Origin of the sequence: Achromobacter pestifer (assembly GCF_013267355.1) — a bacterium.
Lineage (GTDB): Bacteria > Pseudomonadota > Gammaproteobacteria > Burkholderiales > Burkholderiaceae_B > Achromobacter > Achromobacter pestifer_A.
The window spans coordinates 2,253,393-2,366,029 of record NZ_CP053985.1 but is presented as its reverse complement, the minus strand read 5'-3'; the positions used below and the strand labels follow the sequence as shown (position 1 = coordinate 2,366,029).

Genomic DNA, 112,637 nt, shown 5'->3' with positions numbered 1-112,637 from the left:
GTGGTGCCGCCGGCCTCGGTGGACAGCATTGTCGAGGCGCTGTCGAAGATCCTGGAAAACCGCGAAGCCTTGGGCGTGATGGGGGCCGAGGCCCGCAGCACGGCGCTACGGGAATTTTCGCTGACGACATTCGTCGGCAAGACCGAGCGCGTCTATCACGAAAGCCGGGTGCAGCCGGCCTGACGGCCGCACCCGGCGTCTGCCGCTACTCGCTGTACGTCTTGGTGCTGTACAGGCTCACGGGCAGCAGGTTCAGCACTGGCAGGCCGCTGACGGGGTCCTTGGCCTGCTTGTCGATGTAGGCCTGGAGCACATCGGCGTCGAGCACGCCGATGTCCTGCCGGCGCGAGGCAGGCACATTCGCCAGGGTCTTGTAGCCATCACCGCCGGTGGCGTTGAAGCTCAGCACGAACAGCTTGTAGCTGCGGCCTGCGTCCAGCGGCAGCCAGTTGCCGCTGGCCTGATCCCGCACTTCGATGTTGGACACGCGGCTGCCCTGGGCCTGGGCCGCATTCACGTCCCAGCGCAGGCCGCCGGCGTACGGATACGGGCCGGTGGAGCCGCCCGTGCCATACACCGCCTGCATGCCGTCTTCCAGCATGCTCTTGACCTCGGTGCCGGTCACGTCCAGGCGCCAGAGCATATTGCCGAAAGGCACCACCTCGATCACGTTGGCGGCTGTCGCGTTGCCCAGGAGCGGCACGCGCACGCCGCCGCCGCTTTGCAGCGAGATGTCGGCGCCGCCGTAGCTGGCGTTGGCCACGTCCAGGTAGGCCTGGGCCACCAACTGCTGGATGTCGCCGCCGCGCAGGCTGACGCTGCCGAGGGTGTTGCAGGCGGCGCTGGAGCGGCTGTAGTCGCGCGAGCCCGGGCCGCCCGGCACACGGCGGGAGCACAGTTCCTGTGGCACCGAGGCGACCAGGCTGCGGCTGAACTGATCGACCCGGGCCTTGAACGGCTGCAGCACGGCCGCAGCCTGCGCGTCCGGCGTCTGCATGCGCAGGAAGCCGCTGGCCTGCACGTCGGCCTGGATCGCGGCCGCGTCCGCGGCCGAAGGCGCGGCGCCGGCCACTTTCAGCGGGCCGTCCATCAGCACGTGCGGCGTGCCGGCGCAGGCGGTGACGTCGCCGTTGGCGTCGAAGCTCACCTTCAGTTCGCCGACCACCTGCGAGTATTCCCAGGCCTGCACCAGGCAGACGCGCTTGCCGTCCTTGTCCTGCAGCACGGTGGGATAGGCGCCCGCGGGCGAGCCCACGCCGTAGTCCGCCATGGCGGCGGGGCCCAGCAGCGTGTGGGAATCGCCGCCGACCACCACGTCCACGCCGCTCAGCTGCGCGATCACCTGCTTGTCATAGCTGTAGCCGATGTGGCTCATCACCACGATCTTGTTCACGCCCTGCGCGCGCAGCGCATCGATCTGCCGCTGCGCCGCCGCGGTCTCGTCCGAGAACACGGTGCCGACGTCCGGGCTGGACGACTGCTGGGTCTTGGCGGCGATGGTCAGGCCGACCAGGCCGATATCCTGGCCGTCGCGTTTGAGGACCACGGCGGGCTTGACCATGCCAGGCGCGCGCGTGGGGTTCAGCGCCGAACCGGCGGCGAACGTGACGTTGGCGCTCAGCACGGGCGTCTGGCAGGCGCCTGCGTGCAGCAGTTCGATGAAGCGCTTCAAGCCGCTGTCGCCCTTGTCGAACTCATGGTTGCCCAGAGTCATGGCGTCGAAGCAGACGGTGTTCATCATGGCCGCGTCGGCCTCGCCTGGCTCGCCCGCGCGGTTGAAGTACAGCGTGCCGGTGGTGGCGTCGCCTGCATGCAGCTTGAGGACGTTGGCGGATTGCGCTGCCAGCGCGTTGATTGCGCCGGTCACTCGCGGGAACCCACCAGTGTCGGCGTTCACGGCGACGCGCGCGCCGGCGGCGTTCTTGAGTTTCAGATCTTTCTTCTTGCTGTCCAGATTGGAATGATGATCGTTGATGTGCAGGATCGTCAGTTCCATCGGCCGGCCGGGCGCTGGCTGCTCGGGCTGTTCGACGGGCTTGTCGTCATCATCGTCGCCGCCGCCGCAGCCGGCCAACAGCGCCAGTGCGCTCAGCATGGCCGCGCCCGCGTTCCTCTTCCACGTGTTCATTCGCGTGTACCCCTCTGTCATCGGAGGGCGAATGGTCGCGGGTCAAGATGACGCCGAAATGAATGACAGTGCTGTCATATGGCTTGCGGCGTGTCGCAAGCCTGTCATGGAAAAGCAACGGGCCCGGCGCATGCCGCGCCGGGCCCGTCGTTGCCGCAAGGCTTGGGCTTAGTAGTGGATGACGGTGCGGATCGACTTGCCTTCATGCATCAGGTCGAAGGCTTCGTTGATGCGTTCCAGCGGCAGCGTGTGCGTCACGAACGGGTCCAGGTCGATCTTGCCGCTCATGGCGTCTTCCACCATGCCCGGCAGCTGGGTGCGGCCCTTGACGCCGCCGAAGGCCGAACCGCGCCAGACGCGGCCAGTGACCAGCTGGAACGGACGGGTGCTGATTTCCTGGCCGGCGCCGGCCACGCCGATGATGATGCTTTCGCCCCAGCCCTTGTGGCAGCATTCCAGCGCCGCGCGCATCACATGCACGTTGCCGATGCATTCGAACGAGAAGTCCACGCCGCCGTCGGTCATTTCGACGATGACGTCCTGGATCGGCTTGTCGTGGTCCTTGGGGTTGACGCAGTCGGTGGCGCCCATGGCGCTGGCCAGCACGAACTTGTTGGGGTTGGTGTCCACGGCGATGATGCGGCCGGCCTTGGCCTGCACCGCGCCCTGGATCACGGCCAGGCCGATGCCGCCCAGGCCGAACACGGCGACCGTGTCGCCTTCCTTGACCTTGGCAGTGTTGTGCACGGCGCCCAGGCCGGTGGTGACGCCGCAACCCAGCAGGCAGACCTTTTCGTGCGGGGCCGCCGGGTTGATCTTGGCCAGCGAGATCTCGTTGACCACGGTGTATTCGCTGAAGGTCGAGCAGCCCATGTAGTGGTAGAGCGGCTTGCCTTCGTAGCTGAAGCGCGAGGTGCCGTCGGGCATGACGCCCTTGCCTTGGGTGGCGCGCACCTTCTGGCACAGGTTGGTCTTGCCGGACAGGCAGAACTTGCACTCGCGGCATTCGGCCGTGTAGAGCGGAATGACGTGGTCGCCCGGCTTGAGCGAGGTCACGCCTTCGCCGACTTCGACCACCACGCCCGCGCCCTCGTGGCCCAGCACGGCGGGGAACAGGCCTTCGGGGTCGTCGCCGCTCAGGGTGAAGGCGTCGGTGTGGCAGACGCCGGTATGGGTGATCTTCACCAGCACCTCGCCGCGCTGCGGCGGCGCGACGTCGATTTCAACGATTTCCAGCGGCTTGCCGGGTCCGAATGCGACTGCTGCGCGTGATTTCATAGTTAGGGCTCCACGTATGTCAGATAGCGTTATTTCAAATAGGAACGGACCAGGCGCATCAAGAGATCGATCTCCGCTTCGGGTTCGATCGTGGCGTCCTGGCGGCCGCCCTGGGCGGATTGGAGGAAGGTTTCGCGCAGATGGCTTTCCAGCACCTCGGCCATGAGGCCGGTGGCGGCGCCGCGCAAGGCGGCCAGCTGCTGCAGCAGCGCGCCGCATTCCGTGCCTTCGTTCACGGCCCGCTCCAGCGCCAGCGCCTGGCCCTGGATGCGGCGCAAGCGGGTGACGACGCGCTTTTTCTCTTCCGGGGAGTGCGGCACGGCAGGCTCCGATAAATACAGGGGGGGAGTATAGAAAATCTGGCTTCCCACGTCCACTACGGTACTCCCGCGCTGGGGGCGATGCCTAGGCGCGGCGCTGGCGGCAAGCCGCGGCCGCGCCGGTCGCGCCGGCGCGAAAGCCTTCTATACCTGTCTATACTAGGCGCTGACCGCCATCCCTCGCCTGGCGCCGCACTACAGGATCTTCCGTGGCCTCCCATCCTCCCAAATTGCCCATCCAGGCCAATGCGCCGCCCGCGCCGCTCTATGCGCAGGTCAAGCAGATGATCGCGCAGCAGATCCGCAGCGGCGCATGGCCGGAACATTACCGGGTGCCGTCGGAAAGCGAACTGGTCGATGAGCTCGGCTTCAGCCGCATGACCATCAACCGCGCCCTGCGTGAATTGACGGCCGAGGGGCTGCTGGTGCGCATGCAGGGCGTGGGCACCTTCGTGGCCCAGCCCAAGGCGCGTTCGGCGCTGTTCGCCGTCAACAACATCGCCGACGAGATCGCGGCGCGCAACCATCGCCACCATAGCCGCGTGGTGCGCCTGGCCGAAGAGCCGGCGGGCGCCGAACAGGCGCTGGCGCTGGATATCCGCGCCGGGCAGCCGGTGTATCACTCGATCATCGTGCACTACGAAGACGACCTGCCGATCCAACTGGAGGACCGCTACGTCAATGTGCGCCTGGCGCCGGACTACCTGAAGCAGGACTTCACGCACAGCACGCCGTACGAATACCTGACGCGCGTCGCGCCGCTGAGCGAAGGCGAGCACGTGGTCGAGGCCATTCTCGCCAAGCCGCGCGAATGCCAGTTGCTGCAGATCGAGCGCGACGAACCCTGTCTGCTGATCAGCCGCCGTACCTGGTCGGGCGACCGCGCCGTCACCCTGGCCCGTTTGATTCACCCTGGTTCCCGGCATCGCCTGGAAGGCAAGTTCACCTCATGAAGCAACCCGAAGTCCATCTGTACCGCGCCGCTGACTATCCGCGCATGCCCTGGCGCAACGGCGGCGGCACCACGCAGGAAGTCGCCTGCAATCCCGGCGGCAGCAGCGCCGCGTTCGACTGGCGCCTGTCCATCGCCGATGTGGCCGAGGACGGCGGCTTTTCCGCGTTCACCGGCTACCAGCGCATCATCACCGTGTTGGAAGGCCAGGGCATCCAATTGACGGTGGACGGCAGCGAGCAGGCGCCGCTGGCGCCGCGCCAGGCCTATGCCTTCCCGGGCGATGCCCAGGTGCAATGCCGCCTGCTGGACGGACCGATACGTGACTTCAACCTGATCTACGCGCCGGCGCGCTGCCATGCCCGGCTGCAATGGGTGGCGGGCGCGGGGCCATGGACTTTTCACAGCGCCGCGCGCCACGTACTGGTGCTGAACGCCGGCCGCTCGCTGTCGGTTGGCATCAATGGCGCGCCGCACGCGCTGCCCTCGCGCTATGACTGCCTGCACGTCGAGACGAGGGACGGCCTGGTTGAGTACCGCCTGGAAAGCGAGGCTGCGTTGGATGCCTGCGTGATCGAACTGCTGCCGCGGGTCGTCTGATTTCCCAGAGGCCGCCTTGCGCGGCCTTTTTTTCGGCCCGTGAAAATTCAGGACGCTTGCCGTTCCGGCTTCTTGCATACGGGAAATCCCTAGCCCTGTATTGGTCTTATAAGCTTGTATATACAAGCATAGGCATCCTATGATTCAGGCAACCGAAGCGCCCGCGTCAGGCGCGCCGCCGAACCGATCAAGGAGAGCCTCTTGGAAAATTCAACCCGATACCGCGATGTCGTCATCCGCGCGCCGCGCGGCAAGCAACTGAACGCCAAGAGCTGGCTGACCGAAGCCCCCTTGCGCATGCTGATGAACAACCTGGATCCCGACGTGGCCGAGAACCCCAAGGAACTGGTGGTTTACGGCGGCATCGGCCGCGCCGCCCGCGACTGGGACTGTTACGACAAGATCGTCGAATCGCTCAAGAACCTGAACGAGGACGAAACCCTGCTGGTGCAGTCGGGCAAGCCGGTGGGCGTCTTCAAGACCCACGCCAACGCGCCGCGCGTGCTGATCGCCAACTCCAATCTGGTGCCCCACTGGGCCACCTGGGAACATTTCAACGAACTGGACGCCAAGGGTCTGGCCATGTATGGCCAGATGACGGCCGGCAGCTGGATTTACATCGGCAGCCAGGGCATCGTGCAAGGCACATACGAAACTTTTGTCGAGGCGGGCCGCCAGCACTACGGCGGCAACCTCAAGGGCCGTTGGGTGCTGACCGCCGGCCTGGGCGGCATGGGTGGCGCGCAGCCGCTGGCGGCCACGCTGGCCGGCGCTTGCTCGCTGAACATCGAATGCCAGCAGACCAGCATCGACTTCCGCCTGCGTACCCGCTATGTGGACGAGCAGGCCCGCGACCTGGACGACGCGCTGGCGCGCATCGCCAAGTACACGCAGGAAGGCCGCGCCGTCTCCGTCGCCTTGTGCGGCAATGCCGCCGAGATCCTGCCCGAACTGGTGCGCCGCGGCGTGCGCCCCGACATGGTGACCGACCAGACCAGCGCGCATGATCCCCTGAACGGCTATCTGCCGCTGGGCTGGACCTGGCAGGACTACCGCGCGCGCGCCAAGCGCGAGCCGGCCGCCGTCATCAAAGCCGCCAAGCAATCCATGGCCGTGCATGTGCAGGCCATGCTGGCGTTCCAGCGCCAGGGCATCCCCACCTTCGACTACGGCAACAACATCCGCCAGATGGCCAAGGAAGAAGGCGTGGCGGACGCATTCGACTTCCCGGGCTTCGTGCCCGCCTACATCCGGCCGCTGTTCTGCCGCGGCGTGGGCCCGTTCCGTTGGGCCGCGCTGTCGGGCGATCCGCAAGACATCTACAAGACCGACGCCAAGGTCAAGGAACTGATTCCCGATGACGCGCACCTGCACCGTTGGCTGGACATGGCGCGCGAGCGCATCAGCTTCCAGGGCCTGCCGGCGCGCATCTGCTGGGTGGGCCTGGGCCAGCGCGCCAAGCTGGGCTTGGCGTTCAATGAAATGGTCCGCACCGGTGAACTGTCGGCGCCCATCGTCATCGGCCGCGACCACCTGGATTCCGGCTCCGTCGCCAGCCCCAATCGCGAAACCGAATCCATGCGCGACGGTTCGGATGCGGTTTCCGACTGGCCGCTGCTGAATGCCCTGCTCAACACGGCCAGCGGCGCCACCTGGGTGTCGCTGCACCATGGCGGCGGCGTGGGCATGGGCTTCTCGCAGCATGCCGGCATGGTCATCGTCTGCGACGGCACGGACGAGGCCGCCGAGCGCATCGCCCGCGTGCTGACCAACGATCCGGGCACGGGTGTTATGCGTCATGCCGACGCCGGCTATGAGGCCGCCATTGAATGCGCGCAGGAGCAGGGCCTGAATCTGCCCATGCTTGCGGCCAAGCGCTGATACCGCGCCACCCATACCCGCGGGCCTAGACCGCGCCCGTCCACACGCCATGACCGAGACTACGCAATGACTCAGGACATCCAGGCAGCAAGAGGGCCGCTCATCGAGCGGCGCTCGATCGATTTCATTCCCGAAGAGGAGCGCCACGGCAAGCTCTACAGCCAGTTCACGCTGTGGATGGGCGCCAATCTGCAGATCACCGCCATCATCACCGGCGCACTGGCTGTGGTGTTGGGCGGCGACGTCTTCTGGTCGCTGATCGGGTTGTTCGTCGGGCAGGTATTCGGCGGTGCGGTCATGGCGCTGCATGCGGCTCAGGGTCCGAAACTGGGATTGCCGCAGATGATCTCCAGCCGGGTACAGTTCGGCGTCTATGGCGCGGCGATACCCATCGTGCTGGTGTGCCTGATGTATCTGGGATTTACCGCCACGGGCACGGTATTGTCGGGACAGGCCCTGGGCCAGCTGTTCGGCGTGAGCGACACGGCCGGCATCCTGATCTTCGCTGCGGTGATCGTCGGGGTGACGCTGTTTGGCTACCGCATGATCCACATCATCGGACGGATTGCGACGGTGCTGGGCATCATCGCCTTCTTCTATCTGTTCAGCCGGGTGATCGCGCTGGGCGACGTCGGCCAGCTGCTGCAGATCCGCCATTTCTCGTGGAGTTCCTTCCTGCTGGCGGTGTCGCTGGCCGCATCGTGGCAGATCGCCTACGGCCCTTACGTGGCGGACTACTCGCGCTACCTGCCGAGCCGGACCTCGTCATTCAAGACCTTTCTGGCGGTGGGGCTGGGTTCCGTGCTGGGCGCGCAGATCGCGATGGTGCTGGGCGTATTGGCCGCGGCGATGGCGGCCGGACAGTTCGCTGGACGCGAGGTTGCCTACATCGTCGGGCTGGGCGGCACGGGGGCCACGGCCGCTCTGCTGTATTTCACCATCGCGTTCGGCAAGGTCACGATCTCGACGTTGAACTCCTACGGCAGTTTCATGTGCATCGCGACCATCGCCAGCGGCTTTCGCGGGCACGTGGAGATCTCCCGCCGGCAGCGTGCGCTGCTGGTACTGGTGATCGTCGCGGCGGCCACGGCGGTGGCGCTGATCGGGCAGCATTCCTTCCTGAACGCGTTCAAGTCCTTCATCCTCTTCCTGCTGGCGTTCTTCGTGCCGTGGAGCGCGGTCAATCTGGTGGATTACTACTTCGTGAGCCGCGGGCAATACGACGTGCAGGCGTTGTCGGATCCGAACGGACGCTATGGCCGCTGGAACTGGCCGGGGATTCTGATCTACCTGTTCGGCGTGCTGTTGCAGATGCCCTTCATCTCGACCAAGCTCTACACTGGTCCGATGGTCGAGCGCCTGGGTGGCGTGGATATCTCGTGGATCATCGGCCTGGTCGTGCCCAGCATCCTGTATTACTTTTTCGCGCGCCGGGATGCCGCACCGCGACATCGCGGCGCCGCCCGCGCGACCCATACGCCATGACGCTGGAACGCGCCTAGGAGAACAACAATGGAATTGCATCTGACACCCGGCCGCATGACCCTGGCCGACCTGCGTCGCGTCTACCAACAGCCGGCGCGCGTGACGCTGGACCCGGTTGCCGCCGGGCCTATCGAGGCCAGCGTGGCCTGCGTCGAGCGCATCATCGCTGAAGGCCGCACGGCCTACGGCATCAACACCGGCTTCGGCCTGCTGGCCACCACCCGCATCGCGCGCGAGGATCTGGAAGCGCTACAGAGCTCGTTGGTGCTTTCGCATGCGGCCGGAGTAGGCGAGGCGCTGGATGACGCGATGGTGCGGCTGATCATGGTGCTGAAGATCAATAGCCTGGCGCGAGGCTATTCGGGCATTCGCCGCAAGGTGATCGACGCGCTGATCGCGCTGGTGAACGCCGAGGTCTATCCTCACATACCGCTGAAGGGATCGGTGGGCGCGTCGGGCGACCTCGCGCCGCTGGCGCACATGTCACTGCTGTTGCTGGGCGAGAGCAAGGCGCGTCATCGCGGCGCCTGGCTGCCCGCGCGCGAAGCGCTGGCCCAGGCAGGGCTGGAACCTTTGACGCTGGCGGCCAAGGAAGGTCTGGCGCTACTGAATGGCACGCAGGTCTCGACCGCCTACGCGCTGCGCGGCCTGTTCGAGGCCGAGGACCTGCTGGCGGCCGCGCTGGTCTGCGGCAGCCTCAGCGTGGAGGCGATGCTGGCTTCGCGCGCACCGTTCGATGCCCGCATCCACGCCGCGCGCGGCCAGCCTGGCCAGATCGACGTGGCGGCCGTGTTCCGCGATCTGCTGACCGAGGACAGCGAGGTCGGGCATTCGCATGCCAACTGCGACAAGGTCCAGGATCCGTATTCACTGCGTTGCCAGCCGCAAGTCATGGGCGCCTGCCTGACGCAGATACGCCATGCGGCGCAGGTGCTGGAGATTGAATCCAACGCGGTATCGGACAATCCTCTGGTGTTCGCTGACCAGGGCGATGTGGTTTCGGGCGGCAACTTCCATGCCGAGCCGGTGGCCCTGGTGGCCGACAACCTGGCGCTGGCGCTCGCCGAGATCGGCGCGCTGTCCGAGCGGCGCATCTCGCTGATGATGGACAAGCACATGTCGCGGCTGCCGCCGTTCCTGGTGAGCAACGGCGGCGTGAATTCGGGTTTCATGATCGCCCAGGTGACCGCGGCGGCGCTGGCCAGCGACAACAAGGCGCTGGCGCACCCGGCCAGCGTGGACAGCCTGCCTACGTCCGCCAACCAGGAGGACCACGTGTCCATGGCGCCGAATGCGGGCAAGCGGCTCTGGCCCATGGCCGAGAACGTGCGCGACATCCTCGCGATCGAGTGGCTGGGCGCCTGCCAAGGCCTGGATTTCCGCCAGGGCCTGAAGACCGCGCCCAAGCTGGAGCGCGCCCGCAGCCTGCTGCGCGAGAAAGTGGCGCACTACGAGCGGGACCGCTTCTTCGCGCCCGACATCGAAGCCGCCAGCCAGCTCATCGCCGGCCAAGGTTTGACGGCGCTGGTGCCGGCAGGCCTGCTGCCCAGCCTTTGACATCGGCGCGCAACAGGAGCGTACGCATGAGACAGGTCTGGCGAAATTGCCATGCCGCCACCATGGCACAGGGCAAGTACTCCGTGATAGAACGGGCCGCCATCGTGACGCGCGAGAACCGCATCGAGTGGATCGGCCCCGAAGCGCAATTGCCGCCCGCCGAAACGACCCGCGAACACGATCTGGGCGGCGCCTGGGTCACGCCCGGGCTGATCGATTGCCACACCCACCTGGTATTCGGCGGCAACCGCAGCCAGGAGTTCGAGCAGCGCCTGCAAGGCGTGGACTACGCCACCATTGCCGCACAGGGCGGCGGCATCGCCAGCACCGTGCGCGCCACCCGCGCCGCGAGCGAGGACGAACTCTACGCCAGCGCGCGCAAGCGCGCCCTGCATCTGATGCGCGACGGCGTGACCACGCTGGAAGTGAAGTCCGGCTACGGGCTGGATCTGCCCAACGAGCGCAAGATGCTGCGCGTGGCGCGGCGCCTGGGCCAGACCCTGCCGCTGACCATCAGCGCGACCTGTCTGGCCGCGCACGCGCTGCCGCCCGAATATGCGGGGCGCGCAGACGATTACATCGATGAAGTCGCGCGCCGCATGTTGCCGGTGCTGGCGGCCGAGGGCCTGATCGATGCGGTGGACGCGTTCTGCGAGCATCTGGCCTTCACGCCGGAACAGGTCGAACGGGTGTTCCAGGCCGCGGGTGAACTGGGGCTGCCCGTGAAGCTGCATGCGGAGCAATTGTCCTCGTTGCACGGCGCGACGCTGGCCGCCCGTTATGGGGCCTGGTCGGCGGACCACCTGGAATACCTGACCGAAAGCGATGTGCTGGCGATGGCGCAGGCCGGCACGGTGGCGGTGCTGCTGCCCGGCGCGTTCTACGCGCTGCGCGAGACCAAGCTGCCTCCCATCGACCTGTTGCGCCGCCATGGCGTGCCCATCGCCATCTCCAGCGACCTGAATCCCGGCACCTCGCCCGTGCTGTCGTTGCGGCTGATGCTGAGCATGGCCTGCACGCTGTTCCGGCTTACCCCCGAAGAGGCGTTGGCCGGGGCCACCGCGCATGCGGCGAAGGCGCTGGGCCTGCAGGCCACGCATGGCACGCTGCAAGCGGGCAAGTACGCGGACTTCGTCGCCTGGGAGGTGCAGCATCCGGCCGAGCTGGCCTATTGGATAGGCGGCGACCTGCCCAAGCGGGTGGTGCGCCACGGCGCGCCGGTAGACGCCGCGACGCTGGCCTGAGACAGGCAGATCCGGACAGGATCGCGCCCGCAACGGACGGCTCGTGCCGTTGCGCGCCCGTAACCGCCACAGGCCGTCTACCATGCCTGCATGACGCGCCCATTCCGGGGCGCACGATGCGCGAACAGATGGGGTGTGGGCATGCGGATATGCATGATGGAAGGGCCGGTCGATCTCGAACCCAAAGGCGCAACCTGGGAAGGCATGGCCGAACGCATCGGCGAGCTGGCCCCGGATCTGCTCGTGACCAATGAAATGCCATTCGGTCCCTGGCTGGCGGCGGACCCGCGGTACGACGCCGCCCGCGCGGCGGCGTCGGTGCGTATCCACGAGGCTGGCCTGGACGCGCTGGCGGAGCTGGGGGTGCCGGCCATCGTCTCGTCGCGGCCAGTGCATGCGGGCGGACGGCTGGCCAACGAGGCGTTCGCCCTGCAGGACGGCCGCTACACGCGATTGCATCACAAGCAGTACTTCCCGGAGGAACCGGGCTATTTCGAAGCGACCTGGTTCCATTCCACCTTCGACGGCTTCGAGGTGTTCGAGGTGGGCGGCATACGCCTGGGGGTGCAACTGTGCACCGAGCTGATGTTCAACGAGCGCGCGCGCGCCTATGGACGCGCGGGGGCGGAGTTGATCGTGGCGCCGCGAGCCAGCAGCGCGTCGACGCGCCGCTGGCTGACGGCGGGCGCCATGGCCGCGCTGGTGTCGGGCTGCTATGTGGTCAGCTCGAACCGCGCGGGGCGCACGGCGGCGGGGCAGGTGTTCGGGGGCACGGCGTTCGCATTCCAACCCGATGGCGAACCCCTGGCGCAATCCAACGATACGGAATCCATCGTGGCGATCGAGGTGGATCCTGCCCGTTCGCGCGCGCAGCAGTCGCTATACCCGTGCTACGTCCGGGAATAGCGCGGCGCTAGCGCGCCGAGTTGGCCTGCACCGGTTCGGTCGCGTCAAAGCGCAGCCGCGAAAAGCTGGCGGCGCAGGCCAGCGTGGCGCAGCCGCAACCCAGCCACAGTGCGGCGATGGCGCCGTGGGTGCTGGAAACATTGAAACAGGCGGCCACCAGGGCCGCGCCCGAGGACTGGCCCAGCAGCCGCACCGTTCCTATCATGCCGCTGGCGCCGCCGGCCCGGGAGGCCGGCGCCGACATCATGATGGCGCGCAGGTTGGGCGATTGGAAGAAGCCGAATCCGGCGCCGCAGATGGCCATGCGCCAGCAGATGTCCCAGACCGAGGGCGCGGCCGGCATCAGCGCCAGCAGGGCCAGGCCCAGCGCCAGCAGCGCCAGGCCCACGCCGCCCAGGGTGCCGGCCGCATAGTGGTCGGACAGCCGCCCCGCGATGGGCGCCATGATCGCCACCACCACCGCCCAGGGCGTGATGAGAAAGCCGGTCTGCACCTGGCTGTAGCCCAGCATGGTCTGAAGCATGAACGGCAGCGACACGAAAGCCAGCGCCTGGGCCGCGAAGGCGCAGACGGCGGTGGCGGCGGACAAGGCGAACAAGGGCCGGCGCAGCAGGTCCACCGCCAGGATGGGCGCGGGATGGCCCGCCTGCCGGCGCATCAGCAGCCACAGGCTGGCCGCGGCGACGCCCCATTCCAGCGCCACGCGCGGCAGGGGGGCGGCGTGCGCCAGTTCGTTCGCGCCCAGCACGAACAAGCCCAGCGTCAGGGCGCATAGCGCCGCCGCCAGACCGTCGAAGCGATGCGGCGCGCGCACGGTTTCGGGCAGCTTGCGCAGGCCCAGCGCGAACGCCAGCAGGCCGATGGGCACGTTGATTAGGAACAGCCAGTGCCAGGATCCCAGCAGCAGAATGGTCGAGGCCACGGTGGGCCCCGCCGCGAAGGCGATGCCCACCACCATGGCGTTCAGGCCCAGGCCGCGGCCCAGGAGGCGCGAGGGGTAGATGAAGCGCAGCAGGGCGCCGTTGACGCTCATGACGCCGGCCGCGCCCAGGCCCTGCAGCACACGCGCCGTCACCAGCGTGGGTAGCGACGGCGCCAGGCCGCTGGCCAGCGAGGACAGGATGAAGATGGCCAGCCCCACGATGTAGACCCGCCGATGGCCCAGGATCTCGCCCAGCGCCGCGGCCGGCAGCAGGCCCGCCACCATGGCCAGCTGATAGCCGCTGACGATCCAGATCGAGCCTGCGTCGCTGGCCTGCAGGTCCCGCGCGATGGTGGGCAGCGCCGTGTTGGCGATAGCGGTGTCCAGGCTAGCCATGCATAGCGCCAGCATGACGGCCAGGAGCGCGCCCGGGCGTTCGGTTGCCGGCAGGCCGACGCCGGCAGGATAGACGGTATGGCGGGAGAACGAGAGCATGTGCAGGACCGCTGGAGAGGGCATCCGGGCGAAGGGCCGGGGAGCCGCGATCACTGATTCTAGAACGTGTTAAGAAACGCGGCCCGCGAGCCACCCAGGGGACAGGCTTTTCTTGTAGGGCGTTTCTCCTTATCCTGCCGCCTTGCGCGGAGCCGGTCCGCGTCCGCGAGGAGTCATCGAACATGCCATCTGCCGTATCCCTGCCGCGCCGCAGGCTCTTGCCGGCGCTCGCGCTGGGCGCCCTGGGGGCCGCGGCGGCGGGACGTCTGCGCGCGGTGCCGCTGACGCGCATCCTGGTCGGTTTTCCGCCGGGCGGCGGGGTGGACGTGATCGCGCGCCTGCTGGCGCGGAAGCTGGAGGCCGGCCTGGGCGAAGTGGTGCTGGTCGAGAACCGGCCGGGCGCCGGCGGCCTGCTGGCGGCGCAGGAGCTGCTGGCGGCGCGGCCGGACGGCCACACCTTGCTGCTCTCCAACGAACACACCCTGGCCATCGTGCCGCATATCGTAGAGGGGGCCGGCTATGCCTCGCCTGGCGACTTCGCGGCCGTGGCGCAGGTGACGGACAAGAGCGCCATTGCGCTGGCGGTCAGGGCGGATTCGCCTTGGCTGAAACTGCAGGATCTGCGTGGGCACCCGGGCGCGCTGTCGGTGGGCGTGCCGGCGCCCGGCAGCGTGCCGGAACTGGCCGTGGGGCTGCTGGGCGAGCGTTTCGGCGTGGCGGCCACGGCAGTGCCTTATCGCGGCGGCGCGCCGTTGGTGACGGATCTGCAGGCGGGCTATCTGGAGCTGGGCCTGACGTCCCTGGCCGAACTGCTGGAGCCGGCAAGCGCCGGGCGGCTGCGCCTGCTGGCCATTTCGGGGCCGGGCCGCCATGCGGAGCTGGCCGTTGTTCCCACCTTTGCCGAGCAAGGTTTCGCGGGGCTGGAGCGGGGCGGCGTGGCCGGCCTGTTCGCGCCGCGCGGCGTGTCGGCGGCCCGCGTCGAGCAATTGCAGCGGCAGGTGGCGCGCGCGCTTGAATCGGACGAGGTCCGCGCGCAGCTGCGCCTGCAGGGCTCGCGCGTGAATTTTGGCGATGCCGCCACGCTGGCGCGCAATATGGACGCCATCCATCAGGCCTGGGCGGAACGCGCCGAGGCTTGGCGGGCGCGAGCGGGCGGTTGAACGCAGGACGCGGCCCTCGCCTGGCTTCCTAGGGCATCTGGCTGACGGCGCGCGCGCGCAGCAGCCCGGCCAGTTCGGCGTGGCAGAGCCGCACCGCGGCGCGGGCCTGCTGTTCGGGGGCGCGCGCCATCAGGCAGATGCGGCGCGTGAGCTGCGGCCGCTGCAATGGCACGATGGCCAGGCCGTCCTGGCGCTGCCCCTGCGTGTACAGGCGCGAGATCAGGCCCACGCGCAAACCCGCGCGCACCAGGCTGTAGAGCGTGTCGGTGTAGTTCAGGGTGTCGGTCGCCGCCAGGTCCGAGCCCTGCTGGCGCAGCGTGGCCACGATCATCTCGTAGGTGCTGCCGCGCGACAGCACGGCCAGCGGTTCGGCCTTCAGGTCCTGCCAGGTCACCGCCTGGCGCCGCGCCAGCCGGTGCGTGTCGGCCAGCACCGCCACCAGATCGTCCTCGGCCACGAAGGCCGCCGCCACGCCGGGCGCGAGGCCGAAGTCCAGGCCCAGGCCGATGTCCAGTTCGCCGTTGCCCAGCGCGGCCATCAGCTCGTCGTTGAGGTGGTCGCTGAGGATCAGCACGATTTCGGGATGGCGCAGGCGCCATTGCGCCACCACCGGCGCCAGCAGGTGCATGGTGGACGGAATGCAGCCGATGCGTACCGTGGCGGCCTGCGTGTCCAGCAGGCGCTGCAAATCTTCGGCGCCCTGCGTGTAGCTGTTGAGCAGCCATTCGATCTGGGCCCGCGCGGCCTGGCCGGCGGGCGTCAGGCGCACGTGGTGGGTGCTGCGCTCGAACAGGGCCACGCCCATCAGCGTCTCCAGTTCGCGGATGGCGGCGGACAGGGCCGGCTGGCTCAGCGCCAGGGCCTCGGCGGCGCGGCTGAAGCTAGCGTGGCGGGCCACTTCCTTGAAGCCGCGCAGTTGGCGCAGCGTGGGCTGGCGGACGGGTGCGGCGTGGCCATCGGGAACGGAGCGCTTGGTCATAGATTTACCTGATGAATCTATAAAAATATAGCATTTCAGTTATTACCAGGATCTGGTTAGGATGGCGTCGTCGCCCTCCTCCGCGCCGCCAGTTCCGCGCGCACCTCGATCCCGCCCCTTCCATGTTCAAACGCCTGTTCCTGTCCGTGTCCGCGCTGGCGGCCGCGCTGTGCCTTGCCCCGGCGGCCGGCGCCGACACCTGGCCCGACGCCCGGCCCCTGACCCTGATCGTGCCGTTCAGTCCGGGCGGCAACGTCGACACCACGGCGCGCCTGGTGGCGCAGAAGCTGTCGGACCGCCTCAAGCAGTCCGTCATCGTCGACAACGTGGCAGGCGCGGGCGGCGTGCTGGGCGTGGCCAAGGCCGTGCACGCCAAGCCGGACGGCTACACGCTGGTAATGGGCTTTGACGGCCCGATCAGCGTGGCGCGGCTGATCAACTCCGCCGTCAAGTACGACGCCGAAACCGACCTGACGCCGGTGGCCTTGGTGACCACCGCGCCCGTGGTGCTGCTGGCGCGTCCGGGCCTGCCGGTGCGGAACATGAACGAGCTGATCGCGCTGGCGCGCGAGAAGCCGGACACGCTGACCTACGCCTCGTCCGGCGTGGGTACCGTGCTGCATCTGGCGATGGAAGTGATGCAGGACCAGGCAAAGGTCAAACTGGTGCACGTGCCCTACCGCGGCGGCGCGCAGATCACCAACGACGTCATGGGCGGCCAGGTGGACCTGGGCCTCCTGGTGACCACCAGCGCCACGCCGCTGGTGCAGCAGAAGAAGCTGCACGCGCTGGGCGTGACCTCGGCCGTGCGCGTCGACACGCTGCCGGACGTGCAGGCCTTCGGCGAGACGCCGGCGCTCAAGGGCTTCGAGCTGAACACCTGGACCGGCGTATTCGTGCCGGCAGGCACCGACCCCGCCGTGGTCGGGCGGCTGAACCAGGAGCTGAACGCGGTGCTGCAAATGGACGAGGTGAAAAAGCGCCTGGCCGAAGGCGGCGCCATGCCCGGACAGGGCACGCCCGAGGATTTCGCCGCATTCCTGAAGAAGGAAAAAGCCTTGTACGCGCACATCGTGAAGAGCGCCAACATCCAGCAGGAATAAGCCTGCCCCCTTGCAGGAAGCCACGCCATGAACATACCCGCCCGCGGCCCCGTGCTGCCCGAGATCCAGGCCATCCAGGAAGAGATGGTGGCGCTGCGCCACCGCATCCACGCCAATCCCGAACTGGCCTACCAGGAAGTCGCCACGGCCGAGCTGGTGGCCGAAAGGCTGGCGGCCTGGGGCTACGAGGTGCATCGCGGCCTGGGCGTGACCGGCGTGGTGGGTACCTTGCGCCGGGGCAGCGGCGCGCGCCGGCTGGGCCTGCGCGCCGACATGGATGCCCTGCCCATCCATGAGACCACCGGCCTGCCCTACGCCAGCCAGAACCCTGGCAAGATGCACGCCTGCGGCCATGACGGCCACACGGCCACGCTGTTGGCCGCGGCTCGCGCGCTGGCCGAGCGCGGCCGCTTCGACGGCACCGTGCACCTGATCTTCCAGCCGGCCGAGGAAGGCCATGGCGGCGCGCAGAAGATGATCGCCGACGGCCTGTTCCAACGCTTTCCGTGCGACGCTGTCTACAGCTTCCACAACGAGCCGGGCTACCCCGCCGGGCATTTCGGTTTCCGCTCGGGCGTGATGTACAGCTCGTCCGACACGGTGATCCTGACCGTCAGCGGCGTCGGCGGCCACGGCGCCATGCCGCATGTGGCGGTGGACCCCATCGTGGCGGCGGCCAGCATTGTGCTGGCCTTGCAGACCATTGTGTCGCGCGAGATCGATCCCAACGACATGGCGGTGGTGACCATAGGGGCCATCCATGGCGGCGACGCGCCCAACGTGATTCCGAAGACGGTGGAGCTGCGCCTGACAGTGCGCGCGCGCCGACCCGAGACGCGCGCGCTGCTGCGCGAGCGCATCACCGCGATCGCCACCGCGCAGGCCGCGGTGCACCGCGCCAGCGTCAAGGTGGACTACCGCTGGCGCTATCCGCCGGTGGTCAACGACCGCGGCGCCACGCAGTTCGCGGAGGAAGTGGCGCGCGGCTGGCTGGGCGAACCGCTGCTGATCCCCGATCTGGAGCCGCTGCAGGCCAGCGACGACTTCGCCTTCATGCTGGAGGAAGTGCCCGGCAGCTACTTTATCGTCGGCAACGGCGAGGGCGAAGGCGGCTGCATGGTGCACAACCCCGACTACGATTTCAACGACGACATCCTGCCGGTCACGGCCAGCTACTGGGTGACGCTGGCGGAAGCCTATTTGGCCGCCGGCGCGCGCTGAGCGGCCGCCGCTACTTTCCGCGACGCATGACTGCCTCACACGATCTGACTGCCGCCGGCGCGCCGGCCTTCGACGCCACCACCGACTATTGGCAAGAAATCGTCAGCGGCGACGCGCTGACGCTGCCGGTCGACCCACCCTATTCCCGCGCTTATCCCGCGCGGTTGCCGGACGGCCGCTATCTGGTGCTGCCGCTGCGCGGCGTGCCGGGCGACCCGGATCGCTGCGTGGCCTCGCTGATCGCCAACCATGCGAGCCTGGAGGTGGTCGACACCCTGGCCGGCTTCATGGCCGAACGCGCGCGCGCCTTCGGCGCCGAGGTGGTCGTGGGCCTGCCCACGCTGGGGCTGGCATTCGCGCCCATGGTGGCGCGCGGCCTGGGGTTCACGCGCTACGTGCCCTTCGGCTATTCGCGCAAGTACTGGTACGACGAACGCCTGGCCGTGCCGGTGCAGTCGCTGACCACGCCGGACGCTGGCAAGCTGTTGTACGTGGATCCGAATCTGGCGGGCAGCCTGGCGGGGCGGCGCGTGCTGGTGGTGGACGACGCCGTCAGCACGGGGCAGACGATGCTGTCCGCGCTGGAACTGCTGGCGCGCTGCGGCGCGGAAGTGGCGGGCATCGTCGTGGCCATGTGCCAGGGTGAGCGCTGGCGCGAGCGGCTGGTCGAGGCGGACGGTGCGCCGATACCGGTGGCCTGCGCGTTCGAGTCGCCGCGCATGCGCCGCACGGCCGCGGGCTGGGTGCCGGAGACGGCCGGCTGAGGCGTAGGCGGCCTTGGATGCCGGGGCTTACAGCGACTCTGGATCGCGGCGCAGCGAGAAGCCCTGCGCTTCGTTCATCGCCAGATAGCTGACGTTGCGCGACACCACCGGCGGCTTGTCGCCGGCGTGCAGCGCGCGCACCTTGTCCAGCACCATCTTGTCCTCCAGCGTCATGCGGTCGATCATGCGCAGGTACTGCATCCAGCTTTCCACCAGGAAGACCTCGCGCCAGACGCCCTCGCGCTCCAGGTCGCGGAACAGCTGCCATTGCTGCGCGCCGTTGCGCAGCCGCATGAGGCGCAGCGGGTGCGCCGCGCCGATCAGCGCGGACAGCTTTTCCTTTTCGATCAGGTATTCCACCGCGACCAGCACGGCGCCGTGCTGCGTGTTGAAGCCCACCGCGGCCATCGCCGGCTCGGTGGTGTCCGCCCGCGCCAGCGACGTGGTGTCCAGATGTTCGGGCAGCCGCGAGCGGTACATCAGCGCGACGGTGATGCCCAGCATGATGCCGGCGGTCGCCAGGGCGCCGGAAACGCCCATGGTGCCGGCGAAGTGGCCCCACATGAAGGAGCCGGCCGCCAGCCCGCCGAAGATGGCCGTCTGGTACAGGGCCAGCGCGCGCGCCTTGACCCAGTCCGGCACCAGCATCTGGACGGTGGTGTTGTAGGTGGCCAGCACGCCGATCCAGCAACTGCCGGACAACAGCAGCGCCGGAAACGCCACCCACAAGGTGCCGGTCAGGCCCAGCGCCAGCAGGCATGCGGCCAGCAGGCCCGCGGCGGCGCTGATCAGGCCGCTCGCGCCCCAGGCGGCCTGGACCCGGCGTACGACGACGCTGCCGAGGATGGCGCCCAGGCCCAGCGCGCCCAGCATGTAACCGTACAGCAGGGCGCTGCCGCCTTCATGTTCGTGCGCCAGCAACGGCAGCAAGGCCCACAGCGCGCTGGCGGACAGGCCGAAAGCGAAAGACCGCAGCATCACCACGCGGGTGACGGTGGAGTGCTGGGTGTAGCGCAGCGCCGCCACCACGCCTTCCAGGATGCCTTCGGGCGGCAGGCGGCGCAGCGGCAAGTCGCGCTTCCAGCGCCAGATCGCCCAGATCAGGCCGCCGTAGCAGAAGCAGTTCAGCAGAAACACCCAGGGCGCGCCCATGGCGCCCAGCAGCAGGCCGCCGATGGCGGGGCCGACGGCGCGCGCCACGTTGAAGTTGACGCTGTTCAGCAGCACCGCGCTGCCGACGTGCGCGCGCGGCACCTGTTCGCCCACCGCGGCCTGCCAGGCCGGGGTGACGATGGCGCTGCCGATGGCGATGCAGAAGACGGACGCGATCAGCGTGATGGGATGCAGCAGTCCGGCAAAGGCGAGGATGGTGATGAAGACGCCGCCCGCCAACTCCAGCAGCATGCCGGTCAGCATGACCTTGCGGCGGTCGTAGTTGTCGGCCAGCACGCCGGTCAGGATGGACAGCGCCACCAGCGGGAAGGCGGCGGCCACCTGGATCATGGCGACCATCAGCGGACTGCTCTGTTCGGTGGTGATGATCCAGGCGGCGGCGACGGATTGCGCCCAGGTGCCCAGGTTGGCGAACAGATTGGCGATCCAGATGATGCGGAACGCCGGAAACGCGAAGGGGGACAGCGTGCTGACCTGCAGCACGGGGGCGGGGGCGGCGGGTGCGTCCGCGGGCAGATCGGTGTTGGCCGAAACGGGTTGCAGCATGGAGTTCTTCCGGCGCGCCGGGTAGGCGTTCCTGCCGGACGTGGTCTGGGTCGGGTAATGGTACGCCTAAGCCCGCGACCGAGGGGAGCGCGCGCAGCACCCAGGGCGGCCGCGTGCCGCCGTGGGTGCTGCTGCCGCGAGCCGCCTCTACTGCTTGGTCGCCGGCGCAGGGGCCGGCGGGTAGGCCTGGTTCAGGTACTCCACGATCAGCGGCACCTGGTCTGCTGGGATGGGGGCGCCATAGGTGCCCACCATCTTCTTGACCTCGGCATCCCAGAAGCCCAGGGGCATGGGCGGCTGGGACGATACGTAGTCCACCGAATGGCACATCAGGCACAGGGCGGCATGCTGGGCGCCCGCGCCCGTGCCGGGATGCAGGGTGGCGGTTTCCTGCGGCAGCTTGATCTCCAGGGCCTGGGCGGCCGGGGACAGGCAGGCGAGGGCCAGCGCGAGCGCCGGCAGGCAGCGACGGAAAAGGCGGGTCATGGCGCTCTCCTCAGGCGGCGGTGATGCGGACGGCTTCGACCACGTTGCGCATGTAGCCGGCCGGATTCCACAGCGGCTCCAGCGGCTGGGTTTCGCCGGCCGTGTTGGTGGCGCGGACCTTCAGCGCGTAGTCGCCGGCGGCCTTGGGCGTGAAGTCGGCGTGCCATTCGCGGAAGGAATAGCGGCCCAGGTCGCGGCCGAGTTTGGCGGCCTGCCAGGTCTTGCCGCCGTCCGACGAGAACTGGACCTCGCGTATGCCCTTGCCGCCGTCGAAGGCGATGCCGCGCACCTGCACCGGTTTGCCGCGGGCGACGCGTGCGCCGTCGGCGAGGCTGGTGATGAAGCTGCGCACGTTGTAGCGGCCGATGGGGCGCGTCTTTTCCGGGGCCTTGCCCGGCGGCGTGCAGGCGCAATCATTGTCGGGAATCCGATAGGCCTTTTGCATCCAGAAGCCGTCGAACTCTTTATCCAGCACCTTGATGTCGGCCAGGTGCTTGACCCAGTAAGTGCCGTAGTACCCCGGCACCACCAGACGTACGGGATAGCCGTTGAGCATGGGCAGGTCGGCGCCGTTCATGGCGTAGGCCAGCATGACCTCGCCGTCCAACGCATGGGCGGCGTCCAACGCCTTGACGAACTCCGGCGTGCCGGGCAGCACCGGGCGGTCCATGCCCTCGAAAGTCACCTGGCGCGCGCCGGCGCGGATGCCGGCTTTTTCCAGGATGCGCTTGAGCGGGATGCCTACCCAGCGGGCATTGCCCATGGCGCCGTTGCCCGACTGCCCGCCGCCCACGCGCGGCGCGAAGAAGCCGCGGCTGTTGCCCGAGCATTGGGTGACCGCCACCAGCTCCACCGGCTTGCCGAATTGCTGCTTCAGGTCGGCCAAGGACAGCTCCAGGGGCTTGTCCACCAGTCCGCTGACCTTGATGCGGTAGGTATTCAGGTCGATGGCGGTGGGGATGTTGCCCAGGTGGTAGCGCACGAAGAAGGCGTCGTTGGGCGTGATGAGGTTTTCATTGAAGACCGCGAACGGCGTTTCCAGCTGCGGCGGGCGCGAGGTCTGGCGGATCAGGGGCCGCTTTTGTGGATAGGCGATCAGGTCGCGCTCGCCGTTGGCGAACGGCAGCGTGACGGTGGCCGGCGCCGCCAGGCTGGTCAGCGCATGGCCGGCCAGCGTGCCGGTGGCGCCCAGCGTACAGGCCTGGCGCAGGAAGCGCCGGCGCCCATTCGGGTCGAATGTGCTCATCTTGGTGTCTCCTCGTTCTTGTCAGCGCCCTGCCCCGGCGCGTTCAGACGAGCCTACGCGCGGCGGCCTGACAAATGCGTTAACGTCCGCGCTGCCCGTTTCAATTTCCGCGTTTTCCGCTTCGATGATCCTGACCTTCAACAAACGCGCCTTTGCCGCGCTGCTGGCCGTAACCGCGCTGGAAGCGCTGATCGCCACCCTGGGTGCGCCCTATCCCCTGTTGCGGGGCTTTGTGGGCGACGTGGTGGCGGTGGGCTGGGCCTATCTGGTGTATCGCAGCTTCATCCGCGCGGATGTGCTGCCGCTGGCGCTGGCAGCGTTGTTCACCGGCTATGCGGTGGAACTGGGGCAGTACCTGGCGCGCCATTTCGGTTGGCGGCTGGAGCAGCCGGTATTGCGGGTGATCCTGGGCAGCGTGCCCGACTGGTGGGACATGCTGGCCTATACGCTGGGATTCGTCCTGGTGCTGGCGCTGGCCGCCTGGAACCGGCGGCGGCGGGGCGCCGAGTTGCGCGGCGCCTAGGCGCTTTTCATCTTTCCGCCTGGCCGCAAGGCGCCAGGCGCCAGGCTTGCATCCGGGGAACAACCCCGGGGAACGATCTGGGAAATCAGCTTGCCTGGCAGACCGGCGCGTCGTCGTGCGCGCGCGCGGCGGGCTTGACCGCGCGCAGCGGCTGCAGGCGGGCGTTGCGGAACGGCGCGAAGAGTTCGGCCCAGGACGAAGGAAACAGCGGCGTGGCGTGGCGCACGGCGTCGCGGCGGGCGTAATGCGTCAGCAGCTGTTGGCCGATCGGGGAGTCTCCCAGGAGGTGGCGGGTATTCATGGTATTTCCGTATTGCATTGAAAGTGTATTCATTGTACCAGCACCTCGCCATCCGGGCCAGCCTCGCTATGTGCGCTCCAAGTCTTTGATCCATAAAGGCTGTCCCTGTTTATTGGGCAGCCTCTGACCGATCTCCGGGATTGCCCTAGCAGCCCAAAATAGTAGACGGTATACAATGTGCATCATGCCCGGGCTAAGACCAGCCTGGAGTCTTCACCACTGGACCTGGAGCGCGTCATGGCTGAACTGATGAACCGAGATGAATTCCGTACCGCGTTGGAAAACGCGATCAAAGGCAAGAGCGCCAACGCTTCGCCTTTTTCCATCGCCTGGGCAGAGGGCAAGCTCAGCCGCCAGCACCTGCAGCGCTGGGCCGAGAACCACTATCACTACGTGGGCCCGTTCGCCGATTACCTGGGCTACCTGTACGCCCGCACGCCCGACACCTACACCGAGGCCAAGGACTTCCTGCTGGCCAATATGTATGAAGAGGAAATCGGCGGCGACCGCCACACCGACCTGCTGATCCGCTTTGCCGAAGCCTGCGGCACCACCCGCGAACGGGTCACCAACCCCGACAACATGTCGCCCACCACGCGCGCCCTGCAAAGCTGGTGCTACGCCGTGGCCATGCGCGAGGATCCCATCGTGGCGGTGGCCGGGCTGGTGGTGGGCCTGGAATCGCAAGTGCCATCCATCTACCGCAAGCAGACTCCGACCCTGCGCGAAAAGTACGGTTTTACCGACGAGGAAGTGGAATTCTTCGACCTGCATATCGTGTCCGACGAAATCCACGGCGAGCGCGGCTACCAGATCGTGCTGGAACACGCCAATACGGTGGAGCTGCAGCAGCGCTGCCTGAAGATCTGCGAGATCGGCGCCCAGATGCGGCTGCTGTACACGACCGCGCTCTATACCGACTACGTGCAGCAGGAAATCGCGCTGCCCGAACTGGGCCTTGCCGCCTGAGCACGCCGCAAGGCCGTCAGGCGTTCCATGCCGGACGGCCGCGGACCCGCAGACCCCAGAGCAGAAAACCCATGCCTACCATCGTGTTTCATAAGGGCGGCCAGACCTACACCGACGTGGTGAAGGACAACACCAATCTGGTGGTGCGGGCCGGCATCAAGCAGTTCCCGTATCCGCATCTGCGCTACGAATGCGGCATGGGCAAGTGCGCCAAGTGCGCCTGCCGCGTGCTGGCCGGGGCCGAGCATCTGCCGCCGGTCAACTGGAAGGAAAAGAAGCAGCTGGGCGAGCGCATCGACCAGGGCTACCGGCTGGCATGCCAGCTCTGGTTGAGCAGCGACATCGAGCTGGTCCAGGACGTGGAGGCATAGCGGCGATGGGCCCGGTATACGTCATATTGACCAGCAAGCCCGGCGTGTTCCGCACCGAAGCGGACGACGGCGCGGTGGACATCCTGGAAACCTACGACTACGCGTTCTACGGCCGCGCGCTGGCGGTCTACCGCATCGCCCGTCTGCATGGCGACACCAAGCTCGTGGTCACCGAGGAAACGCCGCCCTACGTGGTGAACCGCGTGCCGTCCAAGTTCCTGGAGAAGTTCGCGTCGGTGGAAGCGGCCCGCAAGGAGCTCGCGCACCTGACGCGCTTCGGCAGCATGGAATCGACCTTGACGCTGCGCCCGGGCGCGGTCGCCGCGGAGCACTGAACAATATGGTCCAGATCACATTCATTTCCAATGGCGGCATGGTCGCCACGGCGCCCGAGAACAGCAATCTGCTGCGCGTGTCGCTCAAGGAAAAGGGCGGCATTCCCTTCAAGTGCGGGGGCGGCCTGTGCGGCACCTGCAAATGCCGTATCGAGGAAGGGCTGGAGAACACCGACGCGATCAAGCCGAAGGAGCGCAAGCACCTGCGCCCGGAGGACTTCGAGGCCGGCTACCGCATGGCCTGCCAGACCTTCGTCAATGGCGACGTGAAGGTCTCGTGGGTGGTCCAGAACGGCAAGGGCGTTGTGGTGGGCGCGGCATCCGATACGGTCGAAGCGGCGACCTGAGGGGCGCTGCCCGCAGACTGCAAGGCCGAGGCGCCAGCGGGCGCTGGCCCCAGGGCGGTGCGAATGGCTTCAGGCGCGGCCGGTTCAGGCCACCGATGCGTGCGGTTGCTGCTGCGCTTCCGTATAGGCCCGGGCGGCGTTGTGCACATGCTGGCTGGCCAGCAGCGCGGCCAGGTCGCCGTTGCCGGCGATGACGGCATTGAGGATCTGGGAATGTTCATCCCAGTTCTGCTTGGCGCGCAGCATGTTGCTGGGCGCGAACAGCAGCGCCGTGCGGTCGCGCAGCGAGCGCATCAGGTCGGTCAGCACCACGTTGCCGCCGATGGTGGCCAGCATTTCGTGGAACTGGGAATTCAGCGCCAGGAACTTGTCCAGTTGCTCGCCGCGGGCGGCCTCGGTGCCTTCGCGCAGGAAGGCCTGCAGGCGTTCCACGGTCTTTTCGTCGCGGCGCTGCGCCGCGAGCTTGGCATTCAGGCCTTCCAGGGTGGCGCGCACTTCCACCATGTCGTAGGCGACCGCGTCGGACAGCACTGATACGGACGCGCCGCGGCGCGGTTCGATGGTCACCAGGCCTTCGGCGGCCAGGGCGCGCAGCGCCTCGCGCACCGGAATGCGCGACACGCCCATTTCTTCGGACAGGCGGCCCTCCACCAGGCGGTCGCCGGGCGTGAACTCGCCGCTGAGGATGCGCTCGCGCAGCTTGTCGCGGATGACGGCAAACAACTGCGGATGCTGCTCGCCGATCTTCAGCGAGGCGGAGTGCTGCGTTTCTGCGGCTTGCGGGCTGACGGGTGAGGTTGTCATGGCGAGCAGGTTTGGCTTAATGGATACAGTCTCCATTGTATTACCGGGTGTAGCCGAGTGGCTTCGGGGGCGTACCGCATCAGTGTCCCCAAAAAGCCTTGGCCAGCACGCCCAGCGCGCCCAAGGCGCATACCGCCAGCAGCACGCCGCGCACCGCGCGCGGGGGCAGGCGGTGGCGCAGCCGGTTGGAGACCGCAAAACCGGCCAGCAGGAAAGGCGCCAGGCTGAGCGCCAGCCCAGCGTGATAGCCCGTGTAGCGCTTGGCCCATGCCAGCATGGCCAGCGAGAAGATGGATCCCAGGAACAGCACCATGCCTAGCGTGGCGCGCAGGCGAGGCGGCGCCGCGTGCTGCATCACGATGGCGATGGGCGGGGCGCCCACCGAGGTCATGGTGCCCATGATGCCCGAGGCCACGCCCGCGCCGGACACGCGCCCGGGCGTGGCGGAAAAGTGCAGGCCGGCCGCGCTCAGCGCCACGGCCACCAGGATCAGCGCGGCGAACAGCACCCCCAATGCCTGCGGCGCGAAGCGCGTCATGGCGTAGATGGCGATCAGCGTGCCGACCGCGCGCCCCGCCAGCGCGTAGGACACCGAAGGCCAGTCGATGGCGGCGCGTTCGCGCAGCGCGGTCAAGAGCGAAATGAAGCCGCCCAGCGTCAGCAGCGGCCCCGGCGCCAACTGGGGAAAGAACATGGCCGCCACCGGCGCGGCGAACATGGCGAAGCCCACGCCGCCCACGCCCTGCGCGATCGCGGCGCCGAACACCACGGCCGCCATGGTGGCGTATTGCAGGAGATCGGGATACGGCAGGGAGGATGTCATGCCTGGAATTTATCTACTATGTATACGATAGTCTATCCAGCATTTTTCAAAGTTCCATGAACCGCTTCAAAAACTAGGGTAATCCCCTGATTTTTAGGCGCTATTCATGGGTTTTTCAGAATTATCGCTTTCCCTAGGCGGCGCATATTTTCATTGGTATGACCACAAACGAAATATAGTATACCGAACGTGGCGATACGACAGCCACGCATACAAGGGGAATAGCACATGCAAGCGGACGTAGTGCTCAACGCTGCTCACTGGATGTACCTGATCAGCGTGGCCGCCATCATCCTGACGATGATCCTGCGGGCCAACGTGGTGGTGCCGTCGGTCATCGGCACCTTTCTGGTGGTGCTGGCCATCACGGGCAATCCGATCAGCGCGCTGATCGGCATCTTCTCGGCCAGCTTCGTGGCGGCCAAGGAGCTGTTCAATATCTTCCTGGTGATCACCTTCATGACGGCGCTGCTCAATGCGCTGAAGACTCTGCAGGCGGATGTGCGCATGGTGCAGCCGTTTCGCCGCGTGATGCGGGGCGGGCATTCGTCCTTCCTGATCATCGCCCTCTGTACTTACGTGATCTCGCTGTTCTTCTGGCCGACGCCGGCGGTGCCGCTGGTGTCCGCCATCCTGCTGCCCGCGGCCATCGCGGCCGGCCTGCCGCCCTTGGCGGGCGCCATGGCCATCGCCATCGCGGGCCAGGGCATGGCGCTGTCCTCGGACTACGTGATCGGGGTCGCGCCCAGCATCAGCGCCAAGGCGGCGGGGGCGGCGGTCAGCGCCGCCGTGGTCGCGGACCGCGCGCTGGTGCTGTCGCTGATCACCGGCGCAGTGGCCCTGGTGGTGGCCTACCTGCTGATCCGCAAGCACATCGTGCCGGCCGATGCGGGGCTCCTGTCCGCCTGGCAGGCCCGGGCGCAGGACGGCAGCCTGGCGCGCATCGAGCAGTCCGGCTCGTTCGACAAGGCCGAGCTGGCCCGCGGCACCATGGGCGCGGACCCCGCCCTGCCCAGCGGCCCGGCGCTGAGCGACGAAGAGCGCCGCCGCGTGCGCTGGTCCAAGACCTTCGCCGTCGTGACGCCGCTGGCCTTTCTGGCGGTGATCGCGGTCATGGTGCTGCCGCGCCTGTTCCCGTCCCTGCCCGCGCTGCGCGGCGGCGATGCGGCGGCGCTGGTGGGTGGCGTGGCCTTTGTCGTGATGATGCTGGTGACCCTGGCCGCGGAAGGCCCGCGCAAGATGCTGGACGTCTGTCCGGAGCACGTCACCGACGGCTTTGTGTTCGCCTTCAAGGCCATGGGTTCGGTGCTGCCGATCGCGGGCTTCTTCTTCGTGGGCGCCAACGAAACCGCCGCGCAGATCCTGGGCGTGCCCCAAGCGCAGGCGCCTGGCCTGTTGTTCGAGGTGATTTCCGCCGGCCAGCACCTGATCCCCGAAAACCATTTCCTGGTGGCCTTCGGCGTGCTGCTGGTCGGCATGATCACCGGCATCGACGGATCCGGCTTTGCTGGCCTGCCTCTGACCGGCACCTTGTCCGGCGCTTTGGGCCCGGTGGTGGGCGTGGACCCGGCGACGCTGGCGGCGGTGGGCCAGATGGGCGCGGTCTGGACGGGCGGCGGCACGCTGATCGCCTGGTCCTCGCTGATCGCGGTGGCGGGCTTCGCGCGGGTGAACGTGCTGTCGCTGGTGCGCGCCCTGCTGTTGCCGGTGCTGCTGGCGCTGTTCGTCTCGACGATCTGCGCGGTGCTGATCTGGAGCTGATACCTGTTTGTGGCGCTGCTTTGGGGTCCCCGCGGGGACCCTTTTTTCCAGGCGACGCCAGATCCGGAGCAGGGGTTTACACGTATCGATCCATATTGATTAAAGTATACAATGTTCATAAGCCAACCTGCCCAGGCACTCGCGGCCAGCCGGGCGCAGACTAAGGAAGCGTTCCCGTGGACGATCTCTCGCAGCAAACATTCCTGAACCACATCGGCGGCAGCTGGGTGCCCAGCGGCACCGGCAAGACCGCGCCCAACATCAACCCGGCCGATACCAGCGACACCGTGGGCCGTTTCCAGGTGTCGGACGCGGAAGACGCCCGCCAGGCGGTGGCGTCCGCCGAGGCCGCCTTCGCCGGCTGGCGCGATACGCCGATCTCCAAGCGCGCCGCCATCCTGTTCCGCGCGGCCCAGTACCTGGAAGACCACGCCAACGACATCGCCCGCGAACTGACGCGGGAAGAGGGCAAGAGCCTGAACCTGGCCAAGGACGAGGTGCTGCGCTCGGCGCAGACGATCCGCTTCTACGCCGTGGAAGGCCAGTCATTCACGGGCGAAACCTATCCCAACGACGACCCGGACATGGTGGTCTACAGCCAGCGCGAGCCGCTGGGCGTGGTGACGGTGATCTCCCCCTGGAACTTTCCCATTTCCATTCCCGCCCGCAAGATCGCTCCGGCCCTGATTACCGGCAACACGGTGGTGTTCAAGCCCTCGTCCGATGCGCCCATGTCGGGCTACCGCCTGACCGAGGCCTTCGTGCAGGCCGGCCTGCCGGCCGGGGTGCTGAATTTTCTGACCGGCCCGGCCGGCGCCGTGGGCGAGGCCATCACGGGCGCGCGGGCGGTGCGGGCGATTTCCTTCACCGGCTCCACCGCCGCGGGCGAACAGATACACCGGACCGCCGGACTGACCACCCGCACGCAGATGGAGCTGGGCGGCAAGAATCCGCTGATCGTGCTGGCGGACGCCGACCTGGACCGCGCTGTCGACCTGGCGGTGAAGGGCGGCTTTTCGCTTAGCGGCCAGGCCTGCACCGGCACCAGCCGGGTGCTGGTCGACAAGCGCGTGCGCCAGGCCTACACCGACAAGCTGCTGGCCCGCATCAAGACGCTGACCATAGGCAACGGCCTGGATGGCAATTTCGATCTGGGTCCGCTGGCCACGGCCAAGCAGCTGGACAACGTGCTGGGCTACGTGGCGGTCGGCAAGCAGGAGGCCACCCATCTGTACGGCGGCGACCGCCTCACGGGCGCCGGTTTCGAGCGCGGTTATTACGTGTCGCCCGCGCTGTTCACCGACGTCACGCAGCAGATGCGCATCGCGCGGGAAGAGATTTTCGGCCCGGTGATCGCGCTGATCGAGGTGGACGGCTACGAAGATGCCATTGCCCGCGCCAACGACACCGAGTACGGCCTGTCGGCCGCCATCGCCACCACCGATGCGCGTTATGCGCACCGTTTCGCCCGCGACATCCAGGCCGGTACGGTCAAGATCAACCGGACCACCACCGGCAACCTGATCAACGCGCCGTTCGGCGGACTCAAGCATTCCAGCACTTCCACGTTCCGCGAATCGGGCCGCGTGGGGCTGGAGTTCTATACGCAGATCAAGACTGTCTACCGCGCCGGCTGAGGCCGCGGTCCCTAAACGCAAGCAAAAGAGGTCATCCCCATGAAACAGGTCTATCGTCTGGAACTTGAAGAAGCGCGCGTGATGGTGCGCGCGGCCATCGCCAAATCCGAAGAGATCGGCGTGCTGGAGACGATCTGCATCGTCGACGACGGCGGCTATCCCATCGCGTTGGAACGCATGGACGGCGCGCGCATCACCGGCCCGCAGATCGCCTGGAACAAGGCTTTCACGGCGGCCGGGCACAAGCGTTCCACGCATCTGTTCAACACTCCGCCCAACGGTCCCGCGCTGCCCGGCAACGAAGCCTTCGGCATCCAGTGGAGCTTTGACGGCAAGTTCGCCGTGTTCGTCGGCGGCTTTCCCATCGTGGTGAACAACGAAGTGATCGGCGGCGTGGGCCTGAGCGGCGGCAACGGCGAACAGGACACCAAGGCCGGCCTGGCCGCGCTGGCGGCATTGGCGACGCTGCTGGAGCCGCGCGGCATGAAAGTGCTGGTCGAGGCGGACATCAAGAAATAAGCGAGGCCGGCCATGGCATACCGCGTGCATATCCTGCAAACCGACCAGTCGTTCCAGGTCGAAGAAGGCGAATCCGTGCTGCAGGCCGCCGAGCGCTCGGCGGTGAAGCTGCCGCACGAGTGCACCTTCGGCGGCTGCGGCACCTGCCGCATCAAGCTGGAGTCCGGCGCCGTGGAGTACGAAGAGTTCCCCATGGCCCTGACGCCGGAAGAGGCCGCCGAAGGCTATGCGCTGGCCTGCCAGGCCCGCCCCTTGGGCGACCTTTGCATCAGCGTGGCGGGCAGCCGGCAGTCGTTCCCGGAGCCACGCCGCCTGCCGGCCACCATCCACCGCATCGAACGGTATTGCGACGACGTCATCCACCTGACGCTGGCGCTGCCCGAAGCGGGCATGGACTATGTGCCGGGCCAGTACATGAACGTCGTTCTGTCCGATGGCGAAACACGCAGCTTTTCCATGGCCTCGGCGCCGACCGGAAACCTGGTGGATTTCCACGTTCGCCGCATTCCCGGCGGCCGCTACACCGATCAGTGGCTGGGCCAGGCGCAAGCCGGCGCCGGCGTGGAGATCGAGGCGCCGCTGGGGGTGTTCAGCTATCACGAGGAAGACTGGCGGCCGCTCATCATGATGGCTACCGGCACGGGCATCGCGCCCATCAAAGCCATCCTGGAATCGCTGCTGGACAACGAAGACTGCCCGCCCGTCACGCTTTATTGGGGCATGCGCACCGAAGCAGACCTATACCTGCGCGACGTGATTGAAAGCTGGGCCGGGCGGCTGTACGAATTCAACTTCGTGCCGGTGCTGTCGCGCGCGGGAGCGGACTGGCAGGGCCGCCGCGGCCATGTGCAGCAGGCCGTCATGGAAGACCACCAGGATCTGTCGGAACACGCTATCTATCTTTGCGGCGCTCCGGACATGATCCACGAAGCCAAGAGCCTGCTGGCCGCGCGCGGCGCCAGCCTGGACCACATGTACGCCGACAGCTTCACCTTCCAGCACGCGCTGGCCGCCGCCTGAGCGGCCGCGCCAGCCGGGCTAGCGGTACACCAGCACCGGCAGCCGGGTGCGCGCCAGCACGCGCTGGGTTTCGCTGCCCAGCAGGAAGCCCGTCATGCCATGGCGGCCATGCGAGCCCATGATGATCAGGTCGCAGCCCTGGTTCTGCGCCGCCTCGACGATGGCCTCGTGGGGGTGGTCGTTGACCGTGACCACGGCGTTGCACGGCACCAGCGCATGGCGCGCTTCCATTTCCAGGTTGTCCAGATAGGTCTGCGCGTTCTTGCGCGCCTGGTCGGTATGCTGCGCCTGCGTGGTGCCCAGCATTTCGGCCTGGTAGACCAGCAGATGGTCCTCCGGGATGGCGCGGATGAGCGTGATGGTGGCTCCCATTTCCTTGGCGAAAACAAGAGCGCGCTTGAAAGCCGATTCGGACAGCAGGGAGCCGTCCACGGCGACGAGCAGGTGCTTATACATGTTGCCTCTCCTTTAGGGAAAGGAATAGGGAGCAACTCGCCAATCCAGTATAGGCTCGCCGTAGGGCGCAATCCAGTCCTGCATAAGGAGGATGATCCGGGCCGGCCGTGGAACCGCATATTTCCAAAAGAAGCCTAAGTCGGTCTTCAACATAACCTCATATCGACTAAGTATTTTTCGGCGCCGCGCGGCAGTGACAGAATCGGTTCGACTCCTTGAACCCACAGCCGGACACGAACTTCCATGTCATTGCCACGCCCCTGGGCTCACGCCCGCGTACTTGCCATCGCGGGCAGTCCGTCGCAGCGTTCCCGTTCCTCGGTGCTGCTGCGGCATGCCGCCGGGATCCTGCGGCCGCGGGGTTTGAACGTCGGCGACCTGGGTTTGCGCGACATCCCCGCCGAAGACCTGATAGAAGGCAACTACGCCGGCGCCGCGGCCAACGCGCTGCGCGCCCGGGTGGCTGCGGCCGATGCGGTGCTGATTTCCTCGCCCGTCTACCAGGCGTCCTTTTCCGGCGGCTTGAAGGCGGTGCTGGACCTGCTGGATCCCAAGGCGCTGGCCGGCAAGGTGGTGCTGCCCATTGCCACGGGCGGCAGTCCGGCGCACCTGTTGGCGCTGGAGTATGGCTTGAAGCCCGTGCTGTCCGCGCTGGGCGCGCGCCATATCCTGGCGGGCGTCTATGCCACTGATGCGCAGGTCCGCGTGGACGAGTTCGGCGTGGGCGAAATAGACCCGGAAGTCCGCCAGCGGCTGGAGGATTCGGTGGAACGCCTGTCCGAGCAGGTCCTGCCCCGTGGCGCCGTCCTCAATGAATCCTACGATCTGGGCCGGCTCGCGCTAGCGGGCGGCTTCAGCGTCTGACCGATGCGCCGCGCCCACGCCTACGCCGCTCCCGACACGCCGGCCCTGCGCTGGCTGGGAGGCGCGCTGCTCGCGGCGCTGTGGCTGGGCGGCAGCGAGACGGCCAGGCAGGCACTGCCAGCGCTGAGCCTGCTTGCGCCGCTCCTGTACCAGACGGTGCGCGGCATACGCGCGGCGGATCCGGCATTGGTCGAGACTGGCCGGTCCCATGATCTGAACGGCTGGTCTCTTTATCGGCACGTGCTCCTGCCGGGCGCGTTGCCGTTCATCCTGACGGGCCTGAGGCAGGGGCTGGGACTTCTATGGCTGACCCTGATTGCATTGGCGCTGTTCGCGACGCCGGCGGGCCTGGGCATTCCGCAGCTGCGGGACAGCGGCCCGCCGGGCGTGACGACGCTGTTGCTGGCGATCGCGCTCTACGCGGTTCTCAGCCTGGGCTCGGGGGCGCTGGTAAGCGCGCTGGAGCGCTGGCTGCTGCGCTGGAGGCCGCGATGATGTTCATCAATCCCAATGAGTTCGAACTGTTGCAGCACCTGGAGGTGCGCGGGCGGACCGAGCCCGATGATGCGCCCGACGCCGAACCCCAAGCCGCGCTGCGCGTGACCTTGCGCAAGCTCGCCAAGCGCCATGGCGACCGCATTGCGCTGCAGGCGTTGGACCTGGAGATTGCGGCCGGGGAATTCGTGGCGGTGGTTGGGCGCGCAGGCAGCGGCAAGAGCACCTTGCTGCATCTGCTGGCCGGCCAGTTGGCGCCCAGCGACGAGCAGGGCGGCGCGCCCAACCGCTCGCCGCTGCTGTTCGACAACTTTCCCAGCTGGGCGCCCGACAGCCGCGTGCGCCTGTTGCAGCCGGACGCGCGCCTCTTGCCCTGGAAGACCGTGCTGCACAACGTGGCCCTGGGCCTGCCGGGCACGGCGCAGGCCGCGCAAGCCTTGCGGCTGGCGGGCCTGGACGGCCACGGCGACGATTGGCCCGCGCAGCTTTCCGCGCCGCAACGCCAGCGCGTGGCGCTGGCGCGGGCCCTGGCGCGCCGTCCCGGCTTGTTGTTGCTGGACGAACCGTTCAAGGAGCTGGACGCATTGAGCCGCCTCGAGGCGCAGCAACTGCTGGAAGGCCTTTGGCGCCAGCAGGGCTTTACCGCCGTGCTGGCAACCCACGACGTGGCCGAGGCCGTGGCGGTGGCGGACCGCATCCTGGTGCTGGACGAGGGCGGCGTGGTGCTGGATGAGCGTGTCGACCTCGCGCGCTCGCGCGTGCGCGGCTCGGCCGCGTTCGCCGCGCTGGAGGCCCGCGTGCTGCGCGCCGCGTTGCGCCAGCAAGACACGCCGGATGCTGATCGGCCCCTGGCGCCCGTCATCCAGATCCGGCACCTGAGGCTGGCGGTCTGAGGCCGCGTCCGACGATTCACGCACGGGCGGCATGGCGCCGCCCTTTACTCCAGGAGCAAGACCATGAGCATTCAATCCATCAACGCCCGCAACCAGTTCCGCGGCAAGATCAAGGAGATCATCCTGGGCCCGGTGGTGTCCGAGGTGGACGTGGATACGCCGGCCGGCATCGTGACTTCGGTGATCACCACCCGATCGGTCAAGGAGCTGGATTTGCAGGTCGGCACCGAGGTGCTGGCTTTCGTCAAGGCGACCGAGGTCTCCGTCGCCAAACTGTGAACCAAGACAGATCCGCGCCGGCGCTTCCCCTGCGCCGGCGTTAGGCATATATTGTCAGCGCGATATCCGGCAGTGCCCTCCAGGCTTGTGGCTTCAGGCTTTGCGATTCACGGAGAACGGAAAAATGCGTCGACTGCAACGGTGGTTCATCGGCTGGTTATGCCTGGGGCTGGCTGTCTGCCTCCCCGCCACGGCGCAGACCAAGCTGGACAACGCGCAACTGGATCAACTGATGGCGCCCGTGGCGCTCTATCCGGATTCGCTGCTCTCGCAAATCCTCATGGGGTCGACCTACCCCGACGATGTCGCGGCGGCTGCCAAATGGTCGGCCGCGCATACCTCGGAATCCGGCGACAAGGCCGTCAAGGCGGTCGAGGGCGAATCCTGGGATCCCAGCGTCAAGTCCCTGGTGGCGTTCCCCTCGGTCATGGACATGATGGGCCGCCAGCCGGACTGGGTGAAATCCGTGGGCGACGCCTTTTTGGCGCAGCCCGACACCGTCATGGACTCCGTCCAGCGGCTGCGCGTCCAGGCGCAGAAAGCCGGTAATCTCAAGAGCACGCCGCAGCAGAAGGTCTCCTCCAGCACCACCAACGACAAGACGGTCGTGGTGATCGAGCCGGCCGACCCGCAGGTGGTGTACGTGCCCAGCTACAACCCCACCGTGGTTTACGGCGCCTGGGCCTATCCGTCCTATCCGCCTTACTACTATCCGCCGCCTCCGGGCTCGGTGTTCGCGACCTCGCTGGTGGCCGGCATCGGCTTCGGCCTGGGCGTGGCCGCGGTCAACTCCATGTGGGGCGGGTTCGACTGGGGGCATAACGACGTCGACATCGACGTCAACCGCTATAACAACGTCAACGTCAACCAGCGCATCGACCGGAACAACATCAACAACAACAAGAACACCTGGCAGCACAACCCCGCCAACCGCGGCAACACGCCGTATGCGGACCAGGCCAGCCGCCAGCGTTTCGACAGCCAGCGCCAGGCGGGTGTGCAGAACCGGGGGCAGGGCCAGGGTGGCCGCGCGGCCGGCGCGGCGGCCGCGCCGAATTCCCGCGATGCCGCCCGCGAACGCGCGGCGCAGTCGTTCGAAGGCCGCACCGGGCAATCCATCCCCGGCCATTCCGAACCAGGCGCGGGTCGCGGCCAGGGGGCGGGCAGGGGCGACGCCGCGGCGGGCCGCGGACAGGGACAAGGGCAGCGCGCCGCGCAAGGCGGGCAGGGCGGACAAGGCGCCCGCGACCGGGCGCAGGGTACCGGGCAGGCGCAGCACAGCCGGCCTTCGTCCAGCGTGTCCACGCAGGACCGTCAGGCCGCGGCCCAACGCCAGCGCGCTGACGAAACAGCCGCTCGCGACCGGGGCCGTGCGTCCAACAGCGCCAATGCGTTGAGCGGCGCGGGCAACGGCGATCAGATGCGGCAGCAGCACAGCCGCAGCGAGATGAATCGCGGCGGCGGAGGCGGCGGCGCGCGCGGCGGCGGACATGGCGGCGGCGGGCGCGGCGGTGGCGGCGGCGGCGGACATTTCGGCGGCCGGAGGTAAGCACCATGGACAAGGGAACTGTCATGACCATTGCTCGTTTGCGCGCGCTGGGCGCCGCGTCGCTGCTGGCCCTGGGCCTCGCTGCCCCCGCCGCGGCGCAAAGCCTGTATCCAAGTCCGCAGGCTGCCGCCGACGCCTTCGTCGACGCCATGGCCACCAGCGACCTCGACGGACTGGCCAAGGTGCTGGGGCCGAATCACCGCAAGATCGTGCCGGGCGGCGTGGCGCAGGACGACATCTACCGTTTCCTGGCGGCTTGGTCGCGCAAGCACGAAATCGTGGCCGATGGCGGCCGTTCCTGGCTGGCGGTCGGGGATACGGGCTGGACCCTGCCCGTGCCCATCGTGCGCGCCGGGCAGGGCTGGCGTTTCGACCCGGCGGCCGGCACGGCGGAAATCCGCCGCCGCGCGATCGGCCGCAACGAACTGACCGCCATCCAAACGCTGCGGGAGCTGCAGGCCGCCCAGGGCCGCTACAAGGACGGCGTGGGCCAGGGACGCTACGCGAGCCGCCTGGTCAGCCGCCCGGGACAGCGCGACGGCCTGTACTGGCCCGAGGTGCCTGGCGCGCCGGAGCAGGCCTACGGGCTGGACGCGCTGAGCATGGGGCCGGAAGTGCCGCTGGACGACGCCTATTACGGCTACCGGTACAAGGTGATACCGGGCGCCGACGGCGGCTCGTACCGCATCGTCGCCTGGCCGGCCCGTTACGGGCAGACCGGCATCGACACCTTCGCCGTCGGCCCCGACGGGCGCGTGCTGGAGTCCGACCTGGGGCCCTCGTCCGCGACGCGCGCCGCGGCCTTGCGGGAACGCGATATCAGTGCCGGAACCTGGACCGACGCCGACGCGCAACCCGTTGGCAAGAAATGATTTTTCCGGTTTTCGGGGAGTAATCGGCAAACGCCTGTTGCTGGGTCGCAACAGGCGTGTCCGTTTGTCCGGCTGACGCGGCGCGACTCCCTTTTGTCAGCCCGCTATGCCTAAAATGGCGGGCACCGGGACCCTGCCCGATACCCCTTTGCCGGACCTAGAAATTGAACCCCATGCATTTTGTCCGCTACGCCCTGTTCGGCGTAGGGATGGCGCTTAGCGCCGCGGCGGCCTCGACCCCGATTTTCGTCCTGAACTCCCTGGACGCCAACGTCAGCATCGTTGATCCGGCCACCTACAAGGAATTGCGGCGCGTGCCCACGGGCAAGGAGCCGCATCACCTGTATCTGACCCCCGACCAAAAGTCGCTCATGGTGGCCAACGCCACCAGCGATTCGATCACGCTGATGGACCCCAAGACCGGCGAAGTGCAGCGCACGCTGACCGGCATCGTCGATCCCTACCAGCTGCAGTTCTCGCCGGACATGAAGTGGTTCGTGACCGCGGCCAACCGCCTGGACCATATCGACATCTATGCCTGGCAGCCGCTGGAAAAGGGCTTTGACCTCAAGCTGGTCAAGCGCATTCCGGCCGGCAAGACGCCCAGCCACATCATGATCGACAAGAACAGCACCACGGCCTACGTGACGCTGCAGGACAGCGATCAGCTCATCGCCATCGACCTGGCCACGCAGACGCCGAAGTGGACGGTGTCGGTGGGCAAGACGCCCGCCGACGTGTTCCTGACGCCCGACCAGAAGACGCTGCTGGTCGCGCTGACCGGCGACTCCTACGTCGAAGCCTACGATGTCAGCAACGGCCCGGCCAAGCTGGTGACGCGCATCAAGACCGCCGCCGGCGCCCACGCCTTCCGCGCGCAGGGCGACCAGCGCCACCTGTTCGTCAGCAACCGCACCGCCAACTCCATCAGCCGCATCGACCTGCAGACGCTGGCGGTCACCGACACCTTCCCGGTGCCGGGCGGTCCCGATTGCATGGATGTGCTGGCCGACGGCAAGACGCTGCTGGTCACCTCGCGCTGGGCCCGCAAGCTCACCGTGGTGGACCTGGAACAGAAGAAAGTGGTCAATCAGGTGCCGGTGGGCAAGTCGCCCCACGGCGTCTGGACCTTGAACCATGCTCCTACGCGGTAATAAGAGCCCCCACGCCGCGCCCGTTTGGGCGGCCTTGCTCGCGCTGCTCGTCCCGACCTTCGGGATGGCCGCGCCCGCCACCTGCGACAAGCCGGTCTACCTGACGTTCGATACCGGCCACATGGGCGTGGCCCCGCTGATCGCCGACGTGCTGGCCCGACACAACGTCAAGGTCACTTTTTTCCTGGCCAACGAACGCACGCTGACCGACGGCTCCAGCCTGGACGACGTGTGGGCGCCGTGGTGGAAGGCGCGCGCCGCCGAAGGCCATGTCTTCGGCTCGCACACCTACGACCACGTCTATTGGCAGGCTGACCTTTCCGGCGGCAAGTTCCGCGTCAAGCCCAGCGCCGGTCCGGACGCGGGCAAGCGCGCCGAATGGACGCCCGAGCAGTATTGCGCCGAGATCAAGCGCTCCGTCACCCGTTTTCATCAGATGACGGGCAAGAACATGCTGCCGATCTACCGCGCGCCGGGCGGCAAGACCTCGCCCGCGCTGCTGAAGGCGGCCAAGGCCTGTGGTTTCGAGCACGTGGGCTGGGCGCCCGCCGGCTTCCTGGGCGACGAGCTGCCCAGCGACAAATACCCCAATGCCCGCCTGCTGGACCAGGCGCTGCGCACCATCAAGCCCGGCGACATCCTGCTGGCCCACCTGGGCATCTGGTCGCGCCAGGATCCGTGGGCGCCAGCCGTGCTGGAGCCGCTGATTGAAGGTTTGCAGCGCAAGGGCTATTGTTTTGCTACCTTGGACACGCACCCGTCCTATCGCGATTGGATCGCTACTCATCACTGATCATGGATACGCTTAGTCAATTGTTCGGAGAGTGCCAGCAATGGCTCTTCGAAACGGCGATTCAGCCCGCGCTGTTCCACCTGGGCATGAGCAACTTCATCGAGGACGGCTACGACGCCACCATGTGGCTGCTGGTCGGCCTGTTGCAGATCGTCGTGCTGGTCCTGGTGTTCGGCCCCCTGCAGCGCCTGCGCCCCGTGGAGGCGGTCACCGACCGCCGCCAGATCGGCATCGACGTGCTGTACACGCTGATCCACCGGCTGGGCGCGTTCCGGCTGCTGCTGTTCTTCACCATCGACCCGTTGTGGGACAGCGTGTTCGGCCAGTTGCACGTCTGGGGCTTCGCGCCGTTCCAGTTGGACCAGTACTGGCCCGGCGTCACGGACAAGGCCTGGGTCAGTCTGATCATCTATCTGCTGCTGTTCGATGCGGTGGATTACTTCTACCACCGCGCCCAGCATCGTTTCGGCTGGCTTTGGGCGCTGCATGCGGTGCACCACAGCCAGCGCCAGATGACCATCTGGAGCGACGACCGCAACCACCTGCTGGACGACATGCTGCGCGATGTGCTGGTGGTGTTCGTGTCGCAGCTGGTGGGCGTGCCGCCCGCGCAGTTCGTCATGGTGGTGGCCATCACCCAGCTGGCGCAGAGCTTCTCGCACGCCAACCTGCGCATGCATTTCGGCGCGCTGGGCGAGCGGCTGCTGGTCAGCCCGCGCTTTCACCGGCACCACCATTCCATCGCCTATGACGCCTCCACGCCGGGCCCGGTGGGCGGCTACAACTTTGCCGCGCTGTTTCCCATCTGGGACGTGCTGTTCCGCACCGCCCGTTTCGGCGTGGGCTATGGCCCCACGGGGATCCATGACCAGCAGGCGGAGCTGGGCGGACGCGATTACGGCCGGGGCTTCTGGTCGCAGCAGTGGCTGGGCTTGAAGCGCATGGTGGGCCGCGACCGCGAACCCGCCGCGACGCCGCCGGCGCCTCCAGCCTCGGCGGAGCATGCCTGAAATCGGCCCGACCTCGGAACCCGCGCATGAAAAACGAGCCCGCCGGGCTCGTTTTTTTTGGGGCGCGTGGGGATTACCGTTTCAGGGCTGCGCGTCGTGCGTGGTTTCCCGCTTGATCTCGCCGTGCCGGCGTTCCATTTCCTGGCGCAGTTCGCGGCGCAGCCGGGCGGCTTCCATGCGTTGCTTCTCTTCCAGGTTGCGCGGTTCCAGCGGCGGCACCGCGGTCGGCGCGCCCTGTTCGTCCACGGCCACCATCGTGAAGTAGCAGCTGTTGGTGTGGCGCACGAGCTTCTTGCGGATGTCCTCGGTGACGACCTTGATGCCGATTTCCATCGAGGTGCGGCCGGTGTAGTTCACGGCCGCCAGAAAGGTCACCAGCTCGCCCACATGAATGGGTTCGCGGAACACCACCTGGTCCACGGACAGGGTCACCACATATTGGCCGGCGTACCGGCTGGCACAGGCGTAAGCCACCTGGTCCAGGTACTTGAGGATGGTTCCGCCGTGCACATTCCCCGAGAAATTCGCCATGTCCGGCGTCATCAGGATGGTCATCGACAATTGGTGGCTAAAGGCTTCGTCCATGGCGGGCGTTCAATCTCGGATAAAACACCTATGGTAGCGGCAGGCGCCTGTCATGGCTGCGTCTTTTCAGTGTCTTCCGGTGGGGTTTCCGCCGCTTCTTCCGGCGGGACGTCCCGCAGCAGGGCAGGCGGCGTCCACAATCCGTCCAGCAGCGCGGGCTCGGGCGCATAGACCCGCAGCAGCACGCTGACCGCTCCGGCGGCGGGCAGGGGCAGCCAGTTGGACTGTTCCTCGGGCGCGGGCGGCGCATGGCTGATACGCAGGTCGAGCGAACCGTCGGCGTTGTAGCGCAGCGGATCGCGGTCGCCCAGCGCATGACGGTTCAGCGGATTGGCTAACGGCATGCCTTGCGCGTCGTAGGCCGCCAGCGACCACAGCGCCGCGGCGGGCGGCAACTGGCCGCTGGCGAAATGCAGCGTGTAGCCGTGCGCGCCGTCCAGCGGCGCGCCCTGGCTGTCGGCGGCCAGCAGCAGCACGCTCAGGTCTTCAGGCAGGCCGGCGCCCGGCTGCGCCTGCGCCGCCAGGGCGCGCCGCAGGTAGGAATTGCCGTAGACGCCGATGCTGGCGGTTTCCTGGTGCCAGCCGTTCACGTTGCGCACCGTGCCGCCGGCCGCCGCGGTCATCCGCTCGCGCGCCGCCCGCAGGCCGCGGCGCAAGCCCTGTTTGGCGGGATGGTCGAGCTGGGCGAAGTCGAACGGCCGGCCGGCAATCAGCCCGGAGCCGCGCAGCCTGGCCAGTATGGGCTGATCGGTGGGATGCGGCGGGTTCTTGCGCAGCAGCTCGGCCGCATATTCGAAGTAGGCGTCGGTCGGCATGGACTCGACCTGCTCGAGCACCGGGATGCGCAGATTCAGGGAAGGGTCGGATTTCACCCGCTGGGCCTGTGCGGGCAGGTTCCATTGCGCCAGCGGCGTCAGCACAAAGCCATCCTGCAGGGCGTGGACCGCGGGATAGTCGGCCTGGCCGTCCGCCTGGATCAGGTTCTTGGCCCAAACATGGGCGGTGGGCGCGTCGATGCGGGCCATGCCCGAGGGCAGCACGCCGTTCCAGCCTGGCGGCACGATCACCGTATTGCCCTTGGCCGTGCCGGTGCTGCGCTTGCCCAGCGTGGCGAACACGTCGGTCCACATATCCAGCAGCGTCAGCGTGTAAAGCCGGCCCCGGGTATCCGGCACCGACAGCACCACCGGCCCGGAAGTCAGGTCCAGCCAGCCGACGCTGCGCAGCATGTCCGGATTGGCCCAGGGCGTGGCCGCGCCCGGCTGCGGCAGCGCGCGCCCATGCAGAAAGGTGTTGGCCGGCGCGCCCTCGGCGCCGCGGGACGGATGGGTGAACTGGCGGCGGGTCAGGTCCATCGTGACCAGCGGGTAGAAATAGAGATAGCCTTCCATGCCCGCCTGGTGGGCGGCTTCGGTGGCGGCCGCCGCCGGGGTCAGCGCGGCCGGGGCCGCGCGGATGAGCGTGGCAGGCGCGAGCGTGGCGGTGATGGACAGGGCCAGGGCAACAAGGCGGCGCATCGGCGCTCCTACGGTCATGCGGGGAACAGGTGGAAGGCTGGCGGCGTGGCGTCCCCGAATCGGGAGCTTGTGGGCCAGTCCAGGCAGCCGGGAATGGTAGCAGCCGCCAGATCATCCAAAATCTGCGAAAAAGCCTGATTTGGCGGCCAAATTTCAGACATAAGGACGATCCCCTTGGGGCCGGATGCCATGGCGCGCCCGCCGCGCAAAGCCTATACTTGGGAAATGTCCTTGGAAGTCGTAGGGCTTTTTGCTTCGGCGGGCTGACGGCTTTCTTCATTTCACCAGGAGAGGAGTGTTTCATGGTCAACATGAATCGCCGCCAGTTCTTCAAGGTGACCGGTGCGACGCTGGCAGGCTCCAGCCTGGCTTTGCTGGGGGCAGCCCCCGGCACGGCCATGGCCGAAGTCCGCCAGTACAAGCTTGCGCGCATGACTGAAACGCGCAACACCTGTCCCTACTGTTCGGTCGCCTGTGGTCTGCTGATGTACGGCTTGGGCGACGGCTCCAAGAACGCCCGTGCCAGCATCATGCACATCGAAGGCGACCCCGACCACCCCGTCAACCGCGGCACGCTCTGTCCGAAGGGCGCGGCCCTGATCGACTTCATCCACAGCCCCAACCGCCTCAAGTACCCGGAATACCGGGCGCCGGGTTCGGACAAGTGGGTACGGATGTCGTGGGACGACGCCCTGACCCGCATCACCAAGCTCATGAAGGCGGACCGCGACGCGAACTTCGTCGAGAAGACCGCGGACGGCAAGACCGTCAACCGGTGGCTGACCACCGGCATGCTGGCGGCCTCGGCAAGCAGCAACGAGGTCGGCTACATCACGCACAAGACTGTGCGCAGCATGGGGATACTGGCATTCGATAACCAAGCCCGTGTCTGACATGGCCCGACGGTGGCAGGTCTTGCCCCGACGTTTGGCCGTGGAGCGATGACGAACCATTGGGTCGACATCAAGAACGCGGACGTAGTACTGATCATGGGCGGCAATGCCGCCGAGGCCCACCCTTGCGGGTTCAAATGGGTCACGGAAGCAAAAGCCCACAACAAGGCGAAGCTGATCGTCGTGGATCCGCGCTTCACGCGTTCGGCATCCGTGGCGGACTTCTACGCGCCCATACGCACCGGCACCGACATCATTTTCCTGGGCGGCGTCATCAAGTACCTGCTGGATAACGACAAGATCCAGCACGAGTATGTGCGCAACTACACGGACTTTTCCTTCATCGTGCGCGAAGACTTCGCGTTCGACGCAGGCCTGTACTCCGGCTACGACGCCGAGAAGCGCAGCTACAACAAGTCCAGTTGGGACTACGAGCGCGGCGACGACGGCTACGTCAAGACGGACCCGACGCTGGCGCATCCGCGCTCCGTGTACCAGCTGCTGAAGAAGCACTACTCGCGCTACACCGAAGACATGGTCGAGCGCGTCTGCGGCACGCCCAAGGACAAGTTCCTGAAAGTGTGCGAGATGCTGGCGTCCACCGCCACCACCAACCGCGCCGCGACCATCCTCTACGCGCTGGGCTGGACGCAGCACTCCATCGGGTCGCAGATCATCCGCACGGGCGCGATGGTGCAGCTGCTGCTGGGCAACATCGGCATTGCCGGCGGCGGCATGAACGCGCTGCGCGGGCACTCGAACATCCAGGGCCTGACCGACCTGGGCCTGATGTCGAACCTGCTGCCCGGCTACATGACCCTGCCCAACGAGCCCGAACAGGACTACGGCAAGTACATCGAGTCGCGCACGCAGAAACCCCTGCGGCCCAACCAGCTTAGCTACTGGCAGAACTACAGCAAGTTCCACGTGAGCCTGATGAAGGCCTGGTGGGGCAAGTCCGCCACGGCTGAAAACAACTGGGCGTTCGACTACCTGCCCAAGCTGGACAAGCTCTACGACATGCTGCAGGTCTACGAGCTCATGTTCCAGGGCAAGATGAACGGCTACATCGCCCAGGGCTTCAACCCCCTGGCGGCCGCGCCCAACAAGGCCAAGCTGAACGCCAGCTTCGCCAATCTGAAGTTCCTGGTCATCATGGACCCGCTGGTCACCGAGACCTCCGAGTTCTGGCGCAACGCGGGCGAAGCCAACGATGTGGATCCGACCAAGATCCAGACCGAGGTCTTCCGCCTGCCGACCACCTGTTTCGCCGAGGAAGACGGCACGCTGGTGAACTCCGGCCGCTGGCTGCAATGGCACTGGAAGGGCGCCGAGCCTCCGGGCGAGGCCAAGAGCGACATCGAGATCATGGCGCTGCTCTTCACGCGCCTGCGCAAGATGTACCAGGACGAGGGCGGCAAGTATCCCGACCCCATCGTCAATCTGTCCTGGCCGTATTCCAATCCGCAGAATCCCACCGCGGAAGAGCTGGCCAAGGAATACACGGGCAAGGCATTGGTGGATCTGGCCGATCCCAAGGATGCTTCCAAGGTCACCCGCAAGGCTGGCGAGCAATTGGCCGGCTTCGCGGAACTGCGCGACGATGGCTCCACCATCAGCGGCTGTTGGATCTTCGCCGGCGCCTGGGGCCCTACCGGCAACTTGATGGCGCGGCGCGATAACAGCGACCCGACCGGCATCGGCCAGACCCTGAACTGGGCCTGGGCGTGGCCGGCCAACCGCCGCATCCTGTACAACCGTGCCTCCTGTGACGTGGCGGGCAAGCCGTTCGACCCGCGCCGCAGCCTCATCTCGTGGAACGGCAAGAACTGGACCGGCGCCGACATCCCCGACTTCAAGGGCGACGAAAATCCCGATGGCGGCATGGGGCCGTTCATCATGAACCCCGAGGGCGTGGCGCGCTTCTTCGCGCGGGCGGGCATGGCCGAAGGGCCGTTCCCCGAGCACTACGAACCCTTCGAGACGCCGCTGGGCTACAACCCGCTGTATCCGAAGGCCAAGGGGGTCACCAGCAATCCTGCCGCGCGGGTCTTCAAGGACGACCTGGCCGCGATGGGCACGGTGGACAAGTTCCCCTACGTGGCCACGACCTACCGCCTGACGGAGCACTTCCACTACTGGACCAAGCACGTCCGCATCAACGCGATCCTCCAGCCGGAGCAGTTCGTCGAGATCGGCGAGGCGCTGGCCAAGGAATTGGGCATCGCCAACGGGTCGCGCGTGAAGGTGTCGTCCAACCGCGGCTACATCAAGGCGGTGGCGCTGGTCACCAAGCGCCTGCGCGCGCTGACCATCGAGGGCAAGACGGTGCACCACGTCGGCATCCCCATCCACTGGGGCTTCGTGGGCCTGGCCAAACCCGGCTTCCTCACCAACACCCTGACGCCGTTCGTGGGCGACGGGAATTCCCAGACGCCGGAATTCAAGTCGTTCCTGGTGCAGGTAGAGAAGGCCTAAGGAGACCGACATGTCCATGCAATCCCTAGACATCAAGCGGCGCTCCGCCACCACCACGCCGCCGCCCGGCATCCGCGAGCCCGTCACGGGCTCGGTGGCCAAGCTGATCGACGTCTCCAAGTGCATCGGCTGCAAGGCCTGCCAAAGCGCCTGTATGGAATGGAACGATCTGCGCGACGAGATCGGCACCAACGTGGGCGTCTACGACAATCCGGCCGACCTGACCGAGCATTCCTGGACGGTCATGCGCTTCTCCGAATACGAGAATCCGCAGGGCGACCTGGAATGGCTGATCCGCAAGGACGGCTGCATGCACTGCGAGGACCCGGGCTGCCTGAAGGCCTGTCCCTCGCCGGGCGCCATCATCCAGTACAACAACGGCATCGTGGATTTCCACGAGGAAAGCTGTATCGGTTGCGGCTACTGCATCACCGGCTGTCCGTTCAACGTGCCGCGCATCTCCAAGAAGGACCACAAGGCGTACAAGTGCACCCTGTGTTCCGACCGCGTGGCCGTCGGCCAGGAGCCTGCCTGCGTCAAGGCCTGTCCCACCGGCGCCATCGTCTTCGGCACCAAGGAAGACATGACGCAGCATGCCGAGGAACGGATCGTCGACCTCAAGTCGCGCGGCTTCGACAAAGCGGGCCTGTACGACCCGCAGGGCGTGGGCGGCACCCACGTCATGTATGTGCTGCATCACGCCGACCAGCCCGGGCTGTATCACGGGCTGCCCAAGGACCCGCAGATCAGCCCCATGGTTTCGCTATGGAAGGGGCTGGCCAAACCCGTGGGCGTGGCCGTGATGGCCCTGACCGCGCTGGCGGGCTTCTTCCACTACGCCCGCGTAGGCCGCAACGAGGTGTCCGAGGAAGACGAACGCCGTGCCGAAGAGGAGGTGCGCCATGAGTGAAGACCGCCATCACCGCCGGATCAAGCGCTATACGCCGGGCGAGCGCACCAACCACTGGATCATCGCTTTCACGTTCATCCTGTTGGCGCTGTCCGGACTGGCGCTGTTCCACCCGTCCATGTACTGGCTGAGCAACCTGTTCGGGGGCGGACCCTGGACGCGCATCCTGCATCCCTTCATCGGGGTGGTGATGTTCGCCTGCTTTGTCGTGTTCGCCGGCCACATGTGGCGGCACAACCTCATGACGAAGGCCGACCGCCAGTGGATGCGGCAACTGAACGACGTGGTCGAGAACCGCGAGGAAAAGCTGCCCGAAGTCGGCAAGTACAACGCCGGCCAGAAGCTGCTGTTCTACGTGCTGATCCTGTGCATGCTGGGCCTGTTCGTCAGCGGCATCGTGATCTGGCGCGAGTACTTCGCGTTCTACTTCCCGATCTGGGTCATCCGCGCCGCCTCGGTGCTGCATGCTGTCAGCGCGCTGGTGCTGATCTGCGCCATCATCGTGCACATCTACGCGGCGATCTGGGTCAAGGGTTCGCTGACCGCGATGCTGCGAGGCTATGTCACGGCGGGTTGGGCGTGGAAGCATCACCGCGCCTGGTTCCGGGAGCAAATCCGGAAATAAAGCTGGCGGGACGCGCCTGGTAGGCGCATCCCGCTTGCTCTGCGGCAAATGGGCCTCTACCGGCCCTCACGCACCCGCCCAACGGCTGCTATCCTTCTCATTGAAGGCTGGCAGCCGTGTTTTTTTATCTGGAGACGCAAGTGCAGCGAATTCTTCCGCGCGGCGAGATCGAAGCGCTAGACCATAACCGCATTCCCCAAGTCAGCTTGCCGGACCGCGGATCTATTTTCGCCACGCGCGCGGCGCGCCTGCGGCAACTGGCGGCGGATAGCCCGGTGGCCGACTACCTGCTGCTGATGGCGCATCTGGTCGACGCCCAGCACCGTGCCTTGCAGAATTGCGCGGCGCCTTCGGCCTCCGAAGAGCGTATTTCGCTGGCGCAGGCGCATGGCATGCCGCCCTTGCAAGCGGTGGGCTGGCCGCGCGATCCCTTGTGGCGCAGCATCCTGGGCCAACTGCTTGACCATGTCGCCAGCGCCAAGGACGTGCCGGCCGAAGCCATCGACGTCTGCGCCGGCCTGCGCCGCGCGCTGGCCGAGGATCCGGAGTCGCTGGAGGACCTGGCCGAAGCCGTGCTGTCCGAACAGGACCAGGGCGTGGACGGCGCCGCGGCGCCCTTCGTGATGGCGGCCCTGCAAGTCTATTGGACCGACCTGGCCAGCCGCTTCGACGAAAAGCAGTTGCCGGTAGCCAGCCCCTTCGGCGTCTGTCCGGTGTGCGCCAGCCTGCCGGTGGCCAGCGTGGTGCGCGTGGGCGGGCAGTTCGAAGGCTACCGCTACCTGTGCTGCAGCCTGTGCGCGACCCAGTGGCACATGGTGCGGGTGAAGTGCTCGCACTGCGAAGACGTGGAGTCGGTGGCGTATCAGGCCATCGAGGGCCGCACGCCCGCCATCAAGGCGGAAACCTGCGACCACTGCCACACCTACCGCAAGATCTTCTACCAGGACAAGGACCTGCAGGTGGAGCCCGTGGCCGACGACCTGGCCAGCCTGATGCTGGACGTGCTGGTCGGCGAGGCCGGCTATTCGCGGGCCAGCGGCAATCCGTTGCTGTGGCACGGATCGGAGCCGGCGCCGGATCAGGGAGCGGAGCAGTAATGGCTGCGCAAGCGCCCGAAGGCGGGATGGCCGCGGTATCGGAGATTCCTGCACTGGACCGGCTGCTGAATGCGCCCGCGCTGCGCGCCGCGCTGGATGAGCATGGCCGCACGCAGGTGGTGGCGGCCTTGCGCCGCGACCTGGACGCGATGCGCCAACGCGCGCTGGCCGGCGGGCTGCCGCGCCAGGAACTCGACGCCGGCGCCGTGGCGGCGCGCGTGGCTGCGGCATTGGCCCGGTTGGCCGAGCCGAAGCTGCGGGCCGTGTACAACCTGACTGGCACGGTGCTGCACACCAATCTGGGCCGCGCGCTGCTGCCCGACGAGGCGGTGGCCTCGGTGCTGCGCGCGCTCACCACCCCCGCCAACCTGGAATTCGACCTGGACACCGGCGGGCGCGGCGACCGCGACGACCTGATCGACGAGCTGCTGTGCGAGCTGACGGGGGCGGAGGCTGCCACCGTCGTCAACAACAACGCCGCCGCCGTGCTGCTGATGCTGAACGCCCTGGCCGACCGCCGCGAAGCCGTGGTGTCCCGCGGTGAACTGGTCGAGATCGGCGGCGCGTTCCGCATCCCCGACATCATGAAGCGCGCCGGGGCCAAACTGGTGGAAGTCGGCACCACCAACCGCACCCATGCCGCCGATTACGAAAACGCCATCGGCCCGCGCACGGCCATGTTGATGAAGGTGCATTGCAGCAACTATGCGGTCACCGGCTTCACCAAGAGCGTGAGCGTGGCCGAGGTTGCGGCGCTGGCGCATGCGCGCGGCCTGCCGGCCACCGTGGACCTGGGCAGCGGCACGCTGGTCGACCTGACACAGTTCGGCCTGCCCAAGGAAGACACCGTGCGCGAGACCATCGCGGCCGGCGCGGACCTGGTGACTTTCAGCGGCGACAAATTGCTGGGCGGCCCGCAGGCCGGCCTGCTGGTGGGCCGCAAGGACCTGATCCGCAAGATCAAGAAGAACCCGCTCAAGCGCGCCCTGCGCGTCAGCAAGCTGACGCTGGCGGCGCTGGAGCCGGTGCTGGGCCTGTACCGCGCACCCGAATTCCTGGCCCAGCGGCTGACCACGCTGCGCTTGCTGACCCGTCCGCAGCGCGACATCCAGCCGCAGGCTGAACGCCTGCGCGGTGTTCTGGCACACGCGGCGGGGGAACACTACGCGGTCGAAGCCGTGCCCATGTTCAGCCAGATCGGCAGCGGCGCCTTGCCGGTGGATCAACTGCCCAGTTACGGCCTGGCCCTGCGCTACACCGGCGGCGGCCGCGCCGGGCGGCACCTGGACAAGCTGGAGACGCGACTGCGCCGCCTGCCGGTGCCCGTCATCGGCCGCATCGCCGACGACGCCCTGTGGCTGGACCTGCGCTGCCTGGAAGCGCGCGACGAAGCAGCCTTCGCCGCGCAGCTGGCGCAATTGGCGGAGCAGGCATGATCATCGGCACCGCCGGCCATATCGACCACGGCAAGACCACGCTGGTGCGGGCGCTGACCGGCGTCGATACCGACCGGCTCAAGGAAGAGAAGGCGCGCGGGATTTCCATCGAACTGGGTTATGCCTACACGCCCTTGCCCAATGGCGACGTGCTGGGCTTTATCGACGTACCCGGACACGAGAAGCTCGTGCACACCATGGCGGCCGGCGCCAGCGGCATCGATTTCGGCCTGCTGGTGGTGGCGGCGGATGACGGCGTCATGCCGCAGACGCGCGAACACCTGGCGATCCTGGCTTTGCTGGGCGTGGCGCGCGGCGCGGTGGCGTTGACCAAGACCGACCGCGCCGACGTCGCGCGCCAGCAGGCGGTGCGTGCTGAAATCGCTGAACTGGCTGCCGGAACCTTTCTGCAGGACGCGCCGCTGTACGCCGTGTGCGCGTCGCAGCCGGACGACGCGGGCGTGGCGGAACTGCAAGCCTATTTGCACGCCGAGGCCCAAGCCCTGCGCCAGCGCGACAGCGCGGGCCTGTTCAGATTGGCCGTCGACCGCGTGTTCACCCTGGCCGGCCACGGCACGGTGGTGACCGGCACGGCCCATGCCGGGCTGGTGCGCGCCGGTGACGATGCTGCCGACCTGCGCCTGATGCCCGCCGGCACACGCGTGCGCGTGCGCAGCATCCATGCCCAGAACCAGCCCAGCGAAACCGGCGCCGCCGGCCAGCGCTGCGCCTTGAATCTCGCGGGCATGGACAAGAACGCGATCGCGCGCGGCGACTGGATCGCGGACGCGCGCTGTTTCCTGCCGTCGCGCCATGTCGACGTGGCGCTGACGCTGCTGGCGTCCGCGGATGCGCCGGTGCGCGCCTGGGCGCCGCTGCATGTGCACATTGGCGCGGCGCGCCATGTGGCGCATGCCGTGCCGCTGAGCGCGGAATCGCTGGCGCCCGGACAGGCCGGCTGGGTCCAGCTGGTGTTCGACGAGCCCGTCTGCGTCATGCCGGGCGACCGCTATATCGTGCGCAATGCGCAGGCCACGCGCACGGTCGGCGGCGGCCGGGTGCTGGATCCGAACGGCCCGGACCGCAAGCGCCGTTCCGCCGCCCGCATGCAGTGGCTGCAAGCGCTGTCAGCCATGCTGGACGGTGCCGGCCTGCACCCGGTGCTGCAACATGCCGCGCTGGGGCTGGACGAAGATGCCTTGCAGCGCCTGACAGGCAAGCCGGTGCGGGATATCCCCGCGCCGCACGGGGCGCAGTGGCTGGAGGCGCGCACCCCGCAGGCGCCGCGCACCCTGATCCTGTCGGCGCACTGGGATGCGTTGCGTGCGCGCTTGGAGCAGGCTTTGGCGACGTTCCACCAGGGCGCGCCGGACGAACCAGGCCCGGACGGCCCGCGCCTGCGCCGCATGGCCATGCCCGTCGGCCCGGACGGGTTGTGGTTCGCCGTGCTGGACAACCTGCAGCGCGACGGCCGCATCGTGCGCAACGGCCCCTGGCTGCATCTGCCCGGCCATACCGCGATCCTGGCGCCCGAGGAAGCGGCGCTGGCCGCAAGGGTGCTGCCCTTGCTGGCGGCCGGCGCCTTCGACCCGCCCTGGGTGCGGGATATGGCCCGCACACTGAGCGAGTCCGAGGACCGCGTGCGGCAGCTGTTGCGCAAGCTGCTGCGGCGCGGCGAGGTCGCCCAGGTGGTGAAGGATCTGTTCTACCACCGCGATCAGGTGGCGGCGCTGGCTGCCTTGGCGGCAGACCTCGCGGCGCGGCCGGCGGGGCTGAACGCCGCGGTGTTCCGCGACGCCACGGACTTGGGCAGAAAACGCGCGATTCAGATCCTGGAATTTTTTGACCGCGTGGGATATACGCGGCGTTTGCGCGACACGCACGTGTTGCGCCATGAAAGCGCCTACGGCAGCACGCGCCAGGCGCAGTAACCGGTATCATGGGCGGCCACCACGGAAGGCATTCGTGCCCGGTGGCACGGCTGGGCTTCAAACCCAGTTGGGGACGTCAGACGTTCCCAGGTAGGTTCGACTCCTGCTGCCTTCCGCCATGCTTCGCTTAGCACCCTAGGCCCGCAGCATCGCCGTCACCACGCCGCCCACGCGGTCCGATTTCCAGTCCAGCTGCCCCAGGTGCCAATATCGGACGGATCCGCCGCGGTCCACCAGATAGTTCGCGGGCAGGCCGACCGCATCCCATTGCTTGGACGCCGTGCTGTTCCTGTCGTGCAGCACGGTGCCCGCGACCGGCCACTTCGCCAGAAAGGTGCTGATCTTGGCCGGCGAATCGCCCACGTTCACCGCCACCAGGCGCAGGCCTTCCTCGCGATGGCGCTTGGCCATGGCGGACATGATGGGGATTTCATCGCGGCACGGTTCGCACGAGGTGGCCCAGAAGCTGACGATGACCACATTACCGCGCCAGGCCGAGAGTTTTTTCTCGCGGCCGGAGAGATCGGGCAGAGCCAGGGACGGGGTGGGCGCGGTCCAGGGCGCCCAGTCCGGGCCAGTGGCTTTCTTGAGCGCATCGTCGCTGGCGGCCCGGGCATACCAGGGCAGCGCCGCCAGAGACAGGCCGGACTGCAGGAGTAGGCGGCGGCTGATCATGGCGGGTCCCCGGGGTGGACAGTGGATGGACTCAGAGGGAGAGAGGCTTGGCGCTGAGCTTGTAGCTGAAGCTGTCGGGATCCAGGCTGTCCAGCCTGCCGGCCGAGGTTTCCCCGTTGGGATACATCAGGAAGGGCACGGGCCCATGGGCGGCGCCGGGCAGGACCACGTCGTGGCCGTGGTTATAGGCCACCCAGTTCATCTCCCAGGCGCCGAACAGCATGACACGCGCGGCGCGCACCTTGGCGTCGGTCAACGGCAGTTCGCCGGGGGGCTCTTCCAGCATGACCTTGCGCACGTCGGCGGGGTCCACCGGCACCCAGCCGTAACCGGCGGCATAGAACTCGGCGCGGCAGTGCTGCGCCTTGGTGACGTCGCCCGCCTTGCCCAGGCTTTTGTAGCCGAACTCGGAGTTCGCCACGCGCAGGCCATAGGCGTCGCGCGCGGGAATGCCGGCGGCGCGGGCCAGCGCGACGAATAGCGAGTTGATGTCGGCGCACTTGCCGTTGAGGTCGTTGGCCGTGAGCATGTAGCGCACGTCGCCCACGCCGCAGCCGCGGGTGGACGCGGTCCTGCAGGTGTTCTCGACCACCCATTCGTAGATGGCGCGGGCCTGGGCCAGATCGCCGCGATGGCCGCGCGTGATGCGGTCGGCGGTGCTCTTGACGATGCCATCGGTGGGCAGCAGCGCGGTGGGCTGGAGGAATTCGCGCAGCGCGGCCGCGCTTTCCTGGGGAGCGCCGGCCGAGGGCGGCTGGCTCAGGTCCACGCGCCGGTTGCGGGTCTGGAAGCGGCTGGTGACCGTGACCCGGCGCGGCGCTTGCGCATCCGGCCATTGCACGGCCAGCATCTGCACACCGTAGCCGGGAGCCTGGGTCAGTTGGGCGACGCCGCTGCCGCTGACCTGCCAGGCGCTCTGCGCGCCGCGTTGGTAGGCGGTGTCCGCGGCATAGGGAACGGGGATCCAGATGCGCGCGTGGGCGCCGGGATCCTGCACAGTGATATCGGTGATCAGTTCAAAGGCGCGCCATCCGGCGCTGACGGGGGCGAGTTCCGCGCGCGCCACGCCTGGCAGTGTCGCGTTGACGGCGCACAAGGCGCCCGAGAAACGGAGAAAGTGTCGGCGATCCATGTAGCCCTCACTCACGGTGAAGATTGGCTGTCGGTGCGCCCGGGGCCGGGCGGCCGTCCGTTGCTGCGTGCTGCCGGATCATCATAGGGCCAATCCCGGGGGCGGTGCTATCCTTTTCCTCTGACCAACGGAGATTCAGATGACCACCCAGGATGTTGCCAGCGCGGCGGTGCCGCGATTGACTTCGCTTTCGCACGGCGGCGGCTGTGGCTGCAAGATCGCGCCGGGCGTATTGTCCGAGCTGCTCAAGCGCTTCGGCCCGGCGGTCAGCTACCCCGATCTGCTGGTGGGCACCGAGACGGCCGACGACGCGGCGGTCTACCGGCTGAACGATGAACAGGCGCTCATCGCCACCACCGACTTTTTCATGCCCATCGTGGACGACCCCTACGATTTCGGCCGCATCGCTGCGACCAACGCGCTGTCGGACGTGTATGCGATGGGCGGCACGCCCATCATGGCGCTGGCCATCGTGGGCATGCCCATCAACGTGCTGCCGCACAGCGTCATCGCCGACATCCTGCGCGGCGGCGAAGCCGTCTGCAAGGACGCTGGCATTCCGGTGGCGGGCGGCCATAGCATCGACTCCGTCGAACCCATCTACGGCCTGGCGGCGATGGGCCTGGTGCATCCCGCGCGCATCAAGCGCAATGCCGATGCGCGTGCCGGAGACGTGCTGATCCTGGGCAAGGCGCTGGGCGTGGGCATCCTGTCGGCCGCGCTGAAGAAGAACCGGCTTGACGACGCGGGCTACCGCGCCATGATCACCGAGACCACGCGCCTGAACCGGCCGGGCCCGGCGCTGGGCGCGATGGATGGCGTGCACGCCATCACTGACGTGACCGGCTTCGGCCTGTTGGGTCATACGCTGGAAATGGCGCGCGGCGCGCAACTGACGGCGCATGTGCGTCGCGATGCGCTGCCCTGGCTGCCCGGCGTGCAAGCCTTCGCGGCGGACGGCGTCATCACCGGCGCGTCCGGCCGCAACTGGGCGTCCTATGGCGCTTCCGTGCGCCTGGGCGAGGGCGTGACTGACACCGAGCGGGCCTTGCTGACCGATCCGCAGACCGCGGGCGGGCTGCTGGTGGCCTGCTCGCCGGACGCCGCGCAGGCGGTGCTGGACCTGTTCCGCCAGCACGGCTTCGAGCAGGCGGCCGTCATTGGCGACATGCGCGCGGGCGAGCCCGAAGTGCGCGTAGCCTGAAACGCGCGAGCCGCGCTAGCGCTTCTGGCCTGCGCGGCCCAGCTCCTGCACCTGGTAATTGATTTGCCAGTGCAGCAGCGGCGCGTAGGCGTTCAGCCGCACCTGTTCTTCCCATTGCTCGGCGCTGGCGTCCTGTTCTTCTCCCAGCGCCAGCCCCGACGGACCTGCCCAGGGCAGGATGCGGCCGGGCTTGTCCGGCCGGAATACCCCTTCATCGGTCAACAGCACGTGCCTGTTGTTGAAACCGAAGCACCAGGCCGGATCGGGCCGCGTGGCCAGCAGGTCGCAGCCGCTGCGGAAGTAGGGTGTATTCGGCAGGCTCAGGTGGTACAGCGTGGGCAGGATGTCCTTGTGGCTGCCCACGCGCGCCGGATCGTAGCGCGCCTGCGCCCGGTACGCCGGCGGCACATACAGGTAGAACGGTACCGCGCGCGCCAGCGCCGCGTCCTTCGGATCCTGATAGTCGATGCCCAGGATGTTGTGGTCGCCGGTTACGGCGACGATGGTCCGCGACCCGCTGTCCGAGGCCTTCAGGCGCGTGAGGAAGCCGCCCAACTGGTCGTTGGCGTAGCGCAGGGTGTCGAACGCCGCCGCCAGTGCATCCCAGGCCTTGAAGTAGGGCAGGCCAGCCACATCGTCCAGGGGCAGGCCGCCGCGCTGGCCGCCCTCGGGCACGATGAACGGGGGATGGTGGGTGGTCGACAAGGCCACGATGAATAGCGGCTGGCCGTCCCGGCTGCCTTGCGCCAGCCGCTCCTCGATGTAGCGGAACATGTACTCGTCGGGCACGCCCCAGGTTCCCGTCCGGGCTTGGGGATAGCGCGCCCTGAGGGTTTGCTGGTCCACGAATTCGTGCGCGCCCAGCTGGGTGGCGAAGACGCCGAGGTTGCGCCAGGTAGCGGCGCCGGACGTGACGAAGAGGACCCGGTAGCCGCGTTGCAGAAAGGGCGTGAAGGCATTGCTGGCGAAAGGCGTGTCCGCCGCCGAGGATTGGCCGACCGCCGCAATCGGGCTGCGCACCAGCAGCAGGCTCAATGATTCGATGGTGCCGTTGCCTTCGGCCACGAAGCGCTCGAATACCCAGTCCTCGCGCCAGTGCGGGCGCAGCGCGCCGAGCAGATCGCGGCCGGGACGGTCATAAGCGTTCAGATGCGCGCCCATGCTCTCCATGACCTGCAACACCACGTGCGGCGGCTGCGCGGCTGCCGTCGGGTTGGATCCGGTGGCGGCCATGAAGGGCCGCAGGCCGTCGTCCGGCCAGCCCAGGAAGCGCTCGTAGAGCAGGCGTCCCTCGCGCGCGGTGACGGGTTCGAAACGCTTGTCGTTGCCGCGGTCCGACAGCGCCCAGGAAAAGGCCGAGACGCCATTGGGCGCGATGTCGTTGAGCAGGCGCAGCGACGAGATGCTGGTGTCGTCCTTGTTGAGCGGGAACCTGCCCAATGAGCCCCTGCAGGCCAGCACGGTGATGCCGATGATCAGCGCGAACAGGAACAGGCTGGGCACGAATGCGCGGCGCTTGAGCGGCAGGCGCTGCACCCGGCTGCGCCAGCGGCGGCCGAGCCACCAGGTGCCTGCCAGCACCGCAGCCAGCAGCAGGCCGGCCTGCCCCAGCGGGTAGCCATGCCAGAGAGTCATCAGGATGGCGTGGGTATCGTCGTCGACCAGGCCGAACACGAAGATGTCGATCGACCGCGAGAACGTGGCGAAGTAGAAGACGCTGACGATGGTGATGGCGGCGAACAGCGTCGCCATGGCCGCGCCCAGCCCCGGCAGATAGCGGTGCCAGCGTTGTTGCAGGCCGGGCTGGGCAGCGGCGGCCATGGACAGCAAGAGCAGCGCCGAATAGGCGATGCTGGCGACCTTGATGTCGAACAGCAGCCCGGTTGCCAGGCTGCGCCGCACGTCCTGGGGCAGCGCGTCATATGTGCCGGGCGCGGCATAGCGCAGCAGCAGGTAGCCGCGCCCGGCGCTTTGCGCCAGCACGCTGATCAGCCACGGGGCCAGCAGGATCAGGAAGGAACGCTGAAAATTGGCGAACCAGTCTTGCCATCCCGGCGTCGGACGGAAAAGCCTTGTCAACATCTTGGGAGCGGGATTACGGACCAGCGCCGCAATCTACTGGAACAGCCGTCCCAAGTTATGAAGATCTGTATGGATTTTGTAGCGCGGAGCTGAAGTTGCCTATGCGGTCAGTTCACGCGCCGTGGCCTCGGCCTGTTCCATCAGCCAGCGCGTGACGACTTCCGCGTCCGGCGTGGCGCGGCGTGTATTGCGCACCAGCCAGTAGGCGTGCTCGGTGGCGCTGGCGGCCTGGCCGCCGACGGCCTCCAGGCGCTTGTCCGCAAGCATGGGCGCGATCAGCGCCAGCCGTCCCAGCGCGATGCCGTGGCCTGCCAGCGCGGCGTGCACGATCTGGTCGTACTGATTGAAGCGCAGCATGCCCCGGGTGGGCATGCGGCCCAGACCGCGCGCGTTCAGCCATTCCGACCATTGCAGCCAGGGGCGCGTCGGGTCGTCGAATTCCAGCAGCACGTGGCGCTGCAGCTCCTCGGCATCCAGCATGCGGGTCTTGAGCGAGGGGTGGGCCACCGGCACTACCGCCTCGCCGAACAGCCAGGCCGCATTGTCCGGCACGCCGTCGCGCAGGCTGTAGCGGATGGCGATGTCCACGCTTTCGCGGTCGATGTCGATCAACCGGTTGTCGGCCGCCACGCGCACGTCGATATGCGGATGCGCCGCCTGGAAGTCTCCCAGCCGCGGCAGCAGCCACAGCGAGGCCACGCCTATGGTCGTGGTCACGGTGACGGGGGTACGGCGCTCGGGCGCGCGCAGCTGCTCGGTCAGGTCGCCCAGCTGGCTCAGCCACACGTCGGCCATGCGGAACAGTTGCGCGCCTTCGGAGGTGAATGACACGCTGCGGAATCCGCGCACCAGCAGGGGCACGCCCAGGTGGGTCTCCAGCGCCCGGATCTGGCGGCTCACGGCCGACTGGGTCACATGCAGATCCTGCGCGGCCAGCGTGATGCTCATGCGGCGGCCCACGGCCACGAAACCTCGGACCAGATCAAGCGGCGGGAGTTTGGCCAGCGGATATGGCATTCGTGAAACTCATGCGTATCGGACGGAAATGTCGCTTGAGCAATAGTACCTCCAGGGCGTCCAATAGCACTCAGACGACGGGTGAAGGGGCGCAGCCCCGCAATCCGCCGCGATCGCCGCCGCCGCGGCCCAGGGGTACGCCATGATCCAGGTATGTTGCACTGCGGGAATGTCATTCCGCTTGGCCGGCGGCTCGACTATGCTGCTCAAGCACGCCTCGGGCGTCCGCATCGTGTGTCACGCCGGCACCTTGTGGCTGTCCGAGTACCGGCGCTTCGATGACAGCGTGCTTCAAGCCGGTGATTCCATCACCGTCGGCAGCGATCGCGATGTCGTTCTCAGCGGCCTGCCGGATGCGCAGGTCGCGCTAATTTCGTAGCCCCCGGAGCCCTTGTGATGACTGCGCCCCTGCCCGACACGCCCCGCATCGAGATGTGGTTCGATTTCGCCAGCCCATACAGCTATCTGGCGATCGAACGCATCGACGCCCTGGCGCAAGAGGCCGGGGTCCGGGTCGACCTGCGTCCCTTCCTGCTGGGTCCGATCTTCCAGGCCCAGGGCTGGAACGACACGCCGTTCCGGCTGTTTCCGGGCAAGGGCGCCTACATGATGCGCGACATTGCCCGCCTGGCCGAAAAGTACGGCCTGGTCTACAACCGTCCCCGCTTGTTTCCGCGCATGAGCGTGCTGCCCGCGCGCATTGCGCTGCTGGGTCAGGACGAACCCTGGGGCCGCGATTTCTGCGTGGCGGTGTTCCGCGCCAATTTCCAGCACGACCTGGATATCCAGTCCGAAGACGTGGTGCACGGGCTGCTGACGGACCTGGGGCTGGATGCCGCTGCCCTGATCGCCCGCGGTAAGTCCGAAGCCGCCAAGGAGGCGCTGCGCCGCCAGGTCGACCAGGCGCGCAACCTGGGCCTGTTCGGCGCGCCCACTTTCTTTGTCGACGGCGAGATGTTCTGGGGCAACGACCGTCTCGAAGATGCGCTGGAATGGACCCGCCGCGTGGCGCCCGCCAGCGCCTGGAACTCATCGGCCGCGCGTCCCTGAACGCTGCCCAAGCAAGTTTTTTCGTCAACGCGACTTCAGCAATGAAAAACGCCAGCAGTGCCTATCGCGGCGCGCCCATGCCGGGCGGCCGTTCGTTCACGCAATTCCGGGCCGCGCGCATCCGGCGCGTGTCGTTCCAGTGGAAACAGGCGGCCGAGGCCGGCACGCCGGACAAGGGCAGTCCGCAAGGCGGCCCGCGGGGCCGCTAGGGCCCCGCGCGAAACGCCGGCAGGGTCAGGTCAGCCCTTGCTGACGGGCGCCACCCGCGCCCACTCCTCGTCCGAATACAGCCGTGAACGCAGCAGGAAGCGCTTGCCTTCCGCGCTGTCCAGCGAGAAGGCGCCGCCCCGGCCGGGCACGGCGTCGATGATGAGCTGGGTGTGCTCCCAATAGGCGAACTGGTCCTCGCCCATGTAGAACGGGCAGCCTTCCAGTTCGCCCAGCAGCACGTCCGAACCCCCCACCATGAATTCGCCCTGGGCGTAGCACATGGGCGAACTGCCGTCGCAGCAGCCGCCGGACTGGTGGAACATCAGCGGGCCATGCTTGGCCCGCAATGTCTCGATCAGGCTGCGCGCCTCGTCGGTGGCGACCACGCGCGGCGTTTGCTCTGCCATGTCAGGCTCCTTTGAGGCGCGCCGGGCCTCGCGGCCCGGCGCCGGAACACAAGCAGGTCAGAAGAAACCCAGCTTCTTCGGCGAGTAGCTCACCAGCAGGTTCTTGGTCTGCTGATAGTGGTTGAGCATCATCTTGTGGTTCTCGCGCCCGATGCCGGACTGCTTGTAGCCGCCAAACGCCGCATGCGCCGGATAGGCGTGATAGCAGTTGGTCCACACGCGGCCCGCCTTGATGGCGCGCCCCATGCGATAGCAGGTGTTGGCGTCGCGCGACCACACGCCCGCGCCCAGGCCGTAGAGCGTGTCGTTGGCCAGGGCCAGCGCGTCGTCGGCGTCCTTGAAGGTCGTCACGGCCACCACCGGCCCGAAGATCTCCTCCTGGAACACGCGCATCTTGTTGTGGCCCTTGAACACCGTGGGCTGCACGTAATAGCCGCCTTCCAGCGCGCCCTGCATCTGCGCGCGCGAGCCGCCGGCCAGCACGTCGGCGCCTTCCTGCTTGCCGATGTCCAGATACGACAGGATCTTCTCCAGCTGTTCGGTGGAGGCCTGCGCGCCCAGCATGGTGTCCGCGTCCAGCGGATTGCCTTGCTTGATCTCGGCCACGCGCTTCAAGGCGCGCTCCATGAACTTGTCGTACAGCGATTCCTGGATCAGCGCGCGGCTGGGGCAGGTGCAGACTTCGCCCTGGTTCAGCGCGAACATGACGAAGCCTTCGACCGCCTTGTCGAGGAAATCGTCGTCCTGCGCGGCCACATCGGCGAAGAAGATGTTGGGCGACTTGCCGCCCAGCTCCAGCGTGACGGGAATGATGTTCTGCGAGGCGTACTGCATGATGAGCCGGCCGGTGGTGGTTTCGCCGGTGAAGGCGATCTTGGCGATGCGCTTGTTGGAGGCCAGCGGCTTGCCGGCTTCCAGGCCGAAACCCGTCACCACATTCAAGACGCCCGGGGGCAGGATGTCGCCGATCAGTTCCATCAGCAGCAGGATGCCCAGCGGCGTCTGTTCGGCCGGCTTGAGCACCACGCAGTTGCCCGCGGCCAGCGCCGGCGCAAGTTTCCACGCCGCCATCAGGATGGGGAAGTTCCACGGGATGATCTGGCCGACCACGCCCAGCGGTTCGTTGAAGTGGTAGGCCACCGTGTCGCTGTCGATCTCGGACAGCCCGCCTTCCTGGCTGCGGATGCAAGAGGCGAAGTAGCGGAAGTGGTCGATCGCCAGCGGGATGTCGGCGGCGCGCGCTTCGCGGATGGGCTTGCCATTGTCCCAGGTCTCGGCCGTGGCCAGGCGCTCCAGGTTCGCCTCCATGACATCGGCGATCTGCATCAGCATGTGGGCGCGCTGGGCGGCCGGCGTGGCCCCCCACTTGGGTGCGGCGCGATGCGCGGCGTCCAGCGCCAGTTCGATGTCGCGCTCCTTCGAGCGGGCATTGCGGGTCAGCACCTGGCCCGTGACCGGCGTGACGTTGTCGAAGTATTCGCCGTCGGCGGGCTTCTGCCATTTGCCGTCGATGAAATTGTCGTACTGCGTCTTCAGGTCCAGGCGCGTGCCGTAGGTGTCGGGGGTGATGCGGGTCGCGATGTCCATGCTTGTCTCCGGTATTGTGGGATAGCGGCAGTGGGCTGCCTGTCCTGTATCAAGCAAGGAGCGTGCCAGTCGGGGCTTCCCCGCTGGACAGCCCGGGCCACGCGTGCGAAAGTAGATTTTCAAAGCGGGTGATGTGCAGTAGCGCCCCTCGAAGACCGGCCCGCCGCCGGGCCGCCCCAAGGCGGGCCAGCCCCCTTGGGGGGCAGCAAGCCCGCGCAGCGGGTGCGGCGTGGGGGCACTTTCCCTGTCGCTTTTTGCGACATCGTCGCGGAACAGGTGTCGCAGAATGCCTGTCCCAGGAGACATGCATGGCCACTCAGTCCCGTCAGCACGCGCTGACGCAAGCGCGCCTGCTGTTCAACCAGCAAGGCGCGGTGCCCGGCGGCATGGTCGCCGAGCCCATCCTGCGGTCGTGGCGGCGCTGCGCCGACCTGGGCTTCGACATGCGCGGCGTGCGCCGCGCCGAACTCATGACCCAGGGCGAGCTGCGCGAGGCCCAGCAGCGCAACGAGGCGCTGCGCCGGCTGTCTGAACCCGCCATGTCCCTGCTGCGCCGCCAGGCCGGCGGCAGCGGCGGCTTGGTCATCCTGTCCGACGCGCAAGGCCTGGTGCTGGACTCCGACGGCGACACCGGCTTCGCCCAGCGCGCCTCGCGCGTGGCGCTGATGCCCGGCGCGCCCTGGGACGAAGCGGCGGCAGGCACCAACGCCATCGGCACGGCGCTGGTGGAAGGCCGGCCCATTGCCGTGCATGGCGCGGAACACTATTTCGAACCCAACCGTATCCTGACCTGCGCTGCCGTCCCCATTACCGACAGCGAGGGCCGCACGCTGGGCGTGCTGGACCTGTCCAGCCCCGCGCGCGACCTGCGGCCCGATGTGCTGGAGCTGGTGCGCGCCGCCGTGGACCTGATCGAGCACCGTTTGTTTGAACAGGCCTACGAGCAGCACGCCGTGCTGCGGCTGCACGTGGACCATGCCGGGCTGGGCGCGCCCGGCGAGGGCCTGCTCGCCTTCCAGGGCGACCTGCTGATCGGCGCCAACCGCCGCGCCTTGCAGGCGTTGGGCCTGGCGCCCACCGCCCTGGGCGTGTACCGCTACGCCGACGTATTCGATGGCGATATGGAACGCTGCCCCGACGCGGCCGGCAGGGTGCAGGCGCGCTCGGGCGCCGTGTACCACGCGCGCTTGCGCTGGCCGCGTTCGCGCGCGCCGCAGGCGCCCGCGCGGCCAGCGCTGCCGCCCGCTGCAGGCCCGCGTCCCGCCGCGCCGAATTTCGATGCCGCGACCCTGGGCGCGCTGGCGCGCGCCGTGCACCTGTCGGATGCGGGCGTGTCCATCCTGCTGCAGGGCGAAACCGGCGTAGGCAAGGAAGTGTTCGCGCGCCAGCTGCATGCGCGCAGCCAGCGCGCGTTGGGGCCTTTCGTGGCGGTGAACTGCGCGGCCTTGCCTGAAAGCCTGATCGAATCCGAACTGTTCGGCTACGAAGACGGCGCCTTCACCGGTGCGCGGCGCCAGGGCAGCAAGGGACTGCTGCGCCAGGCGCATGGCGGCGTGCTGTTCCTGGACGAGATCGGCGATATGCCGCTGATGCTGCAATCGCGCCTCTTGCGCGTGTTGCAGACGCGCGAAGTTTCGCCGCTGGGCGCGGCGCGGCCGGTGTCCGTGGACTTCGCGCTGGTGTGCGCGACGCACCGGCCTTTGGCGCACGAAGGGCCCGATGCGCCGGTGCGCCCGGACCTGTATTTCCGCATCGCCGAATACACCGTCACGCTGGAGCCGCTGCGCGCGCGCGCCGACCGCCTGGAATTGCTGCGCGGCCTGTGGGCGGCGCAAGGCGCGGGACCGGTCCTGCCGCCCGATATCGAAGCCATCCTGGTTGCGTACGCGTGGCCAGGAAACTATCGGCAACTGGTGGCCGTGCTGCGTACGCTGCACGTGCTGGCGGGGCCGGCGGGCGTGGTCGACGCCGACATGCTGCCTGCCGACATTCGCGGCGCGGCGGCAGCGCCGCAATCCACGGGCGGCGACGCGGATCCCGCAAATCTGCAGGCCATGACGGACGCCGCGATCCACAACGCCCTGGCCGCCCATGGCGGCAATGTCAGCCGCGCGGCGCGGGCGCTGGGCGTGCACCGCAGCACGCTCTATCGCCGCTTGCCGCGTCCGGCCTAGCGAAATTTTCCGCTTTCTGCGCGCGCCGTTGCGGCGGTGCGCAGGCGCCTGGCGTGTGCGCGCAAGGCGTGCACAAAAACTATCTTTTGAAGATAAGTTAACTATCCCAGCGCAAGGGAAGAACTGCTTACGATGCCCCCATCCCCTTCAACCCAGGTGATGACATGGCAAGCAACGAGCTGTTCTACGACGACTTTGAAATAGGCCGTCTCTTTCCCCCCAGCCGCTACAGCATCTGCGCCGCGGACAGCGACGCGTTCATCGGCACCTTCGAACATTCCCCAGTCCTCGACGGCAGCGGCCGTGCCGTATCGCGGCAGGGCGGCGGCGCGCCCGTGCGCAGCGTGCATCCGGTCCTGGTCGGCAGTTTCCAGCCGCAGCATGCGGCCTTTGCCTGGCCGACGGGCGTGCTGCACGCCCGCGAGAAAGTCCGCCTGCTGGCGCCCGTGTATCCGGGCGAAGAACTGGAGGCCAGCGTGCTGGTGAAGGACAAGTACCTGAAGAACGATAAACGCTTCGTGGTGCTGGAGATCACCGTCCGCAAGCTGGAAAACGCGCGCGTCGCCCTGGTGGCGGAACGCAGCCTGGTTTGGCCCAACTGAGGAGGCCCGCATGGAATTCAAGGTAGGCGACACGTTCCGTTGCGCCGCGCGCGGCGTGGGGCAGGAAGACATCAACCGCTTCGGCGCCTTGCACGGCACCACCGGCCGCACGCACACCGATCCGGAGTACGCGCGCAACAGCGTCTTCGGCGGCGTCATCGTGCAGGGGGCGCTGGTCATGGCGCCGGTGCTGGACATGGTGGCCGACTTGCTCGGCGACGCACGGTTCGATGGCTGCGAGATCGAGGCGAAGTTCGTGGCGTTCACGCGGCCGGGAGACGCGGTGGACGTGGCGTTCGAAGTGACCCGCAGCGAACCCGGATGGCTGGAGCTGGCGTATGCCTGCGCGCTGCCTGATGGAAAGAAGGTGCAGGTGGGAACCATCACCCGCCGCCGCGGCTGAACACTGGCCGCAACACAAAACAAGCATAAGGAGACAATCTTGAAACGCATCCTGCAAAGCCTGGTCCTTTCCTGCGCGGCCATGAACGCGACGGTCGCGCTAGCCGCGCCGTATCCCGACAAACCCATCCGCATGATCGTGCCCGCCGCGGCCGGCGGCGCCGCCGATACGCTGGCGCGCATGATAGGCCGGGGGCTGACGGAGAAATTCGGCCAGCCCGTGGTCATCGAGAACAAGCCCGGCGCGGCCGCCATCGTGGGCATGTCGGCCATCGCCAAGGCGCCCGCCGACGGCTACACCCTGGGCATGACCTTCTCGGGGGCGATGTCCATCAATCCTTCGCTGTACCAGCAGCTGCCCTACGACCCGGTGAAGGACTTTGCGCCCATCACCATCGTGGCCGTCTCGCCCCTGGTCATTGCCGTCAGTCCCAAGCTCGGGCCGAAGTCACTGGGCGAATTCCTGGCCCTGGCGAAGAAGGATCCCGGCAAGCTGACTTTCGGTTCGGCCGGCACGGGATCGACGCAGCATCTGTCCATGGAGCTGCTCAAGTCGACCGCGGGCGTGGACATGCTGCACGTGCCTTACAAGGGCAGTTCGGCGGCGCTGGTCGACGTGCAGTCGGGCTTGATCTCCGCCGTCAGCGACAACGCGATCACGCTGGTGCCGCTGATCCAGTCGGGGCAGCTGGTGCCCCTGGCGGTGGAAACCGCGCAGCGCATCCAGTCGCTGCCGCAAGTACCTACCGTGGCCGAATCCGGCTATCCGGGATTCCAGGCGGCAGGCTGGTATGGGCTGCTCGCGCCCGCCGGCACGCCGCAGCCCGTCGTGGCGCAGCTCAACGCCGCGTTGCGCGAGATGGTGGGCAAGCCCGACTTCACGCAATGGCTGCGGCAACAGGGCATGGAGCCGCAGACTGATACGCCCGAGGGCTTCGGGCGCTACATCGGTCAGGAAAAGGACAAGTGGGCCCAGGTCATCAAGACGGCCAAGGTGCCGCTGCAGGCATCGCGCTGAACACCGGCGGCGAGGCCGCCATCACTCCAGGACAACCATGCAAGCCGTAACTTCCACGCTTAGCGGAAACATCCGCGCCATCGTCATCGACCATCCACCGGTCAACGCCACGTCACAGGCGGTGCGCGCCGGCCTGCTGCAGGCCATTGAGCAGGCAGTGGGCGATGACGAGACCCAAGCCATCGTCATCGCCTGCGCCGGCGCTACCTTCGTGGCCGGGGCCGACATCAAGGAGTTCGGCAAGCCGCCGCTGGACCCGCACCTGTCGGAGGTGATCCACGCCATCGAATCCAGCGCCAAGCCCGTGGTCGCGGCGATCCACGGTTCCGCGCTGGGCGGGGGGCTGGAACTGGCCCTGGGCTGCCACTACCGGGTGGTGGATGCGCAAGCCCGCCTGGGCCTGCCCGAGTCCACCCTGGGCATCATCCCCGGGGCTGGCGGCATCCCCCGGCTGCTGCGCTTGGCGGGCATCGACAAGGCGCTGGACATGGCCGCGGGCGGCAAGCCGATAGGCGCGGCAGAAGCGCTGGAAGCCGGAGTGGCCGACGCGCTGGCGCAGGACGATGTCCGGGCCGCCGCCATTGCGTTCGCCCAGCGCCTGCTGGCGCAGGGCCAGGGGGTGCGGCGCACACGGGAATTGCCGGCGCAGGCCTGCGAACCTCAGGTGTTCGAAGCCGCGCGCGCCAGGTTCCAGGCCAGCCATCGCGGCCAGTTGGCGCCGCAGGCTTGCGTCGATGTGGCCGTGCGCAGCGTCGCCTCGAGTTTCGAAGACAGCGTGGCCTATGGCCGCGAGCGGTTCCGGGAACTGGTGACGTCGCCCCAGGCGCAAGCCTTGCGCCACGCCTTCTTCGCCGAACGTGTGGCGACCAAGCCCGCCGGCCTGCCGGCCGAGGATGCGGCGCCGGTGCGCAAGGCAGGCGTGGTCGGCGCCGGCACGATGGGCACGGGGATCGCGATGTGTTTCCTGAATGCGGGTATCCCTGTGGTGCTGGTCGAGCAGAACGAAAAGGTGCTGGCGTCCAGCGTCGAGACCATAGGCAAGACCTACCGCAACGACGTGGCGAAGGGACGCATCACCGAAGCCACGCAGCGCGCGCGCGGCGACGCGCTGACGCCGACGCTGCAATACGAGCCGCTGCGCGACTGCGACCTCGTGGTGGAGGCCGTCTTCGAGGACATGGGCATCAAGCGGCAGGTGCTGGCCAGTATCGAAGAGAACCTGCGGCCGGACGCGCTGATCGCCACCAATACCTCGTTCCTGGATATCGATGCATTGGCAGCGGGCCTGCGCCGTCCGGAGAATGTCGTCGGCATGCATTTCTTCAGCCCCGCCCACATCATGAAACTGCTGGAGAACGTGCGCGGCGCGCGCAGTTCGCCGCGGGCGCTGGCCACGACCCAGGCCTTGGGCAAGCGCCTGGGCAAGGTGGCGGTGATGGTGGGGGTGTCCGACGGCTTCGTCGGCAACCGCATGCTGGCGCGACGCACCCGCGAGTGCTACTTCATGCTGGAGGAAGGCGCGCTGCCCGAGCAGGTCGACCGCGTGCTGTGCGAGTTCGGCTTCCCGATGGGGCAGTTCCAGCTGAACGACCTGGCGGGCCTGGACGTTGCCTGGCGCAACCGCCAGAGCCGGCTGGACCGGTTGAGCGAACGCGAGGCGGCCTGCAATATCCTCGACGAAATCGTCGCGGCGGGACGGCTGGGGCAGAAGACCGGCGCGGGATTCTATACCTATGACGCGCAGCGCAAACGTTCGGTGGACCCCGCCATTTCCGAACTGATCGTGCGCAACGCGGAAAGGCGCGGCATCACGCGGCGCGCCATTTCCGACGACGAGATCCTGGAGCGCTGCCTCTACGCCATGATCAACGAAGGGGCGCTGATCCTGGGCGAAGGCGTCGCCAGCCGGCCGGAAGACATCGACACCATCTGGCTCAACGGCTACGGCTTTCCGCGCTGGCGCGGCGGTCCGATGTTCCATGCGGACCAGATCGGCGCGGCCCGCATCTGCGAGCGCATCCGCCACTACGCCAGCCAGGCAGGCGAGCTGTACTGGACGCCCGCGCCGCTGCTGCTCGCCCAGGCGCGCGACGGTGGCGCTTTCCATGCCCGCTGAGGTTTTTCCTTCTCTCATCCACGTACACACATCCTATGTCTAACAGAGAACCTCCGCTTGGCGGCATCACGGTGCTGGATATGACCCGCATCATGGCGGGCCCCTGGTGCACACAGAACCTGGCCGACCTGGGCGCCGAAGTGCTGAAGATCGAACGCCCGCTGTCGGGCGACGACACCCGGGGCTGGGGGCCGCCCAACCTGATGGACGCCGAAGGCCGGCGCACGCAGGAATCGGCGTATTACCTGGCCGCCAACCGCAACAAGAAGTCGTTGGCGCTGGACATCGCGACCCAGGCCGGCGCGGACGCGGTGCGCCGGCTGGCAGCCGGCTGCGACATCTTCGTCGAGAATTTCAAGGTGGGCGGCCTGCGCAAGTACGGCCTGGACTACGCCAGCCTGCGGGAGCTGAATCCGCGCCTCATCTATTGCTCCATCACGGGCTTCGGCCAGGACGGGCCCTACGCGGAAAAGCCCGGCTATGACTTCGTGATCCAGGCGCTGGGCGGATTGATGAGCATCACCGGTGAAAAGGATGCGCTGCCTGGCGGCGGTCCGCAAAAGGCCGGCAATGCCGCCGCCGACCTGATGGCGGGCATGTACGCCACCAGCGCCATCCTCGCGGCGCTGCATGAGCGCAGCCGCAGCGGCCTGGGCCAGCACATCGACATCTCCATGCTGGATTGCCAGGTAGCGGCGCTGGGCGTGCAGAACTTCAATTACTTCCTGTCTGGCGAGGTGCCGCGGCGCGAAGGCAATGCCCACGTCAACCTGGCGCCTTACCAGGTGTTCGAGGCTGCGGATGGCTATGTGGTGCTGGGGGTCGGCAACGACGGCCAGTTCCAGAAGTTCTGCGCGGCCGCGGGACGCCCGGATCTGGCCGAGGACGAGCGCTATCGGACCAATACCGGCCGCGTGCTCGGCAAGGGCACGCTCATTCCCGATCTGGAGCGGTTGTTCCTCACGCGCGGCCGCGACGAATGGGTCAGCCTGCTGGATGCCGCCGGGGTGCCGGTGGGCGTGATCAATGACATCGCCCAGGTCCATCAGGACCCGCAGGTGCGGGCGCGAGGCCTGAAGTTCTCGTTGCCGCATCCGGTTTGCGGCAGCGTGCCGCAGGTCCGCAGTCCGATGCGTTTCTCGGGCAGTCCGGTCGCCTACCGCAATGCGGCACCCTTGCTGGGCGCCGACACACAGAGCGTCTTGAGCGCCAGGCTCGGATGCACCGAAGCCGAAATCGCGGCGCTGCAACAGCCCGCGAACCATGGAGAATCACGATGAGCAGCGCACCAACCGCCGACACGGGGACGCAGAAGCAGTACTTCGACCATCTGGCGCAGGGGCGCTTCCTGATCCAGCGCTGCGCGGATTGCGCGCGCCACGTGTTCCATCCGCGCGAAATCTGCCCGCATTGCGGCAAGGATGCGCTGGCCTGGGTCGCGCCAGCGGGACGGGCCACCGTCTACAGCTGCACCACTGTTGCGCGCAAGCCCGAGGCCGGCGGCGACTACAACGTTTCGTTGGTCGATCTGGAGGAGGGCGTGCGGATGATGTCCAACGTTGTGGGCATGCCGCCTGAGCAGGTGCGCATCGGCATGGCGGTAAAGGCCGTGATCGGCGAGCGCGACGGCGCCGCCGCCGTGCTGTTCGAGGAGGCGCGGCGATGAACTACCGGCAACTGCGGGGTAAGACGGTCATCGCCGGCGTCGGCCACTTCGGCCTGGGCCAGGCGCCGGGCTATACGGACATGGAACTGCTGGTGCGGGCCGCCCATGCGGCAGTGCGGGATGCGGGCCTGCAGATGCGCGACATCGACGGCATCGCGACGTCCAGCGTGGCGGCCAGCATGTGGCCGATGTCCGTCATCGAAACCCTGGGCATCCGCCCCACCTATATCGATGGAACCTGCCTGGGCGGCTCCAGCTTCATGTCTTACATCCTGGCGGCAGCCCATGCGCTGGATTCGGGGCAGTGCAACGCCGTGCTGGTCTGCTACGGCAGCGCGCAGAAGACGGCCGCCGTCGGGCGCTCGGCGATCGCCGCCACGCGCAAGGCGCTGGATCCCCAACCCTACGAAATGCCCTATGAGCCGCTGAACCCGCCCAGCGCCTATGCGCTGGCCGCCAAGCGCCACATGCACGAGTTCGGTACGCGCCGCGAGGACCTGGCCGAAGTCGCGGTGGCGGCGCGCCGCTGGGCGCAACTCAATCCCGAAGCCTATTCCCGCGAGCCCCTGTCGATCGACGACGTGTTGGGCGCCCGCAGGGTATCGGATCCCCTGACGGTCCGCGATTGCTGCCTGGTGACGGATGGCGCGGGCGCCTTCGTGATGACGCGGGCCGACCGCGCGCGGGATCTGCCGCAACCGCCCGCCTACATCCTGGGCAGCGCGACGGCCGTATGGAACCGCCAGATATCCGCGATGGAGAGCCTGACCACCACCGCGGCGCGCCAGTCGGGCGCGCTGGCGTTCGAGATGGCCGGGTACCGCCCGGCCGACATCGACGTGGCGCAGCTGTACGACGCCTTCACCATCAACACCATCCTGTTCCTGGAAGACCTGGGATTCTGCGCCAAGGGCGAGGGCGGAGCCTTCGTGCGCGACGGCGGCATCGCCCCGGGCGGCAGGCTGGCGGTGAACACGAACGGGGGCGGGCTGTCCTGCGTGCACCCGGGCATGTACGGGGTGTTCCTGGTGATCGAAGCGGTGCGCCAGCTGCGCGGCCAGGCGGGCGAGCGGCAGGTCCGGGATGCGCGCCTGGCGCTGGCGCACGGCAACGGCGGCACGCTGTCCAGCCAGTCCACGGTCATTCTGGGCGCCGAGGGTACCTGCTGAGGTCCCGCCTCAGGCGGCCCGCGCGATCCCGTAGATTTCCTCGATCAGGGCGGCGCGGACCGATTGCCGGTTCCACAGCAGGCCGACGCTGCGGAAGTGCTCGTCGCCCGGCAGGGGGATCTTGCGCAGCCCGGAGTCCGGGCGCAGTTCGCCGGCGCCGTCCGGCACCAGGGACACGCCCAGTCCCTGGCCCACCAGCAGTGCGATGACCTCGATGGACGCGGTTTCGATCCGTATCTTGGGCCGTATGCTGTGCTGCCGGAAGTAGTTGGCGGCGAGCTGTCCGCCCCACAGCTTGCGGTCGTAGCAGATCAGCGGATTGGCGCGCAGCAGCTGGTGCGGGTCCGTTTCGGTCAGCGAGGCCGGCGCCAGCACCACCAAAGGCTCGTCGCGCACCCGCCGCCATTCCAGGTTCTTGGGCATCTGGAACTGCGGCTGCAGTATCAGCGCCGCGTCCATCTCGCCGTCACAGATCTTGCTGTAGAGATTGACGGAATAGCCCTTGACCAGGCTGATTTCCAGATTCGGATACCGGGCGATGAGCCGCGCCAGCAGCGTGGGCATCAGCGTGGTCATGGCCGAATCGAACGCGCCCAGGGTGAGGTGGCCGAACACCACCGGCCCCTGGGACGCGGCCTTCAGGTTGCGCACCTCTTCCATGACGTGCTTGGCCTGCGCCAGGATTTGCGCGCCTTCGACCGTGGGTTTGACGGTGCGGCCGGAACGCACCACCAGCTTGAAGCCGAGCTCGTCCTCGACCTTCTTGATGCGCTGGTTGACCGCTGCCGGCGTCAAGCCGTTCTTGCGCGCGACCTCGGCGATCGAACCCTGCTCGATGACCTGGATGAAATTGAGCAGGAAGGTGGTGTCCATGGGCTCCCGGGCGGGCGGTCAGCCCATCAGGCGCGCAAGTTCCGCGCCCGGATCCTTGGCGCGCATGAAGGCTTCGCCCACCAGGAAGGCATTGACCTTGTGCTGGCGCATCAGCTGCACGTCTTCCGGCCTGAGGATGCCGCTTTCGGTCACGACGCGCTTGCCCGCGGGGATCTGGGGCAGCAGGTCCAACGTGTTCGACAGGCTGGTCTCGAAGGTGCGCAGGTTGCGGTTGTTGATGCCGAGCAGCGGCGTCTTCATGGTCAGCGCGATCTCCAGCTCCTTGGTGTCGTGCACTTCCACCAGCACGTCCATGCCCAGTTCCATCGCCAGCGTTTCATAGTCGCGCAGTTGCGCGGGGCTGAGCGCGGCCACGATCAGCAGCACGCAGTCCGCGCCCATGGCGCGCGCGGCGATGATCTGGTACGGATCGATCACGAAGTCCTTGCGCAGCACCGGCAGCGAGCATGCCGCGCGCGCCTGGCGCAGGTGGTCGTGGGAACCCTGGAAGAACTGCACGTCGGTCAGCACCGATAGGCAGGCCGCGCCGTGCACCGCGTACGAAGACGCGATTTCCGGGGGGACGAAAGGGTCGCGCAGCACGCCCTTGGAGGGCGAGGCCTTCTTGATTTCAGCGATGACGCCGGGCTTGCCTTGCGCAATCTTGTCTTCGATGGCTTGGGCAAAGCCACGCACGTCCTGCCGCGCCTGCGCTTCGCGCAGGACTTCGGCTTCGCTGCGCATCTGGCGAGCGGCGGCGACTTCCTCGGCCTTGACGGCGAGGATCTTCGCGAGAATATCGTTCATTTCAGGAATTTCCGGGTATATGCGCAGAATTCTTCCAGCTTGGCTCGAGCCGCGCCGGTGGAGATCAATTCGAATGCTAGTGCTAAGGCTTCGGGAATGGAATCGGCTTTATTGCCAGCATAGATGGCGAGTCCCGCATTGAGCGCGACGATGTCGCGGGCGGTGCCCTCGACATTTTCAAGCGCCTCTATGACAAGCTCGCGCGATTGTTCGCGATTGGACACCTTGATGCTCCGGTTGGACATCATGGATAGCCCGTAGTCCTCGGGATGGATCTCATATTCGAGGACTTTTCCGTCCTTGAGTTCCCCGACCAGGGTGGCGCCGCCCAGCGAGGCCTCGTCCATGCCGTCCTTGCCGTGCACCACCAGCACATGGCGCGAACCCAGGCGTTCCAGCACGCGCACCTGGATGCCGACCAGGTCGGGGTGGAATACGCCCATCAGCTGGTTGGCGGCGCCGGCCGGATTGGTCAGCGGGCCCAGGATGTTGAAGATCGTCCGCACGCCCAGCTCCTTGCGGACGGCGGCCACGTTCTTCATGGCGCCATGGTGGGCAGGCGCGAACATGAAGCCGATGCCGGTGGCCTGGATGCACTCGGCCACCTGCTCGGGCGTGAGCACCAGGTTGGCGCCCAGGGCTTCCAGCACGTCGGCGCTGCCGCTGGAGGACGAGGCGCTGCGGTTGCCGTGCTTGGCGATCGGCACGCCGGCCGCCGCCGCTACGAACATGGCGGTGGTGGAAATGTTGAAGGTGTGGCTGCCGTCGCCGCCGGTGCCGCACATGTCCAGCAGGTCGGCCGGGTTGGGCGTGACCACGGGCGTGGCGAATTCGCGCATGACCTGCGCGGCCGCGGTGATCTCGCCTATGGTTTCCTTTTTCACGCGCAGGCCCATCAGCAAGGCGCTTGCGATCTGCGGCGACATTTCGCCGCGCATCAGCATGCGCATCAGATGCAGCATTTCGTCGTGGAAAATTTCGCGGTGTTCAATGCAGCGCGTCAGCGCTTCGGCGGGGGAAATAGTCACGATGCGTCCTTCTTAGGCGAGGTTCAGGAAATTGCGGAGCAGGGCATGGCCGTGCTCGCTGAGCACCGACTCGGGATGGAACTGTACTCCGTATAGCGGCAGGGTCTTGTGGCGCACGCCCATGATGTCGCCGTCCGGCGCGGTCGCGGTCACGGCCAGGCAGTCGGGCAGGGTGGCGGGGTCTATGGTCAGCGAGTTGTAACGGATCACGGTGTACGGGGTGGGCAGACCAGTGAAGAGGTCCGTGCCCGTGTGCGAGATTTGCACCGTCTTGCCGTGCATGATCTGCTGCGCCCGCACGATGTCGCCGCCGTAGGCCGCGCCGATGGCCTGATGGCCCAGGCATACGCCCAGGATGGGCTTCTTGCCCGCGAAGGCCTGGATCACGGGCACCGAGATGCCGGCCTCGGCCGGCGAGCAGGGACCGGGCGACACGCAGATGCGGTCGGGGTTCATGGCGGTGATCTCTTCCAGCGTGATCTGGTCGTTGCGCGCCACGCGCACGTCCTCGCCCAGTTCACCGAGGTACTGAACCAAGTTGTAGGTGAAAGAGTCGTAGTTGTCGATCATCAACAGCATTTAATTCTCCTGTAGGGCCGCCCGGCGGCCCGGATATGTCCGGTGGGGGCGGGGCCTCAGATGGGCTCGTCCAGGCCGTGCTGCACCTGCTCCGCCGCGCGCAGCACCGCGCGGGCCTTGGCTTCGGTTTCGGCCCATTCGGCTTCAGGGTTGGAATCGGCCACGATGCCGGCGGCGGCCTGCACGTACAGCGTGCCGTCCTTGATGACGCCGGTGCGGATGGCGATGGCCACGTCCATTTCGCCGCCGTAGCTCAGGTAGCCGGCCGCGCCGCCGTAGATGCCGCGGCGCACGGGTTCCAGCTCGTCGATGATCTTCATGGCCTCGACCTTGGGCGCGCCGGTCAGGGTGCCGGCGGGGAAGGAGGCGCGCAGCACGTCCATGCTGCTCATGCCCGGGTTCAGCGTGCCGGTGACGTTGGACACCAGGTGCATCACGTGCGAATAGCGTTCGATCACCATGGTGTCGCTGACCTTGACCGAGCCGACCTGGGCCACGCGGCCCACGTCGTTGCGCGCCAGGTCGATCAGCATCACGTGCTCGGCCACTTCCTTGGGATCGGCCTTCAGTTCGGCGGCCAGGGCGGCGTCTTCCTCGGGCGTGCCGCCGCGCTTGCGGGTGCCGGCCAGCGGGCGGATCGTGATCTGCGACTTGGGCTCGCCGTTCTCCACCACGCGCTCCTGGCGCACCAGGATCTCGGGCGACGCGCCGACCACCTGGAAGTCGCCGAAGTTCCAGAAGTACATGTAGGGGGAGGGGTTGAGCGACCGCAGGGCGCGGTAGAGGGAGAGGGGGGAGTCGCGGAAGGGCTTGGCGATGACCTGGCCGATCTGCACCTGCATCAGGTCGCCGGCGGCGATGTGTTCCTTGGCGCGGTGCACGGCCGCCAGATAGTCTTCCTTCTTGAAGTCGCGCCGCTCCTCGGTCTGCATGCTGGCGTGGCTGTAGGGGATTTCCACGGGGCGTCGCAGGCGCGCGCGCAGATCGTGCAGGCGCTGTTGGGCGCGGCTGTAGGATTCGGGCTGGCTCGGGTCGGCGTAGACCATCAGGTAGATGCGGCCGGCCAGGTTGTCGACGATGACCAGTTCGTCCACGTGCATCAGCATCAGGTCGGGCGTGCCGCCTTCCATGCCGGCGGGGAACGGCTTGACCGCGGGGCCCAGGCAGGGCTCGATGTGGCGCACCGTGTCGTAGCCGAAGTAACCCGCCAGACCGCCGCAGAAGCGCGGCATGCCCGGGCGCAGGGCGACCTTGAAGCGGCTTTGGTACTGCTCGATGAAGGCCAGCGGATCGCCGTCATGGGTCTCGGCGATCTTGCCGTCGTGCAGCACCTCGGTGCGGGTGCCGCTGGCGCGGATCACCGTGCGGGCCGGCAGGCCGATGAAGGAATAGCGGCCGAAGCGCTCGCCGCCCACCACCGATTCCATCAGGCAGGTCATGCGCCCGCCCTGGGGGCCGGCGTGCGCCAGCTTCAGGTAGATGCCCAGCGGGGTGTCCAGGTCGGCATAGGTTTCGGCGACCAGCGGGATGCGGTTGTAGCCTTGTGCGGCGAGGGCCTTGAATTCGATTTCGGTCATGTCGGGTCTCGTGAGCGATTTATCTGCTATCGGACCAGGCGCGCAACAAAAAAGCCCGGTCCAGGTTACTGGTTCCGGGCTTGGCTCTGTGTTTACACAGCTACGGCACTAGGCGGCATACGCGTCCAGGGCCGGGAGGGATCATCGCCACCCGGAAGACAAACGCCACCAGCGCCACGAGGCGCCGAGCATTTGGTTCTGGATGGAAACGTTCATTGAGCTTTGTTCAGTATTGAATTCGCGGTGAGCCGCCGGGTGTTCAGGAGCCTGTTTTTGCCGCGTTCCGGTTTTGATTCCAGAGCGCGACCCACTGGGCGGCGGCGACTAGCGTGTCAACTATACCATCGACATCCAGCTCGCGCACGTCCCGGCCTTCGTTGTAACCGTAAGGCACCACCAGGACCTGGGTGCCGGCGCTGCGGCCGGCCTGAGCGTCATTGACGGAATCGCCGATGGTCACGGCTTCCCGCGCGGCGACGCCGAGCAAGTCGCAGGCGTGCAACACCTGGTCGGGGTCCGGCTTGCGGCGCGCGCAGGTGTCGCCGCAGACCACCGCGTCGAAAAAGCCCGCCAGGCCCGTGCGCTGCAGCAGCGGCAGGGTGAATTCGGTGGGCTTGTTGGTGACGACGGCCAGCTTCAGGCCCTGCTCGCGCATGAGCTTCAGGCCTTCGATGACGCCAGGGTAGATCTGCGCTTTTTCACCATTGGACAGGTGGTAGTGGCGGTAGAAGGCGGCGCGGGCGACATCGAACTCGGCGGCGGTGGGATCGGCCGCGTCCAGGCTGCCGGCCAGGCTGCGGCGCACCAGGTTGTCCACGCCCTTGCCGACGAAGGTGGCCACCACGTCTTCGCGCAGCGGCGACATGCCCAGTTCCACGCGCATGGCGTTGGCGGCGAAGGCCAGGTCGGGAATCGAGTCCAGCAGGGTGCCGTCCAGGTCCAGCAGCGCGGCGCGAAAAGCGGTCATGTCGGTTCCCGGGGCTTAGATGGCGGTGGTTTCGCCGATGGCGATCTGTTCGCGCATGGACTTGATGATGCCGGCATAGTCCGGCTTGCCGAAGATGGCGGAGCCGGCCACGAAGGTGTCGGCGCCGGCGCGGCGGATTTCAGCGATGTTGTCGATCTTCACGCCGCCGTCGACCTGCAGCACGATTTCCTGGCCGCCGGCCTGCATCCAGGCGTCGATCTTGGCGCGCGCCTCGCGCAGCTTGGTCAGCGCGCCGGGGATGAAGCTCTGGCCGCCGAAGCCCGGATTCACCGACATGATCAGGATCAGGTCGATCTTGTCCATCACGTAGTCCAGATAGGACAGCGGGGTGGCGGGGTTGAACACCAGGCCGGCCTTACAGCCGTTTTCACGGATCAGCGACAGCGTGCGGTCCACGTGGCGGCTGGCGTCCGGGTGGAAGCTGATGTAGTCGGCGCCGGCCTTGGCGAACATCGGCACCAGGTCGTCCACCGGTTCCACCATCAGGTGCACGTCGATGGGCACCTGGACGTGGGGGCGGATCGCCGCGCACACCATCGGGCCGATGGTCAGATTGGGGACATAGTGATTGTCCATCACGTCCACGTGGATCCAGTCGGCGCCGGCGGCGACGACGTTGCGGACTTCCTCGCCCAGGCGGGCGAAGTCGGCCGACAGGATGCTGGGGGTGATGCGGGTGGAAGCCTGTTGGGTAGACATGATGTTCGGGATCGGGGAGGGCATAATGTGCCATTATTGCAGTTTGAGGGCCCGTACCGGGAATGGCCCGGTCCAGTCGGCCCGAGAACCGCGTCTTTTCAAGCGCCCGGCGCCGTACCACGGCGGCCCGCCAGCATCACACAGGGAAGGACTGTGAAACCTTACGACCTGAGCGTCTCTGTCTCTCCGCGCTTCGTGCCCGAACAGTCCGATCCTGGCGAACAGCAGTTCGTGTTCGCCTACACCGTCCGCATCACCAATACCGGCGAGCATCCCGCCCAGGTGATCAGCCGCCACTGGATCATCACCGACGGCAACCAGCGCGTGCAGGAAGTACGCGGGCTGGGCATCGTGGGGCAGCAGCCCTTGCTGGCGCCCGGCGAAACCTTCGAGTACACCAGCGGCTGTCCCCTGCCCACGCCGGTGGGCACGATGCGGGGCACCTACCACTGCGTCGGCGAGAACGGCATTCCGTTCGAAGTGCCGATCTCCGAATTCGTCCTGGCCATGCCGCGTACCCTGCATTGAATGGCCCGGCCACCCGTCGCTCGTTTTTTCATTTGCTCATGAAGCGCATTCTCAGCTTGTCCGTGCTGTCCGTCTTGCTGGCGGCATGTTCCACTCCCTCCGATATCCCTCCCGACTCCGGCTCGACCGGCATCCCCGGCCCGTCCACGCCGGCGGCTGACGGCCCCCTGGTGGTGCCGTCGCTGTCGTCCTTGCCTGACTCCCCGCCGCGCGCGCTGGCGGGCAAGTTCAAGGCGGCCAACTGGGCCGAAATGCCGGGCTGGACCAATGATGACCTGTCGCGCTTCTGGCCCCTGTTCTTGCGCAACTGTCGCGGACAGATGCGGCCGACCAGCGGCAACCTGGCCGCGCCCGCGCGCGCCACGCCGCGCGCCTGGCAGCCGGTTTGCGCCGCCGCCGTGGATCCGGCCCGCGCGCCCGCCGCCGGCGACGGCGAGGGCGTGCGCCGCTTTCTCCAGACCTATCTGCAGCCCTGGCGCCTGAACGCGGCCGACGGCAAGCCGGCCACCAATACCGTGACGGGCTATTACGAGCCCCTGGTGCGCGGTTCGCGCCGCCAGGGCGGCAGCCACCAATGGCCGCTGTACACCGTGCCCGCGGACCTGTTGACCATCGACCTGGGTTCGATCTATCCGGAACTGGCCGGCAAGCGCGTGCGCGGCAAGCTGGACGGCAAGCGCGTGGTGCCCTACGACTCGCGCGCCGCCATCGAATCGTCTGGTCGCCGCCCGCCCGTGCTGGTGTGGGTGGATGACCCCGTCGACAACTTCTTCCTGCAGGTGCAGGGCTCGGGCCGCGTGCAGCTGACCGACGGCCCCGATTCCGGCAAGACCATCCGCGTGGCCTATGCCGACCATAACGGCCAGCCCTATGCGTCCATCGGCCGCTGGCTGATAGACCGGGGCGAGCTGTCCGCCGACCAGGCCTCGATGCAGAACATCCGCGCCTGGGCCCAGCGCAACCCCAAGCGCGTGCCGGAGATGCTCAACGCCAATCCGGCGGTGGTGTTCTTCCGCGAAGAGGCGGTGGTCGATCCGGAACAAGGCCCCAAGGGCGCCTATGTGGTGCCGCTGGCCCCCATGCGCTCGATCGCGGTCGACGCGGGCTTCGTGCCGCTGGGCACGCCGGTGTTCCTGGCCACCACCTACCCGGCGTCCGACCGGCCGCTGCAGCGCCTGGTGCTGGCCCAGGACACGGGCACGGCCATCCGCGGCGCCGCCCGCGCCGACTTCTACTGGGGCTACGGCGATGAGGCCGGGCAGCAGGCCGGCCGCATGAAGCAGCGCGGCCAGATGTGGGTGCTGTGGCCGAAACAGGCCGGGGAGCCGAGCGCAAGATGAGCCATCAGATCGTCGTTTGCGGGGCCGGCATCGTCGGCCTGTCCACCGCCTTGGCGCTGGCCCGCCGCGGCCAGCGCGTGGCCGTGCTGGCGCCGCGCGCCAGCGTGCCGCCGGCCGATTCGGACCGCTATCACCCGCGCGTCTACGCCATTTCGCCCGCCAGCCAGCGCTTTCTGGCCGACCTCGGCGTGTGGGACGCCATGCCCGCGTCCCGGCTGACGCCGGTGAACGCCATGGAAATCCACGGCGACGCCGACGGCCAGGTGAACCTGAGCGCCTGGCAGGCGGCGCTGCCGCAGCTGGCCTGGATCGTCGAGTCCGGCGAAATCGAGCGCGTGCTGATCCAGGCGGTCCGCATGTTCGGGATCCCCTGGCTGGAGGACCGCTGCACGGGTTACCGCGACGGTGCCATCGACACCGAAGGCGGCGCGCGCATCGAGGCCGAGCTGTTCGTGGGCGCCGATGGCGCGGCGTCGCCGCTGCGCGAAGCTGCCGGGTTGAAGCATGAATCCGTGTCCTACGAGGACACGGGCCTGGTGGTGCACCTGGACGCTGAGCGTCCGCACCAGGGCACCGCTTTCCAGTGGTTCCGCGACGACGGCGTGCTGGCGCTGCTGCCGCTGCCCGATACCTCGGCCGGTCCGCAGGTCTCCATGGTCTGGTCCATGCGCACCGAACTGGCCCAGGCGCTGCTGGCCTTGCCGCCCGAGGAGCAGGCCGTCCGCCTGGAAGCCTTGCTGGCCGACGCCGCCGAAGGCCGCCTGGGCGCGCTGAAGGTCCGCAGCAAGCTGCATGGATTTCCCTTGACGCTGGAACGCGCCCAGATGGTCGCGCCCGGCATCGCGCTGGCGGGCGACGCGGCGCACCGCCTGCATCCGCTGGCGGGCCAAGGGCTGAACCTGGGCCTGGGCGACGTCGAAGCCCTGGCCCGCGTCGTCACCGGCCGCGAAGCCTTCCGCGCCGCGGGCGACCTGCGCGTGCTGCACCGCTACCAGCGCGCGCGCGCCGAGCCGGTGCTGGCCATGCGCCTGGCTACCGACGGCCTGCACAAGTTGTTCGCCTCGCGGGCCACGCCGCTGGTCTGGCTGCGCAATGCCGGCATGCACTGGGTGGAACGGGCGCCCTTGATCAAGCGCCGCCTGATTACCGGCGCTTCGGCCAACTAGGGCCGGATCCGCCCTGTGGAACCTCGCCCGCGGGCGGACTGTCTGACCCATAGGGGGCGCCTGCCCGTGCAGGGCCGGATTCGCCCAGGCGCGGATCGGTTACCCTTTCCGCACAAGAACACGATAGACAAGTACAGGAGTACCGATGAATTTCCGCATATCCGCCACCCTGGCGGCTTGTTTCCTGGCCGCGGGCCTGGGCATGTCCGCCGGCGCGGCGGCCCAGGGCGACAAGTCTGTCTCCACCCAGTCCGTGGGGCAGCCCGCCAAGGGCGACAAGAGCTACTCCACCACCCAGGTGGCGCCAGCCGACCCCGTGGCGGACGCGGTCAAGGACCGCTTTCGCCAGCGGTTCGACGGCATGGACGTGACGGCCGTGCGCCGCACGCCCTATGGCCTGTTCGAAGTGCAGCTGGGCATGGACCTGATCTACACGGATGAAAAGGTGACCTGGGTCATGGAAGGTCCGTTGATCGACGCCATGACGCGCCGCGACGTCACCCGCGAAACGCAGGAGCGCCTGAGCGCCGTGTCCTTCGACCAGCTGCCGCTGGACCTGGCCATCAAGCAGGTCAAGGGCGACGGCTCGCGCAAGGTCGCGATCTTCGAAGACCCCAACTGCGGCTACTGCAAGCAATTGCGCAAGACGCTGGAAAACGTCGACAACATCACCGTCTACACCTTCCTCTATCCCATCCTGTCGCCGGATTCCAAGGACAAGGTGCGCGACGTGTGGTGCTCGAAGGACCCGGGCGCCGCCTGGGACGACTGGATGCTGCGCGGCAAGAAGCCCGCCACCGCGAATTGCGACGTGCCCGAGGACAAGCTGCTGGCCCTGGGCCAGAAGCTGATGGTGCGCGGCACGCCGACCACGTTCTTTGCAGACGGCTCGCGCGTCAGCGGCGCCTTGCCGCTGGAGCAATTCAAAGCCCGCTTGAACTGACCGGCGCGCGGCGCCGGCCGGGAGGCTGGCGCCACAGGCGCCAAGCCCCCGGAGACAGCTTTTGAAAATCGCAATACTCGACGATTACCACGACGTAGCCAAGCGCTATGCGGATTGGACCTCGCTGGGCGGTAACGCCGAGGTGCAGATCTTCAACAACTTCATCCCCGAAGAGCAGGTCGAGCCCACGCTCGAACCCTACGACGTGATCGTCGCCATGCGCGAGCGCACGCCGTTCCCTGCAGAACGGATCCGCGCCCTGCCGAATTTGCGCCTGCTGGTCACCACGGGCATGCGCAACAACGCCATCGACATGCAGGCCTGCGCCGAGCAGGGCATCATCGTCTGCGGCGCGCCCGGCAGCGCCGACGCCAACACCGCCACGGCCGAGCTGGCCTGGGCCCACATCCTGGGCCTGTTCAAGCACCTGCCGGCCGAAGACGCGGCGATGCGCCGCGGCATGTGGCAGACCGCCATGCCCGAGCCGCTGGCAGGCAAGCGCCTGGGCGTGCTGGGCCTGGGCAAGCTGGGGGCGGCGGTCGCCAAGGTGGGCCTGGCATTCGGCATGGACGTGGTGGCCTGGAGCCCCAACCTGACCGACGAGCGCGCCGAGGCGGCAGGCGTGAAGCGGGTGGACAAGCACGAACTCTTCGCCACGTCCGATGTGGTCAGCCTGCACTTGATCCTGTCCGAACGCAGCCGCCACGTGGTCGACGCCGCCGCGCTGGCCGCGATGAAGCCGACCGCGTATCTGGTCAACACCTCGCGCGCCGGCCTGGTGGACCAGGAAGCCCTGATGGATGCGCTGATCAAGTTCCGCATCGCGGGCGCGGGCCTGGACGTCTATCCCGAGGAACCGCTGTCGCCCACGGATACCGTGCGCGACCTGGACAACGTGATCCTGACGCCGCACCTGGGCTACGTCAGCCGCGAGAACTTCGAGGCCTTCTACCAGAACGCGCTGGAAGCGGTGAAGGCATGGAAGGCCGGCAAGCCCGTCCGCGTGCTGAACGCGTAGGCGGTAGCGGCTGTAAAAGTAAAAAGGCTGCCCTGGGCAGCCTTTTTTGTTTCCGCGCAGTTTTCAGCTGCGCGTGAACGTCACCTTCTTCTCGACGATGGCGCCAGGCTCAAGCGCTTGCGGCGTATCGCCACAGGCTTCGCCTGCATCCTCCTGCGGGTCTTCGGCGTCGAATGCCGTGTCGCCGTTGGGGTCCGCCACGCCGGTGGGCTTCAAGCCCACGAAGTCGAACAGGTCCCGGTCCATCAGGTGCGACGGCACCACGCGCGACAGCGCATTGAACACGTTCCACGAGCGGCCCGGATGCTGCTTGTCCCATTCCTTGATCATGCGGCCCACTTCCTTGCGCTTCAGGTTCTCCTGCGAGCCGCAGAGATTGCAGGGAATGATGGGGAACTGCTTGAGCTCCGCATAGGCGATCAGGTCGGTTTCCGGCACATAGGCCAGAGGGCGGATCACCGTGTGGCGGCCGTCGTCGGACACCAGCTTGGGCGGCATGCCCTTGGCCTTGCCGCCGTAGAACAGGTTCAGGAAGAACGTGCCCAGGATATCGTCGCGGTGATGGCCCAGCGCGATCTTGGTCGCGCCCAGTTCGGAGGCGACGCGGTACAGGATGCCGCGGCGCAAGCGCGAACAGAGCGAGCACATGGTCTTGCCCTCTTCCAGCACGCGCGTGACGATGGAATACGTGTCCTGCGTCTCGATGTGGAAGGGCACGCCCAGTGCTTTCAGATACTCGGGCAGGATGTGGTCGGGAAAGCCTGGCTGCTTCTGGTCCAGGTTGACGGCGATCAGCTCGAACTTGAAGGGCGCGCGCTTCTGCAGCTGCAGCAGGATGTCCAGCATCGCATAGGAATCCTTGCCGCCCGACAGGCAGACCATCACGCGGTCGCCTTCTTCAAGCATGTTGTAGTCGGACAGGGCGCGCGTGGTTTCGCGGGCCAGGCGCTTGGTCAGCTTGTTGCCTTCGTGGCGGGCCTTTTCTTCGGCTTCGGTGCGAAAGCGCACCTCGGGGGTAGCTATGTCGTTCATGGTCAACGCGTGATCTGGATTTCCACGCCCACCGCCGCGCAGTCGGAAAAGGCCATGGGCTTGCTGATGCGCAGGCGCAGCGCGCGGATTTCCTGGAAGTCGGCCAGCAGGCGCGCCGCGACCTGTTCCGACAGGGTTTCGATCAGGTTCACGTGAGCCTGGGTGCACTCTTCCACGATGGCCTCGCGCAGACGGCGGTAGTCCAGCACGCTGTGGATGTCGTGGTCGTCGACCGAGCGCTGGATGTCCACGTCGAAGTCGGCGTCGACATGCAGGGGCTGGGTGGCGCGGCGCTCGTGCTCGAGAATGCCGATGCGGGCGTCGAGCGCGAGCCCGGAAAGAATGATGCGGCGTGTAGGCATGATGAAAACCTGGGTGGGGTAGCCCGGAATTGTAAGGCGACAGCGGAACGGGGGCGGCGCGCTGGCTACAATCCGGCCATGTCCGGGCGTCCGCGAGGCGCCGGCGCAGTCAATAAGGGGTGAAATGCAACAGATGCACGATTCGGTCATTGTAGGCGGCGGCCCGGCCGGCGCCTCCTGCGCCCTGTGGTTGGCGCGCCTGGGCCTGTCCCCGCTATTGGTCGAGGCAGGCCCGCGGCTGGGCGGCTTGGGCAATGACAATCCCTTCGCCGACGACTGGATCGCCGTGCTGCCCGGGGTGACCGGGCAGCAGGTGGCCGCCAACATCGACGCCAGCGTGCGCGCGGCCGGCGTGCCGCTGCGGCTGGAAACCCGTGTAACCGGGGTGCGCCCCTGCAAGGGCGGCATCGAGGCCACGCTGGCAGGCCCCGATGGCGCCGAATCCCTGGTGCGCGCGCGCACCCTGGTGATTGCCTCGGGCGTGCGCGCCAAGGGGCTGCCGGACCATCCGCCCGGCGCCTCCTGGCCTGGCGTGCTGATCGGCCCGGGCTCGCCCATCGTCGCGCAGGACTATTCGGGCCTGTCGGTGGCGGTGCTGGGCGGAGGCGACAACGCCTTCGAAAACTACGTCTACGTGCGCAACCGCGGCGCCCGCAGCGTGCATCTCTATGCCCGCAGCGTGCGCGCCCAACAGCAATGGGTGACGCGCGCCGGCCGCGAAGGCGTGCACATCGGCCCGTACAAGTTGGACCCCGCCACCCGCAGCGTGGACGGCAAGCAGTACGACCTGATCCTGGTCTTCTATGGCTGGGAGCCCCAGGCCGGCTTTGCCGACAGCCTGCATCTGGCCCGCGACGAACGCGGCTACATCCGCACGGACTTCGCCACCGCCGAAACCAGCGTGCCCGACATTTACGCCGTGGGCGAGGTGGCGCACCGCATGCATCCCTGCGTGGTGACGTCCATGGCCGACGGCGTGGTCGCGGCCAAGGCCATCCAGCGCCGCTGGGAGCGCGGCGCGGAGTAGGGCGCGCTCAACGTTCGAGCAGGAATTCCACCACTGCGGCCTCGAACGCCTCGGGCAGTTCGATGTTCGCCAAGTGCACGGCCGGCAGCGTCAGCAGTTTGGCGCCGGGCAGCGTGGCGGCGATCAGTTCGCCATGGCTGGCCGCGGTGACCGTGTCGTGCTGGCCCGCGATGACCAGCGCCGGATTGGGAATCAGGGCGACGGTGCGGCGCAAGTCGAAATCCCGCACGGCGGCAAAGGCCCCTGCCAGGCCATGCTTGTCGGTACTCAGCAGCATGGCGCGGAACGGTTCGATGGCAGGGTTGCCGTCCCGCAGCCAGGACGCGGGAAACCAGTTCTTCAGGAAAGTCTCGGCTGTTTCCGTCATGTCTTCTGCAAGCAGCGTGGCGGCGATGCGTTCGTCCCATTGCGGCGCCGGTCCCAGATAGGCCGAGGTATTGCTCAGGACCAGGCGGCCGATGCGTTGCGGCGCATGCACGCCCAGCCACTGGCCGACGATGCCGCCCAGCGACAGTCCCAGGAAATGCGCGCGCTCGATGCCCAGCCCGTCCAGCAGCTCCAGCACGTCGCGGCCCAGGCGGTCCAGCGAGTAAGGGCCCTGCGGCACGCTGGACGCGCCATGGCCGCGGTAGTCGTAGCGCAGCACGCGGAAGTGGCGGGTCAGCGCCGGGATCTGCGCATCCCACATATGCAGCGTGGTGCCGATGGAGTTCGCCAGCGCCAGCGTGGGCAAGCCGGCCTGGCCGTCGTAGCGGTAGGCGATGCGGGCGCCGTCGCCGGCGGAGAAGTAGGAAACGTCTTGCATGATGGTCGGCCTCGCGGTGATTGGGTACGAGGCAAATCGTAGTTGCGCAGCGGCCGAGAAAAAATTACAAAGTTCGCACAATCATTGTCGGAAAAATAGACATGAGCGAATTCACGCTGCACGATCTCCAGTGCTTCGACGCGGTGGCGCGCGCTGGCGGCTTCCAGGCGGCCGCAGCCGTGCTGCACCGCTCGCACCCGGCGGTATTCGCCGCCGTGGCCAAGCTGGAACGGCAGTTGGGCCTGGCTTTGCTGGACCGTGGCGGCTACCGAGTGAGCCTGACAGCCGCGGGGCAGTCCTTCCATGCGCGCGCGCAATTGCTGCTGCGCGAGCTAACCGCCTTGCGCGCGCACGCCGAACAACTGGCCATGGGCGAGGAAACCGAGCTGCGCATCGTGATCGGCGATTTCTGTCCGCGTCCCTACGTGCTGGGCCTCTTGAGCCGCTTTTTCGCGGACTGCCCGGCCACGCGCCTGGACCTGCATTTCGAGGCCGTGTCCGGGCCGCTGGAACGTCTCTGCGACGGCGACGCCGACCTCATCCTGCATCGCGTGGACAAGAACGACGCCAGCCTCGAGTGGGTGGATCTGGCAAAGGTGCCTTTCGTGCCCGTGGTGGCGCCGGGCTTTCTGCGCGGACCCGTGCCGCGCGTGATCAAACCAGCTTTGCTGCGCGACTACACGCAATGCGTCATGCGCGACAGCGCCAGGCACACGCCATCGCAGGACTATTTCACCGTGGAAGGCGCGCGCCAGTGCACGGTGGCGGACCAGTTGATGAAGAAGGAAATCATCCTGCAGGGCATGGGCTGGGGCCACATGCCGCGCTTTCTCATCGAAGACGAATTGCATGACGGCAGCCTGCTTTCCATCGCCAACCGCCATCTGCCGGGCAGCATCGAAGAACTGGTGGCGGCGCGGCGCACGGATCGGGCGCAAGGTCCGGTCTCCAACCGCTTGTGGCAATACTTGCAGGAAGCCGCGCCGGCCTTGCGCCGCGCCTTGACATCGAGCCGCCGCCGCTAAGGGAAAATACGCATGGCATAGCGCCACACGCTTCTTCAGAATGCCTTCCAGACGCAAGTTCGTCTTCAAATTTTCGCCGACTGCCAGTGTTGCCAGTCAGGCGTAGGGCAAAAAGGCCCGAGCCGGAATTTCCGGCTCGGGCCTTTTCGTTTTCCGTTTGTCCATCGCTTTTCTTCGAATGGCGTTTCGATGCGCCGTGGGCGGAGCTTTGCCTGAAGAAGCGTGGACGCTGCGGGCGGACGGCAGTCGTCGTGATGTGGTCGGCAAAGGCGCCTGCCCAATCCCGGGCAGCTCAGGGCTTGCAAGCAAGCCCCAGCCGGAGGCTTGCCTTCAGAAACGCACAGGAGCGCAACGATGAGCGTATACAACCGCCGCCGCTTTCTGCAGCACAGCGGCTCCATGGTCCTACTGAGCGCCGCGTCGGGGATGGCAGCCTTGCCCCGTCAGGCTTACGCCCAAGACACCGTCAAATTGGGCCTGCTGCATTCCCTGTCCGGCACCATTGCGATCGCCGAGGCGTCGCTGGTGGACGCGGAGAAGCTGGCGATCGAAGAGATCAACGCCGCGGGCGGCGTGATGGGCCGCAAGATCGAACCCGTGGTCGAGGACGGCGCGAGCGAGAACGCGGTGTTCGCCGAAAAAGCGCGCAAGCTGCTCGACCGGGACAAGGTCGCGGCCATTGTGGGCTGCTATACCTCGGCTTCGCGCAAGGCGCTGCTGCCGGTGCTGGCGCGCAGCAAGGGCCTGCTTTACTACCCCACCTACTACGAGGGCCAGGAGCAGGACGCCAGGGTGTTCTACCCGTCCCAGGAAGCCACGCAATCCGTGATCGCGGCGGTGGAATGGATGGCGCGTGAAAAGGGCAAGACCTTCTTCCTGGTCGGCTCTGACTACATCTATCCCCGTACCTGCAACAAGATCGCCAAGCCGGCCATCACGCGCATGAACGCCAAGGTGGTGGGCGAAGAGTACGCGCCGCTGGGGCACACCGAATTCTCCTCCATCATCAACAAGATCAAGGCGGCCAAGCCCGAGTGCATCTACAGCACCGTGGTGGGCGGATCGAACGTGGCGTTCTACAAACAGTTGCGCGCGGCCGGCCTGGACGGCACGCGCGTCGTGCTCCTGTCCACGGTCGTGTCCGAGAACGAGATTGAAGGGATAGGCAAGGACAACGCGGCGGGCTACTACGCCTGCATGGGTTACTTCCAAAGCCTGCAGAATCCGGCCAACGAAAAGTTCGTCCGTGCCTTCAAGGCCAAGTACGGCCAGGACCGCGTCATCGGCGACCCGATGGAGGTCGCCTACAACAGTGTGTACCTGTGGAAGCTCGGCGTGGAGAAGGCTGGTTCGTTCGATCCAGACAAGGTGATCGCGGCCTCGGCGGGGCTGACGCTGCAGGCGCCGGAGGGCACCGTGCGCGTGCATGAAACCAACCATCACGTCTGGAAAAAGGTGCGCGTGGGCAAGGCCCGGCCGGACGGGCAGTTCGACGTGGTCTGGGAGTCGGCGGACCTGATCGAGCCCAATCCCTTCCCGAAGCTGTAGCCGACGCTTGCGGATGCGCGCAAGCCCATGGCCGGCGGCGATGCCGCCGGCGCAGCCTGGAACGTGATCATGAATCTCGACATCGCGGCAATGCAGTTTTTCAACGGGATCAGCCTCTTCAGCATTCTTCTGCTGATGGCGATCGGCCTGGCGGTCGTGTTCGGCCTGATGGGCGTCATCAACATGGCACACGGCGAGTTGATGGCGATGGGGGCCTATACGACCTACGTGGTCTCGGTGGCGTTCCAACATTGGGCGCCGGGCTGGATGGACGTCTATCTGTTCGCGGCCATTCCGCTGGCGTTCCTGGTCACCTTCGCATTCGGCTATGTGCTTGAACGCGGCTTCATCCGCTGGTTCTACAACCGTCCGCTGGACACGCTGCTTGCGACCTGGGGGCTGAGCCTGATCCTGCAGCAGACCTACCGCTCGGTGTTCGGCGCGCAAGAGGTCAGCGTGCCGCTGGCCTCCTGGCTCAGCGGCGCGTGGGAGCCGACGCCCGACCTGCAGTTTCCGCTGAACCGCATCTTCATCCTGGGCCTGACGTTGCTGGTGGCCGTGGGTGTTTACCTGCTGCTGTACCGCAGCGCATGGGGCTTGCGGGTGCGCGCCGTCACGCAGAACCGCGCGATGGCGGGCGCCGTCGGAATCAACACGCGGCGCGTGGACGCGATGACCTTTGCGTTGGGTTCCGGCCTGGCGGGCATCGCGGGCTGCGTCTTCACCATGATCGGGTCGACCAACCCCGGCACGGGTCAGCTCTACATCGTCGATTCGTTCATCGTGGTGGTGTTCGGCGGCGTGCAGAGCCTGTTGGGAACCGCGTTCTCCGGCCTGGCCATCGCGCAGTCGCAGACCACGCTGGAGTACCTGATGAGCGGTTCGATGGCCAAGGTAACGATCCTGGTGCTGGTGATCCTGGTCCTTTACTTCCGCCCGAACGGGCTGTTCGCCAACAAGACTCGGGGATGATGCGATGAAGGCCTTACACCGGAAAACCGAAGAGATCGCGATCCTGCTGGTCGCGGCGCTGATCCTGGCGGTCCTGCCCCTGTCGCTGGACCCGTTCCGGCTGAACCTGGTCGGCAAGTACATGGCGTTCGCCTTCGTCGCGATAGGCGTCGTGCTGACATGGGGGTACAGCGGCGTGCTGAGCCTCGGGCAAGGCATCTTCTTCGGACTGGGTGGGTACATGATGGCCATGTTCCTGAAGCTGGAGGCATCCGCGCCGGATCTGCCCGATTTCATGGTGTGGAGCAGCGTGGAGAGCCTGCCGGCATGGTGGCAGCCGTTCCACTCGCTGACGCTGACGCTGTTGCTGATCGTGGTCCTGCCGGGTCTGGCAGCCTATCTGTTTTCGCTGGCCATTTTCCGCAAACGGGTCAGCGGGGTGTACTTCGCCATCGTGACGCTGGCCCTGGCGATGACGCTGACCGTACTCATCGTCGGCCAACAGGGAGACACGGGCGGCGCCAACGGAATCACCGACTTCCGCACGCTGCTGGGCTGGGACATCGTCGGCGACGACGGCAAGCAGGTGCTGTATTTCATCGAATCCGGCGCGCTGATCGTGGCGATGCTGGCGGCGCTGGCCGTCGTGCGCAGCCGGTTGGGAAAGATCCTGATCGCCATCCGCGACCGCGAGGACCGCGTGCGCTTCTCGGGCTACGACACCGCGCACGTGAAGGCCTGCATCTTCGCCGTGGCCGCGGTCCTGTCCGCGATCGGCGGCGCCTTCTTCACCCTGCAGGTGGGCTTGATCTCTCCGGGAGCGATAGGCGTGGTGGCCTCGATCGAGATGGTGATCTATGCGGCGGTCGGCGGCCGCCTGTCGATTCCTGGCGCCGTGGTCGGCGCCTTGCTGATCGGCTTTCTCAAGTCCTATCTGTCCGAGACCTTCCCCGAAGTGTGGCTGTACTTCTTGGGCGCCATCTTCATCGCAGTGGTCGTGGTCATGCCCAACGGCCTGGCCGGCGTGTTCGGCCAGATTCAGGCGCGCCGCGCCGCGGGGAGTGCGCGATGAGCGCCACCCTGGACCTGCAGGAGCCCGCCAGCATGGAAATCAGCAGCGACCGCCCGGCGCCCGGCGCCATCCTGAGCGTCGAGGACCTGACGGTCTCGTTCGACGGGTTCCGGGCCGTGGACGGCCTGAGCCTGCGCGTGGCGCAGGACGAACTGCGCGTCATCATCGGCCCGAACGGCGCGGGCAAGACCACGCTGCTGGACATCATCTGCGGCAAGACCCGGCCGTCCGCGGGCCGGGTGATGTTCCAGGGCCGGGATCTGGTGCGGATGGCGGAATTCGACATCGTGCGCGCCGGCGTCGGACGCAAGTTCCAGACGCCATCGGTCTATGAGGACCTGACAGTGCTGGAGAACTTCGAGATCTCGCTGCCGAACGCGCATGGCGTGGTCCGCTCTCTGCGGTTCCGGCGCACGCCGGAAGTCCGCGAGCGCATCCAGGACATGGCCGGGCAGGTGTTCCTGGCGGACCGCCTGGCGGAGAAGGCGGGCCGCTTGAGCCACGGGCAAAAGCAATGGCTGGAGATCGGCATGCTGCTGATGCAGAGCCCGCAACTGCTGTTGCTGGACGAACCGGTGGCCGGCATGAGCCCGCGCGAGCGCGAACAGACGGCTGAGCTGCTGGCGCGCATCTCGCGCGGAAAATCCATGGTGGTCATCGAGCACGACATGGACTTCGTCAAGCGCATCGCGCACAAGGTCACGGTGCTGCACCAAGGCAGGTTGCTGAGCGAAGGCAGCGTGGCCGAGGTGCAGGCCGATCCGCGCGTGCTGGACGTCTACCTGGGCCATTGAATAGGAGGGCGCGCCATGTTCCGGATCGACAAACTGAACGTGAGTTACGGGGAGTCCCACGTCGTGCACGACGTGTGCTTCGAGGTGGAGCCGCGGGAGTCGGTGGCCATCATGGGCCGCAACGGCATGGGCAAGACCACTTTGCTCAAGGCGCTGATCGGCATGCTGCGGTCGGGTTCGGGCAGCATCCGGCTGGACGGCGTGGAGCTGGCGGGCATGGAGAGCTACCAGCGCGTGCGCAACGGGCTGGCCTTCGTGCCGCAGGGCCGGATGATCTTCCCGTTCCTGACCGTGGAACAGAACATCCTGACCGGCGCCGAACGCAGCGGGCTCAAGACCGTGCCGGAATACCTGTACCGCTTTTTCCCGGTGCTGCACGAGATGCGCCGGCGCAAGGGCGGCAACCTGTCCGGCGGACAACAGCAGCAGCTGGCGATCGCCCGGGCGCTCATTTCCAATCCCCGCGTCCTGATCCTGGACGAGCCTACCGAGGGCATCCAGCCTTCCATCATCAAGGACATCGCGCGAGTCCTGAACGCGCTGCGCGAGGAGCGCGGCTTCGCCATCGTCGTGTCGGAGCAGATGCTGGGCTTCGCGCTGGACCTGGCCGACCGCTTCCTGGTGATAGACCGGGGCCGCATCGTGCACGAGGCGCGCCGCGAGAGCCTGGACCAGGAAAAAGTCAGATCTTTCCTGACGGTATGACCGTCAACCACCGAGGAGCATTGTCATGAGACATGGAGATATCTCCAGCAGCAACGATTGCGTGGGCGTGGCCGTCGTGAACTACAAGATGCCGCGGCTGCATACCCGCGCGGAGGTGATGGAGAACGCCCGCAAGATCGCCGACATGGTCGTGGGCATGAAGCGCGGCCTGCCCGGCATGGACCTGGTCATCTTCCCCGAGTACTCGACCCACGGCATCATGTACGACGCCAAGGAAATGTACGAAACCGCTTCGGCCATCCCGGGCGAAGAGACCGCCGTGTTCGCCGACGCTTGCCGCAAGGCCAACGTGTGGGGCGTTTTTTCACTGACGGGCGAGCGTCACGAAGAGCATCCCAACAAGGCGCCGTACAACACGCTGATCCTGATGAACAACAAGGGCGAGATCGTGCAGAAGTACCGCAAGATCATGCCCTGGGTGCCGATCGAAGGCTGGTATCCCGGTGATTGCACCTATGTGTCGGAAGGCCCCAAGGGCCTGAAGATCAGCCTCATCATCTGCGACGACGGCAACTACCCCGAGATCTGGCGCGATTGCGCCATGCGCGGCGCGGAACTGATCGTGCGCTGCCAGGGCTATATGTACCCGGCCAAGGACCAGCAGGTCATGGTGTCCAAGGCCATGGCGTGGATGAACAACGTCTATGTGGCCGTGGCCAATGCCGCGGGCTTCGATGGCGTCTATTCCTACTTCGGCCATTCGGCCATCATCGGCTTCGACGGCCGCACGCTGGGCGAATGCGGCGAGGAAGACATGGGCGTGCAGTACGCGGAGCTATCGACCAGCCTGATCCGCGACGCGCGCAAGAACATGCAGTCGCAGAACCACCTGTTCAAGCTGGTGCACCGCGGCTACACCGGCAAGATCAATTCCGGCGAGGAGGCCACCGGTGTCGCGGCCTGCCCGTACAACTTCTACGCCAACTGGATCAACGATCCGGAGGGCACGCGCAAGATGGTCGAATCCTTCACCCGGTCGACGGTGGGCACGCCGGAGTGCCCAATGGAAGGTATCCCCAACGAGGACGTCAAGCATCGCTAGGCGCGCCTGCCGCCCATCCGGTCTGTCCGGCCTGCGCCGGATGGACGCTTTCCGAGGACATGAACCGTGCCGTCTCCGCTCGATACCTACCGGATTGCGCAAGAACCCTTCTACCGTCCCACGGGGCGGGAAACCGCGTTGTACGAACACGCATACGCGCACCGGCTGCCCATGATCCTGAAGGGGCCCACAGGCTGCGGCAAGACGCGGTTCGTGGAGTACATGGCCTGGAAGCTGGGCCGCCCGCTGGTCACACTGGCGTGCAACGAGGACATGACTGCTTCCGACCTGGTGGGCCGCTACCTGCTGGACGCGGACGGCACCGCCTGGCACGATGGTCCGCTGACGATGGCGGTACGCCATGGCGGCATCTGCTACCTGGACGAGATCGTCGAAGCGCGCCAGGACACCACGGTGGTCATCCATCCGCTGACCGATGCCAGGCGCATCCTGCCGTTGGATAAGAAGGGCGAGGTGGTTCGGGCCCATCCAGACTTTCAGCTGGTGGTGTCCTACAACCCCGGCTATCAAAGCAGCGCCAAGGATCTCAAGCCCTCCACGCGACAGCGCTTCGTGGCCCTGGATTTCGATTACCCGGAACCCGGGCGCGAGGCCGAGATCGTGGCGCACGAGGCGGGCATAGACGCCGGGCTGGCGGACCGGCTGGTGCGCATTGCGCACCGTTCGCGCGAGCTCAAGCGGCATGGACTGGACGAGGGGGTATCCACCCGCATGCTGATCTATGCCGGCATCCTGATCCGCGACGGCGTCAGCCCCGCCGAGAGCTGCGACATGACCATGACTCGCGCGCTGACCGACGACCCCGACATGGCGGCGGCGCTGCGGGCGCTGGTCGACGCGAACCTGGAATGAACATGCGAGCCATCCTGTCCGCGGAGGAAGGGGGCAGTGTCAGCCCACGCCTGGCCGAAACGCTGGACGACAAGCTGCGCCGGCTGGCCGCGCGCAGCGGCGAAGAACAGGCCGCCGAGGCGCGGCGCTGGATCGGATCACTGCATGACGTGGACCCGGAATGCGCCGCTGCCGTGGCGGAGCGGTTCGACCAGTTGATGGCGAAGTTGACGGCTGGCGGGCTGGGGCGCTGGATGCTGGCGGGCCTGCGGCGCTACGAGCGCCAGCCCGCCTTGCTGCGCGCCTACTTCCAGCTGCGCGATGCCTATGCCCGCGAGGCCTTGAACGGCGAGGCGGGCGCGCCGGAACTGGACGCCGCGCAGGCCAGGCTGTCGTGGCTCTTATGCGGCCTGTCGGGCAGGGGCATGGCGGTCGAAGCCTTGCGGCGTCCGGCGCTGGACGGCCCGCCGTCGCGTCCCGTCCTCGCACCTTCGCACCTGCTGGTGCCGGACAGCTATACCGTGCTGGATGGCGCCGACCGCTGGGCGCTGTATCGCGCGGCCGTGGCGCATGCGGCAGCCCATCTGCGCTACTCGCCTGCGGCGCAGCCGGTACTGAGCTTGAAGCCCATGGGCGTGGCGGTGGTGTCCGCGATCGAGGATGCGCGGGTGGAGCGGCTGCTGGCGGCCGACTATCCCGGCGTGCGCCGCTGGTTCCTGCCCTTCGTGCCGCCGCCGCCCGATCCCGCGGACCTGGGGTTCGCGGCGCTGATCCAACGCATGAGCCGGCTCTTGATGGACCCGTCGCTGCGCGATGACAACCATTGGGTGAACAAGGCGCGGACCTTGTTCGAGGCGCAGGCCACCGACCTGCGCGACACGGCGGCCTTTCGCCGCCTGGCATCGGTGCTGGCCAACGACCTGGGCCAGATGCGGGTGCGCGTCAATCCGCAGCAGTACGCCGTGCCCGTTCCTTACCGCGACGACAACGCTTACCTGTGGGACCACGGCGACGCGGCCGACCCACCACCGGAACTGACCCTGGGTTCGCAGGGGATGGCGCCCGAGCCCAGCGATGCGGGATCGCAAGGGCGGGAAGACGTACAGCAAGCCGCTGGCGAAACGGAACTGGGGCGCTATCTCTATCCCGAGTGGGATTACAAGCTGGACCGCAGCCGGCCGGACTGGTGCACCGTGATCGAGAAGCTGCCCGCCTGGGACGGCGCTGCGCCGCCCGCGCCTGCCGGTTTCGCGCAACGCCTGGCCCTGCCGCAGTCGCGCCGCCTGAGCCGCGCGCGCCGCCTGAGGCGGCAGTGGGAAGGGGATGACATCGACCTGAATGCCGCGATCGAGGTCCTGATCGACCGGCGCCTGGATCTGGCGCCGGACGCGCGCTTCTTCATGCGGCCCGGTAGCCAGCCCTGCGCCAGCAGCACGCTGGTGCTGCTGGACCTGTCGGCCTCGGCCAACGATCTGGCGTCCGACGCCGGGGAGAGGGTGCTGGACCTGGAAAAGCGCGCGGCGCTGCTGCTGGCGCAGGCCACGTCGGGCGCAGGCGATCGTATCGCCGTGCACGGCTTCTGCTCGGACACGCGGGCGGCGGTGTATTACTACCGATTGCTGGACGCCGGGACGCAGGCGGCTGCGGGCCTGGGCCGCATAGGCGTGGCCCAGGCCCGCTATTCGACGCGCCTGGGCGCGGCGCTACGGCACGCCGGCGCGCTGGCGCTGCTTGCGCCGGGAGAGCGGCGCGCCATCATCATCGTGACCGACGGCGAACCGTCGGACGTGGACGCGCATGATCCGCGCTACCTGGTGGACGACGCGCGCGAGGCGGTGCTGGAATTGCGCGGGCGGGGCGTGCGCGTGCATTGCGTCGCGCTGGACGCGAAGGCGGAACCGCAATTGCGCGCCATGTTCGGTTTCCGCGGCTACCGGATCGTGACGAACCCCGTTGCGCTGCCGGTGGCGCTGTTGCGTGCCTATGCCCGGGCGACGATGTGACGACCCCAGGAATCCTCGTGTTGACGCCGGCTGCGGCTGTGCTGAAACTGATGAACTCGAAAAAGGATGGAAGTCCGCGCCAGCGGGCCTCCCGACCATGGCAAACAAAGATCCCATCCGTGTAGGCGTGTTGTTCTCTGAAACGGGGGCCACATCGACCATAGGCCGTTCCCAGCTGCAAGGCACGCTGCTGGCCATCGACGAGATCAACGAGGCGGGCGGCGTCGACGGCCGCGAGATCGTGGCGGTGCGCTACGACCCGAGGTCCGACCCCGCCACCTACAGCGTGCTGGCCGAAAGACTGATCACGCAAGACCGCGTGAACGTCATATTTGGCTGCTACATGTCCAGCAGCCGCAAGGCGGTGCTGCCGGTGGTCGAGAAGTGGAACCGCCTGCTGTTCTACCCCACGCTGTACGAAGGGTTCGAGTTCTCGAACAACATCATCTACACCGGCGCCGCACCCAACCAGAACAGCGTGCAGCTGGCGGAGTTCATGACCGCCAACTTCGGCGCCCGGGTCTACCTGATCGGCTCGGACTACATCTATCCCTATGAGTCCAACCGCATCATGGGCGAACTGGTGCTGCAGCGGCAGGACAGCGCCAAGCTCGGCGAGCGCTACGTGCCCTTGACCGCGACGGAGCGCGACTACCGGGAAATCCTGGACGACATCCGCAACAAGCGCCCGGACTTCATCTTCTCCACCGTGGTGGGCAACTCCACGGCCTGCCTGTACCGCGCCTACGCGGATGCGGGCTTCGATCCGAAGACCATGCCCATCGCCAGCCTGACCACGTCCGAAGCGGAAATCTCCCAGATGGAGCCCGAAGTGGCGGCCGGCCACTTCACCTCCGCGCCGTACTTCCAGTCGATCGATTCCGACATCAACCGGCGCTGCCTGGAACGCCTGCGGCGGCGCTTCGGCCACGATTGCGTGCCCAATCTCTGCTGGGAAGCGGCGTACTTCCAGATGCACATCTTCGCCAACGCCTTCCGCGACACCGGCACCGACGAGATCGCGCAAATCCTGCCGCGCGTGCTGCAGAGCGAATTCGAGGCGCCGCAGGGCCGCGTGCGCATCGACCCCACCAATCACCACACCTGCCTGTATCCGCGTGTCGGCCGGGTCAATGCCAAAGGCCAATTCACTATCGTGCGCGAGGCCACGCGGTCCGTGCATCCCGATCCGTACCTGGTCACCCATTCGCTGGGCGACTGGACGGCCACCCTGAGCTCGCTGGATATCTGATGGGCGATACCGCCAGCCGCCAGCGCGCGGAGCGCGCGACGCCCTCCCTGCTCAAGGACCTGCGCACGCTGCGGATCGCCGTCTATCACCCCGACGACGCCGACGGCCGCCAGCTGACGCAGCAGCTGCAACGGATCGGCTGTCAGGTGCAGACCTTCTGGCCTCCGGCGCCGACCCTGCCCGAAGGGCTGGACGCGGTGTTCCTGGCCGTGCGACCGGACGTGATCGACCTGGGCTTCGAATGGGCCAAGAGCGAAGACGCGCCCATGGTCATCGCCATCGTCACCTACGAGAATCCGACCATCGTCGAGGCGGTGCTGCGCATCGGCGCGAAAGCGGTGCTGCCTTCGCCCGTGCGCTCGTTCGGCCTGCTGTCATCGCTGGTGGTGGCGCGCCAGGTCTACGACGACATCAAGTCGCATGCCCGGCGCCTGCGCAAGCTCGAAGGCAAGCTCCTGGGCGTGCGCCGCATCGCGGAGGCCAAGAGCATCCTCATGCGCACGCGCAACGTCACCGAGGACCAGGCCTACGACCTGATCCGCGAGCAGGCCATGAACAAGCGCGTCACCACTGAAGAGATCGCGGGCGCCATCGTCAACGCCAACGAAATCCTGTCACTGGGCAAGTAGGACGCGCCGCGCAGGCTCAGTACTTGCCCGTCAGCAGCTCGCCCGCGTTGGGCACGCGCGCTTCCAGGTCCAGCACCTTCAGCATCCGGTAGACCGTCGCCGCGGCGGCCGTCACCACCGGCAGCCCCAGGCGGTCCTGCACCGGCTGGATCGACGCCAAGGACGGCATCTGCACGCAGGCGGACAGCACCACCGCGTCCACGCCGCGCGTGTTCAGGCGTTCCACATGGCTGGCCGGCGCCATCGGATCCTGCGCGCCGACCTTCAGGTTGTCGGGGATCTCCAGCGACAGGCTGTCCTGCACCTCGATGCCTTCATTTTCGATGTAGTCCACCACCAGCTTGGTCAGCGGCTTCATGTAGGGAGTCAGGATGGAAACCTTGCGCGCGCCGATGGCGTGCAGGCCTTCCACCAGCGCGCCCGCGCTGGAGATCACCGGCGCCGGCGCGCCGTTGTCCACGGTGGCCTGGTGCAGGCGCTCCTGCGAGACGCGGTGATAACCCAGCCCCTGGCTCATGATCGCCACCAGGCAGGCATAGCCCAGCACGTCCACGCGCGCATCGGACAGCTCCTGCGCGCAGCGGTCCGATTCCCGGTCCATCGACGCCAGTTCCGCCGCCGTCACCTGCTTCATGCGCATGCGGCTGGAATGGAAGGTGAAGCGCTCCGGCGCGATGGTCTCGCGCAGGCGCAGCATGGCCGGGATCTCGGTTTCCATGGTGGTGTTGGAACTGGGTACGATCTGGCCGATGCGTAGTGCGCGGGGGGATGTGGTCATGGCGATGCTCCTCGAAAGGCGTAAGAGGGCCAGCCGCGCAGCGGGGCGCGCGAAGCCGGCAATGCGGAATGCGGATGTCAGCCGGTGGCGGCGCCTGCGGCGGCGAGCGCTGGTCTCTTGGCGAGTCCCCGGATGTGGTCGTGTGCTCTATGGCAGGACTAATTCTGGTCGCCGGGAACGATATTTTCCAATATAGTTTTTATCTGGTTTGATATCTTTTCCAAATAACTGGCCGCCATGGAAATCCGCCAACTCCGATATTTCGCCGTGCTTGCCGAAGAGCTGAACTTCACCCGGGCCGCTGCGCGCCTGCACATTTCGCAACCGCCGCTCAGCCTGCAGATCGCCCAGCTGGAGCGCGAACTCGAGGTCAAGCTGTTTGACCGCAACAACCGCCGCGTGACCTTGACCGAGGCCGGCGAAGCCTTCCTGAACGACGTGCGCGCCTTGCTCGCCAGCCTGAAGGACGCCACCGTGCGGGTTCGCGCCGTGGACCAAGGCCTGGCCGGCCGCATCGAGGTGGGCCTGTCCGGCTCGCACTTCATGGGCCCCGTGCCGGCGCTGATCGCCCGCTACAAGGCCTCCCATCCCCAGGTCTCCGTGCTGCTCAACGAAATGAACCCCGCCGCGCAGCTCGACGCGCTGCGCGGACACCGCATCGACGTCAGCATCTCGCGGACCGCCGTCGACGACGACGAACTGCAATCCATGCCCCTGTGGTCCGATCCGGTCGTGGCCGTGCTCCCCAAGGGCCATCGGCTGTCCGCCCGCAAGCGGTTGGAACTGAGCGATCTCGCCGGCGAAGCCTTCGTCATGCTGCGCCAGGACACCTCAGCCTTCGCCCGCACCCTGGCTGAAACCTGCGCCCGCGCCGGCCTGCCCCTGTCGGCCGCCCAGACGGTCGCCGAAGTCCCGGCGCAACTGGCCCTGGTAGCGGCAGGCCTGGGCGTGGCCCTGGTCCCCCGCTCCACCTGCTGCCACGCCACCGACCGCGTCGCCATCTGCAGCCTGCCCGCTGGCATTTCCCGCGCCATGGTCTACGCCGTCACGCGCAGACTAGGCAGGAGACGCGCGCTGGATACGTTCTTGCAGACGGCGGCCCAGATGGCGGGCGAGTGACGACCACCACGCGACCATTCGACGCGCCGCGAGACCTGTCAAACTCAGCAGCAGCATCAACCGGCGCGCAGCGTCATCACAAATCGCAAGACATCGCATAAGCCCCAGAAGGCCGCCCGCGCGGCCGCCCTGGGGCGGACCCCGTAAGATCTTCGCCACCCACCCAGACCGAGGCGAGAACCCCAAGCAAACGACTCGTCCCAGCGCCCGCGAAGATTCAAACAGCAGAGCCTGGCGCGGCGGCCCGGCCGGTGGCGCGGGGCGTCGATAAGCCCAAGGGAATCCGAAGGAGCCGCCGAAGGCGGTGACGAGGATGACGCAGGGGAAGTCCGGAGCGAACGCTCCGGACCGCAATCGTTGCCCCGCGCCACCGGCCGGGCCGCCGCGCCAGGCGGTCTCAAGAACACAACCGGCCGCCCAAAGAACAAAGGGCCGTCCCACAAAGACGGCCCCAAAAAAACCGAGCAAAGCAAAAGACTCAGCCCGTCAACACACAATCCAAAGCCTCCGGCGCAGCCAACCGCACCCGGAACTCCCTCAACTCATCCCGCCGAAACACATGCACAGTCACCCGGTCCCCGACCCGGTACTGAGCCAGCAGCAGTTCCAGCCCCGCCGGCGCATCCACCCGCAAGCCATCCACCGCCACCAGCACATCCCCCGCGGACAATCCGCCCTTGTGCCCCGCGCCGCCCTCCAGCACCGTCGCCAACACCAGCGATTCCCCCTGCTTGCGCGTACGCACATCCAGCGAGGGAATATTCGCCGCCGTCTTCCATTGCAGCGTGATGCCCTGTGGCTCCAGCAACTTCGCCAGCGGCACATCCGCCATCCCGTAGGCATGGCGCGAGATGAAGCGCCGCGTATCCACGCCCGTGGCCTCACGAATCAGCGCCGGCAGTCCATCCTCCGGCAGTCCTTGCGGCTTGCCTTGATAGAAATCGCGCCCATAGCGTTCCCACAGCAAGCGCATCACGTCGTCCAGCGAGCGCGCCCCGCCCGTTTCCCGGCGGATCAGCAAATCCAGCCCCAGCGCCACCAGCGCGCCCTTGGTGTAATAGCTGACCAGCGCGTTCGGCGAGTTCTCGTCCTGCTTGTAATAGCGTGTCCAGGCGTCGAACGAGCTCTCCGCCACCGACTGCTTCATCCGGCCCGGCGTGCGCGCCACACTGGTGATGGTCTTGGCCAGCAGACGCAGATAGTCGGCCTGAGTGATCGCGCCCGAACGCAGCAGCAGCAGATCGTCGTAATAGGACGTGAAGCCTTCGAACACCCACAGCAGGCGCGTCAGGTCGGGTTGCGAAAGATCGTAGGGAACGAAGGCGTCCGGCTTGATCCGCTTGACGTTCCAGGTATGGAAATACTCGTGGCTCACCAGGCCCAGAAAGCCGCGATAGCCCTCGCCCTGGCCCTGCTGGCCGAGCACCGGCAGATCCTTGCGCGCCGTCATCAGCGCCGTGCTGGCGCGATGCTCCAGGCCGCCATAGCCGTCGCCCGTGACCATGGTCATGAACACGTAGCGGTCCGAGCTGTCCAGGAACGGCGCGCGCTTGCTGCGCGGCTCGAAGAACGCAATCTGCGTTTCACAGATCTTGCGCACGTCTTCCGTGATGCGGGCCAGGTCCAGATTGGGCGCAACGCCGGTGAACACCAGCTCGTGTTCGGCGCCATGCGCCACAAAGCTCGACACCTGCGGCGTGCCCATTTCCACTGGATGATCGATCAGCGCGTCATAGTCCGGCGCCAAATACAGCCCGAAACCGTGGCGGCGCGCGGCGCCCTTGTGGCCGCGCGCTTCCGGCAGGCTGGTGTAGACCTTCCAGCCCGGCATCGAGCGCGGCGGCGCCAGGTCCACCAGGCAGGGCAGATGGTCCTGGCCATGCACCCGCAGGAATACGCTGGTGCCGTTGAAAAAGCCGTGGGTCTCGTCCAGGTGCGCGCCGCGCACCGACAGGTCCCAGGCATAGACTTCATACTCCACCCGCAGCGGGCCCTCGCAGGGCGCGGCCTGCCAGGTATGGTTGTCGATCTTCTCGACAGGCACGCGTCGCGTGCCGGAATAGGCCGCCACCGATTCGATCTGGCGGGAGAAATCGCGGATCAGGTAGCTGCCCGGAATCCAGGCCGGCAGCGACAGGCGCTGGCCGTCCGGGGAGGGCGCTGCGATGCTTAGGGTTATCCGGTAGCGGTGTCCGGCCGGATCGTGGGGCGCGAGGCGGTAAAGTAGCGGCGGAGCTTTGTCTTTTTCCATGGCCATATCTTACTTTCATACTTATTCGGAGACATGCAATGAGCGAGTCGTTTGTACTGGTCGAAACCCGGGGCCGCGTTGGCCTGCTGACGCTGAACCGTCCCAAGGCCCTGAACGCCTTGAACGATCAACTGATGGATGAGCTCGGCGCGGCCTTGCTGGCGTTCGAGGCGGACGCCGATATCGGCGCCGTGGTCATCACCGGCAGCGAAAAAGCCTTCGCCGCCGGCGCCGACATCGGCGCCATGAAAGACTGGTCGTACATGGACGTGTATGGCAACGAATACATCACGCGCAACTGGGAAACGCTCAAGCGCATCAAGAAGCCCGTGATCGCCGCCGTGGCCGGCTACGCCCTGGGCGGCGGCTGCGAACTGGCCATGATGTGCGACATCATCATCGCCGCCGACAACGCCAAGTTCGGCCAGCCCGAAATCAAGCTGGGCGTGATCCCGGGTGCGGGCGGCACCCAGCGCCTGCCGCGCGCGGTGGGCAAGGCCAAGGCCATGGACCTGGCGCTGACCGCCCGCATGATGGGCGCAGAAGAAGCGGAACGCGCCGGCCTGGTGTCGCGCGTGGTCGCGGCCGACAAGCTCATGGAAGAAGCCATGGACGCGGCTACCGTGATCGCCTCCATGTCCTTGCCGTCGGTCATGATGGCCAAGGAATGCGTCAACCGCGCTTTCGAAGGCTCGCTCAACGAAGGCCTGCTGTTCGAACGCCGCGTGTTCCATTCGCTGTTCGCCACGGAAGACCAGAAGGAAGGCATGGCCGCTTTCACCGAGAAGCGCAAACCGGACTTCAAACACCGTTAATCCTTGTTACGCCCGGGTGGCGAGCCCGGGCGCCTCGAGATTTGCCCCGCGCGCCCTCCCAGGGCGCGCTTTTTTTCGCATGCATCCGGGCGCCATGGCGGGTTGCGCCTTGAAACGGTTCGGCAGCACCTTGTTGCAGAGTTCGCCCCTATCCTGAAAAGGCGTCACCACGAGGTGCCGCGCCAGAGAGGCTTGCCCGAACTGGCAAGTCCGGCGCGGCGGCTCGCTTGCAGACAAAACCAAGAAGGAGCCTTGCATGCGTACATCCATCGCTACCCGCCGCTGGTCCGCCGCGGTTCTTGCCGGCGCGCTCAGCGCCTGCTTCGTCACCGCGACTCAGGCGCAATCGCCGCGTCCCACCTTGCGCCTGGTGTCTGAAACGCCGTATCCGGCGGCCTCGGCGCCCGCGTCGCAGATGAGCGAGCAAGAGCTGCGCGACATCGCCATCGATGCCTATGTCTACGCGTATCCGATGGTCCTGATGGAGTTGGCCCGCCGCAAGGCCACGGCTGTGCAGACGCCGCTGGACGGCAAGGCGCCGATGAACCAGTTCGGCCACAAGGCCGCGTTCCCCGACCCGCGCGCGGGTGATGTGCCGTGGCCCAGCGCCGATGCGCTCTATTCCAGCCTGTGGTTCGACGTGTCGCGCGCGCCGCTGATCGTGAACCTGCCCGCCACCGGCGACCGCTATATGGTGTTGTCGGCCCTGGACATGTGGAGCGACGTGTTCGCTTCGCGCGGCACGCGCACCAACGGCAACGGCGCCCAGTCCTTCGCCATCGTCGGCCCCGGCTGGCAGGGCAGCGTGCCGTCCGGCATGGACGTGATCCACAGCCCCACCGCCAGCGGCTGGCTGATAGGCTGGACCCAGGCGGGCGGCCCGCAGGACTACGCGGCCGTCAACCAGATCCAGGCCGGCATGACCGCCAGCCCGATGGCCGCGCCCGTTACGGCCAGGCCCACCGTCAACCGCAACTCCCGCAGCGCCTATCCGCAGACCGGGCCCGGCGTGGGCTCGGCGCCGATAGGCAGCGACCTGCCGCCGCCCATGCCCGTGACCGTGCCTGACGGCACGCCGGCCGAGCAAGCCGCCGGCATGGACGCGGCCTCGTTCTTCACGTTGTTCTTCGACGTGTTGCGCAACAACCCGCCGCACGCCAACGACACGCCCATCCTGGACCGCATGCGCCGCATCGGCCTGGATGGCCGGCAACCGTTCTCGTACGGCCGCCTGAGCCCGGCCGTGCAGCAGGCGTTGGCGCAGGCCCAGCCGCTGGCGGGCCGGCGCATCGCCGACGGCGTGTCTCGCTTGGGCACGCCCATGAACGGCTGGAGCACCGTGTTGTCCGGTATCGGCACCTACGGCACCGACTACACGCGCCGTGCCGCGATCGCCTACGCCGGCTTGGGCGCGCCGACCCCCGAGGACGTGCTGTACCCGGTGACGGTGTCCGATTCCAAGGGGCGCGCGCTGAACTCCAACGAGGACTATGTGCTGCACTTCGACAAGGGCCAGCTGCCGCCAGCCACTTTCTGGTCGCTGCACGTCTATGATCAGAAGCATGGCTTTGCCGACAATCCGGCCAACCGCTACGTGCTGCGCAGCACCGACGGCCTGAAGTACAACGCCGACGGTTCGCTGGATATCTACATCCAGCGCCGCGACCCCGGCGAGCGCAAGCGCTCGAACTGGATCGCCTCGCCAGCGGCCGATGCGCCCTTCCTGCTCAGCATGCGCCTGTATTCACCCCAGGATACGGCGCTGGACGGACTGTGGGCGCCACCGCCGGTCAAGGAAGACTGATCCTGCTTTGATGGTATAAAGCGCGGCCTCGATTGAGCAGGCCGCGCTTCATTGAGCAGGCTTTGCGCACATGCGGCGAGGGTCGATTCGCGTCCCTAATTTCGTCCGATCCAAGCGTTGTTTGCGCCTTACAAACTGCCGAAAGTTCATTTGCTAGGGTAAAAAGAATCACGCTATACTCTGCGGGTTTGACGCTTGCGGGATAAGAACACGTAGCGGCTGACAAGTAGCCGATGGGCCGTTGAAGATGCTTTTGAAATCAACGGACTAACGTCAGCTATGGGGGCAGCTACAGGCAGCGAGACGCGCCGGTTCTGATAGGGGCAAAGAAGCAAAGCGAGGAAGTTTGATGCAACAGAACACCATGCAGCAGGAAGTGCGGCAGGGTCCGGTTGAAGGTCATGGTCAGCAGCAAGCAGTGTTTGACCACGACGCGACGGATAAAGTTCTGGTACTCAGTGACGCGGATCGCGCGGCGCTGAATGCTCAAGCAAGCCGCGGGCTCCTGTTGGCATTGGCTGCGCAAGGTGCCATGGGGCTCGCAGCAGCAGTAATTGCGGGGGTTGTCGGAGGGGCGACGGCAGGTTGGTCGGCGTTGGCGGGGGCGGGAGCGTATTTCATTCCCAATGCGTTGTTCGCATTGCGCCTGGTTGTCAGCGTACGGGCCGGTAAAGCCAGTCCCTTTACCTTTCTCTCTGGTGAGTTGATCAAGTTGTTCGCAACGGCTTTGCTGTTGTGGCTGCTTTCGCGTGTGGCGCAGGATAGCCTCGTATGGCCTGCCGCGCTGCTCGGTCTGATACTCACATTGAAGGGCTATCTCCTGCTCTTGATGTTCCGCAAGTTGTCATAGCGCCGAGCAGGTTTGCGGCAAACGAAATCGTGGAATCGTCCGGTTCGCAAGGGCCGGGCACAGCAAATAGGGTAGGATTCAAATGGCTGCTGCCAGCGACGTGTCGCCTCAGTCCGCGTATATTCAGCACCACCTGGTGCATCTGAACAATACGGGTGAGAAACAGAGCGCTATTGCTCAGTTCGACATCATCAATTACGACTCGTTGTTCTGGTCCGGCCTGATGGGTCTGATCGTCATTTTCTTCCTGTGGCGCGCTGCGCGCCGCGCCACCAACGGCGTGCCGGGTCGTTTCCAGGCCTTCGTGGAAATGATCGTCGACATGGTCGACGACCAGGCCAAGGGCATCGTCCACAACGCCAAGAGCCGTCTTTTCATCGCCCCGCTGGCGCTCACCGTATTCCTCTGGATCATCCTGATGAACGCGCTGGACTTGCTGCCCGTCGACCTGCTGCCGTCGATCTGGCGCTTGACCGGCCTGGGCGCTGAGCACGGCGACCCGCTCTACTATCACCGCATTCTGCCGACCGCCGACCTGAACGTGCCGATGGGCATGTCGCTGGGCGTGCTGCTGCTGATGTTCTACTACGGCATCAAGATCAAGAGCCCGGGCGGTTTCGTCAAGGAACTGTTCACCGCGCCGTTCCACGCGCACGGCATCGCCGCCTTCGTCCTGGCTCCGTTCAACCTGCTGCTGAACCTGATCGAATACGCCGCCAAGTCCGTTTCGCTGGGCATGCGGTTGTTCGGCAACATGTTTGCCGGCGAACTGCTGTTCATGCTGATCGCCCTGCTGGGCGGCGCCTGGACCGGCTTCAACGGCCCCAGCATCGGCTTGGGCATCGGCCACATCCTGGCCGGTTCCATCTGGGCGATCTTCCACATCCTGATCGTTCTGCTGCAGGCCTTCATCTTCATGATGCTGACGCTGGTGTACCTCGGCCAGGCTCACGAAGGCCACTGATCCCCCCGAATTTCCCGTGCTGGCCATCCGGCCAGCACGGGATAGCAAGATTATCTTGCATTGAGCAGTACCCCTTATTTTTCAATTTTTGACTTCAGATTTCTAACCAAGGAGTTGTCATGACCAACGTCGCTTTCGTTGCCCTCGCATGCGGTCTTATCATCGGTCTGGGCGCTATCGGCGCTTGCATCGGCATCGCACTGATGGGCGGCAAGTATCTGGAAGCCTCGGCTCGTCAGCCTGAACTGATGAACGCTCTGCAAACGAAGATGTTCCTGCTGGCTGGCCTGATCGACGCGGCATTCCTGATCGGCGTGGGTATTGCCATGCTGTTCGCCTTCGCCAATCCGTTCGTCGGATAAGGCACCGCCCGCCGGCGAAAAGGCGGGTCATGACGCTGGCGGCGATGCGGGTGCAAGCTCCGTCGCCGCCTAGCAAAGTATCGAGTGCTCCGTGACGCCCCTTTCCGGGTGCGGTCGGAGCCGCAAGGTGTTAAAGGAACGACCGTGAATCTGAACGCGACGATCATTTTCCAGATGCTCGTGTTCTTCGTTCTTGGCTGGTTCACGATGAAATTCGTGTGGCCTCCCCTGACGAAGGCGATGGACGAGCGCCGCCAGAAAATCGCCGACGGCCTGGCCGCCGCCGAGAAGGGCAAAGCCGATTTGGCTCAAGCCCAGGCGCGCGTCAGTCTGATCGAGGCTTCTGCCAAGTCCGAAAACCACGCCCGCATCATTGAGGCCGAGAAGCAAGCTGCCTCCCTGATCGAGCAGGCCCGCCGTGAAGCGGAAGCCGAACGCGCCCGCATCGTGGCGCAGGCTGCCCAGGATGCCGCGCAGGAAGTCCAGCGCGCCCGCGACCTGCTGCGCGACGACGTCGCTGCGCTGGCCGTCAAGGGTGCTGAACAGATCCTCAAGCGCGAGGTTGACGCCCGCGCACACGCCGAGCTGCTCAACCAGCTCCGCGCGCAGCTTTAATCCGGGACCGCCATGGCTGAACTTTCCACTGTTGCCCGGCCCTACGCTGAAGCGCTCTTCAGCGCGGCGCGCGACGACAAGGCTGGCTTGCCGGCCTGGTCCGACCTGGTCAGCGAACTGGCTCAGGTCGCCGCCAACCCCGACGTGCGCGAGGCCATGGCCGACCCGCGTCTGGGCGACAAGCAGCGCGTCGAGCTGTTCTCCGGCCTGGTAAAGGCCGAACTGCCTCAAGCCGCCCGTAATTTCATCGAGCTGCTGGTCGAAAACGACCGGCTGCTGCTGCTGCCCGACATCGCCGCGCAATTCGCGGTGCTGCGGAATCGTCACGACGGCACGGCGCAGGCGGAAATCACCAGCGCGTTCGAGCTGAGCGATGCCCAGGTCAAAGAGCTGGTCACCGCGCTCGAACAAAAATTTGGCCTCAAGCTCAAGCCCAGCGTCACCGTTGATCCGTCGCTGATCGGCGGCGTGCGCGTGGCCGTCGGTGACCAGGTGCTCGATACTTCCGTACAAGCCCAATTGGCCCGCATGCGCGATCAGCTCGCCGCTTAAGGCAACTAACAGGATTCCAGGAGTCAATATGCAACTCAATCCCTCCGAGATCAGCGAACTGCTCAAGAGCCGCATCGAGGGCCTGGGCGCTTCGGCTGATGTCCGTACTCAGGGCACCGTCGTGTCCGTGACCGACGGTATTACCCGCATCCACGGCTTGTCCGACGTGATGCAGGGCGAAATGCTCGAATTCCCCAACAACGTTTTCGGTCTGGCGCTCAACCTCGAGCGCGATTCCGTCGGCGCCGTTATTCTCGGCGACTACACCGGCATCTCCGAAGGCGACCAGGTCAAGACGACCGGCCGCATTCTGGAAGTTCCGGTGGGTCCCGAACTGAAAGGCCGCGTGGTCAACACGCTGGGCGAGCCGATCGACGGCAAGGGCCCGGTCAACGCCAAGGCTACCGACATCATCGAAAAAGTGGCGCCTGGCGTTATCGCCCGCCGTTCAGTGTCGCAGCCGCTGCAAACCGGCGTCAAGGCTATCGACTCGATGGTGCCGATCGGCCGCGGCCAGCGCGAACTGATCATTGGCGACCGCCAGACCGGCAAGACCGCCGTCGCTGTCGACACCATCATCAGCCAGAAGGGCAAGGGCGTTACCTGCGTGTACGTCGCCATCGGCCAGAAGGCTTCCACGATCAACAACGTGGTCCGCAAGCTGGAAGAGCACGGCGCGATGGAATACACCATCGTCGTGGCCGCTTCGGCCTCCGACTCCGCCGCCATGCAGTACCTGGCCGCCTACGCCGGCTGCACCATGGGCGAATACTTCCGCGATCGCGGCGAAGACGCCCTGATCGTCTATGACGACCTGACCAAGCAAGCCTGGGCCTATCGCCAGGTCTCGCTGCTGCTGCGCCGTCCGCCGGGCCGCGAAGCCTACCCGGGCGACGTGTTCTACCTGCACTCGCGCCTGCTGGAACGCGCTGCCCGCGTGAACGAAGAGTACGTCGAGAAGTTCACCAATGGCGCCGTCAAGGGCAAGACCGGCTCGCTGACCGCGCTGCCGATCATCGAAACCCAGGCAGGCGACGTGTCGGCCTTCGTTCCGACCAACGTGATCTCGATCACCGACGGCCAGATCTTCCTGGAAACCGACCTGTTCAACGCCGGTGTCCGTCCCGCAATCAACGCCGGTATCTCGGTGTCGCGTGTGGGTGGCGCTGCTCAGACCAAGGTCGTCAAGAAGCTGTCCGGCGGTATCCGTACCGACTTGGCGCAGTACCGTGAACTGGCCGCCTTCGCGCAGTTCGCTTCCGACCTGGACGACGCGACCCGTCGCCAGCTGGAACGCGGCAAGCGCGTGGTCGAACTGCTCAAGCAGCCGCAATACCAGCCGCTGCAAGTGTGGGAACTGGCCGTCACGCTGTACACGGTCAACAACGGCTACCTGGATGAAGTGGACGTGGCCCAAGTGCTGTCGTTCGAGAAGTCGCTGAAGGATCAACTGAAGGCCAAGCATGCGGCCCTGATCCAGCGCATCGAAGACACCAAGGAACTGTCCAAGGATGACGAAGCCGAATTGGCCGCCGCCATCCAGGAATTCAAGAAGCACGGTGCTTTTTAAGAAAGTGACGGGTTAGGCGTCCGCGACGCCTCACCCATCCTTCCCGGATGGTTGAGGCGCGAGCGGAACCCATCGGCCAGTCTTCACAGGAAAGCGCAATGCCCGGAATTAAGGAAATCCGAACCAAGATCAAGAGCGTGCAAAACACGCGCAAGATCACCAAGGCGATGGAAATGGTCGCCGCATCCAAAATGCGCAAGGCGCAGGAACGGATGCGTGCTGGCCGTCCGTACGCCACCAAGGTGCGCGAGATTGCTGCGCACCTGATGCAGGCCAACCCCGAGTACAGCCACCCGTACCTGGTCGAACGCGAAATCAAAGCGGTCGGCATCGTCATGGTGACGACTGACAAGGGTTTGTGCGGCGGCTTGAACACCAACATCACCCGCGTGACGTTGGGCAAGCTGAAAGAGTTCGAGAAAAACGGCATCGCCGTGCAAGCGACCGCTTTCGGCAACAAGGGCGTGGGCGTGCTGACGCGCATCGGCGCCAAACTGGTTTCCCAGGAAGTGCAACTGGGCGACAAGCCGCAACTCGACCGCCTGCTGGGCGCGATCAAGGTGCAGCTGGACGCCTACCTGGAAGGCCGCATCGACGCGCTGTACGTGGCTTCGACCCGCTTCGTCAATACGATGAAACAGGAGCCGCTGTTCCTGCGTCTGCTGCCCCTGGCCAGCGGTTTGGATGATCCGTACCAGATGGGTGCCGAGAACCTGGCCAAGACCTCGGAAGTGAAGTCGGACTACAGCTGGGATTACATCTACGAACCCGACGCCCGTAGCGTGATCGACGACCTGCTGCAGCGTTACGTTGAAGGCCTGCTGTACCAAGCCGTGGCCGAGAACATGGCTTCGGAGCAGTCGGCCCGGATGGTCGCCATGAAGGCGGCGTCGGACAACGCCAAGAAGGTCATCGGGGAGCTGCAACTGGTCTACAACAAGACCCGTCAGGCCGCGATCACCAAAGAAATTTCGGAAATCGTAGGGGGCGCTGCCGCCGTTTAAGGCAGGCAGTTCCCATCTAAAGCTATCAAGCAAGGAATCGACATGAGCAACGGAACCATCGTTCAGTGCATCGGCGCCGTGGTGGATATTCAGTTCCCCCGCGATCACATGCCCAAGATTTATGAAGCGCTTACCCTGGCCGACGACGAGTCTTCCTCGTTCGCCGAAAAGGGCCTGACGCTGGAAGTGCAGCAACAGCTGGGCGACGGCGTGGTGCGTACCATTGCGCTGGGCTCCAGCGACGGCCTGCGCCGCGGCATGAAGGTCACCGGCACGGGCGCCCCGATCTCGGTGCCCGTCGGCACCGGCACGCTGGGCCGCATCATGGACGTGCTGGGTCGTCCCATCGACGAAGCCGGTCCGATCCAGCACGAAGAAAAGCGTGGCATTCACCAGTCGGCTCCCCGCTTCGACGAACTGTCGCCGTCGGTGGAACTGCTGGAAACCGGCATCAAGGTTATTGACCTGGTTTGCCCGTTCGCCAAGGGCGGCAAGGTCGGCCTGTTCGGCGGCGCCGGCGTGGGCAAGACCGTCAACATGATGGAACTGATCAACAACATCGCCAAGCAGCACAGCGGCTTGTCGGTGTTCGCCGGCGTGGGTGAGCGTACCCGCGAAGGCAACGACTTCTACCACGAAATGGAAGAGTCGAACGTTCTGGACAAGGTTGCGATGGTGTTCGGTCAGATGAACGAACCCCCGGGCAACCGTCTGCGCGTGGCGCTGACCGGCCTGACCATGGCCGAGAAGTTCCGCGACGAAGGCCGCGACATCCTGTTCTTCGTGGACAACATCTACCGCTACACCCTGGCCGGTACGGAAGTGTCCGCACTGCTGGGCCGTATGCCGTCGGCGGTGGGCTATCAGCCCACACTGGCCGAAGAAATGGGCAAGCTGCAAGAGCGCATCACGTCGACCAAGACCGGCTCGATCACCTCGATCCAGGCCGTGTACGTCCCTGCGGACGACTTGACCGACCCGTCGCCCGCCACGACCTTCCAGCATTTGGACTCGACCGTCGTGCTGTCGCGTGACATCGCTTCCCTGGGTATTTACCCGGCCGTGGACCCGCTGGATTCGTCCAGCCGCCAGCTGGACCCGCAAGTCGTGGGCGAAGAGCACTACGCCGTTGCCCGTGGCGTGCAGCAAACGCTGCAGCGCTACAAGGAACTGCGCGACATCATCGCGATTCTGGGCATGGACGAACTGTCGCCGGAAGACAAGCAGGCCGTGGCCCGCGCCCGTAAGATCCAGCGCTTCCTGTCGCAGCCGTTCCACGTTGCTGAAGTGTTTACCGGTTCGCCCGGCAAGTACGTTCCGCTGGCCGAAACCATCCGTGGTTTCAAGATGATCGTGGAAGGCGAGTGCGATACGCTGCCGGAACAGGCCTTCTACATGGTCGGTTCGATCGACGAGGCCTTCGAGAAGGCCAAGAAACTGCAATAAGGAACCGATATGGCTACCCTGCATGTGGATGTCGTCAGCGCAGAGGAAGCGATCTTCTCCGGTGAGGCGAAGTTCGTGGTGCTGCCTGGCGAAGCGGGTGAACTGGGCATTCTGCCCGGCCACACCCCGCTGATTTCGCGCATACGCCCCGGGACGGTCAAGATCGTTCGTGCCGACCAAGGCGAGGAAAACATCTTCGTCGCCGGGGGCATTCTGGAAGTGCAGCCGGGCAGCGTGACGGTTCTGGCCGACACGGCTATCCGTGCCGCCGACCTGGACGAAGCCCGCGCCCTGGAAGCTCGCCAGAAGGCCGAACAGGCCCTGGCGAACGCCAAGGACAAGGCGGACATCGCCGTGGTCGAAGCGGAACTCGCCATGCTGGCTGCGCAAGCCATCGCGGCGCGCAAGCTGCGCCAAGGCGGCCGTTCGCACTAAGCGGCGAAGTTGTGCCCCGGGGTTCGCTCCGGACTCGAAGAAAGCGGCCTCAGGGCCGCTTTTTTCGTGCCTGCGGAAATGGCCGCCCCGCGGAAATGGCCACCCCGCCGCCCTTTGTGCGAGCCGCAATGTGATCACTACGAATAGCTGCCCGGCGGTTGCAACAGTAGCCTTCAGCTTTCCTAATCAAGGGTAGAGGGAAAGTGTGCGAGAGATCCTGGATTGCGGGGTTTTGCTGGCGCCCGGCCACGACGGGGCGATGCGCGACCTGGTCGCGCAGCACTCGGCCAGGCTGATGCGAGCGCGGCTGCATCTGGTGTCGCTGAGTCCGGTGCGTTACGCACCCGCGGGCGAGACGGGCCAGGGCGTCACGGCTGCCACGCAGACCGACGCCAGCCTGCCCGCGTTGATTCCGGCAGCGGACGTGCAGGCGCTGGCCCGGCTGGCGGTGGCGCTCAGGCGCTACGACTGCTGCATCCTGCCGGTCGCGCCGTCATCGCTGGCTTGGACGCGGATGGCCCTGCAGCAGGCGGGCGCCGCCTTGAGCACCCCGGTGCTGCTGCTGATCTCCGACATGAAGGCGCCCGCCATCGAAGACCTGCTGAACCTGGGCGCGTCGGATTTCATGACCCAGCCCCCCTGCCAGGAGAGCATGCGGGTGCGGCTCGGTCGCATGGCCGGCGCCGCACAGGGGCGCGGCATGGCGCGGACGGATATCCGCGAGCCCGTGACGGACTATCGCGAGGCGCGGTCCCAGCCGGGCGTGGACGGGCCGTCGAGGCCTGCGTCCTTGCGCGCCAGGGTGTCGCGCGATCTGGTCGAGCAGACCCTGTCGGGCATGCGTCAACCGCATCCACGTTCCGCGCACGAATCCTTCCGCATCGCGAAGGCGCGGGTGGTGGATGGTTTCGAGCGCGACTACATCCGGCTTGCGCTGTCGCGCCATGGCGGCAATGTGGCGCAGGCGGCGCGGGCCTGCTGCAAGCACCGGCGGGCGTTCTGGGCGCTGATGCGCAAGCACGGCATCGAGGCGGCGCCGTACCGGCAGGCCGCGCAGGAGCAGGGGGCCTGAGACGTCGGCGTGGCGGTGCGGCCGGCAGGCGCGCAAGGCCCGCCATCCGGGCGCCGCGCGCGCCGCCGCGTGCCGAAAGCGCCGCGCTTGCGCGCGGGCAAGTCCGGCGCTGAGGCCGGCCCGCGACTTG

General features: G+C 66.9%; 110 protein-coding genes and 1 tRNA gene (1 of these 111 only partly in view). 79 read left to right on the top strand and 32 right to left on the bottom strand.

Going from position 1 to position 112,637, the window contains the following annotated elements:
• Positions 1-183 carry the 3' portion of a glycosyltransferase gene (locus tag FOC84_RS11470; RefSeq protein WP_173144525.1) on the top strand. It extends 942 nt beyond the left edge of the window, so only the last 183 of its 1,125 coding nucleotides appear in the window; its start codon lies off the left edge, out of view; its stop codon occupies positions 181-183.
• A 22-nt stretch (positions 184-205) separates the two neighbouring features.
• Here FOC84_RS11470 and FOC84_RS11465 read toward each other — a convergent pair whose 3' ends face one another.
• From FOC84_RS11465 to FOC84_RS11455, 3 genes are all read right to left on the bottom strand, one after another.
• Positions 206-2,128, bottom strand: a complete 1,923-nt coding sequence (locus FOC84_RS11465) for a bifunctional metallophosphatase/5'-nucleotidase (RefSeq protein WP_173144524.1) — start codon at positions 2,126-2,128, stop codon at positions 206-208.
• A 168-nt stretch (positions 2,129-2,296) separates the two neighbouring features.
• The gene (locus tag FOC84_RS11460) at positions 2,297-3,406 is read right to left on the bottom strand and encodes an S-(hydroxymethyl)glutathione dehydrogenase/class III alcohol dehydrogenase (RefSeq protein ID WP_059377025.1); all 1,110 of its coding nucleotides are present in this window, start codon (positions 3,404-3,406) and stop codon (positions 2,297-2,299) included.
• A gap of 29 nt (positions 3,407-3,435) precedes the next feature.
• Positions 3,436-3,726 (bottom strand): metal-sensing transcriptional repressor, encoded by a 291-nt coding sequence (locus FOC84_RS11455; protein WP_041652083.1) that lies wholly within the window; start codon positions 3,724-3,726, stop codon positions 3,436-3,438.
• A gap of 209 nt (positions 3,727-3,935) precedes the next feature.
• On the opposite strand from FOC84_RS11455, the gene hutC reads away from it, so the two are divergent.
• The 7 genes from hutC (at position 3,936) to FOC84_RS11420 (ending at position 12,351) form a co-directional block, all read left to right on the top strand.
• Complete coding sequence (gene hutC / locus FOC84_RS11450) at positions 3,936-4,679, top strand: histidine utilization repressor (protein WP_173144523.1); 744 nt, start codon at positions 3,936-3,938, stop codon at positions 4,677-4,679.
• Positions 4,676-5,278, top strand: a complete 603-nt coding sequence (locus tag FOC84_RS11445; RefSeq protein ID WP_173144522.1) for a HutD/Ves family protein — start codon at positions 4,676-4,678, stop codon at positions 5,276-5,278. Before hutC ends, FOC84_RS11445 begins: the two co-directional genes overlap by 4 nt.
• Before the next feature lie 201 nt (positions 5,279-5,479).
• Complete coding sequence (gene hutU, locus FOC84_RS11440) at positions 5,480-7,159, top strand: urocanate hydratase (protein WP_173144521.1); 1,680 nt, start codon at positions 5,480-5,482, stop codon at positions 7,157-7,159.
• Between the two features lie 66 nt (positions 7,160-7,225).
• Positions 7,226-8,644: a purine-cytosine permease family protein gene (locus FOC84_RS11435; protein WP_173144520.1), complete on the top strand. Its 1,419-nt coding sequence runs from the start codon at positions 7,226-7,228 to the stop codon at positions 8,642-8,644.
• Positions 8,645-8,671: 27 nt separating this feature from the next.
• Positions 8,672-10,201: a histidine ammonia-lyase gene (gene hutH / locus FOC84_RS11430; protein ID WP_173144519.1), complete on the top strand. Its 1,530-nt coding sequence runs from the start codon at positions 8,672-8,674 to the stop codon at positions 10,199-10,201.
• Between the two features lie 26 nt (positions 10,202-10,227).
• Positions 10,228-11,445, top strand: coding sequence for an imidazolonepropionase (gene hutI / locus FOC84_RS11425; protein ID WP_173144518.1), 1,218 nt, complete (start codon positions 10,228-10,230; stop codon positions 11,443-11,445).
• A gap of 153 nt (positions 11,446-11,598) precedes the next feature.
• Positions 11,599-12,351, top strand: coding sequence for a carbon-nitrogen hydrolase family protein (locus FOC84_RS11420; protein WP_254241957.1), 753 nt, complete (start codon positions 11,599-11,601; stop codon positions 12,349-12,351).
• Positions 12,352-12,358: 7 nt separating this feature from the next.
• On the opposite strand, the gene FOC84_RS11415 is transcribed toward FOC84_RS11420, so the two are convergent.
• Positions 12,359-13,768 carry an MFS transporter gene (locus FOC84_RS11415; protein WP_173144516.1) on the bottom strand — a complete coding sequence of 470 codons (1,410 nt, stop codon included), beginning with the start codon at positions 13,766-13,768 and terminating at the stop codon, positions 12,359-12,361.
• 182 nt (positions 13,769-13,950) lie between these two features.
• On the opposite strand from FOC84_RS11415, the gene FOC84_RS11410 reads away from it, so the two are divergent.
• A complete protein-coding gene (locus FOC84_RS11410; RefSeq protein WP_173144515.1) occupies positions 13,951-14,928 on the top strand; it encodes a tripartite tricarboxylate transporter substrate-binding protein in 978 nt (325 codons plus the stop codon).
• A 28-nt stretch (positions 14,929-14,956) separates the two neighbouring features.
• On the opposite strand, the gene FOC84_RS11405 is transcribed toward FOC84_RS11410, so the two are convergent.
• Positions 14,957-15,907 (bottom strand): LysR family transcriptional regulator, encoded by a 951-nt coding sequence (locus FOC84_RS11405; RefSeq protein WP_173144514.1) that lies wholly within the window; start codon positions 15,905-15,907, stop codon positions 14,957-14,959.
• A gap of 122 nt (positions 15,908-16,029) precedes the next feature.
• Here FOC84_RS11405 and FOC84_RS11400 point away from each other — a divergent pair, with 122 nt between their 5' ends.
• From FOC84_RS11400 to FOC84_RS11390, 3 genes are read left to right on the top strand one after another with little or no spacing between them, the layout of a single operon-like run.
• Positions 16,030-17,010: a Bug family tripartite tricarboxylate transporter substrate binding protein gene (locus tag FOC84_RS11400; RefSeq protein ID WP_173144513.1), complete on the top strand. Its 981-nt coding sequence runs from the start codon at positions 16,030-16,032 to the stop codon at positions 17,008-17,010.
• Positions 17,011-17,037: 27 nt separating this feature from the next.
• Positions 17,038-18,231, top strand: coding sequence for a M20 aminoacylase family protein (locus FOC84_RS11395; protein WP_173144512.1), 1,194 nt, complete (start codon positions 17,038-17,040; stop codon positions 18,229-18,231).
• A 26-nt stretch (positions 18,232-18,257) separates the two neighbouring features.
• On the top strand, positions 18,258-18,995 hold the full coding sequence (locus FOC84_RS11390) for a phosphoribosyltransferase (RefSeq protein WP_173144511.1): 738 nt from the start codon (positions 18,258-18,260) through the stop codon (positions 18,993-18,995).
• 27 nt (positions 18,996-19,022) lie between these two features.
• Here FOC84_RS11390 and FOC84_RS11385 read toward each other — a convergent pair whose 3' ends face one another.
• The 3 genes from FOC84_RS11385 to FOC84_RS11375 all read right to left on the bottom strand — a co-directional run bounded on the left by FOC84_RS11385 (position 19,023) and on the right by FOC84_RS11375 (position 22,446).
• The gene (locus FOC84_RS11385) at positions 19,023-20,714 is read right to left on the bottom strand and encodes an MFS transporter (RefSeq protein ID WP_173144510.1); all 1,692 of its coding nucleotides are present in this window, start codon (positions 20,712-20,714) and stop codon (positions 19,023-19,025) included.
• A gap of 147 nt (positions 20,715-20,861) precedes the next feature.
• Positions 20,862-21,200: a sulfite:cytochrome C oxidoreductase subunit B gene (locus tag FOC84_RS11380; protein WP_173144509.1), complete on the bottom strand. Its 339-nt coding sequence runs from the start codon at positions 21,198-21,200 to the stop codon at positions 20,862-20,864.
• A 10-nt stretch (positions 21,201-21,210) separates the two neighbouring features.
• Complete coding sequence (locus FOC84_RS11375) at positions 21,211-22,446, bottom strand: molybdopterin-dependent oxidoreductase (RefSeq protein WP_173144508.1); 1,236 nt, start codon at positions 22,444-22,446, stop codon at positions 21,211-21,213.
• A gap of 124 nt (positions 22,447-22,570) precedes the next feature.
• On the opposite strand from FOC84_RS11375, the gene FOC84_RS11370 reads away from it, so the two are divergent.
• Positions 22,571-22,969, top strand: a complete 399-nt coding sequence (locus FOC84_RS11370; RefSeq protein ID WP_173144507.1) for a DUF2809 domain-containing protein — start codon at positions 22,571-22,573, stop codon at positions 22,967-22,969.
• Positions 22,970-23,054: 85 nt separating this feature from the next.
• On the opposite strand, the gene FOC84_RS11365 is transcribed toward FOC84_RS11370, so the two are convergent.
• The gene (locus FOC84_RS11365; RefSeq protein ID WP_173144506.1) at positions 23,055-23,270 is read right to left on the bottom strand and encodes a hypothetical protein; all 216 of its coding nucleotides are present in this window, start codon (positions 23,268-23,270) and stop codon (positions 23,055-23,057) included.
• Positions 23,271-23,507: 237 nt separating this feature from the next.
• Here FOC84_RS11365 and FOC84_RS11360 point away from each other — a divergent pair, with 237 nt between their 5' ends.
• The 4 genes from FOC84_RS11360 (at position 23,508) to FOC84_RS11345 (ending at position 25,292) form a co-directional block, all read left to right on the top strand.
• Positions 23,508-24,239, top strand: a complete 732-nt coding sequence (locus FOC84_RS11360) for a TenA family transcriptional regulator (protein WP_173144505.1) — start codon at positions 23,508-23,510, stop codon at positions 24,237-24,239.
• A gap of 71 nt (positions 24,240-24,310) precedes the next feature.
• A complete protein-coding gene (locus FOC84_RS11355; RefSeq protein WP_173144504.1) occupies positions 24,311-24,610 on the top strand; it encodes a 2Fe-2S iron-sulfur cluster-binding protein in 300 nt (99 codons plus the stop codon).
• Between the two features lie 5 nt (positions 24,611-24,615).
• On the top strand, positions 24,616-24,945 hold the full coding sequence (locus FOC84_RS11350) for a ferredoxin (RefSeq protein ID WP_173144503.1): 330 nt from the start codon (positions 24,616-24,618) through the stop codon (positions 24,943-24,945).
• Positions 24,942-25,292, top strand: a complete 351-nt coding sequence (locus FOC84_RS11345; protein WP_173150083.1) for a 2Fe-2S iron-sulfur cluster-binding protein — start codon at positions 24,942-24,944, stop codon at positions 25,290-25,292. Before FOC84_RS11350 ends, FOC84_RS11345 begins: the two co-directional genes overlap by 4 nt.
• 84 nt (positions 25,293-25,376) lie before the next feature.
• Here FOC84_RS11345 and FOC84_RS11340 read toward each other — a convergent pair whose 3' ends face one another.
• Both FOC84_RS11340 and FOC84_RS11335 read right to left on the bottom strand, forming a co-directional pair.
• Positions 25,377-26,096 carry a GntR family transcriptional regulator gene (locus FOC84_RS11340; protein ID WP_173144502.1) on the bottom strand — a complete coding sequence of 240 codons (720 nt, stop codon included), beginning with the start codon at positions 26,094-26,096 and terminating at the stop codon, positions 25,377-25,379.
• Positions 26,097-26,175: 79 nt separating this feature from the next.
• Complete coding sequence (locus tag FOC84_RS11335) at positions 26,176-26,919, bottom strand: sulfite exporter TauE/SafE family protein (protein WP_173144501.1); 744 nt, start codon at positions 26,917-26,919, stop codon at positions 26,176-26,178.
• Between the two features lie 228 nt (positions 26,920-27,147).
• On the opposite strand from FOC84_RS11335, the gene FOC84_RS11330 reads away from it, so the two are divergent.
• From FOC84_RS11330 to FOC84_RS11315, 4 genes are all read left to right on the top strand, one after another.
• Positions 27,148-28,680 (top strand): hypothetical protein, encoded by a 1,533-nt coding sequence (locus FOC84_RS11330; protein WP_173144500.1) that lies wholly within the window; start codon positions 27,148-27,150, stop codon positions 28,678-28,680.
• A 176-nt stretch (positions 28,681-28,856) separates the two neighbouring features.
• On the top strand, positions 28,857-30,317 hold the full coding sequence (locus FOC84_RS11325; protein ID WP_173144499.1) for an aldehyde dehydrogenase family protein: 1,461 nt from the start codon (positions 28,857-28,859) through the stop codon (positions 30,315-30,317).
• Between the two features lie 39 nt (positions 30,318-30,356).
• The gene (locus FOC84_RS11320) at positions 30,357-30,836 is read left to right on the top strand and encodes a GlcG/HbpS family heme-binding protein (RefSeq protein WP_013391063.1); all 480 of its coding nucleotides are present in this window, start codon (positions 30,357-30,359) and stop codon (positions 30,834-30,836) included.
• A gap of 12 nt (positions 30,837-30,848) precedes the next feature.
• Positions 30,849-31,856, top strand: coding sequence for a 2Fe-2S iron-sulfur cluster-binding protein (locus FOC84_RS11315; RefSeq protein ID WP_173144498.1), 1,008 nt, complete (start codon positions 30,849-30,851; stop codon positions 31,854-31,856).
• 18 nt (positions 31,857-31,874) lie between these two features.
• Here the strand turns inward: FOC84_RS11315 and FOC84_RS11310 are convergent, their stop codons facing one another.
• Positions 31,875-32,312, bottom strand: coding sequence for a universal stress protein (locus FOC84_RS11310; protein ID WP_013391065.1), 438 nt, complete (start codon positions 32,310-32,312; stop codon positions 31,875-31,877).
• 243 nt (positions 32,313-32,555) lie between these two features.
• On the opposite strand from FOC84_RS11310, the gene ssuE reads away from it, so the two are divergent.
• From ssuE to FOC84_RS11265, 9 genes are all read left to right on the top strand, one after another.
• Entirely contained in the window at positions 32,556-33,176 is a 621-nt protein-coding gene (gene ssuE, locus FOC84_RS11305; RefSeq protein WP_173144497.1) for an NADPH-dependent FMN reductase, read from the top strand.
• Positions 33,177-33,179: 3 nt separating this feature from the next.
• The gene (locus FOC84_RS11300) at positions 33,180-33,671 is read left to right on the top strand and encodes an ABC transporter permease subunit (RefSeq protein ID WP_173144496.1); all 492 of its coding nucleotides are present in this window, start codon (positions 33,180-33,182) and stop codon (positions 33,669-33,671) included.
• Positions 33,668-34,564, top strand: coding sequence for an ATP-binding cassette domain-containing protein (locus FOC84_RS11295; protein WP_254241956.1), 897 nt, complete (start codon positions 33,668-33,670; stop codon positions 34,562-34,564). Before FOC84_RS11300 ends, FOC84_RS11295 begins: the two co-directional genes overlap by 4 nt.
• 63 nt (positions 34,565-34,627) lie before the next feature.
• Positions 34,628-34,843 carry a TOBE domain-containing protein gene (locus tag FOC84_RS11290; RefSeq protein WP_006227327.1) on the top strand — a complete coding sequence of 72 codons (216 nt, stop codon included), beginning with the start codon at positions 34,628-34,630 and terminating at the stop codon, positions 34,841-34,843.
• Between the two features lie 124 nt (positions 34,844-34,967).
• The gene (locus tag FOC84_RS11285; protein WP_173144495.1) at positions 34,968-36,392 is read left to right on the top strand and encodes a DUF3300 domain-containing protein; all 1,425 of its coding nucleotides are present in this window, start codon (positions 34,968-34,970) and stop codon (positions 36,390-36,392) included.
• Between the two features lie 23 nt (positions 36,393-36,415).
• Complete coding sequence (locus tag FOC84_RS11280) at positions 36,416-37,264, top strand: DUF2950 family protein (RefSeq protein WP_254241955.1); 849 nt, start codon at positions 36,416-36,418, stop codon at positions 37,262-37,264.
• A gap of 173 nt (positions 37,265-37,437) precedes the next feature.
• Positions 37,438-38,418, top strand: coding sequence for a YncE family protein (locus FOC84_RS11275; protein ID WP_173144493.1), 981 nt, complete (start codon positions 37,438-37,440; stop codon positions 38,416-38,418).
• A 64-nt stretch (positions 38,419-38,482) separates the two neighbouring features.
• Positions 38,483-39,211, top strand: a complete 729-nt coding sequence (locus tag FOC84_RS11270; protein ID WP_173150079.1) for a polysaccharide deacetylase family protein — start codon at positions 38,483-38,485, stop codon at positions 39,209-39,211.
• 2 nt (positions 39,212-39,213) lie between these two features.
• Positions 39,214-40,221 (top strand): sterol desaturase family protein, encoded by a 1,008-nt coding sequence (locus FOC84_RS11265; RefSeq protein WP_173144492.1) that lies wholly within the window; start codon positions 39,214-39,216, stop codon positions 40,219-40,221.
• A gap of 81 nt (positions 40,222-40,302) precedes the next feature.
• Here FOC84_RS11265 and FOC84_RS11260 read toward each other — a convergent pair whose 3' ends face one another.
• A complete protein-coding gene (locus tag FOC84_RS11260; protein WP_059377136.1) occupies positions 40,303-40,806 on the bottom strand; it encodes an acyl-CoA thioesterase in 504 nt (167 codons plus the stop codon).
• A 50-nt stretch (positions 40,807-40,856) separates the two neighbouring features.
• Positions 40,857-42,323, bottom strand: coding sequence for a DUF1254 domain-containing protein (locus FOC84_RS11255; protein ID WP_173144491.1), 1,467 nt, complete (start codon positions 42,321-42,323; stop codon positions 40,857-40,859).
• A gap of 302 nt (positions 42,324-42,625) precedes the next feature.
• On the opposite strand from FOC84_RS11255, the gene fdnG reads away from it, so the two are divergent.
• From fdnG to FOC84_RS11220, 7 genes are all read left to right on the top strand, one after another.
• Complete coding sequence (gene fdnG / locus FOC84_RS11250) at positions 42,626-45,694, top strand: formate dehydrogenase-N subunit alpha (RefSeq protein WP_173144490.1); 3,069 nt, start codon at positions 42,626-42,628, stop codon at positions 45,692-45,694.
• 10 nt (positions 45,695-45,704) lie between these two features.
• On the top strand, positions 45,705-46,604 hold the full coding sequence (fdxH, locus tag FOC84_RS11245; RefSeq protein ID WP_173144489.1) for a formate dehydrogenase subunit beta: 900 nt from the start codon (positions 45,705-45,707) through the stop codon (positions 46,602-46,604).
• The gene (locus FOC84_RS11240) at positions 46,597-47,229 is read left to right on the top strand and encodes a formate dehydrogenase subunit gamma (protein WP_173144488.1); all 633 of its coding nucleotides are present in this window, start codon (positions 46,597-46,599) and stop codon (positions 47,227-47,229) included. The genes fdxH and FOC84_RS11240 overlap by 8 nt, the downstream gene beginning before the upstream one ends.
• Before the next feature lie 140 nt (positions 47,230-47,369).
• Positions 47,370-48,326: a formate dehydrogenase accessory protein FdhE gene (gene fdhE / locus FOC84_RS11235; RefSeq protein ID WP_173144487.1), complete on the top strand. Its 957-nt coding sequence runs from the start codon at positions 47,370-47,372 to the stop codon at positions 48,324-48,326.
• On the top strand, positions 48,326-49,762 hold the full coding sequence (gene selA / locus FOC84_RS11230; protein WP_173144486.1) for an L-seryl-tRNA(Sec) selenium transferase: 1,437 nt from the start codon (positions 48,326-48,328) through the stop codon (positions 49,760-49,762). The genes fdhE and selA overlap by 1 nt, the downstream gene beginning before the upstream one ends.
• Complete coding sequence (gene selB, locus FOC84_RS11225) at positions 49,759-51,693, top strand: selenocysteine-specific translation elongation factor (protein ID WP_173144485.1); 1,935 nt, start codon at positions 49,759-49,761, stop codon at positions 51,691-51,693. The genes selA and selB overlap by 4 nt, the downstream gene beginning before the upstream one ends.
• 23 nt (positions 51,694-51,716) lie before the next feature.
• Positions 51,717-51,812, top strand: a tRNA-Sec gene (locus FOC84_RS11220).
• Positions 51,813-51,828: 16 nt separating this feature from the next.
• On the opposite strand, the gene FOC84_RS11215 is transcribed toward FOC84_RS11220, so the two are convergent.
• A complete protein-coding gene (locus tag FOC84_RS11215; protein ID WP_173144484.1) occupies positions 51,829-52,368 on the bottom strand; it encodes a TlpA disulfide reductase family protein in 540 nt (179 codons plus the stop codon).
• A 31-nt stretch (positions 52,369-52,399) separates the two neighbouring features.
• Positions 52,400-53,500, bottom strand: coding sequence for a transglutaminase-like domain-containing protein (locus FOC84_RS11210; RefSeq protein ID WP_173144483.1), 1,101 nt, complete (start codon positions 53,498-53,500; stop codon positions 52,400-52,402).
• Positions 53,501-53,639: 139 nt separating this feature from the next.
• On the opposite strand from FOC84_RS11210, the gene selD reads away from it, so the two are divergent.
• The gene (selD, locus tag FOC84_RS11205; RefSeq protein WP_173144482.1) at positions 53,640-54,704 is read left to right on the top strand and encodes a selenide, water dikinase SelD; all 1,065 of its coding nucleotides are present in this window, start codon (positions 53,640-53,642) and stop codon (positions 54,702-54,704) included.
• 15 nt (positions 54,705-54,719) lie between these two features.
• On the opposite strand, the gene FOC84_RS11200 is transcribed toward selD, so the two are convergent.
• A complete protein-coding gene (locus tag FOC84_RS11200) occupies positions 54,720-56,786 on the bottom strand; it encodes an LTA synthase family protein (RefSeq protein ID WP_173144481.1) in 2,067 nt (688 codons plus the stop codon).
• Positions 56,787-56,885: 99 nt separating this feature from the next.
• Positions 56,886-57,803, bottom strand: coding sequence for a LysR substrate-binding domain-containing protein (locus FOC84_RS11195; protein ID WP_173144480.1), 918 nt, complete (start codon positions 57,801-57,803; stop codon positions 56,886-56,888).
• A gap of 169 nt (positions 57,804-57,972) precedes the next feature.
• On the opposite strand from FOC84_RS11195, the gene FOC84_RS11190 reads away from it, so the two are divergent.
• From FOC84_RS11190 to FOC84_RS11180, 3 genes are read left to right on the top strand one after another with little or no spacing between them, the layout of a single operon-like run.
• The gene (locus FOC84_RS11190; protein ID WP_082401069.1) at positions 57,973-58,182 is read left to right on the top strand and encodes a DUF2917 domain-containing protein; all 210 of its coding nucleotides are present in this window, start codon (positions 57,973-57,975) and stop codon (positions 58,180-58,182) included.
• Between the two features lie 17 nt (positions 58,183-58,199).
• The gene (locus FOC84_RS11185) at positions 58,200-58,853 is read left to right on the top strand and encodes a 2-hydroxychromene-2-carboxylate isomerase (protein ID WP_173144479.1); all 654 of its coding nucleotides are present in this window, start codon (positions 58,200-58,202) and stop codon (positions 58,851-58,853) included.
• Positions 58,854-58,894: 41 nt separating this feature from the next.
• Positions 58,895-59,062, top strand: coding sequence for a hypothetical protein (locus tag FOC84_RS11180; RefSeq protein WP_173144478.1), 168 nt, complete (start codon positions 58,895-58,897; stop codon positions 59,060-59,062).
• A 30-nt stretch (positions 59,063-59,092) separates the two neighbouring features.
• Here the strand turns inward: FOC84_RS11180 and FOC84_RS11175 are convergent, their stop codons facing one another.
• Together FOC84_RS11175 and adh are read right to left on the bottom strand one after the other, a co-directional pair.
• Entirely contained in the window at positions 59,093-59,470 is a 378-nt protein-coding gene (locus FOC84_RS11175; protein WP_054455269.1) for a DUF779 domain-containing protein, read from the bottom strand.
• A 57-nt stretch (positions 59,471-59,527) separates the two neighbouring features.
• Positions 59,528-61,057, bottom strand: a complete 1,530-nt coding sequence (adh, locus tag FOC84_RS11170; RefSeq protein WP_173144477.1) for an aldehyde dehydrogenase — start codon at positions 61,055-61,057, stop codon at positions 59,528-59,530.
• 308 nt (positions 61,058-61,365) lie between these two features.
• Between adh and FOC84_RS11165 the strand changes: the two genes are divergently transcribed.
• The 8 genes from FOC84_RS11165 (at position 61,366) to FOC84_RS11130 (ending at position 70,204) form a co-directional block, all read left to right on the top strand.
• Positions 61,366-63,231, top strand: a complete 1,866-nt coding sequence (locus FOC84_RS11165; protein WP_173144476.1) for a sigma-54-dependent Fis family transcriptional regulator — start codon at positions 61,366-61,368, stop codon at positions 63,229-63,231.
• A gap of 164 nt (positions 63,232-63,395) precedes the next feature.
• The gene (locus FOC84_RS11160) at positions 63,396-63,833 is read left to right on the top strand and encodes a MaoC family dehydratase (protein WP_173144475.1); all 438 of its coding nucleotides are present in this window, start codon (positions 63,396-63,398) and stop codon (positions 63,831-63,833) included.
• Between the two features lie 10 nt (positions 63,834-63,843).
• Positions 63,844-64,236 (top strand): MaoC family dehydratase, encoded by a 393-nt coding sequence (locus tag FOC84_RS11155; protein WP_173144474.1) that lies wholly within the window; start codon positions 63,844-63,846, stop codon positions 64,234-64,236.
• 39 nt (positions 64,237-64,275) lie between these two features.
• Entirely contained in the window at positions 64,276-65,253 is a 978-nt protein-coding gene (locus FOC84_RS11150; protein WP_173144473.1) for a Bug family tripartite tricarboxylate transporter substrate binding protein, read from the top strand.
• 37 nt (positions 65,254-65,290) lie between these two features.
• Positions 65,291-67,369 (top strand): 3-hydroxyacyl-CoA dehydrogenase NAD-binding domain-containing protein, encoded by a 2,079-nt coding sequence (locus FOC84_RS11145; protein WP_173144472.1) that lies wholly within the window; start codon positions 65,291-65,293, stop codon positions 67,367-67,369.
• 35 nt (positions 67,370-67,404) lie between these two features.
• Positions 67,405-68,649 (top strand): CaiB/BaiF CoA transferase family protein, encoded by a 1,245-nt coding sequence (locus tag FOC84_RS11140; RefSeq protein WP_173144471.1) that lies wholly within the window; start codon positions 67,405-67,407, stop codon positions 68,647-68,649.
• Positions 68,646-69,035 (top strand): Zn-ribbon domain-containing OB-fold protein, encoded by a 390-nt coding sequence (locus tag FOC84_RS11135; protein ID WP_173144470.1) that lies wholly within the window; start codon positions 68,646-68,648, stop codon positions 69,033-69,035. Before FOC84_RS11140 ends, FOC84_RS11135 begins: the two co-directional genes overlap by 4 nt.
• The gene (locus tag FOC84_RS11130; protein ID WP_173144469.1) at positions 69,032-70,204 is read left to right on the top strand and encodes a thiolase; all 1,173 of its coding nucleotides are present in this window, start codon (positions 69,032-69,034) and stop codon (positions 70,202-70,204) included. The genes FOC84_RS11135 and FOC84_RS11130 overlap by 4 nt, the downstream gene beginning before the upstream one ends.
• Positions 70,205-70,213: 9 nt before the next feature.
• On the opposite strand, the gene FOC84_RS11125 is transcribed toward FOC84_RS11130, so the two are convergent.
• The 7 genes from FOC84_RS11125 to rpe form a co-directional block, all read right to left on the bottom strand.
• Positions 70,214-71,077 (bottom strand): LysR family transcriptional regulator, encoded by an 864-nt coding sequence (locus FOC84_RS11125; protein ID WP_173144468.1) that lies wholly within the window; start codon positions 71,075-71,077, stop codon positions 70,214-70,216.
• 18 nt (positions 71,078-71,095) lie between these two features.
• Positions 71,096-71,884 (bottom strand): indole-3-glycerol phosphate synthase TrpC, encoded by a 789-nt coding sequence (gene trpC, locus FOC84_RS11120; RefSeq protein WP_173144467.1) that lies wholly within the window; start codon positions 71,882-71,884, stop codon positions 71,096-71,098.
• The gene (trpD, locus tag FOC84_RS11115) at positions 71,881-72,912 is read right to left on the bottom strand and encodes an anthranilate phosphoribosyltransferase (RefSeq protein ID WP_173144466.1); all 1,032 of its coding nucleotides are present in this window, start codon (positions 72,910-72,912) and stop codon (positions 71,881-71,883) included. Before trpD ends, trpC begins: the two co-directional genes overlap by 4 nt.
• A gap of 12 nt (positions 72,913-72,924) precedes the next feature.
• Complete coding sequence (locus FOC84_RS11110) at positions 72,925-73,491, bottom strand: aminodeoxychorismate/anthranilate synthase component II (RefSeq protein WP_173144465.1); 567 nt, start codon at positions 73,489-73,491, stop codon at positions 72,925-72,927.
• A 56-nt stretch (positions 73,492-73,547) separates the two neighbouring features.
• Positions 73,548-75,068, bottom strand: a complete 1,521-nt coding sequence (trpE, locus tag FOC84_RS11105; RefSeq protein WP_173144464.1) for an anthranilate synthase component I — start codon at positions 75,066-75,068, stop codon at positions 73,548-73,550.
• A gap of 259 nt (positions 75,069-75,327) precedes the next feature.
• Positions 75,328-76,035 (bottom strand): phosphoglycolate phosphatase, encoded by a 708-nt coding sequence (locus FOC84_RS11100; protein ID WP_173144463.1) that lies wholly within the window; start codon positions 76,033-76,035, stop codon positions 75,328-75,330.
• Positions 76,036-76,050: 15 nt separating this feature from the next.
• Positions 76,051-76,779, bottom strand: coding sequence for a ribulose-phosphate 3-epimerase (gene rpe / locus FOC84_RS11095; protein WP_173144462.1), 729 nt, complete (start codon positions 76,777-76,779; stop codon positions 76,051-76,053).
• A gap of 129 nt (positions 76,780-76,908) precedes the next feature.
• Here rpe and apaG point away from each other — a divergent pair, with 129 nt between their 5' ends.
• From apaG to FOC84_RS11070, 5 genes are all read left to right on the top strand, one after another.
• Positions 76,909-77,283 carry a Co2+/Mg2+ efflux protein ApaG gene (apaG, locus tag FOC84_RS11090; RefSeq protein ID WP_039882644.1) on the top strand — a complete coding sequence of 125 codons (375 nt, stop codon included), beginning with the start codon at positions 76,909-76,911 and terminating at the stop codon, positions 77,281-77,283.
• Between the two features lie 38 nt (positions 77,284-77,321).
• Positions 77,322-78,623, top strand: coding sequence for a murein transglycosylase A (gene mltA / locus FOC84_RS11085; protein ID WP_173144461.1), 1,302 nt, complete (start codon positions 77,322-77,324; stop codon positions 78,621-78,623).
• Positions 78,620-79,789, top strand: coding sequence for a UbiH/UbiF family hydroxylase (locus FOC84_RS11080; RefSeq protein ID WP_173144460.1), 1,170 nt, complete (start codon positions 78,620-78,622; stop codon positions 79,787-79,789). The genes mltA and FOC84_RS11080 overlap by 4 nt, the downstream gene beginning before the upstream one ends.
• A gap of 145 nt (positions 79,790-79,934) precedes the next feature.
• On the top strand, positions 79,935-80,732 hold the full coding sequence (locus FOC84_RS11075) for a DsbC family protein (RefSeq protein WP_173144459.1): 798 nt from the start codon (positions 79,935-79,937) through the stop codon (positions 80,730-80,732).
• Between the two features lie 61 nt (positions 80,733-80,793).
• Complete coding sequence (locus tag FOC84_RS11070; RefSeq protein WP_173144458.1) at positions 80,794-81,750, top strand: D-2-hydroxyacid dehydrogenase family protein; 957 nt, start codon at positions 80,794-80,796, stop codon at positions 81,748-81,750.
• A 63-nt stretch (positions 81,751-81,813) separates the two neighbouring features.
• Here the strand turns inward: FOC84_RS11070 and ttcA are convergent, their stop codons facing one another.
• Both ttcA and folB read right to left on the bottom strand, forming a co-directional pair.
• Entirely contained in the window at positions 81,814-82,782 is a 969-nt protein-coding gene (gene ttcA, locus FOC84_RS11065) for a tRNA 2-thiocytidine(32) synthetase TtcA (protein ID WP_173144457.1), read from the bottom strand.
• A gap of 2 nt (positions 82,783-82,784) precedes the next feature.
• Positions 82,785-83,144: a dihydroneopterin aldolase gene (gene folB / locus FOC84_RS11060; protein WP_008164827.1), complete on the bottom strand. Its 360-nt coding sequence runs from the start codon at positions 83,142-83,144 to the stop codon at positions 82,785-82,787.
• A 124-nt stretch (positions 83,145-83,268) separates the two neighbouring features.
• Between folB and FOC84_RS11055 the strand changes: the two genes are divergently transcribed.
• Positions 83,269-84,171 carry an NAD(P)/FAD-dependent oxidoreductase gene (locus FOC84_RS11055; RefSeq protein WP_173144456.1) on the top strand — a complete coding sequence of 301 codons (903 nt, stop codon included), beginning with the start codon at positions 83,269-83,271 and terminating at the stop codon, positions 84,169-84,171.
• A gap of 7 nt (positions 84,172-84,178) precedes the next feature.
• Here the strand turns inward: FOC84_RS11055 and pcaD are convergent, their stop codons facing one another.
• Positions 84,179-84,976 carry a 3-oxoadipate enol-lactonase gene (pcaD, locus tag FOC84_RS11050; RefSeq protein ID WP_173144455.1) on the bottom strand — a complete coding sequence of 266 codons (798 nt, stop codon included), beginning with the start codon at positions 84,974-84,976 and terminating at the stop codon, positions 84,179-84,181.
• Positions 84,977-85,077: 101 nt separating this feature from the next.
• Here pcaD and FOC84_RS11045 point away from each other — a divergent pair, with 101 nt between their 5' ends.
• The 11 genes from FOC84_RS11045 (at position 85,078) to FOC84_RS10995 (ending at position 96,870) form a co-directional block, all read left to right on the top strand.
• Positions 85,078-86,001 carry a LysR family transcriptional regulator gene (locus tag FOC84_RS11045; protein WP_173144454.1) on the top strand — a complete coding sequence of 308 codons (924 nt, stop codon included), beginning with the start codon at positions 85,078-85,080 and terminating at the stop codon, positions 85,999-86,001.
• Positions 86,002-86,355: 354 nt separating this feature from the next.
• Positions 86,356-87,549 (top strand): urea ABC transporter substrate-binding protein, encoded by a 1,194-nt coding sequence (urtA, locus tag FOC84_RS11040; RefSeq protein WP_173144453.1) that lies wholly within the window; start codon positions 86,356-86,358, stop codon positions 87,547-87,549.
• Between the two features lie 69 nt (positions 87,550-87,618).
• Positions 87,619-88,521, top strand: a complete 903-nt coding sequence (gene urtB, locus FOC84_RS11035) for an urea ABC transporter permease subunit UrtB (RefSeq protein WP_217278791.1) — start codon at positions 87,619-87,621, stop codon at positions 88,519-88,521.
• A gap of 4 nt (positions 88,522-88,525) precedes the next feature.
• Positions 88,526-89,572: an urea ABC transporter permease subunit UrtC gene (urtC, locus tag FOC84_RS11030; protein ID WP_173144452.1), complete on the top strand. Its 1,047-nt coding sequence runs from the start codon at positions 88,526-88,528 to the stop codon at positions 89,570-89,572.
• A 32-nt stretch (positions 89,573-89,604) separates the two neighbouring features.
• Positions 89,605-90,366 carry an urea ABC transporter ATP-binding protein UrtD gene (urtD, locus tag FOC84_RS11025; protein WP_173150075.1) on the top strand — a complete coding sequence of 254 codons (762 nt, stop codon included), beginning with the start codon at positions 89,605-89,607 and terminating at the stop codon, positions 90,364-90,366.
• A 15-nt stretch (positions 90,367-90,381) separates the two neighbouring features.
• The gene (gene urtE / locus FOC84_RS11020; RefSeq protein WP_173144451.1) at positions 90,382-91,071 is read left to right on the top strand and encodes an urea ABC transporter ATP-binding subunit UrtE; all 690 of its coding nucleotides are present in this window, start codon (positions 90,382-90,384) and stop codon (positions 91,069-91,071) included.
• Between the two features lie 25 nt (positions 91,072-91,096).
• Positions 91,097-92,134, top strand: coding sequence for an aliphatic amidase (locus FOC84_RS11015; protein ID WP_173144450.1), 1,038 nt, complete (start codon positions 91,097-91,099; stop codon positions 92,132-92,134).
• A 66-nt stretch (positions 92,135-92,200) separates the two neighbouring features.
• Positions 92,201-93,007 carry a CbbQ/NirQ/NorQ/GpvN family protein gene (locus tag FOC84_RS11010; protein ID WP_173144449.1) on the top strand — a complete coding sequence of 269 codons (807 nt, stop codon included), beginning with the start codon at positions 92,201-92,203 and terminating at the stop codon, positions 93,005-93,007.
• A gap of 2 nt (positions 93,008-93,009) precedes the next feature.
• Complete coding sequence (locus FOC84_RS11005; RefSeq protein WP_254241954.1) at positions 93,010-94,989, top strand: nitric oxide reductase activation protein NorD; 1,980 nt, start codon at positions 93,010-93,012, stop codon at positions 94,987-94,989.
• Positions 94,990-95,086: 97 nt separating this feature from the next.
• Entirely contained in the window at positions 95,087-96,241 is a 1,155-nt protein-coding gene (locus tag FOC84_RS11000; protein ID WP_173144447.1) for a transporter substrate-binding domain-containing protein, read from the top strand.
• Positions 96,241-96,870, top strand: coding sequence for an ANTAR domain-containing response regulator (locus tag FOC84_RS10995; RefSeq protein WP_054455204.1), 630 nt, complete (start codon positions 96,241-96,243; stop codon positions 96,868-96,870). The genes FOC84_RS11000 and FOC84_RS10995 overlap by 1 nt, the downstream gene beginning before the upstream one ends.
• Before the next feature lie 16 nt (positions 96,871-96,886).
• Here the strand turns inward: FOC84_RS10995 and FOC84_RS10990 are convergent, their stop codons facing one another.
• Entirely contained in the window at positions 96,887-97,648 is a 762-nt protein-coding gene (locus FOC84_RS10990; protein ID WP_042795572.1) for a maleate cis-trans isomerase family protein, read from the bottom strand.
• A 237-nt stretch (positions 97,649-97,885) separates the two neighbouring features.
• On the opposite strand from FOC84_RS10990, the gene FOC84_RS10985 reads away from it, so the two are divergent.
• Complete coding sequence (locus tag FOC84_RS10985) at positions 97,886-98,767, top strand: LysR substrate-binding domain-containing protein (protein ID WP_173144446.1); 882 nt, start codon at positions 97,886-97,888, stop codon at positions 98,765-98,767.
• Between the two features lie 478 nt (positions 98,768-99,245).
• On the opposite strand, the gene FOC84_RS10980 is transcribed toward FOC84_RS10985, so the two are convergent.
• A complete protein-coding gene (locus tag FOC84_RS10980; protein ID WP_438800868.1) occupies positions 99,246-101,024 on the bottom strand; it encodes a M61 family metallopeptidase in 1,779 nt (592 codons plus the stop codon).
• Between the two features lie 32 nt (positions 101,025-101,056).
• Between FOC84_RS10980 and FOC84_RS10975 the strand changes: the two genes are divergently transcribed.
• From FOC84_RS10975 to FOC84_RS10920, 12 genes are all read left to right on the top strand, one after another.
• Positions 101,057-101,833: an enoyl-CoA hydratase gene (locus FOC84_RS10975; protein WP_173144444.1), complete on the top strand. Its 777-nt coding sequence runs from the start codon at positions 101,057-101,059 to the stop codon at positions 101,831-101,833.
• 256 nt (positions 101,834-102,089) lie between these two features.
• Positions 102,090-103,637, top strand: a complete 1,548-nt coding sequence (locus FOC84_RS10970; protein ID WP_173144443.1) for a DUF1254 domain-containing protein — start codon at positions 102,090-102,092, stop codon at positions 103,635-103,637.
• 349 nt (positions 103,638-103,986) lie between these two features.
• Positions 103,987-104,487, top strand: a complete 501-nt coding sequence (locus FOC84_RS10965; protein WP_254241953.1) for an ATP synthase subunit I — start codon at positions 103,987-103,989, stop codon at positions 104,485-104,487.
• A gap of 82 nt (positions 104,488-104,569) precedes the next feature.
• Positions 104,570-105,451 carry a F0F1 ATP synthase subunit A gene (atpB, locus tag FOC84_RS10960; RefSeq protein WP_173144442.1) on the top strand — a complete coding sequence of 294 codons (882 nt, stop codon included), beginning with the start codon at positions 104,570-104,572 and terminating at the stop codon, positions 105,449-105,451.
• A gap of 119 nt (positions 105,452-105,570) precedes the next feature.
• Positions 105,571-105,813, top strand: a complete 243-nt coding sequence (gene atpE / locus FOC84_RS10955) for a F0F1 ATP synthase subunit C (protein WP_003815363.1) — start codon at positions 105,571-105,573, stop codon at positions 105,811-105,813.
• A gap of 144 nt (positions 105,814-105,957) precedes the next feature.
• Positions 105,958-106,428: a F0F1 ATP synthase subunit B gene (locus FOC84_RS10950; RefSeq protein ID WP_013391129.1), complete on the top strand. Its 471-nt coding sequence runs from the start codon at positions 105,958-105,960 to the stop codon at positions 106,426-106,428.
• Positions 106,429-106,440: 12 nt separating this feature from the next.
• Positions 106,441-106,980: a F0F1 ATP synthase subunit delta gene (locus FOC84_RS10945; RefSeq protein WP_173144441.1), complete on the top strand. Its 540-nt coding sequence runs from the start codon at positions 106,441-106,443 to the stop codon at positions 106,978-106,980.
• A 28-nt stretch (positions 106,981-107,008) separates the two neighbouring features.
• Positions 107,009-108,550: a F0F1 ATP synthase subunit alpha gene (gene atpA / locus FOC84_RS10940; protein WP_173144440.1), complete on the top strand. Its 1,542-nt coding sequence runs from the start codon at positions 107,009-107,011 to the stop codon at positions 108,548-108,550.
• A 98-nt stretch (positions 108,551-108,648) separates the two neighbouring features.
• Positions 108,649-109,554: a F0F1 ATP synthase subunit gamma gene (gene atpG, locus FOC84_RS10935; protein WP_173144439.1), complete on the top strand. Its 906-nt coding sequence runs from the start codon at positions 108,649-108,651 to the stop codon at positions 109,552-109,554.
• 42 nt (positions 109,555-109,596) lie between these two features.
• A complete protein-coding gene (gene atpD / locus FOC84_RS10930; protein ID WP_173144438.1) occupies positions 109,597-111,000 on the top strand; it encodes a F0F1 ATP synthase subunit beta in 1,404 nt (467 codons plus the stop codon).
• A 9-nt stretch (positions 111,001-111,009) separates the two neighbouring features.
• Positions 111,010-111,435 (top strand): F0F1 ATP synthase subunit epsilon, encoded by a 426-nt coding sequence (locus FOC84_RS10925; protein WP_013391134.1) that lies wholly within the window; start codon positions 111,010-111,012, stop codon positions 111,433-111,435.
• 214 nt (positions 111,436-111,649) lie between these two features.
• Positions 111,650-112,507, top strand: a complete 858-nt coding sequence (locus FOC84_RS10920; protein WP_438800880.1) for a helix-turn-helix domain-containing protein — start codon at positions 111,650-111,652, stop codon at positions 112,505-112,507.
• Positions 112,508-112,637: the final 130 nt, after the last annotated feature.

Coding starts and splice junctions, on each gene's coding strand:
- atpE (WP_003815363.1), top strand. CDS start 105,571: ATGACCAACGTCGCTTTCGTTGCCCTCGCATGCGGTCTTATCATCGGT.
- ssuE (WP_173144497.1), top strand. CDS start 32,556: ATGTCATTGCCACGCCCCTGGGCTCACGCCCGCGTACTTGCCATCGCG.
- FOC84_RS11405 (WP_173144514.1), bottom strand. CDS start 15,907: ATGACCAAGCGCTCCGTTCCCGATGGCCACGCCGCACCCGTCCGCCAG.
- FOC84_RS11195 (WP_173144480.1), bottom strand. CDS start 57,803: ATGCCATATCCGCTGGCCAAACTCCCGCCGCTTGATCTGGTCCGAGGT.
- FOC84_RS11370 (WP_173144507.1), top strand. CDS start 22,571: ATGATCCTGACCTTCAACAAACGCGCCTTTGCCGCGCTGCTGGCCGTA.
- atpD (WP_173144438.1), top strand. CDS start 109,597: ATGAGCAACGGAACCATCGTTCAGTGCATCGGCGCCGTGGTGGATATT.
- FOC84_RS11350 (WP_173144503.1), top strand. CDS start 24,616: ATGGGCCCGGTATACGTCATATTGACCAGCAAGCCCGGCGTGTTCCGC.
- FOC84_RS11005 (WP_254241954.1), top strand. CDS start 93,010: ATGCGAGCCATCCTGTCCGCGGAGGAAGGGGGCAGTGTCAGCCCACGC.
- FOC84_RS11270 (WP_173150079.1), top strand. CDS start 38,483: ATGGCCGCGCCCGCCACCTGCGACAAGCCGGTCTACCTGACGTTCGAT.
- FOC84_RS11130 (WP_173144469.1), top strand. CDS start 69,032: ATGAACTACCGGCAACTGCGGGGTAAGACGGTCATCGCCGGCGTCGGC.
- FOC84_RS11335 (WP_173144501.1), bottom strand. CDS start 26,919: ATGACATCCTCCCTGCCGTATCCCGATCTCCTGCAATACGCCACCATG.
- FOC84_RS11015 (WP_173144450.1), top strand. CDS start 91,097: ATGAGACATGGAGATATCTCCAGCAGCAACGATTGCGTGGGCGTGGCC.
- selD (WP_173144482.1), top strand. CDS start 53,640: ATGACCACCCAGGATGTTGCCAGCGCGGCGGTGCCGCGATTGACTTCG.
- FOC84_RS11255 (WP_173144491.1), bottom strand. CDS start 42,323: ATGCGCCGCCTTGTTGCCCTGGCCCTGTCCATCACCGCCACGCTCGCG.
- FOC84_RS10980 (WP_438800868.1), bottom strand. CDS start 101,024: ATGGCCATGGAAAAAGACAAAGCTCCGCCGCTACTTTACCGCCTCGCG.
- urtD (WP_173150075.1), top strand. CDS start 89,605: ATGGAAATCAGCAGCGACCGCCCGGCGCCCGGCGCCATCCTGAGCGTC.
- FOC84_RS11355 (WP_173144504.1), top strand. CDS start 24,311: ATGCCTACCATCGTGTTTCATAAGGGCGGCCAGACCTACACCGACGTG.
- FOC84_RS11280 (WP_254241955.1), top strand. CDS start 36,416: ATGACCATTGCTCGTTTGCGCGCGCTGGGCGCCGCGTCGCTGCTGGCC.
- FOC84_RS11320 (WP_013391063.1), top strand. CDS start 30,357: ATGAAACAGGTCTATCGTCTGGAACTTGAAGAAGCGCGCGTGATGGTG.
- FOC84_RS10985 (WP_173144446.1), top strand. CDS start 97,886: ATGGAAATCCGCCAACTCCGATATTTCGCCGTGCTTGCCGAAGAGCTG.
- FOC84_RS11275 (WP_173144493.1), top strand. CDS start 37,438: ATGCATTTTGTCCGCTACGCCCTGTTCGGCGTAGGGATGGCGCTTAGC.
- FOC84_RS11190 (WP_082401069.1), top strand. CDS start 57,973: ATGTCATTCCGCTTGGCCGGCGGCTCGACTATGCTGCTCAAGCACGCC.
- FOC84_RS11365 (WP_173144506.1), bottom strand. CDS start 23,270: ATGAATACCCGCCACCTCCTGGGAGACTCCCCGATCGGCCAACAGCTG.
- FOC84_RS11385 (WP_173144510.1), bottom strand. CDS start 20,714: ATGCTGCAACCCGTTTCGGCCAACACCGATCTGCCCGCGGACGCACCC.
- FOC84_RS11210 (WP_173144483.1), bottom strand. CDS start 53,500: ATGGATCGCCGACACTTTCTCCGTTTCTCGGGCGCCTTGTGCGCCGTC.
- adh (WP_173144477.1), bottom strand. CDS start 61,057: ATGGACATCGCGACCCGCATCACCCCCGACACCTACGGCACGCGCCTG.
- mltA (WP_173144461.1), top strand. CDS start 77,322: ATGAAGCGCATTCTCAGCTTGTCCGTGCTGTCCGTCTTGCTGGCGGCA.
- FOC84_RS11460 (WP_059377025.1), bottom strand. CDS start 3,406: ATGAAATCACGCGCAGCAGTCGCATTCGGACCCGGCAAGCCGCTGGAA.
- urtA (WP_173144453.1), top strand. CDS start 86,356: ATGAGCGTATACAACCGCCGCCGCTTTCTGCAGCACAGCGGCTCCATG.
- FOC84_RS11300 (WP_173144496.1), top strand. CDS start 33,180: ATGCGCCGCGCCCACGCCTACGCCGCTCCCGACACGCCGGCCCTGCGC.
- FOC84_RS11000 (WP_173144447.1), top strand. CDS start 95,087: ATGGCAAACAAAGATCCCATCCGTGTAGGCGTGTTGTTCTCTGAAACG.
- FOC84_RS10965 (WP_254241953.1), top strand. CDS start 103,987: ATGCAACAGAACACCATGCAGCAGGAAGTGCGGCAGGGTCCGGTTGAA.
- FOC84_RS11395 (WP_173144512.1), top strand. CDS start 17,038: ATGAACATACCCGCCCGCGGCCCCGTGCTGCCCGAGATCCAGGCCATC.
- trpE (WP_173144464.1), bottom strand. CDS start 75,068: ATGACCGAAATCGAATTCAAGGCCCTCGCCGCACAAGGCTACAACCGC.
- atpB (WP_173144442.1), top strand. CDS start 104,570: ATGGCTGCTGCCAGCGACGTGTCGCCTCAGTCCGCGTATATTCAGCAC.
- FOC84_RS11145 (WP_173144472.1), top strand. CDS start 65,291: ATGCAAGCCGTAACTTCCACGCTTAGCGGAAACATCCGCGCCATCGTC.
- FOC84_RS11135 (WP_173144470.1), top strand. CDS start 68,646: ATGAGCAGCGCACCAACCGCCGACACGGGGACGCAGAAGCAGTACTTC.
- FOC84_RS11055 (WP_173144456.1), top strand. CDS start 83,269: ATGCAACAGATGCACGATTCGGTCATTGTAGGCGGCGGCCCGGCCGGC.
- FOC84_RS11100 (WP_173144463.1), bottom strand. CDS start 76,035: ATGACCGCTTTTCGCGCCGCGCTGCTGGACCTGGACGGCACCCTGCTG.
- FOC84_RS11200 (WP_173144481.1), bottom strand. CDS start 56,786: ATGTTGACAAGGCTTTTCCGTCCGACGCCGGGATGGCAAGACTGGTTC.
- FOC84_RS10975 (WP_173144444.1), top strand. CDS start 101,057: ATGAGCGAGTCGTTTGTACTGGTCGAAACCCGGGGCCGCGTTGGCCTG.
- FOC84_RS11410 (WP_173144515.1), top strand. CDS start 13,951: ATGCCATCTGCCGTATCCCTGCCGCGCCGCAGGCTCTTGCCGGCGCTC.
- FOC84_RS11125 (WP_173144468.1), bottom strand. CDS start 71,077: ATGGACACCACCTTCCTGCTCAATTTCATCCAGGTCATCGAGCAGGGT.
- FOC84_RS10995 (WP_054455204.1), top strand. CDS start 96,241: ATGGGCGATACCGCCAGCCGCCAGCGCGCGGAGCGCGCGACGCCCTCC.
- FOC84_RS11180 (WP_173144478.1), top strand. CDS start 58,895: ATGAAAAACGCCAGCAGTGCCTATCGCGGCGCGCCCATGCCGGGCGGC.
- FOC84_RS11315 (WP_173144498.1), top strand. CDS start 30,849: ATGGCATACCGCGTGCATATCCTGCAAACCGACCAGTCGTTCCAGGTC.
- FOC84_RS11435 (WP_173144520.1), top strand. CDS start 7,226: ATGACTCAGGACATCCAGGCAGCAAGAGGGCCGCTCATCGAGCGGCGC.
- FOC84_RS11175 (WP_054455269.1), bottom strand. CDS start 59,470: ATGGCAGAGCAAACGCCGCGCGTGGTCGCCACCGACGAGGCGCGCAGC.
- FOC84_RS11155 (WP_173144474.1), top strand. CDS start 63,844: ATGGAATTCAAGGTAGGCGACACGTTCCGTTGCGCCGCGCGCGGCGTG.
- FOC84_RS11390 (WP_173144511.1), top strand. CDS start 18,258: ATGACTGCCTCACACGATCTGACTGCCGCCGGCGCGCCGGCCTTCGAC.
- FOC84_RS11290 (WP_006227327.1), top strand. CDS start 34,628: ATGAGCATTCAATCCATCAACGCCCGCAACCAGTTCCGCGGCAAGATC.
- FOC84_RS10945 (WP_173144441.1), top strand. CDS start 106,441: ATGGCTGAACTTTCCACTGTTGCCCGGCCCTACGCTGAAGCGCTCTTC.
- pcaD (WP_173144455.1), bottom strand. CDS start 84,976: ATGCAAGACGTTTCCTACTTCTCCGCCGGCGACGGCGCCCGCATCGCC.
- FOC84_RS10970 (WP_173144443.1), top strand. CDS start 102,090: ATGCGTACATCCATCGCTACCCGCCGCTGGTCCGCCGCGGTTCTTGCC.
- FOC84_RS11400 (WP_173144513.1), top strand. CDS start 16,030: ATGTTCAAACGCCTGTTCCTGTCCGTGTCCGCGCTGGCGGCCGCGCTG.
- FOC84_RS11465 (WP_173144524.1), bottom strand. CDS start 2,128: ATGAACACGTGGAAGAGGAACGCGGGCGCGGCCATGCTGAGCGCACTG.
- hutI (WP_173144518.1), top strand. CDS start 10,228: ATGAGACAGGTCTGGCGAAATTGCCATGCCGCCACCATGGCACAGGGC.
- folB (WP_008164827.1), bottom strand. CDS start 83,144: ATGCCTACACGCCGCATCATTCTTTCCGGGCTCGCGCTCGACGCCCGC.
- FOC84_RS11260 (WP_059377136.1), bottom strand. CDS start 40,806: ATGGACGAAGCCTTTAGCCACCAATTGTCGATGACCATCCTGATGACG.
- trpC (WP_173144467.1), bottom strand. CDS start 71,884: ATGAACGATATTCTCGCGAAGATCCTCGCCGTCAAGGCCGAGGAAGTC.
- FOC84_RS11165 (WP_173144476.1), top strand. CDS start 61,366: ATGGCCACTCAGTCCCGTCAGCACGCGCTGACGCAAGCGCGCCTGCTG.
- FOC84_RS11080 (WP_173144460.1), top strand. CDS start 78,620: ATGAGCCATCAGATCGTCGTTTGCGGGGCCGGCATCGTCGGCCTGTCC.
- selB (WP_173144485.1), top strand. CDS start 49,759: ATGATCATCGGCACCGCCGGCCATATCGACCACGGCAAGACCACGCTG.
- FOC84_RS10990 (WP_042795572.1), bottom strand. CDS start 97,648: ATGACCACATCCCCCCGCGCACTACGCATCGGCCAGATCGTACCCAGT.
- urtB (WP_217278791.1), top strand. CDS start 87,619: ATGAATCTCGACATCGCGGCAATGCAGTTTTTCAACGGGATCAGCCTC.
- selA (WP_173144486.1), top strand. CDS start 48,326: ATGGCTGCGCAAGCGCCCGAAGGCGGGATGGCCGCGGTATCGGAGATT.
- FOC84_RS11375 (WP_173144508.1), bottom strand. CDS start 22,446: ATGAGCACATTCGACCCGAATGGGCGCCGGCGCTTCCTGCGCCAGGCC.
- FOC84_RS11140 (WP_173144471.1), top strand. CDS start 67,405: ATGTCTAACAGAGAACCTCCGCTTGGCGGCATCACGGTGCTGGATATG.
- FOC84_RS11360 (WP_173144505.1), top strand. CDS start 23,508: ATGGCTGAACTGATGAACCGAGATGAATTCCGTACCGCGTTGGAAAAC.
- FOC84_RS11075 (WP_173144459.1), top strand. CDS start 79,935: ATGAATTTCCGCATATCCGCCACCCTGGCGGCTTGTTTCCTGGCCGCG.
- FOC84_RS11215 (WP_173144484.1), bottom strand. CDS start 52,368: ATGATCAGCCGCCGCCTACTCCTGCAGTCCGGCCTGTCTCTGGCGGCG.
- FOC84_RS11240 (WP_173144488.1), top strand. CDS start 46,597: ATGAGTGAAGACCGCCATCACCGCCGGATCAAGCGCTATACGCCGGGC.
- FOC84_RS11415 (WP_173144516.1), bottom strand. CDS start 13,768: ATGCTCTCGTTCTCCCGCCATACCGTCTATCCTGCCGGCGTCGGCCTG.
- FOC84_RS11110 (WP_173144465.1), bottom strand. CDS start 73,491: ATGCTGTTGATGATCGACAACTACGACTCTTTCACCTACAACTTGGTT.
- FOC84_RS11265 (WP_173144492.1), top strand. CDS start 39,214: ATGGATACGCTTAGTCAATTGTTCGGAGAGTGCCAGCAATGGCTCTTC.
- FOC84_RS11285 (WP_173144495.1), top strand. CDS start 34,968: ATGCGTCGACTGCAACGGTGGTTCATCGGCTGGTTATGCCTGGGGCTG.
- FOC84_RS10925 (WP_013391134.1), top strand. CDS start 111,010: ATGGCTACCCTGCATGTGGATGTCGTCAGCGCAGAGGAAGCGATCTTC.
- fdxH (WP_173144489.1), top strand. CDS start 45,705: ATGTCCATGCAATCCCTAGACATCAAGCGGCGCTCCGCCACCACCACG.
- FOC84_RS11330 (WP_173144500.1), top strand. CDS start 27,148: ATGCAAGCGGACGTAGTGCTCAACGCTGCTCACTGGATGTACCTGATC.
- urtC (WP_173144452.1), top strand. CDS start 88,526: ATGAAGGCCTTACACCGGAAAACCGAAGAGATCGCGATCCTGCTGGTC.
- FOC84_RS11310 (WP_013391065.1), bottom strand. CDS start 32,312: ATGTATAAGCACCTGCTCGTCGCCGTGGACGGCTCCCTGCTGTCCGAA.
- atpG (WP_173144439.1), top strand. CDS start 108,649: ATGCCCGGAATTAAGGAAATCCGAACCAAGATCAAGAGCGTGCAAAAC.
- FOC84_RS11160 (WP_173144475.1), top strand. CDS start 63,396: ATGGCAAGCAACGAGCTGTTCTACGACGACTTTGAAATAGGCCGTCTC.
- FOC84_RS11445 (WP_173144522.1), top strand. CDS start 4,676: ATGAAGCAACCCGAAGTCCATCTGTACCGCGCCGCTGACTATCCGCGC.
- FOC84_RS11420 (WP_254241957.1), top strand. CDS start 11,599: ATGATGGAAGGGCCGGTCGATCTCGAACCCAAAGGCGCAACCTGGGAA.
- FOC84_RS11045 (WP_173144454.1), top strand. CDS start 85,078: ATGAGCGAATTCACGCTGCACGATCTCCAGTGCTTCGACGCGGTGGCG.
- rpe (WP_173144462.1), bottom strand. CDS start 76,779: ATGCCCTCCCCGATCCCGAACATCATGTCTACCCAACAGGCTTCCACC.
- FOC84_RS11340 (WP_173144502.1), bottom strand. CDS start 26,096: ATGACAACCTCACCCGTCAGCCCGCAAGCCGCAGAAACGCAGCACTCC.
- FOC84_RS11295 (WP_254241956.1), top strand. CDS start 33,668: ATGATGTTCATCAATCCCAATGAGTTCGAACTGTTGCAGCACCTGGAG.
- FOC84_RS11185 (WP_173144479.1), top strand. CDS start 58,200: ATGACTGCGCCCCTGCCCGACACGCCCCGCATCGAGATGTGGTTCGAT.
- atpA (WP_173144440.1), top strand. CDS start 107,009: ATGCAACTCAATCCCTCCGAGATCAGCGAACTGCTCAAGAGCCGCATC.
- ttcA (WP_173144457.1), bottom strand. CDS start 82,782: ATGAACGACATAGCTACCCCCGAGGTGCGCTTTCGCACCGAAGCCGAA.
- hutH (WP_173144519.1), top strand. CDS start 8,672: ATGGAATTGCATCTGACACCCGGCCGCATGACCCTGGCCGACCTGCGT.
- FOC84_RS11380 (WP_173144509.1), bottom strand. CDS start 21,200: ATGACCCGCCTTTTCCGTCGCTGCCTGCCGGCGCTCGCGCTGGCCCTC.
- urtE (WP_173144451.1), top strand. CDS start 90,382: ATGTTCCGGATCGACAAACTGAACGTGAGTTACGGGGAGTCCCACGTC.